This window comes from Streptomyces sp. NPDC059897 (genome assembly GCF_042730865.1).
In the GTDB taxonomy this organism is placed as follows: domain Bacteria; phylum Actinomycetota; class Actinomycetes; order Streptomycetales; family Streptomycetaceae; genus Streptomyces.
The window spans coordinates 1-112266 of sequence record NZ_JBHWKQ010000010.1 but is presented as its reverse complement, the minus strand read 5'-3'; the positions used below and the strand labels follow the sequence as shown (position 1 = coordinate 112266).

The 112266-nt window shown below is 71.9% G+C and carries 103 protein-coding genes and 1 tRNA gene (1 of these 104 only partly in view); 55 read left to right on the top strand and 49 right to left on the bottom strand.

Features of this window, described 5'->3' with window-relative positions:
• The 4 genes in view from ACFV9W_RS14060 to ACFV9W_RS14045 are tightly spaced (at most 23 nt apart) and all read right to left on the bottom strand, a layout consistent with a single transcriptional unit that may run on beyond the window.
• Positions 1–78, bottom strand: the 5' portion of a protein-coding gene (locus ACFV9W_RS14060) for an SRPBCC family protein (RefSeq protein ID WP_385759574.1). Its footprint begins 537 nt before the window's first position; the window shows 78 of its 615 coding nt (coding positions 1–78); its start codon is at positions 76–78; the stop codon falls past the left edge of the window.
• 23 nt (positions 79–101) lie between these two features.
• Positions 102–2444 carry a xanthine dehydrogenase family protein molybdopterin-binding subunit gene (locus ACFV9W_RS14055; protein WP_385759571.1) on the bottom strand — a complete coding sequence of 781 codons (2343 nt, stop codon included), beginning with the start codon at positions 2442–2444 and terminating at the stop codon, positions 102–104.
• Between the two features lie 5 nt (positions 2445–2449).
• A complete protein-coding gene (locus tag ACFV9W_RS14050; protein WP_385759568.1) occupies positions 2450–3016 on the bottom strand; it encodes a (2Fe-2S)-binding protein in 567 nt (188 codons plus the stop codon).
• Positions 3013–3873: an FAD binding domain-containing protein gene (locus ACFV9W_RS14045; protein ID WP_385759566.1), complete on the bottom strand. Its 861-nt coding sequence runs from the start codon at positions 3871–3873 to the stop codon at positions 3013–3015. Before ACFV9W_RS14045 ends, ACFV9W_RS14050 begins: the two co-directional genes overlap by 4 nt.
• A gap of 190 nt (positions 3874–4063) precedes the next feature.
• Between ACFV9W_RS14045 and ACFV9W_RS14040 the strand changes: the two genes are divergently transcribed.
• On the top strand, positions 4064–5152 hold the full coding sequence (locus tag ACFV9W_RS14040; protein ID WP_385759563.1) for a TetR family transcriptional regulator: 1089 nt from the start codon (positions 4064–4066) through the stop codon (positions 5150–5152).
• A gap of 88 nt (positions 5153–5240) precedes the next feature.
• On the opposite strand, the gene ACFV9W_RS14035 is transcribed toward ACFV9W_RS14040, so the two are convergent.
• Entirely contained in the window at positions 5241–6623 is a 1383-nt protein-coding gene (locus tag ACFV9W_RS14035) for an MFS transporter (protein WP_385759561.1), read from the bottom strand.
• 217 nt (positions 6624–6840) lie between these two features.
• Here ACFV9W_RS14035 and ACFV9W_RS14030 point away from each other — a divergent pair, with 217 nt between their 5' ends.
• From ACFV9W_RS14030 to ACFV9W_RS13960, 15 genes are all read left to right on the top strand, one after another.
• Positions 6841–8325: an aldehyde dehydrogenase family protein gene (locus ACFV9W_RS14030; protein ID WP_385759558.1), complete on the top strand. Its 1485-nt coding sequence runs from the start codon at positions 6841–6843 to the stop codon at positions 8323–8325.
• Between the two features lie 22 nt (positions 8326–8347).
• Positions 8348–9280 carry a VOC family protein gene (locus ACFV9W_RS14025; RefSeq protein ID WP_385759555.1) on the top strand — a complete coding sequence of 311 codons (933 nt, stop codon included), beginning with the start codon at positions 8348–8350 and terminating at the stop codon, positions 9278–9280.
• A complete protein-coding gene (locus ACFV9W_RS14020) occupies positions 9277–10071 on the top strand; it encodes an aspartate dehydrogenase domain-containing protein (protein WP_385759552.1) in 795 nt (264 codons plus the stop codon). Before ACFV9W_RS14025 ends, ACFV9W_RS14020 begins: the two co-directional genes overlap by 4 nt.
• Positions 10068–10838: an alpha/beta fold hydrolase gene (locus ACFV9W_RS14015; RefSeq protein ID WP_385759549.1), complete on the top strand. Its 771-nt coding sequence runs from the start codon at positions 10068–10070 to the stop codon at positions 10836–10838. The genes ACFV9W_RS14020 and ACFV9W_RS14015 overlap by 4 nt, the downstream gene beginning before the upstream one ends.
• Before the next feature lie 15 nt (positions 10839–10853).
• Entirely contained in the window at positions 10854–11375 is a 522-nt protein-coding gene (locus tag ACFV9W_RS14010) for a cupin domain-containing protein (protein ID WP_385759546.1), read from the top strand.
• Between the two features lies 1 nt (position 11376).
• Positions 11377–12120 carry an SDR family oxidoreductase gene (locus ACFV9W_RS14005; protein WP_385759870.1) on the top strand — a complete coding sequence of 248 codons (744 nt, stop codon included), beginning with the start codon at positions 11377–11379 and terminating at the stop codon, positions 12118–12120.
• Positions 12121–12148: 28 nt separating this feature from the next.
• On the top strand, positions 12149–12925 hold the full coding sequence (locus tag ACFV9W_RS14000) for an SDR family oxidoreductase (protein WP_385759544.1): 777 nt from the start codon (positions 12149–12151) through the stop codon (positions 12923–12925).
• 9 nt (positions 12926–12934) lie between these two features.
• Positions 12935–14581, top strand: a complete 1647-nt coding sequence (locus ACFV9W_RS13995) for a thiamine pyrophosphate-binding protein (RefSeq protein WP_385759541.1) — start codon at positions 12935–12937, stop codon at positions 14579–14581.
• Positions 14582–14594: 13 nt separating this feature from the next.
• The gene (locus ACFV9W_RS13990) at positions 14595–15536 is read left to right on the top strand and encodes a PDR/VanB family oxidoreductase (protein ID WP_385759538.1); all 942 of its coding nucleotides are present in this window, start codon (positions 14595–14597) and stop codon (positions 15534–15536) included.
• A 29-nt stretch (positions 15537–15565) separates the two neighbouring features.
• The gene (locus tag ACFV9W_RS13985; protein WP_385759536.1) at positions 15566–15808 is read left to right on the top strand and encodes a recombinase-like helix-turn-helix domain-containing protein; all 243 of its coding nucleotides are present in this window, start codon (positions 15566–15568) and stop codon (positions 15806–15808) included.
• 6 nt (positions 15809–15814) lie between these two features.
• Positions 15815–16813 (top strand): Rieske 2Fe-2S domain-containing protein, encoded by a 999-nt coding sequence (locus ACFV9W_RS13980; RefSeq protein WP_385759532.1) that lies wholly within the window; start codon positions 15815–15817, stop codon positions 16811–16813.
• A complete protein-coding gene (locus ACFV9W_RS13975; protein WP_385759529.1) occupies positions 16810–18057 on the top strand; it encodes an MFS transporter in 1248 nt (415 codons plus the stop codon). Before ACFV9W_RS13980 ends, ACFV9W_RS13975 begins: the two co-directional genes overlap by 4 nt.
• A 170-nt stretch (positions 18058–18227) precedes the next feature.
• Positions 18228–19193, top strand: coding sequence for a PAC2 family protein (locus ACFV9W_RS13970; RefSeq protein ID WP_385759526.1), 966 nt, complete (start codon positions 18228–18230; stop codon positions 19191–19193).
• A 309-nt stretch (positions 19194–19502) separates the two neighbouring features.
• Positions 19503–21257, top strand: coding sequence for a S8 family peptidase (locus tag ACFV9W_RS13965; protein WP_385759523.1), 1755 nt, complete (start codon positions 19503–19505; stop codon positions 21255–21257).
• Between the two features lie 55 nt (positions 21258–21312).
• Positions 21313–21888, top strand: a complete 576-nt coding sequence (locus ACFV9W_RS13960; protein WP_385759520.1) for a hypothetical protein — start codon at positions 21313–21315, stop codon at positions 21886–21888.
• Positions 21889–21960: 72 nt separating this feature from the next.
• Here ACFV9W_RS13960 and mshC read toward each other — a convergent pair whose 3' ends face one another.
• The 4 genes from mshC to ACFV9W_RS13940 form a co-directional block, all read right to left on the bottom strand.
• Positions 21961–23190: a cysteine--1-D-myo-inosityl 2-amino-2-deoxy-alpha-D-glucopyranoside ligase gene (gene mshC / locus ACFV9W_RS13955; RefSeq protein ID WP_385759518.1), complete on the bottom strand. Its 1230-nt coding sequence runs from the start codon at positions 23188–23190 to the stop codon at positions 21961–21963.
• Positions 23191–23296: 106 nt separating this feature from the next.
• Positions 23297–24130: an SCO1664 family protein gene (locus ACFV9W_RS13950; protein ID WP_385759515.1), complete on the bottom strand. Its 834-nt coding sequence runs from the start codon at positions 24128–24130 to the stop codon at positions 23297–23299.
• Positions 24094–24684 carry a DUF3090 domain-containing protein gene (locus tag ACFV9W_RS13945; protein ID WP_385759512.1) on the bottom strand — a complete coding sequence of 197 codons (591 nt, stop codon included), beginning with the start codon at positions 24682–24684 and terminating at the stop codon, positions 24094–24096. The genes ACFV9W_RS13950 and ACFV9W_RS13945 overlap by 37 nt, the downstream gene beginning before the upstream one ends.
• 98 nt (positions 24685–24782) lie before the next feature.
• Positions 24783–25469 carry a histidine phosphatase family protein gene (locus ACFV9W_RS13940; RefSeq protein WP_385759509.1) on the bottom strand — a complete coding sequence of 229 codons (687 nt, stop codon included), beginning with the start codon at positions 25467–25469 and terminating at the stop codon, positions 24783–24785.
• 62 nt (positions 25470–25531) lie between these two features.
• Between ACFV9W_RS13940 and corA the strand changes: the two genes are divergently transcribed.
• Positions 25532–26533 carry a magnesium/cobalt transporter CorA gene (corA, locus tag ACFV9W_RS13935; RefSeq protein ID WP_385759507.1) on the top strand — a complete coding sequence of 334 codons (1002 nt, stop codon included), beginning with the start codon at positions 25532–25534 and terminating at the stop codon, positions 26531–26533.
• 6 nt (positions 26534–26539) lie between these two features.
• Here corA and ACFV9W_RS13930 read toward each other — a convergent pair whose 3' ends face one another.
• Both ACFV9W_RS13930 and ACFV9W_RS13925 read right to left on the bottom strand, forming a co-directional pair.
• Positions 26540–27325 carry a ferritin-like domain-containing protein gene (locus ACFV9W_RS13930; RefSeq protein WP_385759504.1) on the bottom strand — a complete coding sequence of 262 codons (786 nt, stop codon included), beginning with the start codon at positions 27323–27325 and terminating at the stop codon, positions 26540–26542.
• A 239-nt stretch (positions 27326–27564) separates the two neighbouring features.
• Entirely contained in the window at positions 27565–28626 is a 1062-nt protein-coding gene (locus ACFV9W_RS13925; protein ID WP_385759501.1) for an LLM class F420-dependent oxidoreductase, read from the bottom strand.
• Positions 28627–28777: 151 nt separating this feature from the next.
• Between ACFV9W_RS13925 and ACFV9W_RS13920 the strand changes: the two genes are divergently transcribed.
• Entirely contained in the window at positions 28778–29761 is a 984-nt protein-coding gene (locus ACFV9W_RS13920) for an aldo/keto reductase (RefSeq protein WP_385759498.1), read from the top strand.
• A complete protein-coding gene (locus ACFV9W_RS13915; protein WP_385759495.1) occupies positions 29758–32259 on the top strand; it encodes a helix-hairpin-helix domain-containing protein in 2502 nt (833 codons plus the stop codon). The genes ACFV9W_RS13920 and ACFV9W_RS13915 overlap by 4 nt, the downstream gene beginning before the upstream one ends.
• A gap of 692 nt (positions 32260–32951) precedes the next feature.
• Here ACFV9W_RS13915 and ACFV9W_RS13910 read toward each other — a convergent pair.
• Positions 32952–33626, bottom strand: coding sequence for a hypothetical protein (locus ACFV9W_RS13910; RefSeq protein ID WP_385759492.1), 675 nt, complete (start codon positions 33624–33626; stop codon positions 32952–32954).
• A gap of 47 nt (positions 33627–33673) precedes the next feature.
• On the opposite strand from ACFV9W_RS13910, the gene ACFV9W_RS13905 reads away from it, so the two are divergent.
• A complete protein-coding gene (locus ACFV9W_RS13905; RefSeq protein ID WP_018535088.1) occupies positions 33674–33862 on the top strand; it encodes a DUF5703 family protein in 189 nt (62 codons plus the stop codon).
• A gap of 72 nt (positions 33863–33934) precedes the next feature.
• Here ACFV9W_RS13905 and ACFV9W_RS13900 read toward each other — a convergent pair whose 3' ends face one another.
• The 3 genes from ACFV9W_RS13900 to ACFV9W_RS13890 form a co-directional block, all read right to left on the bottom strand.
• On the bottom strand, positions 33935–34651 hold the full coding sequence (locus ACFV9W_RS13900) for a chaplin family protein (protein ID WP_385759489.1): 717 nt from the start codon (positions 34649–34651) through the stop codon (positions 33935–33937).
• A 124-nt stretch (positions 34652–34775) separates the two neighbouring features.
• Complete coding sequence (gene chpH, locus ACFV9W_RS13895; RefSeq protein WP_385759487.1) at positions 34776–35009, bottom strand: chaplin ChpH; 234 nt, start codon at positions 35007–35009, stop codon at positions 34776–34778.
• A 151-nt stretch (positions 35010–35160) separates the two neighbouring features.
• Positions 35161–36486 (bottom strand): M20/M25/M40 family metallo-hydrolase, encoded by a 1326-nt coding sequence (locus ACFV9W_RS13890; protein ID WP_385759485.1) that lies wholly within the window; start codon positions 36484–36486, stop codon positions 35161–35163.
• 195 nt (positions 36487–36681) lie between these two features.
• Here ACFV9W_RS13890 and ACFV9W_RS13885 point away from each other — a divergent pair.
• Both ACFV9W_RS13885 and ACFV9W_RS13880 read left to right on the top strand, forming a co-directional pair.
• A tRNA-Leu gene (locus ACFV9W_RS13885) sits at positions 36682–36766 on the top strand.
• 118 nt (positions 36767–36884) lie between these two features.
• Positions 36885–38714: a serine/threonine protein kinase gene (locus tag ACFV9W_RS13880; protein WP_385759482.1), complete on the top strand. Its 1830-nt coding sequence runs from the start codon at positions 36885–36887 to the stop codon at positions 38712–38714.
• A gap of 66 nt (positions 38715–38780) precedes the next feature.
• On the opposite strand, the gene gnd is transcribed toward ACFV9W_RS13880, so the two are convergent.
• The 6 genes from gnd to tkt are packed head-to-tail and all read right to left on the bottom strand — an operon-like array spanning position 38781 to position 47062.
• Positions 38781–39656: a phosphogluconate dehydrogenase (NAD(+)-dependent, decarboxylating) gene (gene gnd / locus ACFV9W_RS13875; protein WP_385759479.1), complete on the bottom strand. Its 876-nt coding sequence runs from the start codon at positions 39654–39656 to the stop codon at positions 38781–38783.
• A gap of 8 nt (positions 39657–39664) precedes the next feature.
• Positions 39665–41335: a glucose-6-phosphate isomerase gene (gene pgi, locus ACFV9W_RS13870; RefSeq protein ID WP_385759477.1), complete on the bottom strand. Its 1671-nt coding sequence runs from the start codon at positions 41333–41335 to the stop codon at positions 39665–39667.
• On the bottom strand, positions 41328–42275 hold the full coding sequence (gene opcA, locus ACFV9W_RS13865) for a glucose-6-phosphate dehydrogenase assembly protein OpcA (protein WP_385759474.1): 948 nt from the start codon (positions 42273–42275) through the stop codon (positions 41328–41330). Before opcA ends, pgi begins: the two co-directional genes overlap by 8 nt.
• The gene (zwf, locus tag ACFV9W_RS13860; protein ID WP_385759471.1) at positions 42272–43804 is read right to left on the bottom strand and encodes a glucose-6-phosphate dehydrogenase; all 1533 of its coding nucleotides are present in this window, start codon (positions 43802–43804) and stop codon (positions 42272–42274) included. Before zwf ends, opcA begins: the two co-directional genes overlap by 4 nt.
• The gene (gene tal, locus ACFV9W_RS13855) at positions 43801–44922 is read right to left on the bottom strand and encodes a transaldolase (protein WP_385759468.1); all 1122 of its coding nucleotides are present in this window, start codon (positions 44920–44922) and stop codon (positions 43801–43803) included. Before tal ends, zwf begins: the two co-directional genes overlap by 4 nt.
• A gap of 43 nt (positions 44923–44965) precedes the next feature.
• Positions 44966–47062: a transketolase gene (gene tkt, locus ACFV9W_RS13850; protein ID WP_385759466.1), complete on the bottom strand. Its 2097-nt coding sequence runs from the start codon at positions 47060–47062 to the stop codon at positions 44966–44968.
• 184 nt (positions 47063–47246) lie between these two features.
• Between tkt and ACFV9W_RS13845 the strand changes: the two genes are divergently transcribed.
• A complete protein-coding gene (locus ACFV9W_RS13845) occupies positions 47247–48176 on the top strand; it encodes a helix-turn-helix domain-containing protein (RefSeq protein WP_385759463.1) in 930 nt (309 codons plus the stop codon).
• Between the two features lie 24 nt (positions 48177–48200).
• Positions 48201–48578, top strand: a complete 378-nt coding sequence (locus ACFV9W_RS13840; RefSeq protein ID WP_385759460.1) for a YchJ family protein — start codon at positions 48201–48203, stop codon at positions 48576–48578.
• A 22-nt stretch (positions 48579–48600) separates the two neighbouring features.
• Here the strand turns inward: ACFV9W_RS13840 and ACFV9W_RS13835 are convergent, their stop codons facing one another.
• Complete coding sequence (locus ACFV9W_RS13835) at positions 48601–49302, bottom strand: FadR/GntR family transcriptional regulator (RefSeq protein WP_385759457.1); 702 nt, start codon at positions 49300–49302, stop codon at positions 48601–48603.
• Between the two features lie 130 nt (positions 49303–49432).
• Between ACFV9W_RS13835 and ACFV9W_RS13830 the strand changes: the two genes are divergently transcribed.
• Together ACFV9W_RS13830 and ACFV9W_RS13825 are read left to right on the top strand one after the other, a co-directional pair.
• A complete protein-coding gene (locus ACFV9W_RS13830; RefSeq protein WP_385759454.1) occupies positions 49433–49957 on the top strand; it encodes a gluconokinase in 525 nt (174 codons plus the stop codon).
• 54 nt (positions 49958–50011) lie between these two features.
• Positions 50012–51418, top strand: a complete 1407-nt coding sequence (locus ACFV9W_RS13825) for a gluconate:H+ symporter (RefSeq protein ID WP_385759451.1) — start codon at positions 50012–50014, stop codon at positions 51416–51418.
• A gap of 69 nt (positions 51419–51487) precedes the next feature.
• Here ACFV9W_RS13825 and ACFV9W_RS13820 read toward each other — a convergent pair whose 3' ends face one another.
• The 4 genes from ACFV9W_RS13820 to ACFV9W_RS13805 form a co-directional block, all read right to left on the bottom strand.
• Positions 51488–52105: a cytochrome b/b6 domain-containing protein gene (locus ACFV9W_RS13820; protein WP_385759449.1), complete on the bottom strand. Its 618-nt coding sequence runs from the start codon at positions 52103–52105 to the stop codon at positions 51488–51490.
• Positions 52089–52742, bottom strand: a complete 654-nt coding sequence (locus tag ACFV9W_RS13815; RefSeq protein ID WP_385759446.1) for a molybdopterin-dependent oxidoreductase — start codon at positions 52740–52742, stop codon at positions 52089–52091. Before ACFV9W_RS13815 ends, ACFV9W_RS13820 begins: the two co-directional genes overlap by 17 nt.
• 157 nt (positions 52743–52899) lie before the next feature.
• A complete protein-coding gene (locus tag ACFV9W_RS13810; RefSeq protein ID WP_385759443.1) occupies positions 52900–54444 on the bottom strand; it encodes an APC family permease in 1545 nt (514 codons plus the stop codon).
• A 39-nt stretch (positions 54445–54483) separates the two neighbouring features.
• A complete protein-coding gene (locus tag ACFV9W_RS13805; protein ID WP_385759441.1) occupies positions 54484–55461 on the bottom strand; it encodes a hypothetical protein in 978 nt (325 codons plus the stop codon).
• A gap of 222 nt (positions 55462–55683) precedes the next feature.
• On the opposite strand from ACFV9W_RS13805, the gene ACFV9W_RS13800 reads away from it, so the two are divergent.
• From ACFV9W_RS13800 to ACFV9W_RS13785, 4 genes are read left to right on the top strand one after another with little or no spacing between them, the layout of a single operon-like run.
• Complete coding sequence (locus tag ACFV9W_RS13800) at positions 55684–56586, top strand: DMT family transporter (RefSeq protein ID WP_385759438.1); 903 nt, start codon at positions 55684–55686, stop codon at positions 56584–56586.
• A 10-nt stretch (positions 56587–56596) separates the two neighbouring features.
• The gene (locus ACFV9W_RS13795; protein WP_385759435.1) at positions 56597–57115 is read left to right on the top strand and encodes an NUDIX hydrolase; all 519 of its coding nucleotides are present in this window, start codon (positions 56597–56599) and stop codon (positions 57113–57115) included.
• A gap of 39 nt (positions 57116–57154) precedes the next feature.
• On the top strand, positions 57155–57547 hold the full coding sequence (locus tag ACFV9W_RS13790; protein WP_385759433.1) for a YidH family protein: 393 nt from the start codon (positions 57155–57157) through the stop codon (positions 57545–57547).
• Complete coding sequence (locus tag ACFV9W_RS13785; RefSeq protein WP_385759430.1) at positions 57544–57870, top strand: DUF202 domain-containing protein; 327 nt, start codon at positions 57544–57546, stop codon at positions 57868–57870. The genes ACFV9W_RS13790 and ACFV9W_RS13785 overlap by 4 nt, the downstream gene beginning before the upstream one ends.
• 12 nt (positions 57871–57882) lie before the next feature.
• Here ACFV9W_RS13785 and ACFV9W_RS13780 read toward each other — a convergent pair whose 3' ends face one another.
• On the bottom strand, positions 57883–58818 hold the full coding sequence (locus tag ACFV9W_RS13780; protein ID WP_385759427.1) for an NADP-dependent oxidoreductase: 936 nt from the start codon (positions 58816–58818) through the stop codon (positions 57883–57885).
• Between the two features lie 95 nt (positions 58819–58913).
• On the opposite strand from ACFV9W_RS13780, the gene ACFV9W_RS13775 reads away from it, so the two are divergent.
• Both ACFV9W_RS13775 and ACFV9W_RS13770 read left to right on the top strand, forming a co-directional pair.
• A complete protein-coding gene (locus ACFV9W_RS13775) occupies positions 58914–59210 on the top strand; it encodes a hypothetical protein (RefSeq protein ID WP_385759424.1) in 297 nt (98 codons plus the stop codon).
• Between the two features lie 201 nt (positions 59211–59411).
• A complete protein-coding gene (locus tag ACFV9W_RS13770; RefSeq protein ID WP_385759421.1) occupies positions 59412–60437 on the top strand; it encodes a phosphotransferase family protein in 1026 nt (341 codons plus the stop codon).
• A gap of 530 nt (positions 60438–60967) precedes the next feature.
• Here ACFV9W_RS13770 and ACFV9W_RS13765 read toward each other — a convergent pair.
• On the bottom strand, positions 60968–61561 hold the full coding sequence (locus ACFV9W_RS13765) for a TetR/AcrR family transcriptional regulator (RefSeq protein ID WP_385759418.1): 594 nt from the start codon (positions 61559–61561) through the stop codon (positions 60968–60970).
• A gap of 26 nt (positions 61562–61587) precedes the next feature.
• Positions 61588–63276 (bottom strand): class I adenylate-forming enzyme family protein, encoded by a 1689-nt coding sequence (locus tag ACFV9W_RS13760; RefSeq protein ID WP_385759415.1) that lies wholly within the window; start codon positions 63274–63276, stop codon positions 61588–61590.
• A 163-nt stretch (positions 63277–63439) separates the two neighbouring features.
• Between ACFV9W_RS13760 and ACFV9W_RS13755 the strand changes: the two genes are divergently transcribed.
• Together ACFV9W_RS13755 and ACFV9W_RS13750 are read left to right on the top strand one after the other, a co-directional pair.
• Complete coding sequence (locus ACFV9W_RS13755) at positions 63440–64705, top strand: exo-beta-N-acetylmuramidase NamZ domain-containing protein (protein ID WP_385759412.1); 1266 nt, start codon at positions 63440–63442, stop codon at positions 64703–64705.
• 150 nt (positions 64706–64855) lie between these two features.
• The gene (locus ACFV9W_RS13750) at positions 64856–66160 is read left to right on the top strand and encodes a serine-threonine protein kinase (RefSeq protein WP_385759410.1); all 1305 of its coding nucleotides are present in this window, start codon (positions 64856–64858) and stop codon (positions 66158–66160) included.
• Between the two features lie 26 nt (positions 66161–66186).
• On the opposite strand, the gene ACFV9W_RS13745 is transcribed toward ACFV9W_RS13750, so the two are convergent.
• Positions 66187–69060: a penicillin acylase family protein gene (locus ACFV9W_RS13745; protein WP_385759407.1), complete on the bottom strand. Its 2874-nt coding sequence runs from the start codon at positions 69058–69060 to the stop codon at positions 66187–66189.
• A 267-nt stretch (positions 69061–69327) separates the two neighbouring features.
• Between ACFV9W_RS13745 and ACFV9W_RS13740 the strand changes: the two genes are divergently transcribed.
• Positions 69328–69930, top strand: a complete 603-nt coding sequence (locus ACFV9W_RS13740) for a hypothetical protein (protein ID WP_385759403.1) — start codon at positions 69328–69330, stop codon at positions 69928–69930.
• A gap of 94 nt (positions 69931–70024) precedes the next feature.
• Here ACFV9W_RS13740 and ACFV9W_RS13735 read toward each other — a convergent pair whose 3' ends face one another.
• From ACFV9W_RS13735 to ACFV9W_RS13725, 3 genes are all read right to left on the bottom strand, one after another.
• The gene (locus tag ACFV9W_RS13735) at positions 70025–71668 is read right to left on the bottom strand and encodes an Imm49 family immunity protein (protein WP_385759401.1); all 1644 of its coding nucleotides are present in this window, start codon (positions 71666–71668) and stop codon (positions 70025–70027) included.
• A 99-nt stretch (positions 71669–71767) separates the two neighbouring features.
• Positions 71768–72280 carry a hypothetical protein gene (locus ACFV9W_RS13730; RefSeq protein WP_385759399.1) on the bottom strand — a complete coding sequence of 171 codons (513 nt, stop codon included), beginning with the start codon at positions 72278–72280 and terminating at the stop codon, positions 71768–71770.
• Between the two features lie 77 nt (positions 72281–72357).
• On the bottom strand, positions 72358–72870 hold the full coding sequence (locus tag ACFV9W_RS13725) for a helix-turn-helix domain-containing protein (RefSeq protein WP_385759396.1): 513 nt from the start codon (positions 72868–72870) through the stop codon (positions 72358–72360).
• A gap of 131 nt (positions 72871–73001) precedes the next feature.
• Here ACFV9W_RS13725 and ACFV9W_RS13720 point away from each other — a divergent pair, with 131 nt between their 5' ends.
• The gene (locus ACFV9W_RS13720) at positions 73002–74120 is read left to right on the top strand and encodes an arylsulfotransferase family protein (RefSeq protein WP_385759393.1); all 1119 of its coding nucleotides are present in this window, start codon (positions 73002–73004) and stop codon (positions 74118–74120) included.
• Positions 74105–75448, top strand: a complete 1344-nt coding sequence (locus tag ACFV9W_RS13715) for a uracil-xanthine permease family protein (protein ID WP_385759391.1) — start codon at positions 74105–74107, stop codon at positions 75446–75448. Before ACFV9W_RS13720 ends, ACFV9W_RS13715 begins: the two co-directional genes overlap by 16 nt.
• Here ACFV9W_RS13715 and soxR read toward each other — a convergent pair.
• Positions 75399–75872 carry a redox-sensitive transcriptional activator SoxR gene (gene soxR, locus ACFV9W_RS13710; protein ID WP_385759388.1) on the bottom strand — a complete coding sequence of 158 codons (474 nt, stop codon included), beginning with the start codon at positions 75870–75872 and terminating at the stop codon, positions 75399–75401. The genes ACFV9W_RS13715 and soxR overlap by 50 nt on opposite strands.
• A 102-nt stretch (positions 75873–75974) precedes the next feature.
• On the opposite strand from soxR, the gene ACFV9W_RS13705 reads away from it, so the two are divergent.
• Complete coding sequence (locus ACFV9W_RS13705; RefSeq protein ID WP_385759385.1) at positions 75975–76436, top strand: MaoC family dehydratase; 462 nt, start codon at positions 75975–75977, stop codon at positions 76434–76436.
• Between the two features lie 28 nt (positions 76437–76464).
• Here the strand turns inward: ACFV9W_RS13705 and ACFV9W_RS13700 are convergent, their stop codons facing one another.
• From ACFV9W_RS13700 to ACFV9W_RS13690, 3 genes are all read right to left on the bottom strand, one after another.
• Entirely contained in the window at positions 76465–77097 is a 633-nt protein-coding gene (locus tag ACFV9W_RS13700) for a TetR/AcrR family transcriptional regulator (RefSeq protein ID WP_385759382.1), read from the bottom strand.
• 70 nt (positions 77098–77167) lie between these two features.
• Positions 77168–77461, bottom strand: coding sequence for a YiaA/YiaB family inner membrane protein (locus ACFV9W_RS13695; protein ID WP_385759380.1), 294 nt, complete (start codon positions 77459–77461; stop codon positions 77168–77170).
• Positions 77462–77522: 61 nt separating this feature from the next.
• Positions 77523–78674, bottom strand: a complete 1152-nt coding sequence (locus tag ACFV9W_RS13690; RefSeq protein WP_385759378.1) for an acyl-CoA dehydrogenase family protein — start codon at positions 78672–78674, stop codon at positions 77523–77525.
• Between the two features lie 80 nt (positions 78675–78754).
• On the opposite strand from ACFV9W_RS13690, the gene ACFV9W_RS13685 reads away from it, so the two are divergent.
• The 3 genes from ACFV9W_RS13685 (at position 78755) to ACFV9W_RS13675 (ending at position 81292) form a co-directional block, all read left to right on the top strand.
• The gene (locus ACFV9W_RS13685) at positions 78755–79420 is read left to right on the top strand and encodes a TetR/AcrR family transcriptional regulator (RefSeq protein ID WP_385759375.1); all 666 of its coding nucleotides are present in this window, start codon (positions 78755–78757) and stop codon (positions 79418–79420) included.
• A gap of 65 nt (positions 79421–79485) precedes the next feature.
• A complete protein-coding gene (locus ACFV9W_RS13680) occupies positions 79486–80202 on the top strand; it encodes an ArsR/SmtB family transcription factor (protein ID WP_385759372.1) in 717 nt (238 codons plus the stop codon).
• Between the two features lie 106 nt (positions 80203–80308).
• Positions 80309–81292: an urea transporter gene (locus ACFV9W_RS13675; protein WP_385759370.1), complete on the top strand. Its 984-nt coding sequence runs from the start codon at positions 80309–80311 to the stop codon at positions 81290–81292.
• Between the two features lie 12 nt (positions 81293–81304).
• On the opposite strand, the gene ACFV9W_RS13670 is transcribed toward ACFV9W_RS13675, so the two are convergent.
• The 6 genes from ACFV9W_RS13670 to ACFV9W_RS13645 all read right to left on the bottom strand — a co-directional run bounded on the left by ACFV9W_RS13670 (position 81305) and on the right by ACFV9W_RS13645 (position 87056).
• Positions 81305–81775, bottom strand: coding sequence for a VOC family protein (locus ACFV9W_RS13670; RefSeq protein WP_385759868.1), 471 nt, complete (start codon positions 81773–81775; stop codon positions 81305–81307).
• 127 nt (positions 81776–81902) lie between these two features.
• Positions 81903–82985, bottom strand: a complete 1083-nt coding sequence (locus ACFV9W_RS13665) for a Zn-dependent alcohol dehydrogenase (protein WP_385759367.1) — start codon at positions 82983–82985, stop codon at positions 81903–81905.
• Positions 82986–83094: 109 nt separating this feature from the next.
• Entirely contained in the window at positions 83095–84321 is a 1227-nt protein-coding gene (locus ACFV9W_RS13660) for an MFS transporter (protein WP_385759364.1), read from the bottom strand.
• Positions 84322–84392: 71 nt separating this feature from the next.
• A complete protein-coding gene (locus ACFV9W_RS13655) occupies positions 84393–85799 on the bottom strand; it encodes a CitMHS family transporter (RefSeq protein ID WP_385759361.1) in 1407 nt (468 codons plus the stop codon).
• Positions 85800–85955: 156 nt separating this feature from the next.
• Positions 85956–86567: a TetR family transcriptional regulator gene (locus ACFV9W_RS13650; protein ID WP_385759358.1), complete on the bottom strand. Its 612-nt coding sequence runs from the start codon at positions 86565–86567 to the stop codon at positions 85956–85958.
• Positions 86568–86576: 9 nt separating this feature from the next.
• A complete protein-coding gene (locus ACFV9W_RS13645; RefSeq protein ID WP_385759356.1) occupies positions 86577–87056 on the bottom strand; it encodes a hypothetical protein in 480 nt (159 codons plus the stop codon).
• Between the two features lie 178 nt (positions 87057–87234).
• Between ACFV9W_RS13645 and hmgA the strand changes: the two genes are divergently transcribed.
• From hmgA to ACFV9W_RS13630, 3 genes are all read left to right on the top strand, one after another.
• Entirely contained in the window at positions 87235–88548 is a 1314-nt protein-coding gene (hmgA, locus tag ACFV9W_RS13640) for a homogentisate 1,2-dioxygenase (protein WP_385759353.1), read from the top strand.
• A 53-nt stretch (positions 88549–88601) separates the two neighbouring features.
• Positions 88602–89351, top strand: coding sequence for a GntR family transcriptional regulator (locus ACFV9W_RS13635; RefSeq protein WP_385759350.1), 750 nt, complete (start codon positions 88602–88604; stop codon positions 89349–89351).
• 214 nt (positions 89352–89565) lie between these two features.
• A complete protein-coding gene (locus ACFV9W_RS13630; protein ID WP_385759347.1) occupies positions 89566–90768 on the top strand; it encodes a type ISP restriction/modification enzyme in 1203 nt (400 codons plus the stop codon).
• 18 nt (positions 90769–90786) lie between these two features.
• Here the strand turns inward: ACFV9W_RS13630 and ACFV9W_RS13625 are convergent, their stop codons facing one another.
• On the bottom strand, positions 90787–91497 hold the full coding sequence (locus tag ACFV9W_RS13625; RefSeq protein WP_385759345.1) for a TetR/AcrR family transcriptional regulator: 711 nt from the start codon (positions 91495–91497) through the stop codon (positions 90787–90789).
• A 63-nt stretch (positions 91498–91560) separates the two neighbouring features.
• Between ACFV9W_RS13625 and ACFV9W_RS13620 the strand changes: the two genes are divergently transcribed.
• Both ACFV9W_RS13620 and ACFV9W_RS13615 read left to right on the top strand, forming a co-directional pair.
• Positions 91561–92547, top strand: a complete 987-nt coding sequence (locus ACFV9W_RS13620; RefSeq protein ID WP_385759342.1) for an ATP-binding cassette domain-containing protein — start codon at positions 91561–91563, stop codon at positions 92545–92547.
• Positions 92544–93329, top strand: coding sequence for an ABC transporter permease (locus ACFV9W_RS13615; protein ID WP_385759339.1), 786 nt, complete (start codon positions 92544–92546; stop codon positions 93327–93329). The genes ACFV9W_RS13620 and ACFV9W_RS13615 overlap by 4 nt, the downstream gene beginning before the upstream one ends.
• Positions 93330–93344: 15 nt before the next feature.
• On the opposite strand, the gene ACFV9W_RS13610 is transcribed toward ACFV9W_RS13615, so the two are convergent.
• The 4 genes from ACFV9W_RS13610 to sigK all read right to left on the bottom strand — a co-directional run bounded on the left by ACFV9W_RS13610 (position 93345) and on the right by sigK (position 97039).
• Positions 93345–95084 (bottom strand): amidohydrolase, encoded by a 1740-nt coding sequence (locus ACFV9W_RS13610; protein WP_385759336.1) that lies wholly within the window; start codon positions 95082–95084, stop codon positions 93345–93347.
• A 273-nt stretch (positions 95085–95357) separates the two neighbouring features.
• Positions 95358–95627, bottom strand: coding sequence for a hypothetical protein (locus ACFV9W_RS13605; protein ID WP_385759333.1), 270 nt, complete (start codon positions 95625–95627; stop codon positions 95358–95360).
• A gap of 126 nt (positions 95628–95753) precedes the next feature.
• Entirely contained in the window at positions 95754–96488 is a 735-nt protein-coding gene (locus tag ACFV9W_RS13600; RefSeq protein WP_385759329.1) for an anti-sigma factor domain-containing protein, read from the bottom strand.
• Positions 96489–96496: 8 nt separating this feature from the next.
• On the bottom strand, positions 96497–97039 hold the full coding sequence (sigK, locus tag ACFV9W_RS13595; protein ID WP_385759326.1) for an ECF RNA polymerase sigma factor SigK: 543 nt from the start codon (positions 97037–97039) through the stop codon (positions 96497–96499).
• 296 nt (positions 97040–97335) lie between these two features.
• Here sigK and ACFV9W_RS13590 point away from each other — a divergent pair, with 296 nt between their 5' ends.
• The 4 genes from ACFV9W_RS13590 (at position 97336) to ACFV9W_RS13575 (ending at position 103711) form a co-directional block, all read left to right on the top strand.
• Complete coding sequence (locus tag ACFV9W_RS13590; protein ID WP_385759865.1) at positions 97336–98892, top strand: DUF4331 domain-containing protein; 1557 nt, start codon at positions 97336–97338, stop codon at positions 98890–98892.
• Between the two features lie 136 nt (positions 98893–99028).
• Positions 99029–100387: a tetratricopeptide repeat protein gene (locus tag ACFV9W_RS13585; RefSeq protein ID WP_385759323.1), complete on the top strand. Its 1359-nt coding sequence runs from the start codon at positions 99029–99031 to the stop codon at positions 100385–100387.
• Entirely contained in the window at positions 100384–101976 is a 1593-nt protein-coding gene (locus tag ACFV9W_RS13580) for a nickel transporter (RefSeq protein ID WP_385759320.1), read from the top strand. Before ACFV9W_RS13585 ends, ACFV9W_RS13580 begins: the two co-directional genes overlap by 4 nt.
• Positions 101977–102025: 49 nt before the next feature.
• Positions 102026–103711: a serine/threonine-protein kinase gene (locus tag ACFV9W_RS13575; protein ID WP_385759318.1), complete on the top strand. Its 1686-nt coding sequence runs from the start codon at positions 102026–102028 to the stop codon at positions 103709–103711.
• Between the two features lie 22 nt (positions 103712–103733).
• Here the strand turns inward: ACFV9W_RS13575 and ACFV9W_RS13570 are convergent, their stop codons facing one another.
• On the bottom strand, positions 103734–104543 hold the full coding sequence (locus ACFV9W_RS13570; RefSeq protein WP_385759315.1) for an SGNH/GDSL hydrolase family protein: 810 nt from the start codon (positions 104541–104543) through the stop codon (positions 103734–103736).
• A 224-nt stretch (positions 104544–104767) separates the two neighbouring features.
• Here ACFV9W_RS13570 and ACFV9W_RS13565 point away from each other — a divergent pair, with 224 nt between their 5' ends.
• The 5 genes from ACFV9W_RS13565 (at position 104768) to ACFV9W_RS13545 (ending at position 112145) form a co-directional block, all read left to right on the top strand.
• On the top strand, positions 104768–105178 hold the full coding sequence (locus ACFV9W_RS13565) for a hypothetical protein (protein WP_385759313.1): 411 nt from the start codon (positions 104768–104770) through the stop codon (positions 105176–105178).
• Positions 105179–105573: 395 nt separating this feature from the next.
• Positions 105574–106404 carry a glycosyltransferase family 2 protein gene (locus tag ACFV9W_RS13560; protein WP_385759311.1) on the top strand — a complete coding sequence of 277 codons (831 nt, stop codon included), beginning with the start codon at positions 105574–105576 and terminating at the stop codon, positions 106402–106404.
• A 20-nt stretch (positions 106405–106424) separates the two neighbouring features.
• On the top strand, positions 106425–107429 hold the full coding sequence (locus ACFV9W_RS13555) for a glycosyltransferase family 2 protein (protein WP_385759862.1): 1005 nt from the start codon (positions 106425–106427) through the stop codon (positions 107427–107429).
• A 44-nt stretch (positions 107430–107473) separates the two neighbouring features.
• On the top strand, positions 107474–108283 hold the full coding sequence (locus ACFV9W_RS13550) for a polysaccharide deacetylase family protein (RefSeq protein WP_385759860.1): 810 nt from the start codon (positions 107474–107476) through the stop codon (positions 108281–108283).
• Positions 108276–112145 (top strand): lipopolysaccharide biosynthesis protein, encoded by a 3870-nt coding sequence (locus tag ACFV9W_RS13545; protein ID WP_385759309.1) that lies wholly within the window; start codon positions 108276–108278, stop codon positions 112143–112145. The genes ACFV9W_RS13550 and ACFV9W_RS13545 overlap by 8 nt, the downstream gene beginning before the upstream one ends.
• Positions 112146–112266 lie beyond the last annotated feature (121 nt).

The window sequence follows — 112266 nt, the reverse complement described above, 5'->3', positions numbered from 1 at the left end:
GACGCGGCCGAGGTCGTGGAAGAGCTTCCAGGCGTCGTCGGGGGCGGCCGGGACGGTGAAGGTGTGGTCGAGCTGCATGGTCGGGTTCTTTCGATCGGGGGTCAGCGGGTGGCGGCGGGGGCGTCGCGCAGCAGGTCGCGGATGCGGCTGGGTGAGAGCGGGCCGCGGCGGACGACGACTCCGAAGGGGCGCAGGGCGTCCTCGACGGCGTTCGCGAGGACGGCCTGCGGGGCGATGGCGCCGCCCTCGCCGAGGCCCTTCACGCCGAGGTCGTTCATGGGGCTCGGCGAGTGGATCTCGTCCATGTCGAGGTCGGGGATCTCGGACGAGGTGGGGACGAGGTAGTCCATGTAGGTGCCGGTGCGGGGCTGACCGTCGGGCCCGTAGATCATCTCCTCGTAGAGGGCGCCGCCGATGCCCTGGGCGATGCCTCCGGTGACCTGGCCCTCGGCGATGAGCGGGTTGACGATGACACCGGCGTCGTGCACAACGACGTACTGGAGGATCTCCAACTCGCCTGTTCTCTCGTCGACTTCGACGACCGCGGCGTGTGCTCCGCTGGCGACGGCGAAGCCGGGAGGGCGGAAGTGGACGGTCTCGCTGAGTTCGGTGCCGTGCCGGCCGTCGGTGGGTTCGGGGGTGCCGGGGAGCGGGGCGCGGCCCGCGAGTTCGGCGAGGGTGAGGGTGGGCCCGTCCGGCTGCTTTGTGGTGAACACGCCGTCGGTGAGGGTGAGTTCGACTGCGGGCACGTCGAGTCGGCGGGCCGCGGCGTCGAGCGCCTTCTCGCGTACGAGCCTGCCCGCCCGGTGGGTCGCGTTGCCCGCGTTGACGAGGGCGCGGCTCGCGATGGTGCCGACGCCGAAGGGGGTCGCGGAGGTGTCGCCGCCGACCACGTCGATGACATCGAGCGGCACACCGAGCGCGTCGGCGGCGATCTGCGCCATCGACGTGCGGTGTCCCTGGCCCTGGGAGGGCGCGCCGATGGCGAGCTTGACGCGGCCGCTGGGCGCGATGTCGATGCGCGCGGTCTCGAAGGGTCCGAGCCCGGTGGCCTCGATGTACATGGCGTAGCCGACGCCGACGCGCTTGCCCTCGCGCTCCTCCGCGGGCCGGTGGACCTTGGCGCGGGCCCGGCGCAGCAGTTCGGGGAAGTCCCCGGAGTCGTACGACTGGGGGTTGCCGGAGCGGTCGACGAGGCCGGTCGTGTACGGCATGTCGCCGGGGCCGATGAGGTTGCGGGCCCTCAACTCGGCTGGTTCCATGCCCAGTTTTGCGGCGAGTCGGTCCATCGCCCGTTCCATCGCGAAGACCGTCTCGGGGCGTCCCGCTCCCCGGTACGGCGTGGCGAAGGCGGTGTTGGTGAGGACGCCGACGACGTCGATGTCGACGTTCGGGATCCGGTAGGGGCCGAGGAGGTGGCACAGCGAGTTGTACGGGACGACCAGGCCGGTCATGTTGTACGCGCCGAAGTTGACGGTGATGCGGTCGCGGACGGCGAGGATCGTGCCGCCCGCGTCGGCGGCGAGTTCGATGCGGTGGAGCTGCTCGCGGGCGTGGGAGGCGGCGGTGAGGTTCTCGTTACGGTCCTCGCGCCAGACCACGGGGCGACCCAACTTGCCCGCCGCGTAAGGGATCAGCATTTCCTCTACGTAGAGGATGCCCTTCTGGCCGAAGCCGCCGCCGACGTCGGTCGCGATGACGCGGACGGACTCGGCGTCGAGGCCGAGAGTGGTGGCGATGGACTCGCGGACGCGGTGCGGGGTCTGGGTGTTGGACCAGACGGTGAGTTCGCCGCTGTAGGGGTCGGTGCGGGCGGCGACGGCGCGGGTCTCGATGGGCGAGGCGACGTAGCGGTGCGCCTGGAACTCCTCGCTGATCACGGTGTGCGCGGCGGCGAACGCGGCGTCGGGGTCGCCGACCTGGGCCGCGACGGCCACCGCCGTGTTGTCCGGCAGGTCGTCGTGGAGCAGCGGGGCGTCGTCGTCGAGGGCGCGGTCGGGGTCGACGAGGACGGGCAGCGGCGCGTAGCGGACGTCGACGAGTTCGAGGGCGTCCTCGGCGAGGTAGCGGCTGTCGGCGAAGACGATGGCGACGGGCTGGCCGACGTAGAGGACCTTGTCGGTGGCGAGCAGCGGCATCGGGGTCATGGCCACGCGCGGGTCGAGGAGTTCGGCGAGGCGGGGCGGGGTGCGCAGCTCCTCCTTGTTCAGGAGGGGCGCGAGGTGGGCGACGTCGGTGCCGGTCCAGACGGCGAGGACGCCGGGGGCTTCCAGTGCGGCGGTGACGTCGACGGACTCGATGCGGGCGTGGGCGTGCGGGCTGCGCAGGACGGCGGCCTCGGCGGCGCCGGGCAGGTCGATGTCGTCGACGTAGCGGCCGTTGCCGCGCAGCAGGCGGTCGTCCTCGACGCGCGGGACGGGGCGGCCGATCCAGGGCGTGGACATGCGGGTCACTCCCCTCGCCGAGCGTCGGAGGCCGGTACGGATTCGTACGTCTCGTCGAGGGCCCGGGTGAGCGCGCGGCGGATGCCCCGGTAGCCGGTGCAGCGGCAGAGGTGGCCGCTGAGGGCGTCGGCGACCTCGGTGTCGCCCGGCCGTTCGTCCTGTTCGGTCAGGGCGGTCGCGGTCATGAGGAAACCGGGCGTGCAGAAGCCGCACTGCATTCCGTGGCAGGCGTGGAACGCCTCTTGGACCGGGGTGAGCGGGGCGTCAGGACCGGCGAGGCCCTCGACGGTGCGCAGTTCGGCGCCCTCGCACTGCACGGCGAGCGTGAGGCAGGAGCGGACGGGTGTGCCGTCGACGAGGACGGTGCAGGCGCCGCACACGCCGTGCTCGCAGCCGACGTGGGTGCCGGTGAGCCGGAGCCGGTCGCGGAGGAAGTCGCTGAGCAGCAGCCGGGATTCGGCCTGGGCGGTGACGGGGTCGCCGTTCACGGTGAGCCGGATCTCGTGCCAGCCGGAGGGTTCGGCGAGCGGCGGGGTGCGTGCGGGGCGGGCGGCGGGGGTCGTGGAGGTCATCGGGTGCGCTCCCAGGCTGTCGTGCAGGCGCGGACGAGGAGGTGGGCGGCGGCCTCGCGGCGGTACGCGGCCGTGGCGTGGACGTCGTCGGACGGGTCGAGGTGCGCGAGAGCGGCCTCGCGGGCCGCGTCGAGGGCGGCCGGGCCCGCGTCGGTGCCGGTCAGGGCCGCTTCGGCGGCGGGGAGGCGGACCGGGGTGGGGCCGACGCCACAGAGGACGACGCGGGCGGCGCTCACGGCGTCGCCCGTGCGCTCCAGGAGGACGGCGACGCCGACCGTGGCGAAGTCGCCGTGCCTGCGGGCGAGTTCCTCGAAGGCCCAGCCGCCACGGCGGGCCGGGAACACGACCTCGGTGAGGAGTTCGTCCGGTTCCACGGCGGTCTGGAAGGTGGCGACGAAGAACTCCTCGGCCAGGACCGTGCGCTCCCCCGCCGGGCCCGCGATGACGAAGCGGGCGTCCAACGCCACGGCGGCGGTGGGGAGTTCGGCGGCCGGGTCGTGGTGGACGAGGCTGCCGCAGACGGTGCCGCGGGCGCGGATCTGCGGATGCCCGATGTGACCGATCGCGGCGGCGAGCAGCGGCCAGCCCTCGCGGACGCGGGGGTCGGCGGCCGCGTCGCACTGGCGGACGGCGGCGCCGACGCGCAGCGCGCCCGCCGCGTCGACGGAGAGTGTGCCGAGGCCGGGGATGCGGGTGATGTCGACGAGGAGGCCGGGGCGGGCGAGCCGCATGCTCAGCATCGGGATCAGCGACTGACCGCCGGCGACCACCTTGGGGTCGCGGTCCTCGTCGGCGAGCAGGGCGAGCGCCTCCGGGACGGAGCGCGGGGCGCAGTAGTCGAAGGGTGTGGGTTTCAAACCGTCTGCCACCAGGCCTCTCGGAGCGAGCGAGCGGTACGGATTACCTAAGAGCTGAAATGATTGACTCTGAAGTACCTTCTTGGCAAGAGGGTCGCCCACATCGATACTCCCCAGCCCCTGCCTGGGTGATCAATTTGAACGGCCGTGCACAAGCTGGCCGCTTCCCCGGCTCGACTACTGTTGGGCCGTGGATCCACAGCAGGAGAAACGGCGCGGCCGCTCGCACGACCCCGAGGGGAACCGGAGGGCCGTGCTCGACGCGGCCAGGCGGCTGTTCGCGGCCCACGGGTACCAGGGGGTCGGCATCCGGGCCATCGCCGCCGACGCCGGGGTGACGCCCGGACTCGTCATGTCGTACTTCGGGTCCAAGGACGGCCTCTTCCGCGCCGTGGTCGGCGAGGGGACCGGCGTCACGGCCGCGCTCCTCGACGAGGCGGGCAACGATCCGGCCGGCCTCCCCGGGGCCCTCGCCCACTCCTACCTGGACCGCTGGGACCGGCTCTCCGCCCAGGACCCGCTGGCCGCGCTGATCCGCTCGGCGCTCGACCACCCTCCCAGCGCCGAGCAGTTGAGCGAACTCCTGGAGCGTCTTGTGACCGGGCCCCTGCGGGGCGTGCTCGGCGAAGGGCCCGGGGCGACGGCCCGGATCGGCATGATCCGCAGCGTGCTGTTCGGCGTCATCATGGAGCGCTACCTGTTCGCGCACGAACCGGCCCGCTCGGTGCCGACGGTCGACCTGGAGCCGCTGCTCACCGACGTGCTGGCCGCGGCCATCGGCGCACCGGCCGAGGACCCCGAAGGACCGCCGCGCCCCGGACACTCCCCCGCCACCGACGCCGACACCCGCGTCTTCGCCGCCCTCACCGACTGCGCCGCCCGCTACCGCACGCTGATCGGCCGCGTCGTCAAGCGGCACGGCATCTCCCTGGCGGCCTTCGAGGTGCTCGCCGAGCTGCGCCGGGCCCCCGCCCCGCACCGCCGCACCATGGGCGAGCTGACGGCGGCCGGTGCGGTCGGCGCCGGTGGAATGACCCAGCACGCGGACCGTCTGGAGCGGGCCGGGCTCATCGAGCGGGAGGGCGACGAGCGGGACCGGCGGATCGTGCAGCTGCGGCTGACGGAGGCCGGGCGGGAACTGGTCGACCGGGCCACCGAGGAGCGCAGGGCGGGCGAGCGGGAGCTGCTGGACGGGCTGCGGCCAAAGGATCGGCGGGAGCTGCGGGCCCTGCTGGGGACGCTGGGCGGGGCCCTCGCGGACGGGCCGGACACCGCCTGAGGCCGCAGCGGCTCCGCGTGACACCGCACCGTACGACGACGGCGCCGGAGCCATCAGGCCCCGGCGCCGCGACATTCGCACTCCCCCGTTACGCGTTCAGCTCCTCCAGCGTCTTGCCCTTCGTCTCCACCGCGAACAGGGCGATCACCGCACCCACGACGGCCACGATCGCCAACTGCGCGAAGACCAGTCCGAGTCCGCCGCCGGAGCCGATGATCGCGCCGACCGTGATCGGGCCGAGGATGACGCCGAGCCGGTTCCACAGGCCGCCGAAGGCCGCGCCGGTGGCCCGGTTCCGCGTCGGGTAGAGCTCCGGCGAGTAGAGGTAGAGGCCCGCGTTGATCGCGTAGACGAAGAACGTCGTGCAGGAGGCGAACACGGCGACCTGGAGCCCCGACGTCACCCCGACCAGGGCCAGGATCCCGAGCGTGAGCGCCGTGCCGCCGAGCGCGGCGACCAGCGCCGGGCGCCGCCCGATCCGGTCGATGAGGAGCGCGACGACGAAGGTGCCGACCAGGCCGGTGAGGTTGCTGAGCAGCGTGTAGACCAGCGCCGTCGTGAGGTCCAGGCCGAAGTTCTTGGTGTAGAGCGAGGGCAGCCACGTCGAGATGCCGTGGTTGACGTAGTACGCGACGAACCACAGGCCGGACAGGACGGCGGTACGCCGCAGATAGCGGCCGGTGAACAGGTCCCGCAGCCGGCCGCGGCCGGTCTCCGCCACGGGCGCCGGACCGGGCTCCGGCAGCGGTGCGCCCACGGCCCGCTCGACCTCGGACTCGATCCGGGCGATGACCTTCTCGGCCTCCTCCAGGCGCCCCTGGGAGAGCAGCCAGCGCGGCGACTCGGCGACGTACTTGGGCAGCGCGACGGCGATCAGGACGGGCAGCCCGCCCAGGATGAACATGGCACGCCAGCCCAGGTTCGGCACGACCCACACCGCGACGAGGCTGGCGGCCGCGAGTCCGGCCGGGAAGATCATCTCGTAGAGCAGGACGAAGCGGCCGCGCTTGTCGGAGCGGGAGATCTCGTTGATGTACGTGGCCGCGACCGGGACGACGCCGCCGATGCCGAGTCCCTGGACGAACCGGTAGAGCGAGAACAGCTCGATCCCGTTCGCCGTGGCGACGGCGAGGCTGGCGAGGCCGGTGATCGCGACGCCCAGGGCCACCGTGCGCACCCGGCCGATCCGGTCCCCCAGCCAGCCGGCGACCAGCGCGCCGAGCAGCATGCCGATGGATCCCGCGGTGACCGCGAAGGTCGCCTGCCCCGTGCTCAGGTGCCAGTCCTTGATGAGGACGGGCAGGGCGGATGCGGCGAGGAGCTGGTCGAAGGCCTCGAAGAACGTCACGGCGCCGATCAGGAAGCGCACCTTGACGTGCCAGCGGGAGTGCGGCAGCCGTTCGAGTCTGGCCGCGATCGAGCCGAGGCCCTGTTTGCCGGATTCTCCGGCTTTACCGGCCACAGTCGTCATGGAGGGGTCCTTCCGCGAGCACGCGAGCGTGCGGAGTTCATGAGGAGTTCCGGCGACAGTAGAAGGCAACTCCTAAGCGGTCAATGGTTAGCTGCTTAGGGATCTGAAGATGGGTGAACGACGAAGACCCCGACGGCAGGGCCTTGCGGAGAAACATTTAAGCGCTTAGCTTTCTAGTGCTTCAGCAAGTCAACTCCCGTTCGCCGGAGGTCCCGCCGTGTCCCACCACCCCACCGAAATCCTCGTCGCGGGCCAGTGGCGGCGCGGCGCGGGTGACCCCTTCGAGACCGTCGACCCGGCCACGGGGCAGGTGCTCGCCACCGTGCACGCCGCGTCCGCCGACGAGGTCGACGAGGCCGCGCGCGCCGCGGCGGCGGCAGCGGCGGATCCCGCCTGGCGTGCGCTCCTCCCCCACCAGCGGGCCCGGCTCCTGTACCGGATCGCCGAGCTGACCGAGGAGGCCGCGGACGAGCTCGCCGCGACGCAGACCGCCGACACCGGCAAGACCCTCACCGAGACGAAGGCGCTCGCGCTCAGCGCAGCCGGCACCTTCCGGTACCTGGGCGCCACGCTGGAGACCGCCGAAGAGGCGATCACGCCGTCGCGCGGCCCGTACGTCACGATGAGCGTGCACGAGCCGATCGGCGTGGTCGGGGCGATCAACCCGTGGAACTCCCCCGTCGCCAGCGACGCGCAGAAGATCGCCCCCGCGCTCGCCGCCGGGAACGCGGTGCTGCTCAAGCCCGCCGCCTGGACCCCGCTGGTCTCCCTGAAGCTCGGCCGGATCATTACGCGGGCACTCGACGAACTCGGCCTGCCCACCGCCCTGTTGTCGGTCCTGCCCGGCAGCGGCCGAGTGGTCGGCGACGCCGTCGTCAAGCACCCGCTCGTCGGCCGGATCGGCTTCACCGGCGGCACGGAGACCGGCCGCTCCATCGCGGAGATCGCCGCGCGCAAGCTGATCCCGGCCTCCTTGGAGCTGGGCGGCAAGTCGCCGACGATCGTGCGGGCCGACGCGGACGTCGAACAGGCCCTCGCGGGCGTGATGTTCGGGATCTTCTCCTCCAGCGGACAGTCCTGCATCGCCGGTTCGCGGCTGTTCGTGCACGCGTCGCTGTACGAGTTGTTCGTCGGTGAACTCGTCTCGCGGGTCGGCAAGTTGCGGGTCGGGCCCGGTACCGACCCCGACACCCAGGTCGGCCCGCTCGTGCACACCAAGCACCGGGACTCGGTCGCCGCCTACGTCGACCTCGCCCGCTCCGAGGGCGCCGAGGTGCTGTGCGGCGGCGCCGCCCCCGAAGGCCCCGCGTACGAGAACGGCGCGTACTACCTGCCGACCGTCCTCGCCGGGCTCGCGAACGACTCCCGGACCTGCCAGGAGGAGATCTTCGGCCCGGTCCTGGTGGTCCTGCCCTACGACGACGAGGACGACCTGGTCGAGCAGGCCAACGACTCCGTGTACGGGCTTGCCTGCGGGATCTGGACCCGCGACGCCCGTGCCGCGTGGCGGCTCGCCCGCCGGATCGACGCCGGGACCGTCTGGATCAACACGTACAAGCAGTTCAGCGCGTCCACCCCGTTCAGCGGGATGAAGGACAGCGGCCTCGGCACCGAGAAGGGACGTGACGCCATCCGCGCCTACCAACGCCAGAAGTCCCTGTACTGGGGCACGTCCGAAGCCCCGCTCCCCTGGGCCAACTGACCACCCCCGCAACGGAGTTCTCATGCCCCACCCCACTCAGCCCCCGATCGCCCGGCTGCGCGCGCTGCGCTCCGTCGAGCTGCTCACCCCCTCGTTCGCCGAGGCCACCGACTTCTACGAGGAGGCGTGGGGCCTGGAGGTCGTCGAGTCCGAGCACAGCGCGAGCTGGCTGCGCGGCACCGGCGAGCAGCACCACGCCCTCCAGCTCACCCGCTCCGACCGCACCGGCCTCGGCCGCCTCGTGTTCGCCGTCACCACGCCCGCCGAGATCGACGAGGCGGCGCGCAGGCTCGAAGCACGCGGCATCGTGCCCGTCGCGGGGCCGGGTCCGCTCGACCAGGTCGGCGGCGGCTACGGCCTGCGCTTCCACGACCACGAGGGCCGGCTCGTCGAGCTGTCCGCCGAGACGTGGGCGGTCGCCCCGCGCGGGCGGGACGGGGCCGTGCCGGTCGGTGTCACGCACGCCGTCCTCAACACCCCCGACATCGACGCCGCCGTCGCCTTCTACTGCGACGTCCTCGGCCTGCGCGTCTCCGACTGGTCCGAGCACCAGATGGCGTTCCTGCGCTGCAACGCCGACCACCACTGCATCGCGTTCAACCAGGCCGAGTGGGTGTCCCTCAACCACGTGGCGTACGAGATGAGTTCGGTCGACCACTTCATGCGGGGGCTCGGGCGCCTGCGCCACCACGGGATCGTCCCGCAGTGGGGTCCGGGGCGGCACGGGCCGGGCAACAACACCTTCTCCTACTTCACCGACCCGACCGGGCTCGTCTGCGAGTACACGTCCGAGGTCGCCCAGATCGTCGAGGACCGGTGGATCGCCAAGGTGTGGCGGCGGGTCCCGGAGCTCTCCGACCTGTGGGGCACGGCGGGCCCGCCGTCGAAGGAGATCCGCTGTCACATGGCCGGTTCGCCGGAGTCCCCGATCGTCGCCGAAGGAGTACGGAAATGAGCACGCTGAAGGTCGGACTCGTCGGCTGGGGCGCCATCGGCCGCGTCGTCGGCACCGCGCTCGCCGGGCAGGAGATCCAGGGCGCCGAGCTGACGTGCATCGTCGACAACCGGCCGCTCGGCGAGGCGGCGCCCGCGCCGCAGGTCACCTTCGAGGAGGCCATCGAGCGCTGCGACCTGATCGTCGAAGCGGCCGGTCAGGGCGTCGTACGGGAGTGGGGCGAGCACGTCCTCACCTCCGGCACGGATCTGCTCGTGGCATCCACCGGGGCCCTCACCGACGACGAGCTGGCCAAGAAGCTGCTCGCCGCCGGGCCCGGCCGGGTGTTCTTCACGGGCGGCGCGGTCGGCGGCCTCGATCTGCTCCAGGCCGTGCGGGTCCTGGGGCCGATCAAGGACGTCCGGCTCACCACCACGAAGCTGCCCTCCACCCTCGAACAGCCCTGGATGGACGAGGAGTTGCTGGGCCGGATGCGCGCGGCGACCGGCCCGGTCACCGTCATGACCGGCACGGCGCGCGACGTGCCGGTGAAGTTCCCCAAGTCGACGAACGTGGCCGCCTCGGTCGCCCTCGCCGTCGGCGACCTGGACGCTGTGCGGGTCGAGGTCGTCGCCGATCCGGGCGCCGAGCGCACCCGCCACGTCATCGAGGCGTCCGGGGAGCACGGCGCGTACCGCTTCGAGGTCGCGCACCGGCCCGACCCGGGCAACCCGGCGACCAGCCAGGTCGTGCCGTACGCGGTGCTGCGCTCGGTGGCCGCGCTCGCCGGCCGGTCGGGGCAGATCCTGTGACGGCCGTCCACGTGGAAGAGGCGGGCACCGAAGGCCCCCTGCTGCTGTGCCTGCACGGCATCGGGTCCTCCTCGGCCGCCTTCGCGCCGCAGCTCGAAGCGCTCGCGCCGCACGCCCGCGTCGTCGCCTGGGACGCGCCCGGCTACGCCAAGTCGGCCGACCCGGAAGGGCCGTTGGACCTCGACGGCTTCGCGGACGCCGCGGCCGGCGTGATCCGCTCGTACGGCTCGTCGGCGCATGTCCTCGGTGTCTCGTGGGGCGGCGTCATCGCGCTGCGGCTCGCGACCCGGCACCCGGACCTCGTGGACTCGCTGATCGTCGCCGACTCCAGCGTCGGCTCGGGCACGGACCCGGCGAAGGCCGACGGCATGCGGGCCCGCGCCGCCGACCTGGCCGAGGCGGGACCCCGCGCCTTCGCCGAGAAGCGCGGACCGCGCCTCGTCTCCGACCTCGCACCCGAAGCACTGGTCCAGCGGGTCGTCGACACCATGGCCGCCTCCGTGCGGCTGCCCGGCTACGGGTACGCCGCCGAGGCCATGGCGGGCGCCGACCTGCGCCCCGAACTGTCCGCCGTCACCGCGCCCACCCTCGTGATCTGCGGCGACCGCGACAAGGTCACCGGCGTCGAGGCCTCCCAGGTCATCGCCGGCGGCCTGCACAAGACGGCCTACGTGATCGTCAAGGACGCCGGTCACCTGGCCAACCAGGAACAGCCCGAGCGGTTCAACGCCTGGGTCCTGTCCCACCTGCACATCGTCACCGCCTAGCTAAGGACGAACACCATGCCTCTCACGACCACCGAGTACGACAACGGCGGCGACCTCGGCGCGTACACCGACTCGCTGATCGCCTCGAAGGAGTCCCGCGTCGCGGACTTCGACACGCTCTCCTTCCAGGAGAAGGCCGGCAAGCAGTACCGCCGCGGCCAGATCCGCTACGTCGGCTCCGGCGCCACTGGCAACCACGAGGGCGACAGCCGCATCCTCCCGTCCGGCGGCTTCACCTTCTCGAACATGCTGCTTCCGCCCGGCGCCGAGGGCCCGGCCCACACCCACCACGACGTGGAGGAGGCCTTCTTCGTCCTGGAGGGCGAGGTGCGCGTGGGCGTGCACCGCGGCCCGGACGAGGTCGAGTACCGCACGCTCGGCTACCGCGACATGATCGTGGTGCCCGCCGGTGTGACCCGCTCGCTGAAGAACGAGGGCGACACCGACGCCCTGTTCTGCGTCGTCATCGGCACGCAGAAGCCGCAGGTGCCCTCGTACCCCGAGTACTCGCCGATGCACGGCGTCACCCGTGACTGACGTGCGTGACGCGCGCACGGTCGTCGTGACCGGGGCGGGCCGCGGCCTGGGACTGGCCATGGCCCGCCGGGCCGGCGAGGACGGCTTCCGGGTCGTCCTCGCCGAGCTGGACGCCGAACGCGGCGCCCGGGCGGCGGAGGAACTGCGGGCGGAGGGCCACGACGCGCACTTCACGCGCTGCGACGTGGCGGACCCGGCATCCGTCGATGAACTCGCAGACTTCGTACGGGAGTTGGGTGGCGGCCTCTACGGGCTCGTCAACAACGCGGCCCTCGCCAACGGCGTCGGCGGCAAGGAGTTCCAGGACATCGACATCGAGACCTGGGACCGCCTGATGACGATCAACGCGCGCGGCCCCTGGCTGGTCGCCAAGACCCTGCACCCGCTGTTCGGGCCGACCGGACGCATCGTCAACATCGCGTCGGACGCTGCCCTTTACGGCTCGCCGAGGCTCGCGCACTACATCACGTCGAAGGGCGCCGTCATCGCCCTCACCCGGGCCATGGCACGGGAGCTGGGCGAGCGCGGCATCACCGTCAACGCGCTGGCGCCGGGCCTCACCGAGTGCGAGGCGACCGAGGGCATCCCGGAGGAGCGGCACGGGCTGTACGCCGCGAACCGGGCGATCTCCCGGCCGCAGCAGCCCGACGACCTCACCGGCCTCGCCTCCTTCCTCCTCTCGGAGGAGTCCCGCTATCTGACCGGACAGGTGATCGCCGTCAACGGCGGCTTCACCATGAACTGACCCAACTTCCCCACTGGAGAACCGAGTTATGGATCTGGGCCTCGCCGACCGGACCTATGTGGTCACCGGAGGCAGCTCGGGCGTCGGCCTGGCCACGGTCCGCGCCCTCCTCGACGAAGGCGCGAACGTCGCCACCTGCGGGCGCGACGCCGACCGCCTGAAGAGGATCGGCACGCACGACCGCCTCTACACCGCCACCTGCGACGTACGGGACCCCGATGCCGTACGCGAGTTCGTGGCGTCGTCCGCGCAGGCGTTCGGCGGGCGCCTCGACGGGCTGGTCAACAACGCGGGCCAGTCCCGCATGAAGCGCCTCGACGACACGACCGAGGACGACTGGCGCGACGAGCTGGAGCTGAAGTTCGCGGGCGTGCTCAACCCGCTCCAAGCGGCACGGCGGTACCTGAAGGCGTCCGACGCGGCCTCAGTCGTCAACGTCAACGCGGTCCTCGCCAAGCAGCCCGAGCCGCGGCTGATCACGACGAGCGCCGCCCGCGCCGGCATCCTCAACCTCTCGAAGTCCCTGTCCCAGGAGCTGGCCCCCGAGGGCATCCGGGTCAACTCGGTGTGCCTCGGCCTCGTCGACACCGGCCAGTGGACGCGCCGGCACGCCGCAGCGGACTCCGGGATGTCGTACGAGGACTGGCAGGCGGAACTGGCCGCCGACCGCGGCGTCTCGCTCGGCCGGCTCGGCCGCGCCGAGGAGGTCGCCTACGCGATCGTCGCGCTGCTCTCGCCGCGCGCCTCCTACATCACCGGAACCAGCGTCGACGTGTGCGGCGGCGTCGGCCGCGGCATTCTCTGAGGAGTTCACATGTCTGATACGTCATATACGACGTACGCCAATGGCGGTGACCTCCTCGTCGCCGTCCTCAAGGAGCTCGGCGTCGACACGGTCTTCGGCATCGTGTCCGTGCACAATCTGCCGCTGGTCGAGGCCGTCGACCGCGAGCTGCGCTTCGTACCCGTACGGCACGAGGCGAGCGCCGTGAACGCCGCCGACGCCTACGGGCGGGCCCGCGGCACCATCGGCTGCGCGCTCACCTCGACCGGCACGGGCGCGGGCAACGCGGCCGGTTCGCTGATCGAGGCGCTCGCCTCCGGCACGTCGGTGCTGCACGTCACCGGACAGGTCGAGGCCGAGTTCCTGGGCAGCGGGCGCGGGTTCATCCACGAGACGAAGAACCAGCTCGGCATGCTCGACGCCGTCTCCGCGTACGCCGCCACCGTGCGCTCCACCGAGGAGGCGGGCGACGTGCTGCGCGCCGCCGCGCGTGCCGCGCTCGCCGCGCCCGGAGGACCGGCGAGCGTGGAGTGGCCGATCGACCTCCAGTACGCGGAGCAGACCGACGCTCCGGTCGCCGTGGAGCCGACCGTCACCTCGGTCCCGGCGGCCGAACTGACCTCCGCCGCCGCGCTGTTGGCCACCGCCGAGCGCCCCCTGATCTGGGCGGGCGGCGGCGCGGCCCGCGCGGGGGCCGAGCTGACCGCGCTCGTCGAGGCGACCGGCGCCGGGCTGCTCACCTCCAACTCCGGGCGCGGCGCCGTCCCCGAGGACCACCCGCAGGTCATCGGCAACTTCGCGACCACCCCGGCCGGGCGCGCCCTGCTCGCCGACGCGGACGTGCTCCTCACCATCGGCACCCACTTCCGGTCCAACGAGACCGCCGACTACGGCCTGCAGCTCCCGGACGCCGACCGGCACATCCAGATCGACGTCGACGCGGCCGCGCTCGGCCGCGTCTACCCGGCCGCGCACACCCTGCGCGCCGACGCCGCCGACGCGCTGGCCGCCCTGCTCCCCCACGCCCGCGCCGCCGAGCCGTCGTGGACGCAGCGGATCAAGGACGTACGCGCCGAGGTCCGGGCCACGCTGCACGACAACATCGGCCCGCAGGCCGCGATCTGCGACGCGTTGCGCGCCGTGCTGCCGCGCGACGCCGTCGTCGCCCGTGACGTCACCATCCCGTCCAGCAGCTGGGGCAACCGGCTCCTGGAGATGTACGACCCGCGCTCCAACGTCTTCCCGCGCGGCGGCGGCATCGGGCAGGGCCTCGGCATGGGCATCGGCGCCGCCCTCGCGGACCCCGAGCGGCCCACCGTCGTCATCGCGGGCGACGGCGGCCTCGCCGTGCACCTCGGTGAACTGCTCACCGTCGCCCAGGAGCGGCCGCGGCTGACCGTCCTCGTCTTCAACGACGGCGGCTACGGCGTGCTCCGCAACATGCAGGACCGGTACAGCGAGCGCCGCTCCGGCGTCGACCTCGCCACGCCGGACTTCGAACTCCTCGCCCGCGCCTGCGGGTTGCCGTACCTGCGGATCGCGGACGCCGAGCACGCGCGCCCGGTCCTGGAGCAGGCCGTCGGCGCCGAGGGCCCGACCCTCGTCGAGGTCGACCTGGCCGCGCTCGGCCCGATGAAGAACCCGTTCACCCCGCCCGTGAAGATCCCCGGCGCGTAAGGAGGCCAGCACCATGACCGAAGAGCGTCGCCTCGATCTGTTGGTCCGGCGGATGACCTGGGAGGCCGACGGCGTCCTGTCCGTCGAGCTGACCCACCCCGAGAGCAAGCCGCTGCCCGCCTGGGAGCCCGGCGCACACCTCGACGTGCACGTCGGCGGCCAGGTCCGCCAGTACAGCCTGTGCGGGGACCCCGCCGACTGCGGCACGTACCGCATCGGCGTGCTCAACGAGCCGTCCTCGCGCGGCGGTTCGCGGCACGTGCACACCAAGCTGCGGCCCGGCCAGCAGGTCACCGTGTCGGAGCCGCGCAACCACTTCGCCCTGGAGGACGCCCCGGCGTACGTGTTCATCGCGGGCGGCATCGGTGTCACGCCGATCCTCGCGATGGCCCGGGAGGCCGCGCGGCGCGGCGCCGACTGGCGCATGGTGTACGGCGGCCGGGGGCGCGCCTCGATGGCGTTCACCGACGAGCTGCACGCGCTCGGCGGCGACCTGACCCTCGTACCGCAGGACGAGCACGGGCACATCGACCTCGACGCGACACTGGCCGCGCTGCCCGAAGGGGCGCTCGTCTACTCCTGCGGTCCCGAGCCGCTGCTCGCCGCCGTGGAGGAGCGCTGCCCCGGCGACCGGCTGCGCCTGGAGCGGTTCGCCGCACCCGTCGTCGAACGAGCGGCGGACGACGGCGAGTTCGAGGTCGAGTGCCGCACCTCCGGGCAGACCCTCACGGTCGGCGCCGACACGTCGATCCTGGAGGCCGCCGAGACCGCGGGCATCGACGTCGCCAGCTCGTGCCGCGACGGCATCTGCGGCTCCTGCGAGACCCGCGTCATCGAGGGCGCCCCCGACCACCGCGATTTCCTCCTCTCGGAGACCGAGCACGCCGCGAACGCCTCGATGATGATCTGCGTCTCGCGCTGCGCCGCCGGCTCCCGCCTCGTCCTGGACCTGTAACCCCCTCCTGGAATCCGTAGGAGACACCCATGAGCAGCAGCACCACCGAGACCACCGACTGGCCGTACCTGGAGGTCCACCAGTCCCGCACCCACGAGCCGAGCCCGTACGAGTACAAGCTCGCGGCGACGCTCGAAGAGGTCTTCACCAAGGTCGGCCACGAACTCGCCGACGTCGTGAGCGGGTTGAACGCCCGTCAGGTCCACGCCCCCGACGGGTCCCCGTGGACCGAGGAATCCTTCCGCGCCGAGATGCACCGACTGGGAGCGTGACGCACCATGGCTCTGACCGCCGACAAGATCTACGCGACCGGCCTGCGCAACCAGTGGCACCCGGTCGTCCCGTCCTCCTTCGTCGCCCCCGGCGCCATGCGCAAGGTGACCGTCCTCGGTGAGCAGTGGCTGCTGTTCCGCCGCTCGGACGGCACCCTGAGCATGCTCGCCGACCGATGTCCGCACCGCAGCGCCCCGCTCTCCCTCGGGAAACACCTGGGCGACCGGGTGGCCTGCTGGTACCACGGCGTCGAGGTCGAGACCGACGGCACCGTCTCCTCCGTGCCCGGTCTGCCCGGCTGCAACCTGGAGGGCAAGAAGCTCGTCACGTCGCTGCCGGTGCGCGAGGTGGCAGGCGCCGTCCTCGCGTACTTCGGCGACGAACAGCACCCGGAACCGGCCGAGTTGACGCTTCCCGAGCCACTCACGGACCCCGACATCGACGCGTTCCTCTGCTACGCCGAGTGGGACGTGCCGTGGCGCTACGGCGTCGAGAACCTGCTCGACCCCATGCACGGCCAGTTCCTGCACCACGACTCGCACACGATGTTCGACGGTGACACCACCGCCAAGTTCCGCATCCGCGAGACCGACCGCGGCTACTTCTTCGAGAAGACCGACCAGCGGGGCGTCAACTTCGACTGGGTCGAGCTGTGCCGCACCGGCGTGGACTGGGTCGACCTGTCGATCCCCTACCCGCCGTCCGCGGGCCCCGGCGGCCCGTTCGGCATCGTCGGCATGGTCCGCCCGGTCGACGAGGAGCGCTGCGCCGTCTTCTTCTGGCGCTACCGCAAGGTCCAGGACTGGCAGCGCGACACGTGGCGCTTCCTCTACAAGACACTCATCGAGGAGCGCCACTGGGAGGTCCTGGAACAGGACCGCACCATGCTGGAGGCCATGCCGTCCGACGCCGACCAACACGAAAACCTCTACCAACACGACCTCGGCGTGGTCCGGCTCCGCCGCATGTACCGCGGCGAGGCCGAGAAGCAGACGACCGCGTGAGCGCGAGAGCACGCTGGGCGGGCGTCCTCAGCCTGCTGGTCATCGTGCTGATCAGCTACGTGGACCGGGTGAACGTCTCCGTCCTCATCACGGACAAGGCGTTCACCGACCACTTCGGCATCACCGGTGACCCGACGGCCCAGGGCGCCCTGTCGACCGTGTTCCTCGTCGGATACGGCATCGCGGCGTTCGTCCTCACCCCGTTCTACGAGACGTCGCTCGGGGTGCGCCGCGGGCTCGTCGTCAGCATCGCCCTGTGGTCGCTGATGACGCTGCTCTCCCCGTACGCGCTCGGCGCGCTCACGCTGACCGTGCTGCGCGCCCTGCTCGGCGCGGCGGAGGGCCCGCTGTTCTCGCTGAAGACGATGTACGTGCGCGAGCACTTCGAGCCGCACGAGGCCGGCCGCCCCAACGCGGTCAGCTCGATGGGCGTCTCGCTGGGCACGGCCGCCGGCCTGCCTCTGATCACGTACCTCGTCTACCGCTTCGACTGGCACACCTCGTTCCTCGTCCTCGCGGCCCTGAACGCGGTGATCGGGCTGCCCCTGATCCTGCTGTTCATCCGCGGGCGCGGGGTGCGCGGCGCCGAACGCCCCGGTTTCGGGGCCACGCTCAAGGGCGCGCTCCGGATGCCACGGCTTGCGCCCATCCTGGTCATCGAGATCGCCACGCTCGCGTATCTGTGGGGGTCGAGCGCCTGGCTGCCCTCGTATCTGCTGCACGAGCGGCACTTCTCGCTCTCCGCGATGGGGATCGTCTCCGCGCTGCCGTTCCTGATGTCGCTGGTGTCCGGGTTCCTCGGCGGGCTCGTGCTCGACCGGCTGCCCAGGCGGCTGCTCGCGCTGCCCTTCGTCGTGGGCTCGACCGGCACCGCCGTGTGCGTGCTGCTCGTCGCGGGCGCGGACAGCGACGCGGCGGCGGCCACCGGCCTGATCCTGGCCGGCGGCTTCTGGGGCCTTCAGGGGCCCGCGATCCCCACCCTCGTGCAGCACTGCGCGCCCGCCCGCTTCGTCGGCAGCGCCTACGGCGTCGTGAACGGAGTCGGCAACCTCGTGTCGGCGTTCATGCCCACCCTCATGGGCGTGGCCATCGCGGCGAGCGGCGGCCACGGCTTCGGCGCCGGGTTCGGCCTCCTCGCCGGGGCCCAGGCGCTGACCCTGGTGTGCGGGGCATGGCTGCTGGTCAGGCCGATCCGGGAGGCACCGGCCACCGAATCCGACGCCGCGCGGCTCGCGCGAACCTGACGACTGCCCCGCGGTGGAGTGGACCACTCCGCCGCGGGGCAGTGTTGGGGGCAGTCCGCGCCCACAAGGGGATGCGGAGGGCCCCCGCCCACGCCGTAAGGTGGGCAGGTACGCGAAGGGGTCTCTCCAGGCCATCGGGGCACTGGGGGAACGTCGGAAGGAGGCGCTGGGTGATCGAGCTCGAGGGGGTTCCCGAGCTGGTCGACCCGGTCATGGTGGCCGCGTTCGAGGGCTGGAACGATGCCGGCGACGCCGCCTCCACCGCGGTCGCGCATCTCGACAAGGAGTGGAAGGGCGAGGTGTTCGCGGCGCTCGACGCCGAGGACTACTACGACTTCCAGGTCAACCGCCCGACCGTGTTCGTCGACGGCGGAGTGCGAAAGATCACATGGCCGACGACGCGGCTCTCGGTGATCCGGGTCGGCGGGGACAAGCCCCGTGACCTGGTCCTGGTCCGGGGCATCGAACCGTCCATGCGCTGGCGCTCGTTCTGCAACGAACTGCTCGGCTTCGCGCACGAGCTGGGCGTCGAACTCGTCGTCGTGCTCGGCGCGCTGCTCGGCGACACCCCGCACACCCGGCCCGTGCCGGTCAGCGGTGTCACCTCCGACCCGGATCTGGCCACGCGGATGAACCTGGAGGAGACCAAGTACGAGGGGCCGACGGGCATCGTCGGCATCCTCCAGGAGGCCTGCACGCACGCCGGCGTCCCCGCGGTCTCCCTGTGGGCGGCCGTCCCGCACTACGTGTCGCAGCCGCCGAACCCGAAGGCGACGCTGGCCCTCCTCAACCGTCTCGAGGACCTGATCGGCCTGCAGATCCCGCTGGGCGAGCTGGCCGAGGACGCGCGGGCCTGGCAGCTGGGCGTGGACCAGCTGGCGGCCGAGGACAGCGAGGTCGCCGAGTACGTGCAGTCCCTGGAGGAGGCCCGCGACACCGCGGAGCTGCCCGAGGCCTCCGGCGAGGCCATCGCCCGCGAGTTCGAGCGCTATTTGCAGCGCCGCGATCCGGGCGCCGGGCCCGGCGGTCACGCGACGGACGGCGGGGACGGCTCCTCGCACCTGCGGGACAACCCGAGCGGCCGGACCAGGCCGCCGAAGCCGCCGCGCCCTGAGAGCGACGACGGCGACGAGTAGCCGAGACGGACGAGCGAGTGGGCCGGGACCGATACGGTCCCGGCCCACTCGTGTCCCGGCCCACTCGCGTCCCGGCACGCACTCCTTGCCCCGCAGTCTTTGGCCGGGTTCATCCGTGACATCGGTTTCCGGCCGAATTGAAGGCAGTTGCAGGGGGTTCCCCATTCAACTTGTTTTCAAACGCAGTTGGCCGGAGAGGGGTGGACGGGCGGGCGTCGGCGTAGCAGGGTGAGCCCCGACGAGCCTCAAAGAAGCACACGGCACAAGCAGACCCGTACGACCGGATGTGGCGAGGGGAGCTGTGGACCGATGACCGACCAGCACGCAAGCCCGGCACAGGGGCCGGGAGCGGCCGGGCCGGGACCGGACGGATCCGGTTTCACCTATCGCGGGGCGGAAGAGGAACTCATCGTCGTGGCGCGCCCGGAGGCCCGCCTGCGCGTCCAGGCCGACGGCGTGCGCTCCGCCGCCGGCGCCGACGTATCGGCGCTGAACATGTTCCTCGGGGACGAACAACTCGCTCTTGAACCGCTGTTCGGCGGCGAGGAGCGGGTACAGGGCGCCGACGCGGCGCCCGGGGCCGAGGTGCCCGATCTGGCGCTGTTCTACCGGGTGCGCGGCGGGGCCGAGCGCGCGCAGGAGCTGCGGTCGCGGATGGCGGCGCTCCCGGAGATCGACACGGCGTACGTGAAGCCGGGCGCGGTGCCCGCGACGCGCGCCTCGTCGCCCTCCCCGACCCCGGAGAACTTCGAGGAGGCGCGGCGGCTGAAGGAGAAGACGGCCGCGACGCCCGACTACACGGGCCGCCAGGGCTACTTGGCCCCCGCGCCCGCCGGCATCGACGCGCAGTGGGCGTGGCGGCGGCTCGGCGGCAGCGGCGAGGGCGTCACCGTCATCGACGTGGAGGGCGCCTGGCAGCTGGGGCACGAGGACCTGTCGGCGAAGCTCGCGGGCATCGTGGTCGGCACGCCGATCTCGGACGTGGCCTGGCGCAATCACGGTACGGCGGTCCTCGGCGTGATCGGCGGCGACCGCAACGAGCGCGGCATCACCGGCATCGCGCCGGAGGCGGTGACCGCGGCGGCATCCTTCCAGGGTGTGGGCACGGCGGCGGCGATCCACGCGGCGGCCGAGCGGCTCGGCCCCGGCGACGTCATCCTGATCGAACTGCACCGCCCGGGGCCGCGGTTCGACTTCGAGCCGCGCGACGACCAGCGCGGCTACATCGCCCTGGAGTGGTGGCCCGACGACTTCGCGGCCGTCAAGTACGCGACGGCGAAGGGCATCGTGGTCGTGGGCGCGGCGGGCAACGGCGCGGAGTCCCTCGACGACGCGGTGTACGAGCGCAGGCCCGACGAGTTCCCGGCGTGGTGGCACAACCCGTTCAACCCGTCGAACCGCTCCTCGGACGCGGTCCTCGTCGGCGCGGGCGCCCCGCCTCCGGGTACCCACGGCCGCGACCACGGCCCGGACCGCTCGCGGCTCTCGTTCTCCAACTACGGGGCCCGCGTGGACGCCCAGGGCTGGGGCCGCGAGGTCACCACCACCGGCGGCTCCTGGGACCGGCCCGGCGATCTCCAGGGCGGCACCGAAGAGATCGCCTGGTACACCGACACCTTCTCCGGCACCTCGTCCGCCTCCCCGGTGGTCGTCGGCGCGCTGACCGCCCTCCAGGGAATGCTCAAGGCAGGCGGTCAGCGCCCGATGACGTCGCAGCGGGCGCGCGACGTGCTCCGGGCGACCGGCTCACCGCAGCAGGACGCCCCCGGCCGGCCCGCCTCGCAGCGGATCGGCAACCGGCCCGACATCAAGGCGGCGGTCACCAACCTGCTGCCCTCGACGGTCGGCTCGGGCCAGGCCGAGCGGTACTGGGACGAGCTGATCCCGTATCCGCCCGAACTCCCGCCCCGGCTGCGCCTGTTCGTGGCGGGCTCCTGGCGCAATCTGAACAACCCGTCCCCCGAGACCCGCCAGGCGGTGCACACCGCCTTCGCGGGGGGACGGCCCGACGTACGTGTGTGGTTCTCGGACGACGAGGTCGTCGGCCTGGTCGTCACGGGCTGAGGCAAGGCAACCAACCATTGATCGCAACCAACCATTCGTGGAAGGTGGCACCCGCATGAGCATCACCCCGCAGATGGGTCAGGGTCAGCAGGGGCAGCAGCAGTTCCCGAGCACCTCCCCGCACCAGCAGCAGGGGATGGGCCAGCAGCAGCCCTTCGGTCAGCAGCAGTTCGGCCAGGAGCAGCTCCAGCAGCAGCTCCAGAACCTCGGCCAGCAGCAGCCGTACCAGCAACTGCTGCAACAGCTCGGTGGCCAGCAGCAGGGCTACGGCCAACAGCAGCAGCAGTACGGGCAGCAGCAGGACCAGCAGGCACAGCAGATGGAGCAGCAGGCCCAACAGCAGCTGCGGCAGGTCCAGATGGCCGCGATCCAGCAGTCGCTCCAGCAGGTGGAGCAGCAGGCACTGGCCTCCGGCATCGCGAACGGCTACATCGACATCGTGCAGCCGCTGCCGGGTCAGCCGAGGCAGATCTTCCTGCGCATCAACAACGTGTTCCGCGTCCTCAACAACCCGACGCCGCAGGCCCATGACGAGATCCAGGAGGCCTTCGCGTTCGGCCACCAGGTCGTCGGCGTGTGGGACACGGGGTCGCCGAACATCCTGCGGAGCGTACGGGTGCAGCGCGTCTGATCACACGGGCGACAGAAAGGGGCGCCTCCCCGTGCACGGGGAGGCGCCCTCTTGTGATCGTTGTCCGGGCGGCTAGAGCGCCACGCCCAGCAGGGCGTCCACGGCACGCGAGACGACGCCGGGGGCGCCCTCGTCCGTGCCGCCCTCGGTCGACTGGGTCTCGGCCCAGCGGTCGACGGCGGTCAGCGCTGCGGGCGCGTCCAGGTCATTGGCGAGGGCCGCGCGGATCTCCTCGACGAGCGCCTCGGCGGACGGGCCGTCGGGGCGGGAGACGGCCGCGCGCCAGCGGTCCAGGCGGGCGACGGCGTCGGTGAGCACCTGCTCCGTCCACTCCCAGTCGGAGCGGTAGTGGTGGGCGAGGAGCGCGAGCCGGATGGCGGCGGGGTCGACGCCCTCGCGCCGCAGCGCGGAGACGAACACCAGGTTGCCCTTGGACTTCGACATCTTCTCGCCGTCGAGCCCGACCATGCCGGCGTGCACGTACGCCTTGGCCATCGGGAACTCGCCGGTCAGCGCCTGCGCGTGCGAGGCGCCCATCTCGTGGTGCGGGAAGGCGAGGTCGGAGCCGCCGCCCTGGACGTCGAAGCCCATGCCGAGGTGGTCGAGGGCGATGGCGACGCACTCGATGTGCCAGCCGGGGCGCCCCTGGCCGAGCGAGCCGCCGTCCCAGCTGGGCTCGCCGTCACGGGCGGCCATCCACAGCATCGGGTCGAGCGGGTTCTTCTTGCCGGGACGCTCGGGGTCGCCGCCGCGCTCGGCGGAGAGCAGCCGCATCGCCTCGGCGTCGAGGTTCGAGACGGACCCGAAGTGCGGGTCGGCCTCGACGGAGAAGTAGGTGTCGCCCTCGAGCTCGTAGGTGGCCCCGGCGTCACGCAGTCGTTCGACGAGCGGCACGATGCCGGGTATCGCCTCGACGGCGCCTATGTAGTGCTGCGGCGGCAGCATCCGCAGGGCGGTCATGTCCTCGCGGAACAGGGCGGTCTCACGCTCGGCGAGGCCCTCCCACTCGATGCCGTCGCGCACGGCCCGCTCAAGGAGAGGATCGTCGACGTCCGTCACGTTCTGGACGTAGTGAACCTGCCGCTTGGTGTCGAGCCACACGCGCTGCACGAGGTCGAACGCGTTGTAGGTCGCCGCGTGACCCATGTGGGTCGCGTCGTACGGCGTGATGCCGCAGACGTAGATACGGGCGACGGGACCGGGGGCAAGGGTGACGAGCCCACCGGTCGCGGTGTCGTGGATCCGGAGGTCGCGGCCCTTGCCGGGCAGGGCGGGGACCTCAGAAGCGGGCCAGGCATGCATGCATCGAGCGTAACCGGACGCTGCTTCCGCATACGAACCGGACCAGGCGTAATGGCCGAACTCGCCCTCTTGCGTGATCTTGCGGGATCGGTTAGCGCCGGTGGGCTCAGACGGGAGGCCAGGGAATCGCCGGCCAGTCCCCGCCGGGCTCCCGGTGCCGCCCGGTCTTCAGCAGGCCCGCGACCCGCTCCCGTACGGCCTCCAGCTCGGCCGGCGTGATCAGCTCACCGAGCCGCGCTGCGAGCGGCTCCCCCTCGCCGAGGGCCACCCGCAGCGCCTCCAGGGCACCGGTGGCCTCCTCGGTCAGCGGCTCCCCCGCCCAGCCCCACAGCAGCGTGCGCAGCTTGTCCTCGGAGTTGAACGTCACACCGTGGTCAATGCCGAACAGCCGTCCCTCGGCGTCGACGAGCAGGTGCCCGCCCTTGCGGTCGCCGTTGTTGATCACGGCGTCCAGTACGGAGAGCCGCCGCAGGCGGGCGTCGTCGGCGTGCACGAGCAGCGCCGTACGGCCCTCGCCGACCTCCGCGAACCCGATGGCCTTCCAGCCCTCCTCGGGCTCCTCACGGTCGACGAGGGCCAGCAGCTCCGGCCCCACGGCCTCGTCGTCGGGCCCGTCGATCCACAGCTGGACCATGCCCTCGCCGTACGGCCCGTCGCGCAGCACCGTCGGCGGCACCAGGCCCCAGCCGAGCACTTCGGAGACCTCGTACGCGGCGACCTCGCGCCGCGCCAGGTTCCCGTCGGGGAAGTCCCACAGGGGGCGCTCGCCGCGCACCGGCTTGTAGACGCACCGGGCCTCGCGGCCCTCGTGGGTGACGGTGCACACCAGCACCGCGTTCGACGCCTCGCGGATCTGTCCTTCCACATGCAGCTCGCCGAGGGCGAGCAGGTCCCGGTCGCCGCTCACGCGTCGCGCCGGTATCCGTTCTGGCGCGGACATACGTGTCCCTCCGGGTCGAGCGGCAGGCTGCACAGCGGGCACGGCGGGCGGCCCGCGTTCACGACGTCCAGGGCCCGCTTGGCGAAGGCGCGTGCCTGGTCCCCGGTGAGGCGGACGCGGAGCATCGGCGGGCCGTTCTCCTCGTCCTGGAGCAGCTTCTCCTCGGCCTCCGCCAAGTCCTCCTCGGACTCCGCGTCCAGCTCGACGAGGGCCTGCGCCTCGACGATCATGCGCTGCTCGTCGCCGTCCCACGCCAGTGCCATGGTGCCGACGCGGAACTCCTCCTCCACGGGCGCCTCGAGCGGAGCCGTGTCGGAGATCTCGCTGGGGGCCACGGCGGGCACCGGGGCGTTGCCCCCGGTCCGCCGCACGACCTCGTCGAGCAGTTCGTCCATGCGCTCGGCGAGCGCGGCCACCTGGGTCTTCTCCAGCGCCACGCTGGTGACCCGGGCTCCTGCCGTGGCCTGCAGGAAGAAGGTGCGGCGCCCGGGGAGCCCGACCGTACCGGCCACAAACCGCTCCGGAGGGTCGTAGAGGAACACCTGACGGGACACGTCCTGTCTCCATGGGATCGGGATCGACTGGCTTGAACCGGTCATGGCCGACCGGGCCGACTGTGCTTACGGCTGCTTCACCCTACTGCGGCGGACGATCACGGTGCGCCCGCGCCGCCCCCGACGGGCGCATCGCCGCCCTGCGGCGTCTCACGCGGCGCCAGGGACGCGAAGTCACCGGTGTCTCCGAGGCGTACGAGAAAGGGGCGCAGCCGTGTGTAGCGGATCGCTGTGATGGAACACGGCTCTACAGAGATGCGCTGAAAGAGGTCCAGATGAAGCCCGATGGCGTCCGCGACAAGGGACTTGATGATGTCGCCGTGCGAACACATCACATAGGCGGCGTCCTCGCCGTGCTCGCGCTCCACGCGCGCGTTCCACTCACGTACCGCCTCGGCGGCCCGGTGCTGCATCTGCCGCATCGACTCCCCGCCGGGGAACGCGGCGGCCGTCGGGTGCTGCTGCACGACCTGCATCAGCGGCTCGTCGGTCAGCTCGGCGAGCTTGCGGCCGGACCAGTCCCCGTAGTCGCACTCGCTGATGCCCTCGTCGGTCCGCAGGGTCAGCTCCGGCCGGGCGGCGAGCAGCGGCGCGACGGTCTCCCGGCAGCGCTGGAGCGGGCTGGAGACGATCTCGGCGAGGTGCAGTCCCGACAGCCGCTCGGGCAGCCGCGCGGCCTGCTCGGCCCCGCGCTCGTCGAGCGCCACGCCGGGCGTCCGCCCGGCGAGCACGCCCGCGGTATTGGCGGTGGACCGTCCGTGCCGGACAAGGATCAGCGTGGGCATGTGCCCCACCCTAGGCATACGACGACGTGCGACAGTGCCCGGTCCTGGGAAGAATTCGCTTCGTGATCGTCGACTGCGCCATCTACCGGGAAGGGCGCCGCATCGAGCGCCCGGCGGACTTCTCCGACGCGCTCGACGAGGCGCGGGCGACCGGGGACGCCTTCGTGTGGATCGGGCTGCACGAGGCGAGCGACGAGGAGTTCGACCAGGTATCCCAGGAGTTCGGGCTCCACCCGCTGGCCGTGGAGGACGCCATGAAGGCGCACCAGCGGCCCAAGCTGGAGATCTACGACGACTCGCTGTTCGTGGTCCTCAAGCCGGTCGTCTACGAGCCGAAGAGCGACAAGGTGTCCACGGGCGAGCTGATGCTGTTCCTCGGCGACTCGTTCGTGGTGACCGTTCGGCACGGCGAGGGCGCGCCCCTGAAGGCCGTACGGCAGCGTCTGGAGGCCGAGCCGGAGTTCCTGAAGCAGGGGCCGACCGCGGTCCTGTACTCGGTCGCGGACGCCACGGTGGACCATTACCTGGAGGTCGCGGCCGAGCTCCAGACCGACCTGGAGGAGCTGGAGACGGAGGTCTTCTCCCCGCAGGGCGGCGGCACCCGTGACACCGCCGAGCGGATCTACACCTTCAAGCGGCAGATCCTCGAATTCCGGCGCGCGACCGGCCCGTTGGCGATGCCGGTGGAGCGGCTCGCCGGGGTCGGCCCGTGGGGCCTGGCCGCCGTCCCGTTCGTGCACGAGGAGGCCCGCCCGTTCTTCCGCGACGTCAACGACCACCTGACGCGGGTCAACGAGTCCGTGGACGGCCTGGACCGCCTCGTGTCGGACATCCTTTCGGCGCACCTGGCGCAGATGAGCGTGCGCCAGAACGACGACATGCGGAAGATCTCCGCGTGGGCGGCGATGGCCGCGGTCCCGACCATGATCGCGGGCATCTACGGCATGAACTTCGACCACATGCCGGAACTGCACTGGGTGTGGGCCTACCCGGCGGTGATCATCCTGATGGCCCTCCTGGAACTGCTGCTGTTCCGCCTGTTCAAGCGGCGTGGGTGGCTCTGAAGCGCCTCAGGCGAACTCGACCGTGGTGGGCGGCCCGCCCAGGGCATCGCGGCGCTCCGGCATCCGCAAGGACACCATCCGCCGCCACCCGCCCAGACGCTCGTACGCGTACACCGCGTGGATCCCCGCGGCCAGCGCCGCCGCCTTCGGCTTCGGCCAGCCCAGAATGCGCCCCATGTGGTCCATGACGGCGAGGCTGACGTCCCGGTAGACCGCGATCTCCGCGAGCGCGCACTCGCGCAGGATGCTCTGGATGGTCCGGCCGTGACCCGCGTACGCGAACCGCAGCAACTCCTCGTGGCAGTACGCGAGATGGTTGTCCTCGTCGTTGGAGATCATCTTGACCGCGCGGCCGAGGTCGGGATCGTCGGCGAAGTGCTTGCGCAGCATCACCATCTGCTCGGATGCCCGCTGCTCGGTGACGCGGCTGTGCGCCAGGTACGTGACGATGTCCCGCACGGAGAGCGGCTCGTCGCCACGCAGTCGCTCGTGCGAGAGCCCGATGCCGTGCTTCTCCAGAAGCATCGTGTAGTCGGCCTCGTCGGGGACGTCCACTGGTTCGAGCCCGCGCTTCTTCATGAGGGCGTTGAAGATCCGCCCGTGCTTGTCCTCGTCCGCACCGTGCCGCGCGATCTTGGGGGCGAGGCCGCGCTCGCTCTCGGGGGCCAGCGCGGCGATCCGCCCGTTCTCCCAGCCGCCCTGGGATTCGCCGCCCGCGGCGATGGAGCAGAACAGCCGGAACGACTCGTCGTTGTCGATGATCTCCTGGAACAGACTCTTGGCCGACAGCATCTGCTACCTCCATATCGCCGCGCCGGACTCCGCAGTACTGCAAAGTCCGAGTCAAATGCGGGACATGAGGCAGGGCAACAGCTATGCGGGTCAACTCGTCCGAACGGAGGACCCCGGGCCCGGAACGAGCCGTAACCCGGCCCCCTCGTGACGCGTTGTGCTCCGTGACGGCCGTGGCGGGGAAGACCCCCCGAGCCCCCACCACGGCCGCAGAAAACCTCCGCTGAGTCCCCTGAGCGCTACGCGAGTCCGGCGCGCTCCATGGCCTCGGTTCCGGCCCGCAGCGAGGCCAGCCGGTCGTCGAGCGTGAGCCCGGCCGGGTTGACGGTCAGGGTGGTGACACCCGCCTCGGAGTAGGCCCGCATCCGGTCGGCGATCCGGTCCACCGAGCCGAGCAGCGTCGTGGAGTCGATGAGCTGCTGCGGGACGGCAGCGGCAGCGCCCTCCTTGTCGCCGTCCAGGTACTTGTCCTGGATCTCGGCGGCCTCCTTCTCGTAGCCCATGCGCTGCGCGAGCTGGTTGTAGAAGTTCTGCTTGCGGCTTCCCATGCCGCCCACGTAGAGGGCGGTGTACGGCCGGAACATGTCGGCGAGCGCGCTCACGGACGCCTCGTCGTCCCCGCCGAGCGCGAGCGGCACCGTCGGACAGACGTCGAAGCCGTCCATGGTCTTGCCGGCCTTCTCGCGGCCCGCGCGGATGTGCTGGAGCGCGGTCTCCTCCAGGTGCTCGGCGGCCGGGAAGATCAGCAGGGCGCCGTCGGCGATCTCGCCGGTCTGCTCCAGGTTCTTCGGGCCGATCGCGGCGATGTAGAGCGGGATGTGCTCGCGCTCCGGGTGCACGATGAGCTTCAGCGGCTTGCCCGGCCCGCCGGGAAGCGGCAGCGTCCAGTGCGCACCCTCGTGGGTGACCCGCTCCCGGCTCATCGCCTTGCGGATGATGTCGACGTACTCGCGCGTGCGCGCCAGCGGCTTGTCGAACTTGACGCCATACCAGCCCTCGGAGACCTGCGGCCCGGAGACACCGAGGCCGAGCCGGAAGCGGCCCCCGGACAGCGAGTCGAGGGTCGCGGCCGTCATCGCCGTCATCGTGGGCTGGCGGGCCGGGATCTGGAAGATGGCCGAGCCGACGTCGATCCGCTCCGTCTGGGCGGCGACGTACGCGAGGACGGTGGCGGCGTCGGAACCGTAGGCCTCGGCGGCCCAGCACACCGCGTAGCCCAGTCTGTCGGCCTCCTTCGCGACGGCGAGGTTGTCCGCGTCCATGCCCGCGCCCCAGTAGCCGAGGTTGATGCCGAGCTTCATTGACCACATCCCCTTAACGCTTAACGCCTTGCCGGATCCAGTGATTTACCCATGGGTAAGGTGCCTCGCCCGGCACCCTAACCCGGCGACCCCGGCCGCAGATATCCACAGGGGCCCCGTTCCTGACCTTCGGCCAGTAACCTCAGCGCCCATGGAGCAGAGGCATCTCGGCCGCACCGGCCTGCGTGTGTCCCGGATCGGGCTCGGCACCCTCCTGTGGGGCCGGGACACCGACGAGCACGACGCCGCCGACCTGTTGAAGGCCTTCTGGGAAGCGGGCGGCACGCTCGTCGACACGGCCGACGTGTACGGGGACGGGGAGTCGGAGTATCTGCTCGGCAGGCTCATCGAGGGCCTGGTGCCGCGCCGTGACCTGGTCATCTCCACGAAGGCGGGCAGCGTGCCCGACCCGGACCGGCGCTTCGACTGCTCGCGCGGCCATCTGCTCTCCGCCCTGGACGCCTCGCTCGCCCGGCTCGGCACGGAGTACGTCGACCTGTGGCAGGTGCACGCGTACGACCCGGGGACCCCGCTCGACGAGACGTTGCAGGCCCTCGACATAGCCGTCAGCAGCGGCCGCGCCCGCTATGCGGGCGTCTCGAACTTCTGCGGCTGGCAGCTGGCCAAGGCCGGTACGTGGCAGCTCGCCGCGCCCGGTGCGCGCACGCGTCTCGCCAGTACGCAGATGGAGTACTCGCTGCTGCAGCGGGGCGTGGAGCGCGAGGTGCTGCCCGCGGCCCTTGACCTCGGCATCGGCCTGCTGCCCTCATCGCCGCTGGGACGCGGAGTGCTGACCGGGAAGTACCGCTCGGGCACCCCGACCGACTCGCGGGGCGGCTCGGACCACATGGCGCCGTTCGTCGAGCCGTATCTCGACGAGGCGGCGGGACACATCGTGGACGCGGTCGCGACGGCGGCGGACGGGCTGGCCGTGACGCCGCTACAGGTGGCGCTCGCGTGGGTCAGGGACCGGCCGGGGGTGACCGCGCCGATCGTCGGCGCGCGCAACGCGCAGCAGCTCACGGCGGCATTGTCAGTGGAGGCCCTTAGTCTTCCTGACGAGATCTGCCAGGCGCTCGACGATGTGTCGGCGCCCGTGCACCGCTATCCCGATCAGGACTGGAGCACGTTGTGAGTACGGAGTCCGCTGCCGCGGAGAACGAGTCAGGGGCCCGCCCCGACACGGATCCGGCTGCCGCCGCGAGCGCGGAGGCGGAGGCGGAGCCGGTGTCGGCGGACGTCGCCGGAGCCGAGGGCGCGGAGGCCGCTGCCGCTGAGGCCGGCGCGGTCGGAGGTGCCGAAGGCGCGGAGGGCGGCGCTGCCGCCGAGGCCGGCGTGGTCGAAGGGGCCGACGACGGCGCGGACGCCGGAGCCGAGGGTGCCGAAGGCGCGGAGGGCGCTGTCGGCGAGGACGCCGGGGACGCCGGAGCCGAGGGCGCGGAGGGCGCCGAGAGCGCTGCCGTCGAGGTCGGCGCGGACGAAGGGGCCGAGGGCGTCGAAGGCGCGGACGGCGCCGAGAACGCTGCCGGCGAGGACGGCGCGGACGCCGGAGCCGAGGATGGCGAAGGCGGGGACGCCGCCGTGTCCGAGGCCGACGGCAAGGACGGGGCCTTGTCCGAGGCCGAGGCCGAGTTGGCGGCTCAGCGGGAGTTCCGGGAGCGGATCGCGGAGCGGAAGGCCGCCAAGGAGGCGCCGATCGACGCCGGGACGAAGCTGAGCGGGACCGCAGCCGATCTGCTGGCCGCCGTACGCGCGGTGGAGAGCGGCGAGAAGCCGGTCGCCGCCCCCGTGCTCGCGCGGCCCGGGCCCGAGCCGCGGCAGGCCACCGCGACCGCCGCCCCCGCCGAACCCGTGCGCAGGCCGCAGGCCACCACTCAGGCGGGCCCCGATCCGGAGGCCGTCGCCGCGGTTCGGGCCGTGCTCGTCGAGGGCGGGGCTCCCGAGTCACTGGCCGGTGCGGCCGCCGCGGCCCTGGGCGAGGGCGCGGGCGACGAGCTGCGCGCCGATCCGTGGCTGTTGCTGCGGGTGAGCGGAGTACGGCCCGAGCAGGCCGACGGGTTCGCGCGGGCGCTGCTCGGCGCGGAGTGCGGGCCCGAGGACGAGCGGCGGGGCCGCGCCGTCACCGTATGGCTCCTCGAGCAGGCCGCGGACGCCGGGCACACGGCCCTCGATCTGCCGGTGCTCGCGGACGCGCTCGGCAAGCGCGGGGTGCCCGATCCGGAGGAGGCCGTGCAGAGCGCCGTCGCGGAGGGCGACGCCCTGATCTTCCACGACCCCCTGGAGGACGCGCCCGCGCCCGCCCCCGCCGAGGAGGACGGCGAGGAGGAAGAGGCCGAGCGGCCCGTACGGGTCCTGGTCGGGCTCGAGCGGTACGCGCTCGCCGAGGAGAGCCTCGCCGACGGGCTGGCGCGGCTCCTCAACGCCGCGCCCAAGGACGAAGGTTCGGCCGCCGGGCTCGATGAGGCCGCGGGCTCGGAGCGTGGCACGACTGCCGAGCTGATCCGCGCGATCGCCGCGCACCGCCTCGTCGTGCACACCGGCGGTGAGGCGGCCCGCGCCGAGCCCGTCGCGGCGGCCGCCGCCGCGGGCAGGCTGGGCCTGCGGGTGTGCGTCGCCGCACACAGCGCGGACGGCCGCCGCCGGGCCGCGGAACTCCTCGGTCCGGACGCGCCCGAGACGGCCACCGCGACCGTCGCGGGTCTGCTCGCGCAGGCGGAGGGCCCCGGGCTCGACCGGGACGGGGCGTTCGCCCTCGACGTCCTGGTGGTCCTGGACGCGCCGCAGTTGGACGTGGGCGACGCCGCGATGCTGGTGGAGCTGCTCGCCGACGGGACGTGCCTGGTGCTCAGCGGGGACCCCGGGACGCTGTGGTCGGCGGGCCCCGGCCGGGTCTTCGCGGACGTCGCGGCGGCCGAGATCTGCCCGCGCATCGCCTCCCGCACGCCGGACTTCGGGCCGATCGGCGAGCTGGTCTCGGGCATCGGCATCGGCGAGCTGAACCAGGTGGAGGCGCCCGGCAAGGAGGTCGTGATCGTTCCGGTGCGGGACCCGGCCGAGGCGATCCACCGCACCGTGCAGCTCGTCGCGGACTCGGTGCCGCGGGCGATCGGGGTGCCGGCCGAGCAGACGCAGGTGATCACGCCGGGGCACGGGGGCGCCGCGGGGACGCGGGCGTTGAACGTGGCGCTGAAGGAGCGGCTCAACCCGGGCCCCGGGCGGTTCGGCGGCTTCGACCCCGGGGACCGGGTGGTGTACGTCACCGGGCGCGGGCGGATCCGGCCCGGCGTGGTTGTCGGGGCGGACGCGGAGGGCCTGCGTCTCGAATGTGACGGCTCCCCCGTCCTCGTACCGAAGGAGCAGGTGGAGCAGGGCGCGGTGCGGCACGGGTGGGCCGTGACCGGGCATCAGGCCGTGGGGGTGCGCTGGCCCGCGGCGGTGGTGGTGCTGCCCGGCGACGCGGCGCAGTCCCTGAACCGTCCCTGGGTCTACACGGCCTTCGGCCGCGGCGAACGGCACCTCTCGGTGGTGCACGGCGTGGACGCGGCGCTGCCGCGCGCGGTCTCGGAACTCCCCGCGAAGCCGCGCACGACGCGGTTGCGGGGCCTGGTCCGAGCCCAGGTCCCGAGCACGTAGCCGCGGCACCGCTTCTCTCCGCCGCGCCGGGGCCGGCCCCACCGTCCCCGTTGCGCGGCACCGGGACCTTTTCGCCTTACCGGGGTCGGCCCCCACGCCCCTGTGACGCGGCACCGGGCGCCGCCTTGCCCACCCTGCCGCCCAAGGCGGCAGATTGCCCAAGGCGGGTGCGGCCCCGCAGCCCCGGGCGGGGAGCCGTGCCGACGGCAGTTCACCCAAGACGCCTGCGGCCGACCGCAACGGGCGGGGAGCCGGGCCTGGCGGCGGTTCGCCGCAGGCGGGTGCGGCACCCCGCGAGGCCGACGCCCCCGGAGGGGGCGGGTGGTGGGAGATAGGCGGGGGCAAGGCCGTCACCTACGGCGCGGCGGGCACCATCAAGCCCCTGCGGCGATTGAGCAGCGGGGCCCGGGGCAAAGCCCCGAGACCGTAACCCCCGTGCGGCAAGATCAGCCCCGCCGACGCTTGAAGCGCGGGCCCCGAAGCAGCGCCCCAAAGACCACAACCCCGGTGCGGCAAATCCAGCCCCGCCGGCGATTGAGGCGCGGGGCCCGGGGCAGAGCCCCGAGACCGTAACCCCGGTGCGGCAAGATCAGCCCCGCCGGCGATTGAGGCGCGGGGGCCGGGGCGGAGCCCCGAGGCCGTAACGCCGGGGCGGCAGAACAACTACCCCCGGCCCCCGCGGCAGCGGGGTGTCAGCGGTCCGCCTCCTCCAACGCCTCATCGCCCCCGGCGGAGCCGTCGTCATCATCGAACTCGTCGTCGTCGAAGACCGCGCTCACATCGAAGCGGCACACCACCCGCTGCGGATCGACCTGCTCGAAGGGTGCCTCCAGCCACTCGCCGGGCTCCGCGGGGTCGTCCGATGCCGTGACCCAGAGCGTGGAGTCGCCTTCCTCCAGGCCGAACTCCTTGTGCCGGGAGGCGATCTCGTCGGGCTCGAACTCGCCGAAGAGGACGCCCAGCGCGGCGTGCACACTGCTGCCCGCCCCGTTCGCGGCCTCCGTGTCCGGCTCCGCGTCCAGGTCGGCGACCCGCCCGGCCTGGGACAGCAGACGCTGCGGCTCGACCACGGCGTAGTCGCGTCGGATCAGCACGCTCAGCGCGTTCGGCTCCTCGGGTCCCGCGTACGGCGGCAGCGAGTCCTCGCTGCCGGGGATCTCGAAGGGGGTGACCTCGTCGTAGCGGTCGTAGAGGAGTTCGTCGTACTCCTCGGCCGCGGCGGCCAGTTCGTTGAACGCTTCGTAGACGGCCGGATCGTCTTCTCCCGACCGGCGCTCGACCGCCGCCAAGTGGGCGTCGAGCGCAGCCTTGACCGCCTCGGCGGCGGCGCGTACCTCGGCAGCGGTGGGCTGCGCAGCATCAGACATAGTGCAGACGCTATCCGTACCGGGCCACTGCCCGCACAATAGATGCGATGCCGGAATACGAATTTGTCGACGTGTACGTACCGCGCGGGGTCTCCCGCAAGGAGGCGACGCGTCTGCTGACGGACCATGCCGAGTACGGACACTGGGAGTTGGACCGCTTGAGCCTGCGCCGCGACGGCAGTCGCCGCGTGCGTCTGCGCCGACGGATCATCCGCCAGGTGCGGGCCACATGGTGACCTGAGGGCACGGCGAGACAACGGAGCGGGCCCCGTCCGTGCGGGGCCCGCTCCGTTGTGTACCGCCTGATGTCACGCCGCCGCGTTCGCCCGCCGGTAGAGCAGCGCGCCCGCGAGCAGCGCACCCCCGGCGAGCGGGATGGCCGCGCCGAGCGGCACCGAGCTGCCGGTCTCCGCGAGGGTGCCGGCGGCCCGCACCTCGGGGCTGCCGGTCTGCCCGAGCTGGGACTCGCCCTTGGGCATGTCGACGGTCTGCGTTCCCGGGGCGTTGGGGGTGTCGGAACCGGTTCCCGGGTCTTCGGCGCTCGGGGGCGGGGTGTTCGAGTCCGTCGGCGGCGTCGTGGTGCTGCTGGCGTCGTCGGAGCAGCCGTTGCCGGTCGTCCCGTTGCCGACCGAGCCGGCGCCGACGGAGTTGCCGCACGCGTTGACCGGCACGTGCACCGGGACCGACACATGGTTGCCGGAGCCGACACCGGGTGAGTCGCTGGTGTTCCCGCCGGCCTGCGCGCCGCTGTCCGAGGACTGGTCGCCGGACTTGTCGCCGCCGCCCGAGCTGTCGCAGCCGTTGCCGGACGCCGGGTTGAGCAGTCCGACCACGTTGATCGTGTTGCCGCAGACGTTCACCGGTACGTCCACGGGCGCCTCGACGGAGTTGCCGGACAGGACGCCCGGTGAGTCCGATGAGTTTCCGTTCGTACCCGAGTCCGCGTGTGCGTAACCACCGGTGACGGCGAGCACGCCGGACGCGGCCGCCACGGTGATCAGGCCCTTCCGCATGACCTGTCGCATAGGTTTCCCTGCCTTGCCTTGTCAGTCTTGCCGTGGAACCTTGTCCAACCCGTCGGCCCCGGAGTGCATGGCTCGCACTCCGGGGCCGTGGGCTCAAACCCTCAAGGGGTGAGGCACAACAACGTCAGTCGTTGGCGCAGGTGTTACCGAAGGCAGGGTTCAGCAGCCCGATCACGGAGACCGTGTTGCCGCACACGTTCACCGGCACGTGGATCGGGGCCTGGATGACGTTGCCCGAAACGACGCCGGGGGACTGCGTCGCAGCACCCTGAGCGCCGGAGTCGGCGACGGCCATGCCCGCACCCGCGAGAACCAGACCACCGGTGGCTGCCGCAGCGGCGACGACCTTCTTGAGCATTATTCCTCCTAGTTGGCAATGCAGTCCCAGCCGCGGACTGCACTCCCTGTAACGAGGAGGGACTCATGGGGCTACGACCGTGCGAGCCCTTTCACTCTTTCCGGTCCATTGCGCACGTGCGAACGATTTTCGGTCCGGCGCGGGGTTGACGTCAGGACGCGTCAATGAAGCGGTCCAGGACCCGCACGCCGAACTTGAGGCCGTCCACCGGCACCCGCTCGTCGACGCCGTGGAACATCCCGGCGAAGTCCAGCTCGGGCGGCAGCTGCAGCGGCGCGAAGCCGAAGTTGCGGATGCCGAGCTCCACGAAGGACTTGGCGTCGGTGCCGCCGGAGAGCATGTACGGGATGGCCTTGCCGATCGGGTCCTCGGCCTCGATCGAGGACTTCATGGCCTCGACGAGCGCCCCGTCGAAGGTGGTCTCGACGGCCTTGTCCGCGTGCACGTCCGAGCGCGTGACCTTCGGGCCGAGGATCCGGTCGAGGTCGGCGAGGAACTCGTCCTCGTGGCCGGGCAGGAAGCGGCCGTCGACGTTGGCGGTGGCCTCGCCGGGGATCACGTTGACCTTGTAACCGGCGTTCAGCTGCGTGGGGTTGGCGGTGTTGGAGAGCGTGGCGCCGATCAGCTTGGCGATGCCGCCGAGCTTGGCGATGGTCTCCTCCATGTTTTCCGGGTCGAGCTCGGTGCCGAGGGCGTCGCCGAGCTCGTCGAGGAAGGCGCGCGTCGTCTTGGTGACGCGGACCGGGAACTGGTGGCGGCCGAGGCGGGCGACGGCCTCGGACAGTTCGGTGATCGCGTTGTCCCGGTGGATCATGGAGCCGTGCCCGGCGGTGCCGGCCACGGACAGCTTCATCCAGTGCATGCCCTTCTCGGCGGTCTGCACGAGGTAGAGCCTGCGCTGCTCGTTCACCGTGAAGGAGAAGCCGCCGACCTCACTGATCGCCTCGGTGACGCCCTCGAACAGGTCGGGGTGGTTGCGCACCAGGTGGCGGGCGCCGAACACGCCGCCGGCCTCCTCGTCGGCGAGGAACGCGAGGACGATGTCGCGCGGGGGCTTGCGGCCGCTGCGCAGCCGGTCGCGGACGACCGCGAGGGTCATCGCGTCCATGTCCTTCATGTCGACGGCGCCGCGGCCCCAGACGCAGCCGTCGGCGATCTCGCCGGAGAACGGGTGGTGCGTCCAGTCCGCCGCGTTGGCCGGGACGACGTCGGTGTGGCCGTGGATGAGGAGGGCGGGCCGCGAGGGGTCCTCGCCCTCGATCCGGGCGACCGTGGAGGCGCGGCCGGGGTGGGACTCGAAGATCTTCGGCTCGAGGCCGACCTCGGCGAGCTTCTCCGCCGTCCACTCGGCGGCCTTGCGCTCGCCGGGGCCCGAGTGGTCGCCGTAGTTGCTGGTGTCGATCTGGATCAATTCGCGGCAGAGGTCGACGACCTCGTCCTGTCCGGAGACCGCCCTGCCCGTGCTCGGCTCGCTCACGCTGGTTCCTCTCTTGCCGTGGATGCGTCTCATCCTCTCTCTCCCGGCCTGTGGACCCAAGGCCGGGCGCGTCTCGTCACGTGCCGTTCACAGGCGGGGCGGCCCGGTCGGGGGGCTGATCGAGGCACTCGGAATCCCTGGTAATGTTCTCTGTGTCGCCGCGGGGAACACCCGCACAGAGGCGGCAGACACCTTGTCCGGGTGGCGGAATGGCAGACGCGCTAGCTTGAGGTGCTAGTGCCCTTTATCGGGCGTGGGGGTTCAAGTCCCCCCTCGGACACAGAGAAAGACCCCAGATCACTCTGGGGTCTTTTGCGTTGTCGCGGCACCGACGGCGGGGTGCGCTACGTCACGTGATGCAATGGTCGGCCACGAGACGAACAGGGGTGGAGTGCGGCGTGTTGGCGAACGGTGGGCCCGATGCGGAGAATTTCCGTCCGCTGGACGACCGCGATCCACGGACGGCGGGCGGGTACCGCCTGGTCGCGGGGCTCGGCTCCGGCGGCATGGGGCGCGTCTACCTGTCGCACACGCCGGGCGGCCGGGCCGTCGCGGTCAAGGTGATCAGACCCGAGCTGGCCGAGGACCCCGAGTTCCGGCGCAGGTTCCGTACGGAGGTCGCCGCCGCGAGCAAGGTCCACGGGCTCTACACGGCGCCGGTCGTCGACAGCGACACGGAGAGCGCGGTGCCGTGGTGCGCGACGGCGTACGTGCCGGGGCCCTCGCTCGCGGAGGCGGTGCGCGCGCACGGGCCGCTGCCGGTGGACACCGTGCTGCGGATGACGGCCGGGATCGCGGAGGCGCTGCAGGCGGTGCACGACGCGGGGATCGTGCACCGCGACCTGAAGCCCTCGAACGTGCTGCTGGCCTCCGACGGGCCCCGCGTCATCGACTTCGGTGTGGCGCGGGCGGCGGACGCGACGTCCGTGACGCGCAGCGGGGCGGCCGTGGGCACGGTCGCGTACATGGCTCCGGAGCAGGTGCTCGGCGGTTCCGCGAGCGGCTCCGCGGATGTGTTCGCGCTCGGCCAGACCGCGGTGTTCGCCGCCACCGGGAGCACGGCGTACGGGGAGGGCGAGCCGCACGCGGTGCTCTACCGGGTCGTGCACGAGGAGCCGGATCTGTCCAAGGTCCCGGACGCCATGCGGGAGTTGATATCCCGCTGCCTCAGCAAGCCCGCGGACGACCGGCCGACGGTGCGGGAGGTCATCGAGACCGTCCAGGCGATACGTGAGGCGCAGCCCGGTGGTCCGGGGCCCGCGACGGACGCCTGGCTTCCGGACGAGCTCGCCGAGGGGATCGCGGCGCGCGCCGAGGGCGCCCGGGTGACCGGGGCGGAGCCGACGGGGCTCGCGACGCCGCCGGGCGGTGCCACGAGTGGCCCCGGGACGCCCGGGAGCGCCGCCCCCGCGGGGGTGTTCGGGCCGCCCGTCGCGTTCGCCCAGGAGCCGCCCGCCGGGCCCGCGTCCGGCTCACCCGCCGCGCCGTCGGGGGCCGAGACCGCCGCCGTGAGCACCGGTGCCCCGCGCAAGCGCTCCCGTGCCTGGCTGCTGGCGGCCGCCGGGGTCGCGCTGGTCGCGTGCGGTGCGGCCGCCGCGCTGTATTTCGTGCCCGGTGCCCCGCAGGACGACGGGGCGGCGGGGCCGGCGGCGTCGAGCCACCCCGAGGCGACGCGCTCCGCGTCGAAGTCGGCGTCCGCGTCGAAGTCCGCCTCCCCGAGCGCCTCGAAGTCTCCGAAGGCCTCCAAGTCGGGGGCCGCGCCCGCCCCTTCGGGCTCGGCCGACGATCCCACCTCCGCTCCCCCGACGCCCACGACGAGCGGGCCGCCGACCTCGGCTCCCCCGCTCCCGTCGACGTACCCCGGCATCGTGATGACGGACAGCCATGACCTGTATCTCGCGGACGATCCGGTGCGGGCCAAGCCGGACGACGGGCGGGCGAACGAGGATCTGACGTACGCCGTCTACAGCAACGGCGCGGTGCTGGCGCCCGGCAACGCCTCGGGGAGCTCCCTCGCCCTGCTCCCCGCCGGGCAGCCGGCCACCCTCGACGCGTGCCGCGACGCGCACGCGGCCGACGACTCCTACTGGGTCTACGACCTGCCGGTGGGCCAGCGCCTGTGCCTGGTGGGCGGCTCGGGGGACGTCGGGCTTCTGACGCTCCGGGGCAAGACGGAGGGCAAGAACGTGACCCTGGACGCGAAGGTGTGGCGGACCGCCGACCAGTAGCCGGGACAGTGGGCGCAGCGAAAAGCCCGCCGGACCGTGCGGTCCGGCGGGCTTCGTGTGTGTCGCTTACTTGGACTCGACGGCGTGGCCGCCGAACTGGTTGCGCAGCGCCGCGATCATCTTCATCTGCGGCGAGTCCTCCTGGCGGGAGGAGAAGCGGGCGAACAGCGACGCGGTGATCGCGGGCAGCGGCACCGAGTTGTCGATCGCGGCCTCCACCGTCCAACGGCCCTCACCCGAGTCCGCGGCGTAACCGCGCAGCTTGTCGAGGTGAGTGTCCTCGTCCAGCGCGTTGACGGCCAGGTCGAGCAGCCAGGAACGGATGACCGTGCCCTCCTGCCAGGACCGGAAGACCTCACGGACGTTGTCCACCGAGTCGACCTTCTCCAGCAGCTCCCAGCCCTCGGCGTAGGCCTGCATCATGGCGTACTCGATGCCGTTGTGGACCATCTTCGAGAAGTGCCCGGCACCGACCTTGCCCGCGTGCACGTAGCCGAAGTCGCCCTCCGGCTTGAGCGCGTCGAAGACCGGCTTGACCTTCGCGACGTTCTCCTCGGAACCGCCGACCATCAACGCGTAGCCGTTCTCCAGGCCCCACACACCACCCGAGACGCCCGCGTCGACGAAGCCGATGCCCTTGGCCGCCAGCTCCTCCGCGTGCTTCTCGTCATCCGTCCAGCGGGAATTGCCGCCGTCGACCACGATGTCGCCCTCGGACAGCAGGTTGCCCAGCTCGTCGATCGTGGACTGGGTCGCGGCGCCGGCCGGGACCATCACCCACACCACGCGCGGGCCTTCGAGCTTCTCGACGAGTTCGGCGAGGGAGGCGACGTCCGAGACCTCGGGGTTGCGGTCGTAGCCGATGACCTCGTGGCCGGCGCGGCGGATGCGCTCGCGCATGTTGCCGCCCATCTTGCCGAGACCGATGAGACCGAGCTGCATGTCGTTCACTACTTTCCGTGTTGGTTGCGGCCGCGCAGGGCGCGGTACGTGCTGACCAGGGACTGCGTCGACGCGTCGAGGCCGGGGACCTCCGCGCCTTCGGTGAGGGCGGGCTCCACGCGCTTGGCGAGGACCTTGCCCAGCTCGACGCCCCACTGGTCGAAGGAGTCGATGTTCCAGACGGCGCCCTGGACGAAGACCTTCTGCTCGTAGAGGGCGATGAGCTGGCCGAGGACGGACGGGGTCAGCTCGCGGGCGAGGATCGTCGTCGTCGGGTGGTTGCCCTTGAAGGTCTTGTGCGGGACCAGTTCCTCGGCGACGCCCTCGGCGCGCACCTCGTCCGGCGTCTTGCCGAAGGCGAGCGCCTGGCCCTGCGCGAACAGGTTGGCCATCAGCAGGTCGTGCTGGCCGGCGAGGGTGTCGGACAGCTCGTCGACCGGCTTCGCGAAGCCGATGAGGTCCGCCGGGATCAGCTTCGTGCCCTGGTGGATGAGCTGGTAGTAGGCGTGCTGCCCGTTGGTGCCGGGGGTGCCCCAGACGACCGGGCCCGTCTGCCACTCGACGCCGCGGCCCTGGCGGTCCACGGACTTGCCGTTGGACTCCATGTCGAGCTGCTGGAGGTACGCCGTGAACTTGGAGAGGTAGTGGCTGTACGGCAGCACCGCGTGCGACTGCGCGCCGTGGAAGTTGCCGTACCAGACGCCGAGCAGGCCGAGCAGCAGCGGCGCGTTGGCCTCCGCCGGGGCGGTGCGGAAGTGCTCGTCGACCAGGCGGAAGCCGTCGAGCAGCTCGCGGAAGTGGTCCGGGCCGATCGCGATCATCAGCGAGAGGCCGATGGCCGAGTCGAAGGAGTAGCGGCCGCCGACCCAGTCCCAGAACTCGAACATGTTGGCCGTGTCGATGCCGAAGTCCGACACCTTCTCGGCGTTGGTCGACAGGGCGACGAAGTGCTTGGCGACGGCCTTGTCGTCGCCGAGCCCGTCGAGGAGCCAGGAGCGGGCGGCCTTCGCGTTGGTGATCGTCTCGATCGTCGTGAAGGTCTTCGAGGCGATGATGAACAGCGTCTCGGCCGGGTCGAGGTCGCGGACGGCCTCGTGCAGGTCGGCGCCGTCGACGTTGGAGACGAAGCGGAGCGTCAGGTCGCGGGCGGTGAACGGGCGCAGCGCCTCGTACGCCATGGCCGGGCCGAGGTCCGAGCCGCCGATGCCGACGTTGACGACGTTCTTGATCCGCTTGCCGGTGTGGCCGGTCCACTCGCCCGTACGGATCTTGTCGGCGAAGACGGCCATCCGGTCGAGGACCTCGTGCACCTTCGGCACGACGTTCTCGCCGTCGACCTCGATCACGGCGTCGGCCGGGGCGCGCAGGGCCGTGTGCAGCACGGCGCGGTCCTCGGTCGTGTTGATCTTCTCGCCGCGGAACATGGCGTCGCGCTGCCCGAACACGTCGGTGGCGGTGGCCAGTTCCTGGAGCAGGGCGAGGGTCTCGTCCGTGATCAGGTGCTTGGAGTAGTCGATGTGCAGGTCACCGACGGCCACGGTGTAGCGCTCGGCGCGGGCCGCGTCCTTCGCGAAGAGGTCGCGCAGGTGCGTGCCGTTGAACTTCGCGCGGTGGTCCTCCAGGGCCGTCCACTGCGGGCGGCGCGTGAGGAAGGGGCCTTGAGAGGCGGTGTCAGGCATGTTGAACGGACTCCTTGGTGACTTTGCCGGGGGCGGCTGCCTGCAGGGCCACGGCGTACATCTCGTCGGCGTCGAGGCGGCGGAGTTCCTCCGCGATCAGCTCGGCGGTGGAGCGGACCTTCAGGGCGAGGGTGCGCTCGGGCTGGCCTGGCAGGGTCAGCTTGGCGAGCGGCCCTTCGGGGCGGTCGATGCGGATCTCGCCGTTCGGGGTGCCGAGGCGGACCGCGGTGACGACCGGGCCCGGCGTCGTGACCCGCTCGACCGGGACGCCGAGCCGGGCGCCGAGCCAGCGCGCGAGCAGTTCGGCGCTGGGGTTGCCGGCCTCGGACTCGACGGCCGCGGAGACGACGTCGGTGCGGGCCTGGTCGAGCGCGGCGGCCAGCATGGAGCGCCACGGGGTGAGCCGCGTCCAGGCCAGGTCGGTGTCGCCGGGCGCGTAGTGCGCGGCGCGCCGGTCGAGGGCGGCGAGCGCGTCCTCGTCGGCGTACAGGTCGGTGATGCGGCGGGCGGCGAGCGCGCCGAGCGGGTCCTTGGAGGGCTCGTCGGGGGCGTCGACCGGCCACCACACGACGACCGGGGCGTCGGGCAGCAGCAGCGGCAGGACGACGGAGTCGGCGTGCTGGCCGGTCTCGCCGTACAGGCGCAGGACCACCGTCTCGCCGGTGCCTGCCTCGGAGCCGAGGCGGACCTCGGCGTCGAGCCGGTTGCCGTGCCGGTCGCGGGGCAGGCGCTTGGTGCGCCGGATGACGACGAGGGTGCGCGAGGGGTGCTCGCGGGACGCCTCCTGGGCGGCCTTCGTCGCGTCGTACGCGTTCTCCTCGTCCGTGACGATGACCATCGTCAGGACCATGCCCACCGCGGGCGTGCCGATGGCTCGGCGCCCTTCGACGAGCGCCTTGTTGACCTTGCTTGCCGTGGTGTCGGTCAGGTCGATCCTCATGGCCTTCGCCAGCTCCGTCCGTCTCGTGCGAGCATCTCGTCCGCTTCCTTCGGGCCCCAGCTGCCCGAGGCGTACCGGGCGGGCTTGCCGACCTTGTCCCAGTGCTCCTCGATGGGGTCGAGGATGCGCCAGGACTCCTCGACCTCCTCCGTGCGCGGGAAGAGGTTCGCGTCGCCCAGCAACACGTCCAGGATCAGCCGCTCGTACGCTTCCGGGCTGGACTCGGTGAACGACTCGCCGTAGGCGAAGTCCATGGACACGTCGCGGATCTCCATCGACGTACCCGGCACCTTGGATCCGAAGCGCACCGTCATGCCCTCGTCCGGCTGAACGCGGATGACGATCGCGTTCTGGCCGAGTTCCTCGGTGGCGGTGTGGTCGAACGGGGAGTGCGGGGCGCGCTGGAAGACGACCGCGATCTCGGTGACGCGGCGGCCGAGGCGCTTGCCGGTGCGCAGGTAGAACGGGACGCCCGCCCAGCGGCGGTTGTCGATGCCCAGCTTCACGGCCGCGTAGGTGTCGGTCTTCGACTTGGGGTCGATGCCGTCTTCCTGCAGGTAGCCGGGGACCTTCTCGCCGCCCTGCCAGCCGGCCGCGTACTGGGCGCGGACCGTGGACTTCTCCAGGTCGGCGGGGAGCCGCACGGACTTGAGGACCTTGAGCTTCTCGTTGACGAGGGACTCGGCGTCGAACGCGGCCGGCTCCTCCATCGCCGTGAGGGCGAGCAGCTGGAGCAGGTGGTTCTGGATGACGTCGCGGGCGGCGCCGATGCCGTCGTAGTAGCCGGCGCGGCCGCCGATGCCGATGTCCTCGGCCATCGTGATCTGCACGTGGTCGACGTAGGAGCGGTTCCAGATGGGTTCGTACATCTGGTTGGCGAAGCGGAGCGCCAGGATGTTCTGGACGGTCTCCTTGCCGAGGTAGTGGTCGATGCGGAAGACCTGGTCCGGCGAGAACACGTCGTGCACGATGCGGTTCAGCTCGCGCGCCGACTCCATGTCGTGGCCGAACGGCTTCTCGATGACGGCGCGCCGCCAGGACCCCTCGGGGGCGTCGGCGAGGCCGTGCTTCTTGAGCTGCTGGACGACCTTGGGGAAGAACTTCGGCGGTACGGAGAGGTAGAACGCGTAGTTGCCGCTGGTGCCGCGCTTCTCGTCGAGTTCGTCGACGGCGCTGCGCAGTTGCGAGAACGCGGTGTCGTCGTCGAAGTCGCCGGGGATGAAGCGCATGCCCTCGGCGAGCTGCTGCCAGACCTCCTCGCGGAAGGGCGTGCGGGCGTGCTCCTTGACCGAGTCGTGGACGACCTGCGCGAAGTCCTGGTCCGCCCACTCGCGGCGGGCGAAGCCGAGGAGCGAGAAGCCCGGCGGCAGCAGGCCGCGGTTGGCGAGGTCGTAGACGGCCGGCATCAGCTTCTTGCGGGACAGGTCGCCCGTGACGCCGAAGATGACGAGCCCGGAGGGGCCCGCGACGCGCGGGAGGCGGCGGTCGCGGGGGTCCCTCAGCGGGTTCTGCCAAGCGGTGGAGCTCACTTGGACTCAGCCTCCGTCAGGCGGGAGGAGACGGTGGCCAGCAGGTCGTTCCAGGCGATCTCGAACTTGGCGACGGCCTCGTCCTCGAGCTGCTGGGTGACCTCGTCGAGGGAGATGCCGAGCGCGTCGACGGCCTTCAGCTCGGCGCGGGCCTGCTCGTAGCGGCCGGTGATGGTGTCGCCGGTGATCTCGCCGTGGTCGGCGGTCGCCTTCAGGGTGCCCTCGGGCATGGTGTTGACGGTGCCGGGCGCGACCAGCTCGTCGACGTACAGGGTGTCCTTGTACGCGGGGTCCTTGACGCCGGTGGAGGCCCACAGCGGGCGCTGCTTGTTGGCGCCGGCGGCCGCCAGCTTGGTGGCGCGCTCGGCGGCGAAGGCCTGCTCGAAGGCCTCGTAGGCGAGGCGGGCGTTGGCGAGCGCCGCCTTGCCCTTCGCCGAAGCGGCCTCGTCGGTGCCGATCTTGTCGAGACGCTTGTCGATCTCGGCGTCGACGCGGGAGACGAAGAAGGAGGCGACCGAGTGGATCGAGGAGAGGTCGATGCCGCGCTCGTGGGCCTTCTCCAGGCCGGCCAGGTAGGCGTCCATGACGGCCTTGTAGCGGTCGAGGGAGAAGATCAGCGTGACGTTGACCGAGATACCGAGGCCGATGACCTCGGTGATCGCCGGGAGGCCCGCGAGGGTCGCCGGGATCTTGATCATCACGTTGGGGCGGTCGACGAGCCAGGCGAGCTGCTTGGCCTCGGCGATGGTGGCCTCGGTGTTGTGCGCCAGGCGCGGGTCGACCTCGATGGAGACGCGGCCGTCACGGCCCTGCGTGGCGTCGTACACCGGGCGCAGGATGTCGGCGGCGGCGCGGACGTCCTGGGTCGTCATCATGCGGACGGCCTCGTCGACGGTGACCTTGCGGACGGCCAGGTCGGCGAGCTGCTCCTCGTAGCCCTCGCCCTTGCCGATGGCGGCCTGGAAGATCGAGGGGTTCGTGGTGACGCCCACGACGTGCTGGTCCGCGATGAGCTCGGCGAGGTTGCCGGACTCGATGCGGGTGCGGGACAGGTCGTCCAGCCAGATGGAAACGCCTTCGTCGGAAAGGGCCTTGAGGGGTGCGACGGCGTTGCTCATGTTCTGCTTCATCTTCTTTCGGGCGTGCGTTGCTGCGGAAGGGTCAGGCGCGGGCGGCGGCGAGGGACTCGCGGGCCTTGTCGGCGACGTTCTCGGCGGTGAAGCCGAACTCGGCGAAGAGCGTGCCCGCGTCGGCGGAGGCGCCGAAGTGCTCAAGGGAGACGATGCGGCCGGCGTCACCGACGTAGCGGTACCAGGTGAGGCCGATGCCGGCCTCGACCGCCACGCGGGCCTTCACGGACGGCGGCAGGACGGCGTCCTTGTACGCCTGCTCCTGCTCCTCGAACCACTCGACGGACGGCATCGAGACGACACGGGTGGCGACGCCCTCGGCCTCCAGCTGCTCGCGTGCGGCGACGGCGAGCTGGACCTCGGAGCCGGTGGCGATGAGGACGACGTCCGGGGTGGCCTTCGACGCCTCGACGAGGACGTAACCGCCCTTGGCCGCGTCGTCGTTGGCCTCGTACGTCGGCAGGCCCTGGCGGGAGAGGGCCAGGCCGTGCGGGGCCGGCTTCTCGGTGCCGCGCTTGAGGATCTCGCGCCAGGCGATGGCCGTCTCGTTGGCGTCGGCCGGGCGGACGATGTTCAGGCCGGGGATGGCGCGCAGCGCGGCGAGGTGCTCGACCGGCTGGTGCGTCGGGCCGTCCTCGCCGAGGCCGATGGAGTCGTGCGTCCACACATAGGTGACCGGGAGCTGCATGAGGGCCGACATGCGGACGGCGTTGCGCATGTAGTCGGAGAACACCAGGAAGGTGCCGCCGTAGATGCGGGTGTTGCCGTGCAGCGCGATGCCGTTCATCTCGGCGGCCATCGAGAACTCGCGGATGCCGAAGTGCACGGTGCGGCCGTACGGGTCGGCCTCCGGGAGCGGGTTGCCCTTCGGGAGGAAGGACGACGTCTTGTCGATGGTGGTGTTGTTCGAGCCGGCGAGGTCGGCGGAGCCGCCCCACAGCTCGGGGATGACCGGGCCGAGCGCCTGGAGGGTCTTGCCGGACGCGGCGCGCGTGGCGACCTTCGTGCCGGTCTCGAAGGACGGCAGGGCGTCCTCCCAGCCCTCGGGGAGGCGGCCCGCGAGCACGCGGTCGAGGGTCTCGGAGCGCTCGGGGTTGGCGGCGCGCCACTCGGCGAGCTGCTTGTCCCAGGCGGCGTGCGCCTCGGCTCCGCGGTCGAGGGCCTTGTGGGTGTGGGCGATGACCTCGTCCTCGACGATGAAGGACTGCTCGGGGTCGAAGCCGAGGACCTTCTTCGTCGCGGCGATCTCGTCGGCGCCGAGCGCCGAGCCGTGGGAGGCCTCGGTGTTCTGCGCGGTCGGGGCGGGCCAGGCGATGATCGTGCGCATCGCGATGATCGAGGGCTTGTCGGTGACGGCCTTGGCGGCGGCCAGCGCCTCGTAGAGGGCCTTCGGGTCGACGTCGCCCGCGGCGGTCGGCTCGATGCGCTGCACGTGCCAGCCGTAGGACTCGTAGCGCTTCAGCACGTCCTCGGAGAACGCGGTCGCGGTGTCGCCCTCGATGGAGATGTGATTGTCGTCGTAGACGAAGACGAGGTTGCCGAGCTTCTGGTGGCCCGCGAGCGAGCTGGCCTCGGCGGAGACGCCCTCCTCCAGGTCGCCGTCGGAGACGATCGCCCAGATGGTGTGGTCGAACGGGGAGGCGCCCTCGGCGGCCTCCGGGTCGAACAGGCCGCGCTCGTAGCGGGCGGCCATCGCCATGCCCACGGCGTTGGCGACGCCCTGGCCGAGCGGCCCGGTCGTCGTCTCGACACCGGCGGTGTGGCCGTACTCGGGGTGGCCCGGCGTCTTCGAGCCCTGCGTGCGGAACGCCTTCAGGTCGTCCAGTTCCAGCTCGTAGCCGGAGAGGAAGAGCTGGGTGTAGAGGGTGAGGCTGGTGTGGCCGGGCGAGAGGACGAAGCGGTCGCGGCCGGTCCACTCCGGGTCGGCCGGGTCGTGCCGCATGGCCTTCTGGAAGATCGTGTACGCGGCCGGGGCGAGGCTCATGGCGGTGCCGGGGTGACCGTTGCCGACCTTCTGCACGGCGTCCGCCGCGAGGAGGCGCGCGGTGTCGACGGCACGCTGGTCGCTTTCGGTCCACTCGAAGGGCTGCTCGAAGGGGTCGAGTCCGTCCGGTGTCTGCGTGCTCATCTGTACAGCTTCCTTCGCATCCGTTGTCCTGCCGAGGTACCGAAAGGCACCGTCCGGCCGGGACCAAAGTCCCAGGTCGAACCACCTACGAATGTAAAGGTCATACTTTTGGCTCGACAGGTGCCCCCGTGCCAGCGTTCGGTGAAAATGGGACACGCACAGCGGCCCGAGCCAAGGACAGTGGATGACGGAGCAGGACCCCTCACAGACGAGCGCACATCTGCGGGCGGCCACTGAAAATCGAGCGCACATCCGGACCTATCCGTTCGACCCGAGCGCGAGCCTGTCCGGCGTCGGGATCCAGGTCGGGCCGATGGGTTCGGAGGGCCCGTGGGCGGGTGGCGTCGGCCTGTCGCGGCGCGTGCACCGCATCGACTTCCACGTGCTGCTGTTCTTCCGCGAGGGCCCGGTCCGCCACATGATCGACTTCACCGAGTACGAGGTCGGGGCCGGGGACATCCTGTGGATCCGCCCCGGGCAGGTGCACGGGTTCTCGACGGAGGCCGCGTACGTCGGCACCGCGCTCACCATGCAGCCGGGGTTCCTGCCGCGGGCCATCGTCGAGGCGACCGGGCTCTACCGCTACGACCGGCCGCCGCTGCTGCACCCCGATCCGGAGCAACTCGCCGCGATCGACGCCTCGTTGGCGCAGCTGCGGCGCGAGTACCTGGACACGACGACGCTGCCGCTGAGCCTGCACACCTCGGTCCTGCGGCACGCCCTCACGGCCCTGATGCTGCGCGTGGCACATGTGTCGGCGCAGGCCGCGGCGGAGGACGACGGGACGCCGCAGCAGGACACGACGTTCACGCGGTTCCGCACGGCGGTCGAGCACGGGTTCACGTCCAACCACAGCGTCAGCGCGTACGCCGACGAGCTGGGGTATTCGCGCCGCACGCTGGTGCGGGCGGTGCGGGCCGCGACGGGCCTGACCCCGAAGGCGTTCATCGACCGGCGGGTGGTCCTGGAGGCCAAACGGATGCTGGCGCACACGGAGTTGCCCGTGGGGCGGATCGGGGTGGCGGTCGGGTTCGCGGACTCGGCGAACTTCTCGAAGTTCTTTCAGCAGCATGTGGGGGTGTCACCGGCGGGGTTCCGGGCGGAACAGGTGTGACGGTCACCGCTTAAAGTACGCCCCATGTCACGCACCACCACCTGCCCCTGCGGGCTCCCGGCCTCGTACGAAAACTGCTGCGGGCGCTACCACTCCGGCAGTGCCGCCGCCCCCTCCGCCGAAGCCCTGATGCGGTCCCGGTACGCCGCGTTCGTGCGGCACGACGGGGCGTACCTGTTGCGCACCTGGCATCCGGACACCCGTCCGCCCGGCATCGACTTCGACGACGCCCCGCAGTGGACCGGCCTGGAGATCGTGGAGGCGGTCGACGGCTCCGCGTTCCACCAGCGCGGCACCGTCACCTTCCGCGCCCGCTACCAGGGCGGCGAGCTGCACGAGCGCAGCCGGTTCTCCCGGGTCGACGGCGCGTGGGTGTACGTCGACGGGGACTTCATCGAGTAACTCCGGGCCCGGGCAGGGGAGTTCAGGGCGCCAGGATGTCCAGCTCGTGGAGCGCGCCCACCGCGATCTCGCGCGTGAGTTCCTCCGCGCGCTCCGCGTTCCGCTCCCGTACCGCCTCGGCGACCTTGACGTGCAGGCTGACCGCCGCCGGGTCCGGGTCCTCGAACATGACCTGGTGGTGGGTGCGGCCCGCGAGGACCTCCGCCACCAGGTCACCCAGGTGGGCGAACATCTCGTTGCCCGATGCGTTGAGGACGATCCGGTGGAACTCGATGTCGTGGCCGAGGTACGCCTCCAGCTGCTGGCCGCGTGACGTCGCCACCATGCCGAGCGCGCACTCGGTCAGCGCAGCGCACTGCTCCGCGCTCGCACTGCGCGCCGCGAGCCCCGCGGCGACCGGCTCGACCGCCGAGCGCAGCACCGTGAGAGAGCGCAGCTGGCGCGGGCGGTCGGCGCCCGCGAGGCGCCAGCGGATGACCTGCGGGTCGTAGACGTTCCACTCCTCGGCGGGCCGCACCGTGACGCCGACCCGGCGCCGCGAGGCCACGAGGTGCATCGACTCCAGGACGCGCACCGCCTCCCGCATGACCGAGCGGGACACCTCGAAACGCTGGGCGAGTTCATCCGTGCGCAGCACACTGCCGGCGGGGTACTCGCCCGCGGTGATCGCGGGACCGAGGCTGTCGAGTACGCGGGCATGCAGGCCCCGGCCCATTGTGGTCATGGGACAACCCTAGCCCCGAGACCAATGGTCTGACTTATATGTCACACCCTCTTGAATTAATCAGACCTATTGGGTTTCAGTGTGGTGTCACAGCGATGTCGACGAAGACAGCGAAACGAGGCAGTACCCGATGAGCACCCCCCACGTCGTCGTGGTCATGGGCGTCGCAGGAACCGGCAAGACAACGATCGGTCCCCTGCTCGCCGAGCGGCTCGGCGTTCCGTACGCCGAGGGCGACGACTTCCATCCCCGGGCCAACATCGACAAGATGTCGGCCGGCACCCCCCTGACGGACGACGACCGCTGGCCCTGGCTCGATGCCATCGGCCGCTGGGCGCACGGCCGTGCGGGCCTCGGCGGGGTGGTCTCCAGCTCCGCCCTCAAGCGCAGTTACCGCGACCGTCTGCGGGCCGAGGCCCCCGACGCCGTCTTCGTCCACCTCACCGGCTCGCGCGAGCTGATCGAGGACCGAATGGGGCATCGCGAGGGGCACTTCATGCCCACCTCGCTGCTCGACTCGCAGTTCGCCACGCTCCAGCCGCTCGCGGCGGACGAGGCGGGCGTGGCCGTCGATGTCGCGGGATCGCCGGAGGAGATCGCGGACCGGGCCGTCGCGGCCCTGGCCGAGCTCGACTCCCCCGCCGCGACCCCGTAACCCCCCACCGGCAAGTTCTCTCCCCCCGCCCCCACTCGTTCTAGGGATTAGACCGTGACCAGACTCAGCGTCGAGATGCTGGCAGCGGACACCGTCGAGCCGATCACGTCCGCGGGCCATGCCCAGCTCGGGATCGCCGTGCTCGCGGGCATCGCCGTCATCGTCCTGCTCATCACCAAGTTCAAGATGCACGCCTTCCTGGCGCTGACCATCGGCTCGCTCGCGCTCGGCGCGTTCGCCGGTGCGCCGCTGGACAAGGTGATCGAAAGCTTCAGCGGCGGGCTCGGCGACACCGTCGCCGGTGTCGGCGTGCTGATCGCGCTCGGCGCCATCCTCGGCAAGCTGCTCGCCGACTCCGGCGGCGCCGACCAGATCGTCGACACGATCCTCGCCAAGGCCGGCAAGTCCGGTGGCAAGGCCATGCCGTGGGCCATGGTGGTCATCGCGGCCGTGATCGGTCTGCCGCTCTTCTTCGAGGTCGGCATCGTCCTGCTGATCCCCGTCGTCCTGATGGTCGCCAAGCGCGGCAACTACTCGCTGATGCGGATCGGCATCCCGGCCCTCGCGGGTCTGTCCGTCATGCACGGCCTGATCCCGCCGCACCCCGGCCCGCTCGTCGCGATCGACGCGGTGGACGCCAACCTCGGCCTCACGCTCGCGCTCGGCATCCTCGTCGCCATTCCGACGGTCGTCATCGCGGGCCCGGTCTTCTCGAAGTACGCGGCCAAGTGGGTCGACGTGCCGGCCCCCGAGAAGATGATCCCGGCCCGCGCCTCCGACGACCTGGAGAAGCGTCCGAGCTTCGGCGCCGCCGTCGCGACGATCCTGCTGCCGGTCGTGATGATGCTGTCCAAGGCCCTCGTCGACGTCATCGTGGACAACCCGGACGCCACCGTCCAGCGCGTCTTCGACGTGGTCGGCAACCCGATGATGGCGCTGCTCGTCTCCGTGGTCGTCGCCATGTTCACCCTCGGCCGCCCGGCCGGCTTCACCAAGGGCAAGATCCTCTCCACCACCGAGAAGTCCCTCGGCCCGATCGCGGGCGTGCTGCTCATCGTGGGCGCGGGCGGTGGCTTCAAGGGCACCCTGGTCGACTCCGGCGTCGGCGAGATGATCATGGAGATCTCCAAGGACTGGGGCCTCCCGACGCTGCTGCTCGCCTGGCTCATCGCGGTCGTCATCCGCGTCGCCACGGGTTCGGCGACGGTCGCCACGGTGTCCGCCGCCGGTCTGGTCGCGCCCCTCGCGGCCAACATGAGCGACACGCACACGGCGCTGCTCGTCCTGGTCATCGGCGCGGGTTCGCTGTTCTTCAGCCACGTCAACGACGCCGGTTTCTGGCTGGTCAAGGAGTACTTCGGGCTCAGCGTCGGCCAGACCGTGAAGACCTGGTCGCTCATGGAGACGATCATCTCCGTGGTCGCCGGTGCGCTGGTGCTGCTGCTGTCCCTGGTGATCTAGCCGAGGACCGACCGCTGACTGGTCAAGAGGGCGCCCCCGCCGGACGGTGGGGGCGCCCTCGTCGTGTGTTCAGGGCGCGTCGAGCCACTCGCCGTGCTCGCGGGCGGCCCAGTCCCGGTCCACGAAGCCGGTCCGCAGGCCCCGGCGGGACTCCGGGCCGGCGACCGCCATGCCGATGTGCCCGGCGAGCACGATGCCGAGGGCGAGCGCCAGCCAGTCGTGCACGAAGGTGGAGCCGGTGCGCACGGCGAGCGGGGCGAGGTGCGTGAACCACATGAGCAGCCCCGTGCCGAGCATCACCAGGACGGCGCCGGCGAGCCAGGCCGCCCACAGCTTCTGCCCGGCGTTGAACTTGCCCGCGGGGCGGTGGCCGGGGCGCCGGCGCAGGGCGGCGCGCAGCCATTCCTTGTCGTACGGGTCGAACCGGTTGAGCAGCCCCAGGTCCGCGCGGAAGGCACGGGAGACGAGGCCCGCCAGGAACGGCACCGGCAGCAGCAGGCCCGACCATTCGTGGAGCGTGACCACGAGGGCGCGGCGGCCGACGAGTTCGGCGAGCTGCGGTACGTAGAGGCAGGCGGCCGTCGCGACGCACACGCCCATCAGGGCGGCCGTGCCGCGGTGCACCCAGCGTTCGGCGCGCGTGAAACGGCGGACGGTGGCCGTGAGCTGCTCAGTTCGTGGGCTCATCGTCGCGTCCGTTCGAGCGGCCGACCCAGGCGTCGATGTCGTAGCCGCGCTCCTCCCAGTACCCCGGCTGCACGTCGTCGGTGACGGTGATCCCGGAGAGCCACTTGGCCGACTTGTAGAAGTACATGGGGGCGGCGTAGAGGCGGACCGGGCCGCCGTGCGCGTGTGTGAGGTCCTTGTCCCGCATGCGCAGCGCCACCAGGACGTCGTCGCGGCGCGCCTGTTGGAGCGTGAGGCTCTCGCTGTACGTGCCGTCGAAGCAGGTCAGGCGTACGGCCCTGGCGGTGGGGCGCACCCCCGCGGCGTCCAGGATCCGCGAGAGCCGTACGCCTTCGAAGGGCGTGCGCGGGACCCGCCAGCCCGTGACGCACTGCACGTCACGGACGAGGCGGGTCTGCGGCAGCGCCCTCAGTTCGGGGAGCGTGTACGTCGACGGGTGCGCGACCAGGCCGTCGACGGTGAGGCGGTAGGTGTCCGCGCTCTTGTGGGGAACGGAGGCGGCGACCGAGTAGTAGCGGAAACCGCCGCCGTTCGGCAGCACGCCGGTGAGGCCGGTGGGGTCCTTCTCGGCGAGGCCTTCCAGGGTGTGCTGGAGGGTGGGGGCCGCGGCGACGGTCAGGGCGCCGGCGCCCAGCATGCCCAGGACTAGGCGTCGGCCTACCGGGGGGCCTTGGTTCGGTGTCACGTTTCTGATTGCAGCACCGTGGGCGGGCCGGATCCAGGGGTTCCGGCCCGCCGTCAGGGTTTCGTCACCTTTGGTTGCGGTCGCGGGGCTCTGCCCCGGGCCCCGCTCCTCAATCGCCGGAGGGGCTTGATTTCTGGTCCAGTTGGAACGCCTCGTTGCCCAGGCCGATGCGGGCGTGGGCCTGGGGGTTCTTGGTGCGGAGGAGCATGCCGTGCACCGCGCCCGCCAGCGCGGCCAGGACGATGATGCCGGGGAGGATCCAGTTGAGCGCGGAGTCGGGGCCCGAGCCGACCAGGACGTCGAAGTCCTTGACCGTGTAGACGGCGATCACGAGGAGCGCGAGGCCCGCCACACCGGACGCCGCGAGCCGCCAGGCCTGCGCCGCCGCGGCCCCGCGGCGCGCGAAGAACACGATGACGGCGAGGGACGCCGTGGCCATGAGGACGATGACGCCGAGCGCGCCCACGTTGCCGCCCCAGGTGAACAGGTGCAGCACCGGCGCCGTCGGGTCGCCGAACGGCCCGTCGTCGGCGATCGCGAAGCCGGCGACCGCGATCAGCGCGATCGCCGACTGCAGCACCGAGCCCTTGCCGGGCGCGCCGGTCGCCGTGTTCGTCCGCCCGAACCCGGCGGGCAGCAGCCCCTCGCGCCCCATCGCGAAGGCGTACCGCGCCACCACGTTGTGGAAGCTGAGCAGCGCCGCGAACATGCCCGTCACGAACAGGACATGGACGATGTCGGTGAACGCGCCGCCGAGGCGGTCCTCGGTCAGGCCGAAGAGCAGCCCCGCCGACTGTTCGCGGGCCGCGCCGACGATCCCGGAGGGCCCCGTCGCGACCGTCATCGCCCACGAGCTGAACGCGAAGAACAGGGCGACGCCGCCGACCGCGAGGAACATCACGCGCGGCACCAGGACGTGCGGCCTGCTGGTCTCCTCCGCGTACACCGGCGCCTGCTCGAAGCCGGTGAACGCGGCGATGCAGAAGCACAGCGCCGTGCCGAGCCCGACGCCCGAGAGGGTCTCCGGGTTGAAGGCGTGCAGGGACAGGCCCTGGGGGCCGGGGTCGCCGATGGCCGCGATGTCGAAGACGACCACGACGGCGACCTCGATGAGCAGCAGTACGCCGAGGACCTTCGCGTTCACGTCGATCTTCAGCAGGCCGAGCGCGCCGACGGCCAGTACGGCGGCCAACGCCGGTATCCACCAGGCCAGTTCGAGGTTCAGATACTGCTCGGCGAGGCCCGCGACCTCGTAGCCGAACAGGCCGAAGATGCCGACCTGCAGCGAGCTGTAGGCGACGAGCGCGACGAGGGCCGCCGCGGCGCCGGCCGTCGGGCCGAGGCCGCGCGCGATGTACGCGTAGAACGCTCCCGCGTTGTGCACGTGCCGGCTCAACTCCGCGTAGCCGACGCTGAAGAGGGCGAGGACGACGCCGAGGAGGAGGAAGAGGAGCGGCATGCCGACCACTCCCATCACCGCGAACGTCGTCGGCATGACGCCCGCGACGACGAGCAGCGGGCCGGTCGCGGCGAGCACGGAGAGCAGCAGCCCCGCCGTACCGAGCCGCCCGGCCCGCAGCGCGCTCGTCTCGCCCAGGTACGTGTGAATCGCCGGATCCGCCGCGGCCTCGGGCGGTCGCTCGCTCGCGCTCATGGGGGGACGTTCCTTTCTTCGTGAAGAGTGGGGTGTGCTCTACACCGAGCCGAGCGCGGCGCCGCGCGCGACCCGGAACGCCTCGTACGGGTCCCGGTCCGGATACGACCAGGGGTACGGCGTGCTGTGCCGGCCGATCCGGTGGAACAGGGCGGCCGCCTCGGCGGGGCGGCCCTCGCAGTACTTCGCGTGCGCCAGGTAGTTGAGGTCGATGCGCCCGCGCGGGTGTGGTGCACCGGGCCGCTCGCGGGCGGCGCCCCACTCCAGCCACCAGTCGAACGCGGCCTTCAGGACGAGCCGGGCGCGCCGCCCCGTCCAGTGCCCGGACGCCTTCGGGTCGTCGGCGAGCACGCCCGCGCGCGCGAGCACCCGGTAGCGCTCGGCGTGCGCGACGACCGGGAGCACCGCCAACGGCGAGTCGGGCGTGGCCTGTTCGCACGCCCAGGACGCGAAGTCGTACACCTCGTGCAGCGGGTCCTGCCCGACGTCGGCGCGCCGCTCGGCGAGCCGCGCGACCATCAGATGGTGCGCGTGGTGGTGCCCGGGATGCCGCAGGCGCACCTCGTCGAAGAGCCGCACGACGTCCTCCTCGGTCCCCAACTCCCGTTCCAGGAGCATCAGTCCGAGCAGCGGTGTCGGATCGTCGGGCACCAGCTCCGCCGCCTCGGCACACGCCGTGCGCACCTTCTCGGGGCGGTCGCGGCCCTCGACGGCGCGCAGTACGCCCGCGCAGGCGAGCAGGACGACAGCGTCGGTGGAGTCGGGTTCGGCGAGCAGCCAGTCGCGGGCCCAGACCCGCGCGGTGGGTTCGCCCGCGAGGCCGAGGACCCGGTGGCCGCGCAGGTCCCAGTCGCTGCCGGTGGCGCGGAGCAGGGACCGGACCTCGGTCCAGCGGCCTCTGGCGAGGGCGGAGCGGGCCGCGACGAGTTCGGCGTCGTCGAGTGCGGGGTCGCCGAAGGCAGGGGTGTGCGCGGGCTTCTTGCGGGAGCGTCCGAGCGGAGGCGGGGGTGGGGGCACCGCGGCCGGTCCTTACGACTGTTCAGATGTGGGTGACGTGGTCGGCGGGTCGATGATCACGCACAGCAAACCGGTACGAAGGTGTCCGCGTCAAGGGTCGCCGGTGACGCACCTCACCAACTCGCCGAAGCAGCAGGTGAGTTCGGGCCCGGATCGGCCGAGCGCGGTACGGCGCCGGTCGCTCGCGGGCGGGTGGCCGTGCGGGCCGCTATCGTCGACGGCGTGTCGGTTCTCGTCCTCGTCCTCTCCGTGAGTGCGGCGTTCTGTCTGGGCATCGGTTTCGTCCTCCAGCAGAACGCGGCGGTGCGGGCCCCGCTCGGCGACTTCCTCTCGCCGCGCCTGCTGCTCGACCTGGTGCGCGTGCCGCGCTGGCTCGGCGGGATCGGCTTCATGGTGTGCGGGATGGTGCTCGGCGCGCTGGCCCTCGGCCAGGGCGAGGTGACCCTCGTCGAACCGCTGCTCGCCACGAACCTGCTCTTCGCGCTGCTGCTCTCCCGCCGCCAGACGAGAACGCCGCTCGGCCGGCAGGGCTGGGCGGGGCTGCTGCTGCTCGCGGGTGGCGTCACGGCGTTCATCGTCGCCGGGCAGCCGCGGGGCGGCAGCGCGGTCGCCGATCCGCTGCGGCACTGGCTGATCATCGGCGTGATGGTCGGCGGGGCGCTGGCCCTCGCGGCCCTGGCCAAACGCTCCCGGCTGACCGCGGGCCCCGCGCTGCTCGCGGTGGCGGCGGGGCTGCTGTACGGGGTGCAGGACGCGTTGACGCGGGTGAGCGGCCAGCGGTTCGCCGCGGGCGGCTGGCCGGAGCTGTTCACCGGCTGGCAGCCGTACGCCGTGCTCGCGCTCGGGGTCACGGGGCTCGTCCTGGTGCAGAGCGCGTTCGAGACGGCGCCGCTGCGGATGTCGCTGCCCGCGCTGACGGCGGCGCAGCCGCTGGCCGGGATCGTGTGCGGCGTGGGCTTCCTGGGCGACCGGCTGCGGATGGACACGGCGGCGCTGGCGTGGGAGGCGGCGGGCCTGGCGGGGATCGTGGTGGGTGTCGTGCTGCTCGGACTGCATCCCGCGATGCCGGGCGCCACCGCGACCGGACGGGACCGGGTGGGGGCCCCGCAGGTGCCGTCCGCCTAGCCTTCCGCTCATGAACCCCGCCGAAGAGATCCTCGACATCGTCGACGAACACGACCAGGTCCTCCGCCAGGCGCCGCGCGGCGAGGCCTACGCGAAGAACCTGCGCCACCGCTGCGCCTTCATCCTCGCCAGGAACCCGGCCGGCGAGATCTTCGTGCACCGCCGCACCCCCACCAAGCTCGTCTTCCCCTCCCACTACGACATGTTCGTCGGCGGGGTCGTCGGCGCCGGGGAGACGTACGACGAGGCGGCGCTGCGCGAGGCGGAGGAGGAGCTGGGGGTGAGCGGACTGCCGCGGCCCACCCCGCTGTTCAAGTTCCTGTACGAGGGCGGCGCGGGCAAGTCCTGGTGGTCGTACGTCTACGAGGTCACGTTCGACCTGCCGGTGCGGCCGCAGGCCGAGGAGATCGACTGGCACGCGTTCTTGAGCCCCGAGGAGCTGGAGCGGCGGATCGGCGAGTGGGACTGGACGCCCGACGGACTCGCGGCGTACGAGCGGTGGAAGGCGCACGGTAAGGCGCACAGGTGACCAGCGGGTCGCGGGAGCCCCGCGGGTAATGTGCCCCGGGTGATCGAATTTGTACGCAGCATCCGTCTCTGGTTCGCCCCGGAGCGGATCAGGGACGAGGGTGACACCCCCGACTACCGCTTCTCGCTCGCCAACGAGCGCACCTTCCTGGCGTGGGTGCGCACGGCGCTCGCGCTGATCGGTGGCGGTTTCGCCGTGGACCAGTTCCTGCCGGACCTGCGCTGGGGCTGGCGCGTGGGGCTCGCGCTCGCGCTGCTCGGGGCGGGCGCGCTGTGCTCGCTGCGTGCCGTGGGGCACTGGGTGCGCAGCGAGCTGGCGATGCGGCGCGGCGAGGACCTGCCGGTGTCGAAGTTCCCCGCGCTGCTCGGCGTGGTGGTCGCGCTCGTCTCCGTGGCCATGGTCGTCATCGTGTTCGTCGGGTGGGAGGGGTGAGCGGGGCGGACGCGCCCGTGCGCGACCCCGGCCTCCAGCCCGCCCGGACGCGGCTCGCGTGGCGGCGTACGACGCTGTCGGGCACGGTCGCGGCGGTGCTCGCGGTGAAGGCGACGCTGAGCAGCGGCGTCGGGCCCGCCCGCTTCGTGGCCACGGCGCTGTGCCTGCTGCTGTGGCTGGGCTTCGTGGCGGTCGCCCACCAGCGGATCACCGGGCTCGCCCGGAACGAGGCCGCGCCGCCCGTCATGACCCGGCGGCAGGCGGCGACCGCCGCGCTGTGCACGGTGGCGATCACGCTGTGCGCGGCGGTGCTCATCGCGTGAGGCCGGGGCCGGTCACTCGTCCCACGGGACCGTGACCACGATCTTTCCCCTGGTGCGGCCGGTCTCGATCAGTTCGTGGGCGCGGGCCGCCTGGTCCAGCGGGAGCGTCTCGTCGACGTGCACGGTGACCACGTCGGCCTCGGCGAGCTCGGTGAGGCGGGCGAGGTCGGCGGCGTCGGGGCGCACCCAGCAGTAGCGGCCGCCGAGCCCGATCACGTCGCCGTCGGCGATGGAGGCGAGCCGGCCGCCGGGGGCCAGCAGTTCCGCCGAGACCCGCAGCGTCTCGCCGCCCACCGTGTCGAACGCCGCGTCGACGCCCTCCGGGGCCAGCGCCCGGACCCGTTCGGCGAGGCCGTCCCCGTAGGTGACCGGTTCCCCGCCGAGTTCCCGCACGTAGTCGTGATTGCGCTCGCTCGCCGTGCCGATGACGCGGGCGCCGAAGTGCCGGGCGAGCTGCACGGCGAACGAGCCGACGCCGCCTGCGGCCGCGTGCACCAGGACCACGTCACCCTCCTGCACCTCGAGGCCGCGCGTCAGCACCTGGTAGGCGGTGAGCCCGGCGAGCGGCAGCCCTGCCGCCTCCTCGAACGTGAGGTTGCGGGGCTTGTGGGCGAGGGTGCGCACCGGCGCGGCCACGTACTCGGCGAAGGTGCCGCGCGACAGGAAGTCCTCGCGTACGTAGCCGATGACCTCGTCGCCCGGCGCGAACTCGGTGACGGCGACACCGGGCTGCACCACCACGCCGGACACGTCCCAGCCGGGGATCACCGGGAAGACGGGGTCGAGCAGCCCGTCCAGGTGCCCGGCGCGGCAGTGCCGGTCCACGGGGTTCACGGCGGCGGCGCGCACCTTCACCAGGACCGAGTCGGGCCCCACCTTGGGGTCGCGGACCTCGCCGTATTGGAGGACTTCGGGGCCGCCGTACGAGCGGTAGCTGATCGCCTTCATGGCCGGAGACTCCCACAGCCGCGAAAAACGGGCATTCCGGACTAGCCTGGGAGGGTCAGCCCAGGACGCCCGTCACGTCACCGAAGGTGAGCGCCATGACCACCCTCCACCAGGAACACCCCACCCACGAGCACACGCACGGCCCGGCCTGCGGCCACCAGGAGGTGCCGCACGGGGACCACGTCGACTACGCGCACGACGGGCATCTGCACGCCCAGCACGGCGGGCACTGGGACGAGTGCGAGCCGGCGGAGCACGTCGCGCACGAGGGGCACGAGCACCGGCACGGCGCGGACTGCGGCCACGAGTCGGTAACGCACGGCGACCACGTCGACTACCTCCACGACGGCCACCGGCACGCCGAGCACGCGGGCCACTGGGACGACCACTGATCCCACGCACCACCGACAGGGCCCGGCGGTTCGCGCCGGGCCCTTTCCGCTGCCCTCGCGGCGCGGCGCCGTGCGCCGTAAGAACGATCACGTTTCCGAGAGGCCCTGGACGCCATACCGACTGGTCGGCATGATGGCAGCCACTGTTGCCACAGTTGCCCGGTACGGCCCACACACTGCCCGGATCCTCGGAGGACCGCGATGAGTCACCCCAAAGGCCTCGACCTCGACCGGCTGCGCGCCCACCTCGACCGGGAGCGCCCCGGCCTGGTCGCAGGTCCCCTGACCGGGCGGCTCATCGAGGGCGGGCGCTCGAACCTGACGTACCAGGTGAGCGACGGCACCACGAAGTGGGTGGTGCGCAGGCCGCCGCTGGGGCACGTGCTCGCGACCGCGCACGACATGAAGCGCGAGCACCGGGTGATCGCGGGGCTGCACCCGACGAACGTGCCGGTGCCGGAGCCGGTGCTGCTGTGCGAGGACGAGGACGTCATCGGGGCGCCGTTCTACGTCATGGAGTTCGTGGACGGGACGCCGTACCGGACCTCCGACCAGCTCGCCCCGCTCGGCCCCGAGCGGACCCGGGCCGCGGTGCTCGGGCTCGTGGACACGCTCGTCGATCTGCACGCGGTGGACCCCGCGGCGGTCGGGCTCGGTGACTTCGGGCGGCCCGAGGGCTTCCTCGACCGGCAGCTGCGCCGCTGGGGCAAGCAGCTGGACGCGTCCCGCAACCGGGACCTCGCGGGGATCGACGAGCTGCAGGCGGCGCTCGGCCGCGAGCTGCCGACCTCCCCTGCGCCGACGATCGTGCACGGCGACTACCGGCTCGACAACGTCCTCGTACGCCAGGATCCGGACGGCGTCGACCGGATCAAGGCGATCCTCGACTGGGAGATGTCGACGCTCGGCGACCCGCTCACGGACGTGGGGCTGCTGGCCATGTACAGCGCCCAGCTCGACATGCCGGACTCGCCCATCTCGACGACGGCCTCGGCGCCGGGCCACCCCTCCCCCGCCGAGCTGATCGAGCGCTACGCCGAGCGCTCGGGCCGCGATGTCTCGGCGATCTCCTGGTACACGGCGTTCGCCTGGTTCAAGCTGGCCGTGATCCTGGAGGGCATCCACTACCGCTACACCCTCGGCCAAACGGTCGGCGCGGGCTTCGACCGCATCGGCGAACTGGTCCCGGTCTTCATCGACCACGGGCTGCGCACGCTCAAGGGGTGAGCTTGATGCGGGGGCGGGCCTGGGGGTGATGTTGCGGGGGCCGGGGTCCTGCCGGGGCGGCGCCGGGGGTGACGCTCCGGCGAGCCGGGGCCGAGACGTACGGGTACGGGGCCCCGGGCGCACGCGCTGGGCACGCGGCACCACAACCCCCGCGTCCCGCCACTCATCTCCCACCACCCGCCCCCTCCGGGGGCTTCGGCCCGCCGTGGCGCCGCCGCGCGGCTCCGGCACGGCCCAACTCCCCATGGCGCCACGCCACAGACCACGGCCCGAACGCCGCCGCGTCCCGCACCGCCCCCGGCCCGCGCAGCCACTCCTGGCCCGGCGCCCCCGTCGGACCGAAGCCCCCGGAGGGGGCGGGTGGTGGGAGAGGGGCGAAGCGCCGGGAAGGGCGGACGGGGGCGCGTCCCGCACCGATGGCCGATCCCGTCGAGCCACGATTCCCTGGCCTCGGCACCCTCGGCCTTCGCCGGCTCCCCCGGAGGCCTAGGGCGCCCCGCCCACCCGGCGGGCGCCCTGACGGCAGCCCCCTACGGCCGCAGCGCCCGCAGCAGCAGGTCGGCCAGTTGGTCGGCCAGTTGTTGGGGGGGCAGGGGGCCGTCGGGGCGGTACCACGTGGACAGGTGGTGGATCGAGCCGAAGTGGTAGTCGACCACCAGGTCGGCCGGCGTTTCGGTGGTGAAGACGCCGGACTGCTGGCCCTCCTCGATCAGCGCGCGGAAGCGCTCGTGGTAGCGGCGCCGTTCGGCCCGTACCTGCTTGTTCTTCTCCGGGCTCAGGTGGTGCATGGAGCGGAAGAAGATCGACGCGTCGTCGAGATTGTCGATCGTCGTGACGACGACGTCCGCCGCCGCGTCCCGCAGCCGCTTCTCGACCGGTTCGTCCCCGTCGGCGAACGCGTCGAGCCGCTCCTGCTGGAGGCGCAGCACGCGCGCGTACACCTCGTGCAGCAGATCGTCCTTCGAGCCGAAGTAGTGGTAGAGGGCGCCCTTGGTGACGCCCGCGGCCTCCACGATCTCCTGCACCGACGTGCGGTCGTAGCCGCGGTCGGCGAAGAGCCGGGTGGCGGCCGCGAGGAGTCGTTGCGGGACGGGTGCGCCGTCGCCGTCGGTCGTCCTGGGCACTGCCGCCACCTGCCTTTCCGTAGTTCTCAGCCTTGTCCTGACGGGGAACGCAGTTCCCGCCGGAGGATCTTCCCACTTGCGGTCTTCGGCAGCTCGGAAAGGACCTCCACCTCGCGTGGGTACTTGTATGCGGCGAGGCGTTCCTTGCAGTACGCCGACAGGTCCTCGGGGCTCGCATCCGCCCCCGGGCGCAGGCTCACGTAGGCCTTCACGCTCTCGCCGCGGTACGCGTCGGGGATGCCGACGACCGCCGCCTCGCGCACGGCGGGGTGGCCGTAGAGGACGTCCTCGACCTCGCGGGGCCACACCTTGAACCCGGACGCGTTGATCATGTCCTTCTTGCGGTCGACGACGTACAGCCAGCCGTGCTCGTCCATGAAGCCGATGTCGCCGGTGCGCAACTCGCCGTCGGGGAAGCCCTCTTGTGTCGCCTCGGGGCGGCGCCAGTAACCGGGCACGACCTGCGGGCCGCGCACCGCGATCTCGCCCTGCTCACCGAAGGGGACGTCCGCGCCGTTGTCGTCGACGATGCGGACCACCGAGTCGGGCCCCGGCACGCCCACCGCGAGCGTCCCCGAGGCCGGGTCGACCGGCGCCTCGACGCCCGGCGGCACGGACGCGCAGGGCGCCGTGCACTCGGTGAGCCCGTAGCCGTTGTGGATGTACGGGCCGAAGGAGGCGCGGAACTTCTCCACCAGGGCCGGCGGCACCGGCGCGCCGCCCGAGGAGATCGAGTGGAACGACGCGAAGTGCTCGCGGGTCGCCTGCGGCTGCGCGCCGAGCGCCATGAAGGCGGTCGACGGGCCGACCGTGTACGCGGGCCGGTGCTCGGTGAACGCGTCGAGGACGACGCCCGGCTCGAACCGGTAGGCGAGCGCGAGGGTGCCCGCGTTGGCGAAGGAGGCGACGAGCTCGCAGACCATGCCGGTGATGTGGAAGAGCGGCGCGAGCGCGAAGTACACCGCGCCTTCGGGCAGGCCGAGGCCCGTGCGCTGGCGTTCCGCGTTGAAGGTGATGTTGCGGTGCAGGTTGGTGGCGCCCTTCGGGGTGCCGCTGGTGCCCGAGGTGTAGCTGATCAACGCGATGTCGTCGCCGGTGAGTTCGCGCCCGGGCGGCGCCTTGTGGCCCGCGCGCGCGACCGTGACGAGGTCGTCCGCGTCGGACGCCACCGGTTCGACCCGCTCGAAGTTCAGCACCCGCTCGTCGCCGCGCGTCTGGAGGTCCAGCTCGCAGGCGGTCAGGGCGATGCGTACGGGCGAGTCCGCGGCCGTCTCGCGCAGATACGACTCCCAGGCCCAGTCCGAGCAGACGATCCCGGTCACCTCGGCGTCGTGCAGGACGTGCCGCACCTCCCCCGCCTTGTACATCGGGTTCACCGGGACCACGACCGCCCCCGCCTTGAACGCGCCGAGCAGCGCGAGCACGAAGTGCGGCGAGTTCTGCAGCATGATCGCGACGCGCTCGCCGCGCTCCAGGCCGCGCGCGGCGAGGTGTCCCGCCACGGAGTCGGAGAGCGCGTCCACGTCGGCGTACGAGAGACGGCCGTCGAAGTAGGCGAGGGCCGTGCGGTCCGGGGCGCGGCGCACCGCGTCGGCGAACGCGTGCACGACGGTGGCGGCGGGGGTGATCGGGGCCTTCTGCACCTCGTTGAGGACGCCGAGCCAGGGCCTGGCCGCGTAGATCGAACCGGTCTGTCCCTGCGAATCGTGCACCATCGGTCTCCTTCGAAAGCTCCCCGAAAGCTCCGGCCTGCCGGGCAGACTAACCAGTCGGTATGTCGTGGCGAAAGAGCTTCGTGGTGTCGGTTCGTTCCGCGGGACGGATTCCGCGACTAGCGTGCGTGACCACGCCAGTCCCGAAGATCACGGAGGTTCATCCATGGACGTGTCGAGACGAGGGCTGCTCGCGGCAAGTGCGGGCGTCGCGGGTGGCCTGGGCATCGGCGGGGGGTCGGCGAGCGCCGCCCCCGGTATCGGCGGCCCCGGTATCGGCGGCCCCCGGCTTCGCACCGGCTTCGAGCGGCTTGTGGACAGCGGCTACGCGGTCCTCGCGGGCCAGAAGGTCGGCATGGTCACCAATCCGACCGGGGTCACCCGCGACGTACGGCACATCGTCGACGTGATGCACGCCGACGAACAGGTCGACCTGCGGGCGGTGTTCGGGCCCGAGCACGGGTTCCGCGGCACGGCGCAGGCGGGCGGCTCCGAGGGGAAGACCGAGGACCCGGCGACCAAACTCCCGGTCTACGACACGTACTTGAAGAGCGGTCAGGCGCTCGCGGACATCTTCACGGAGTCCGGCGTCGACACGGTCGTCTTCGACATCCAGGACGTGGGCGCCCGCTTCTACACGTACATCTGGACGCTCTACGACTGCATGGAGGCGGCCCAGCTCGCCGGGAAGCGGTTCGTGGTGCTCGACCGCCCGAACCCGGTCACCGGCCGGAACGCCTACGGGCCCATCCTGGACCGGAAGTTCGCGAGTTTCGTGGGCCGCCGCGAGATCGCGCAGGCGCACGGCATGACGGTCACGGAGCTGGCCCGCCTGTTCAACGGCGAGTACCTGGAGCACCCCGTCGAGCTGGAGACGGTCCTGATGAGCGGCTGGCGGCGCCGCGACTTCTACGACGCGTCCGGGCTGCCGTGGGTGCCGCCGAGCCCCAACATGCCGACGCCCGACACGGCCCTCGTCTACTCCGGCACCTGCATGTTCGAGGGCACGCTGCTCTCCGAGGGCCGCGGCACCACCCGCCCCTTCGAACTCCTCGGCGCCGAGGGCATCGACGCGCGGTGGGCGGCGGCGGTCAATGAACTCGGGCTGCCGGGCGTGCACTTCAGGGAGGCGTACTTCGCGCCGACGTTCTCCAAGTTCCAGGGCAAGACGATCGGCGGCGTCCAGATCCACGTCGACGACCGCGAGGCGTTCGAGCCGGTGCGCACCGGCATCGGCCTCCTGGTGACCGCCAAGAAGTCCTGGAAGGGCTTCGGCTGGCGACCGGACAACGCCATCGACCGGCTCACCGGGTCCACGCGGGTGCGCACGATGGTCGACGCGGGTGCGTCCACGGACGAGATCGTGGGGGCGTGGCAGGAGGAACTGGCCGCGTTCCGGGGCGTACGGCGCAAGTACCTCATGTACAAGTAGCCGTCGACCCGCCTTACGTGTCCGTGAATTGATGCGCCCGTCGAATTGATGTGCCCGTCAATTGGCGACGGGACATCTGGCCAACCCCCGTGTACGGCGGGACGATGCGCGGCACGCGTTGCCGCACGACGCCTACCACGGGGGTTCGCCATGTCCGCACCCAAGGCACGTCAAGCACCGGAAGTCCACGTACGGCCCTACTGGGAGCTGCGGTTCGACGCCGACGGCGATCCGGACCCCCGGCAGCTAGCCACGCTCCTGCGCGAGGCGCGCCAGGTGCGCGATCTGGTGGTCTTCGCGCACGGCTGGAACAACGACCGCTCCATCGCGACCCGCCTCTACGACCGCTTCTTCGCGCCGTTCCCCGCCCTGGCGCCCCGGGCCTCGCTCGGCTACGTCGGGGTGCTGTGGCCGTCGATGCGCTTCACGGACGAGCAGATCCCGGACTTCGACCGCGCCGCCACGTCCGCCGCCTCAGCCACGTCCCCGGTCCCGCGGACCACGCTCGACAAGGGGACCCGGCAGGGGCTCGTCGAGGCGTTCCCGCGCGGTGCGCCCGTCGTGGACCTGCTGGCGCGGCGCCTGGAGGAGCAGCCGCAGAAGGCGTCCGCGTTCGACGAGTTCGGCGGCCTGGTACGGCAGTTGGTCGGGGTCGGGCCGGCGGTGTCCGGGGCCGACACCTCGGAGGACGGCGGGCCGCACAGCACGCCCGCGATCCTCCACGAGGACACCAGGGCCGTGTGCCTGGAACTCGCGGCGGCCCTGGAGACGGCCGCCGGGCCGGGTGCCGCACCGTCCTTCAAGCTGCCCAGCGGGATCGCGAAGGCGTGGAAGGGCGCGCACGAACTGCTGCGTCAGGCCACGTATTTCGCGATGAAGCGGCGGGCCGGGAAGGTCGGCCAGGCGGGGCTCGGCCCCGCGCTCGGCCGGCTCGCCGAGGAGGCGCCGAAGGTGCGGGTGCACCTGGTGGGGCACAGCTTCGGGGCGCGGCTCGTGTCCTTCGCGCTCGCCGGGATGCCGAAGTCGGCGCGCAACGTGAAGTCCGTGACGCTCCTTCAGGGCGCTTTCTCGCACTACGCGTTCGCCGGGCGTGGCGCGCTGAAGGGGCGGCAGGCGCGGGTGGACGGGCCGCTGGTGGCGTGCTTCTCGCGCCACGACACCGCGCTGAGCGTGATGTATCCGCTGGCCTCGCGGCTCGCGGGCGACGACAGGACGCTGGTCGACCTCGGCGAGCGGTGGGGCGCGCTCGGGTACGACGGGTTCCAGGACGTCGACGGCGCGGTGCGCTTCACGCTGGCGGACGTGCTGCGGGCCGGGGTGCCGGGCGCGGGCTGTGTGAGCGTGGACGCGGCGCAGGTGGTGCGCCATGGGCCCCCGCCCTCGGGGGCCCACAGCGACATCTGCCACGCGGAGCTGGCGCGGGTGGTGCTCGGTGCGGGGCGGGTCACCACGTAGCCGAGTCGGCAGCCCGCCCCTGTGCGCTACCTGTGCGCCGGGAACTCCACGACCTGCTGGTACGTGGGCCGGTTCTGCCACTGGATGTTGCGGTGCGTGATGCCGCCGACGGCGCGGTGGCCGATGCTGTCGGCGCACCACTGGTCGCCCGCCTTGCAGGTGTCGTCACCGGGGTACACCTCGGTGGCGGGCTTGGCGGCGGCCTCGGCCAGCGTGGCGAGGAGGACGTCCCGGCAGGCCGAGAGCTCGCCGGAGCCGCAGTAGGCGTCGCCGAGCTTCCCCTTCACCGGTTCCCCGAGCACGGAGCGCAGGTCCTTGTCGGCGTAGCCCCACCAGCCGTACTGGAAGGCCGATCCGGCGTGCGCGCCGGTGGGCCCGTGTCCGGCGGACGGCGCCTCGTCGACGGCCAGTTGCGAGGTGAGCGACTTGTAGAGCTCGTCGCCGAGGCCGGGCTTGAACGCGGCCTCGACCATCAGCGGCCACCAGGCGTCCATGATCCGTACGGCGTCGGGGTGGGCGTACGTCTTGGACCCGGCCGATGTCTGATTGCGCTGGGCGCCCGCCTTCTCCCACGCCTCCAGCTGCTGGACGGCCTTGGTGAGCTGCGGGTTGTCGAGGTCGCCCAGCGGCTTGCTGCGGATGACCTTGAGCATCTCCGGCAGCACCTGCTCGCCGCGCAGGTCGGTGACAGCGGCTTCCTCCATGGCCCTGGTGAGCGAGGCGCGGGTGACGCCGCCGCGCTCGGTGAGCTTCTTCACCCGGTCGTTCAGCAGGTCGCCCCTGTGGACCGCGCCCATGCTGAAGTTGGGTGCCGAGAACCCCTTGGCCTGCTTGTTGTTCCAGGAGACGTAGTAGTCCTGGTCGACCGAGTTCGGGTGCTGGGACGGGGGCGTCTCGGCGGACGTGTTGTCCGCCGGGTCGAAGTCCTTCCACTCGTAGGCCTGTTCGCCCCGCACCGGCAGCGACATGTCGACGTCCTTGGCGCGCACCGGGTTGGTGCCGCTGTTGTAGTACGCGATGTCGCGGGAGTCGGCGTAGAACCAGTTGAACGCGTAGTTGATGTGCTGCGCCGCCTTCTGGAACGAGGCGGCGTCCTTGACGTAGGACGGGTCGTTCAGCATCTGGAAGCCGAGGATCGAGTCGGCCTCGTGCCGGTAGGTGGAGCGAAGTGCCGTGTAGGCGACGGGTTTTCCGTCGACGGTGGCGCGATGGCTGACGACTCCGTACTTGGTGCGGAAGACCTGCATCCGGTAGGAGCCGGCCGCCGTGGAGTCGGCGATCGTCGGCTTCCAGGCGTTCTTCTTCTCCAGCTTGTCCATGGGCGTGCAGGTGCCCCGGTACATGTAGGAGGTCGACTGCTTGGTGGGCGTGGAGCCGTCGGCCTCGCACAGCGGGACCGCGTACGTGTCGGTGATGTCCTGGGTCGCGGAGGTCGCGGACCACGCGTAGTCCTGGCCGCGGCCGAGCTGGACGTACATGCCGACGCCGGCGAAGGAGACGCCGCGGGCGCTGATGCCCGGACCCTGGAGCTCCTGCATCATCAGCAGCTGTGGCGCGAAGTAGCCGGTCTGCGGGCCGAACACGGCGACCGGGTTGCCGGAGGCGGTGTGCTTGCCGGAGACGAGGAGGGCGTTGGACATGCCCTTCTTGGACGCCGACTGTGTGAACAGGTCGGAGGGCAGCACCCCGTCGTCGTTCATGCCCTGCAACGGCTTGAGCCTGGCGGGCGCCTTGACGGGGTCCTTCTTCACCGCCGCCGACTTCGTCGCGGCCGAGCCCTGCCGGTCGTGGACGAGGGGTTCCTTCTCGACGGAGCCCTTGTCGGGAAGCGCCTGCCCGCGCGCGTTCTCGGGCTTCTCCCCGTACGGGAAGCGGGTGCCGTCGTGGATCGTGGTGACGGCCTCCGGGTCCTCGCGGCCGCGGAAGGACTCCCAGACCTCGGTGCCCTTCTGGACGCCGTACTTCTCCTGCGCCTTGAGCAGCGAGAGGGCCGCGTCGACCTCTCCGCCGCCACCGTTGCCGAAGAGCCCGCCGACCACGGAGGCCAGCGCGATCATGTCGGTCACCTTGAACGGCTGGATCTCGCCCACGTTCGTGATCGCGTCGACCTTGCCGGTGAGCACGTACTCGCCGGGGAAGTAGCGGCCCTTCTTCGACTTCTCCCGATAGGCGTTGAGGCCGTCGATATAGGCCTGCGCGTCGTCCATGGCCTGCTTGCCGCGGGCCCCGCCGGTCTTCTTGATGTACTCGACCTGCTGTTCGAGATCCTTTTCGGTGTACGGGGCCTGCGGCCAGAACTCCTGCTCGAGTCCCTGGTTCGCGAGGGCGCCGCCCGCGAACGACGTCAATTCGCCGCGTCCTATGTGCCGGAACAGGTCGATCAGCCAGAGGCGGTCCTGACCTGCGGCGAAGCCGGCCCCGAATTCTGTTCCGTAGCGCGAGGAACCTTTGATGTGGGGTACGCCGTTCTTCTTGTCACGGGTGATCGTGACGTCCTCGCGGGGGCGGGTGACCGAAGCGACCTGATCATCCTTGACGCCGAAGGAGGAATCGTTGAAGAAGTTCGTGAGTGTGTCATCGGTGAGAGACGGATACCCGGACGACAGCGCGTCGTAAGGACCGAGTTGATCGTCGGCGTGCGGAGGCTGGGTGCCCAGCAATTTGTTGCCGAGGATCTGGGCGAGTGTGGCGCTGCCGTTCGCACCGGGCGGCAGGATGTCCGCGCACTGGCCCTCGCAGTAGTCGGCGGCCGGAATCGGTTCGTCGGCGGCGGTCGCGGTCGACGCGCCCGCTGTCGAGACGGGAGAGAGCAGTCCGGCGGTGAGCACGAGCACCGCGACGGCCGTAACTCTCTTCGTAAGGCTTCTGTTCAGGGTGGTGCGTGGAATGCGTCGTCGCATACCTGATCCTCCCGACGATGGTGAGCCGGAGGTTACCGACGGTTAGCCGCGGACAGAAGATGAACATGCGTCACGTTTTCGGAATCAGCACAGGGATCACTCAGGTACTCCCCGGCCTCAGAAGGTGACGGTGATGGGCCCCATCGGAAATCGGATGGGACCCGGTGGCCTTCGAGGGGATCCGAATCGCGTGTCGATACGTCTACTCGGCGACGTCGTTTCATGGCTGCGACGACGCCGACGTACGTGTGACGGAGGTGCAGGGCGATGGCCGGATTCCGAAGTCTGGCGAGACAGGTGCGCGATCCGCTGAGCGATCTGGCACTGCGGCGCTATTCACTGCGCAAGTGCCTTGAGAGATTTGCCCCTTACGGGCACCGAGCGACCTGGGACCACCTCTGCTCCCGGGCGGGGTTCGACCCCGAGGACCGCTCCCCCGACCCGGCCAGGCTGGTCGCGGCGCTGGAGGAGCTGGAGGAGGCGCGGGCCGTCTGGCTCGCGTACGAAGTCGCCTTCGCGGAGCGCAGGCGCAAGGAGAAGCACGACGGGCTGCGCCGCCCGGGCAGCGTGGACGACTGGCACCGGCTGACCTGGGGCGGCTTTGGAGTCGCCTGGTGCGACGACCCGTCGGTGCACCCCACGGAGCCGCTGGCCGAAGTGCTGCGCAGGCTCATCACCGCACTTGAGCGCGACCCCGGCGCGTGCTGCCCCGTGTGCACGGGCACCCGCCTGGTCTGGCAGCACGATCTGGCGCACGAACCCTCGTCGGGCCCCGTGTGCACCCGCTGCGGCATCGTCGTGCCGCGGCCCGTCCTCACACCGATGGCACTGGCGGAGGCCAGGCTGGCGCGGCTGCTTGTCTCCGCGTAGGCTGGCCCCTCGGCACCAGGTGACGTACAGCGCGACGGGGGTGCGGCCCCGACTCCGGCGCACCCCCTGATCCCGCCTGTTCCAATCGACAGGCCTAGCTCGACGTGCCTTCCAGGCGCTGCCGGTTGAGCAGGTACCTGGGCAGGTACGGCAGGTCGGTGCGGACCGGGAAGTCCATGTCGTACGCGAGGCACGCCAGCGCGAGCGGGCCGAGCGCCACACGGGCGCGCGGCGCGGCCGCATCGCCCCAGTAACCGGCGTGCTGCACAAGGGATTCCGCGAGGGCCTCCCCGAAGGCCTCGTGGTCGAGCGTGAGCAGCCGGTGGAACAGGGCGACCGGCTGGTAGTCGACGAGGTTGAGGAAGTCCTTCGGCGCGAGGGTCGCGGTGTCGGGGTGCGAGGCCTTGATGGTGGTGACGAGCCGGTCGACGACGTCGTCGACGGGGCGGCGCAGCCAGTGGCTCTGCAGGACGTCGATCCAGTGCGGCACGTAGTCGTCGACGGGCGCGCCGCCGCGCAGCGAGTCGAGCGGCACCTGGCACAGGCGTGTGGTGCGCTCGCGGTCGCGGGTGACGAGGGTGAGGTAGAAGGCGTCGAGCCAGGCGCGGGCGGCGTCGTCCACTTCCGCCAACTCACCGCCTTCAGCCGGGAGTTCACTGTCCTTGCCGTCCGCGAACAGGGCGCAGCCGTGCTGCTGCGCCGCGACCCAGGCGTCCCACGTCTCGACGCGGGCGGCGTCGGGGTCGGCCTCCGCGTGCGCGAGGGCGTCGGCGAGCGCGGCGGCGAAGGGCTCGCGCCCGGCCTCAAGCACGGCCGGGGCCGCGGAGGCGAGCCTGCCCGCACGGTCGAGCGCGCGCAGCGCCCGCAGCACGTCGACGAGTTCTCGCGGCGGCCGCTGTTCGAGGGTGCGGGCCTCGTCGTCGATCTCGGTGAGCGAGGTGAGGCGCCCGTCGTGCCACCAGTAGACGCGGGGCGAGAGCGGCCCCGGGCCCTCCTCGTGGGCCCGGGCGGCGTACGTGGCGAGGTCGTCGAGGGCGTCGGCCGCGCCGCCGTCGACGATCGGGTGGAAGGCGAGCAGGTGCCGGGTGGGCACGGCGACGAGGGCGCCCGCGTCCGGCATCCGCCGCCCGGTGACCTCCGCGACGACCTCGGGCAGCACGACGGCCTTGGTCGCGACCGAGTGCGCGTCGCCGTACACGGAGTAGAGGACGGGGTGCCCGTCGAGCCGCACCTCCTCGTGCCGCATCGGCGCCCGGGTCAGGCCGCGCCGCGCGGCGGCCCACAGTTCGTCGGCCCCGGCCCGCGCCACGTCCTCGTCGGTCAACAGGCGTACGGAGTCGGGCCCTTCGAGCGCGAGCGCGAGGCGCAGCCCCTCGGCGACCTCGCGCGTGTGTACCGGCACCGCCGGGCCGGCGGCGTCCGCGGGCACGAGCCGCAGACACGTCCCCGTCAGCAGCTCGTCGGCGTCCTCGCCGCCCTGCGAGGCGTCCGCGAGCGCCGCGAAGTGCGCGTCGACGAGCGTGGGCCAGTCGTCGTCGGGTGCCTCTTCGCACCGCCGCGCGAGGTTCGCCAGCGGGAACAGGTGGCCGTCGCGCTTGACCGCGTCGCCGACCAGGACGAAGCCCGAATCCGCCCCGTATCGCGCCCGCACACACGCGGCGACGAGCGCCCGGAGCCGCTCGGCCTGCGGCGTCGCGAGCATGGGCAGGTGCGAATCCGGAGCCTCGTTCTCAATCACGGTGGCGACTCTACGAGGCGTGGGCCACCCGAAGCGGGCCAATCCGGAAGACGGACCCGAACCGGGGTGACGCCCCGCGGACTTCAGGGGCTGAGGACGTCAGGGGGTGAGGACGTCCGTCTGGATCGCCAGTTTGAACTCGGCGAGCGTGATCGGCACCTTCAGCGGGGTGTCGCCGGAGCGCGCGGAGACCTTGAAGCCGACCGGGGTGCCGCGGCGCACGAACATCTGCCAGGTGTACGAGCGGAACTGCCCGCCGCCCGTGGGTGAGATGTCGGTGGTGGCGGTGGAGTCGTAGCCGGTGCCGAGGCCCAGCGGGTCGCGCACGAAGCGGGCCCGGTACTCGCTGGCCCGGGTGTCGGCGCCCCAGAACACCAGAGCGGACAGCGTGCCCCAGCCGTCGTGGCTGGGCCAGATGAGACCCGAGCGGGCGTCCGGATATCTCGACGAGCCCCCGCCGCCCGCCGGGTCGTGCATGCCCCACGGGTCGTAGGACTCCTCGGCGTCCTCGTACGGGAACCGCACCAGGTGGTAGCCGTCGTTGTCGTAGACCAGCGATTGCGGGCCCGTGCGGGCGGACTCGTACTTGAGTGAAGTGATCGCCACTGCCATGCCGTTCGGCCTCCCCGTCGTGACTTGTGCGACGCATGGTCGCGCCAAGTACCGCTGCCGACAAGGGGTGTTACGGACTACTGTGCGGCGACGCCCACGACGAGGACCCGCGTGCCCGGCTCCAACGGGCGCCAGCGGTGGGCGAGTCCGGCGGCGCAGTACAGCGTGTCGCCGCGCTCCAGGACGTAGTGGGTGTCGTCGACCTCGGTCTCGATCGAGCCGTCGGCGACGTACATGACCTCGTCCCCCGCGTGCCGGAAGACCCGGTCCCAGTCGTGGTCGCCGGTGAACTCCAGGGCGTGCAGCCGCTGTTCGCCGCGGACGAGGGGGCGCGCGCCGTCGGCCATCGCGGGCTTCTCCGCGGCGCGCACCACGTCGACCGGGCGGGGCGGCTCGGCGGAGGCGAGGAGTTCGACGGCGGTGGTGTCGAGGGCGTCGGCGATGCGCTGCAGCGATCCCATGCTGGGGCGCGAGCGCCCGTTCTCCACCTGGCTGAGGAACGGGACGGAGACCCCGGCGCGGCGGGCCACCTCGGCGAGCGTCAGCTCCAGGCCGCGGCGCCTGCGTCGAATGCCCGGTCCCACGTTCATGAACTTGTAACGCCCTTTCGCCTCGGCCCCTGTTCCCCGCAGCCTACCGCCGTGGTTAACTACTTAACCAGTACTTAAAAAAGTTAACCACCGACTCATCGCTGACGTCACCCACTGGATGGAGGGCCTCCATGGCTCGTGTCGACCAGAACCAGCGCCGCCGCCGCGGCACCGGACTCCTCGCCCTCGACGAGGACGCGGCGTTCGGCGGCTACACGCTCTTCGCCCCGCTGACCGGCACCGGCGAGGTGTACCTGATCGACCTGCACGGCGAGGTCGTCCACCAGTGGAACCTGCCGAACCGCCCGGGACGGCACGCGCGGATCCTCGCCAACGGCAACCTCGCCTACAACGGCGTACTGCCCGACGAGCCCGCCCTCTTCCCCATGTGGCACAAGTACCGCGGCGGCCTCATGCAGGAGATCACGCCGGACGGCACGGTCGTGCGCGAGCACCGCGACCCGCTCCAGCACCACGACGCCCACCACTACGGCGACGGCCGGATCCTCTACACCGCCCTGGAGGCGCTGACAGGTGACGCGGCTGCCGCCGTGCGCGGCGGCGTACCGGGTTCGGAGGCCGTCGACGGCACGATCTGGGCGGACACGATCGTCGAGGTCGACGCCGAGGGGAACACCACCTGGGAGTGGAAGGTCTCCGAGCGTCTCGGCCGCGCGGACTTCCCGCTCCACCCGGACTACGCCCGCGAGCACTACCCGCTGATCAACAGCGTGCTGCCGCTCGCCGACGGGAACATCCTCGCGAGCTTCCGCTCCGTGTCGGCCGTCGTCGTCATCGAGCGGGCGACGGGCGACATCATCTGGCGCTCCGAGCCGGGTGTCGTCTCGCAGCAGCACTGCCCGACCGAGCTGGAGAACGGCAACTTCCTCGTCTTCGACAACGGCGTCTTCCGGCCGCACTGGGACGTGCCGTTCAGCCGCGTCATCGAGATCGAGCGGTCCAGCGGCAAGATCGCCTGGGAGTACCACGACCCGGCGCGCGAGTCCTTCTTCGCGCCGTTCATGGGCAGCGCCCAGCGCCTCCCGAACGGCAACACGCTGGTCACCGACTCCCCCGCGGGCCGCCTCTTCGAGGTGACCGAGGACGGCTATCTGTGCTGGGAGTACATCGTGCCGTTCTTCGGCGGCTACTCCGAGGAAGAGGTCCGCAAGCTCTTCCCGTCGGAGCCCAACGCCGTGTTCCGCTCCTACCGCTACGCCGCGGCCGAGCTGCCGTGGCTGAACCGGTGACCGCGACCGCGGCACCACCCGTGGCACCCGTCGACGAGCGGCTTCCCCTCAAGCGCCTCGTCCCCCTCGCCTGCCAGCACGTGCTGGCAGGCGTGGCGGCCCCCGTCTCCTCCGTCATCCTCATCGCGACGACGCTGAAGCTGTCGACGACGCAGACCGCCTCGCTGCTCAGCGCGACGCTCGTGCTGTGCGGCGTGGGCGCGCTGCTGCAGTCGCTCGGGGTGACGGCGCTGCGGGTGGGCGCCAAGCTGCCGTTCCTGATGCTGCCGGGCGGCGCCGCGGTGGCGATCTTCCTGCAGATCGCGCAGGAGTACGGGCCCGCGACGGCCTCGGGCTCCGTCCTCGTGGCGGCCGCCTTCCTGCTCTGCGTACTCCCCTTCTACGGCCGCCTGGTCCGGCTGTTCCCGCCCCTGGTCATGGGCACGACGGTCGTCCTCATCGGCATCAACATGATCAAGGTGACCGCGCCGATGGTCGCCTCGGGGCCGGGCCTCGGCTTCGCGACGCTCGGCGTGATCGCGGTGTTCTTCCTCGTCCTGCGAGGCGTGTGGCGGCAGATGGCGGTGCTGCTCGGCCTGGTCGGCGGCACGGTGATCGCCGCGCTCCTGGGCACCGACATCGAGGTGGCGCACGGCGGCACGTTCGCGCTGCCCGACCCCTTCCCGTACGGCGCCCCGCACTTCGATCTGCTGGCCGCGATCCCGCTGCTTGTCTTCGCGCTCGCCTCGCTCGCCGAGGCCACCGGGCAGACCGTCCTCAACAGCGAGGCCGTGGGCCGCACCCCCGACGCGGGGCGCGACGTGCCGCGCATCGCCCGCGCCGACGCGCTCGTCTCGCTGTTCTCCGGCGCCTTCGGCACCTCGCTGATGGTGACCAGCGCCGAGAACATCGGCATCGTCCAACTCACCCGCGTCCGCAGCAGGTTCGTGACGGCGGCGGCCGGCGTGCTGCTGATCGTGTGCGGCCTCATCACGCCGCTGACCCGCGTCCTGGCGGCGATCCCGGAGCCGGTCGTCGGCGCCGCCGGTCTCGTCATCTACGCGGTGATCGCGGTGATGGGCTTCGGCATGCTCTCCCGCACGGACCTCTCCCACGGCACCGACAGCATCGTCATCGCGCTCGCCCTCGTGATCGGCATGCTGCCGATCGTGTCCCCGGAGATGTACGCGGAGCTGCCGACGTGGGCCCGCACTCTCTTCGGCAGCGGGGTCGCGGCAGGGGCAATCGCGGCGGTCGTACTGAGCGCGGTGTTCCGGGCACTCGGACCGAGGCTCGCGCCTACGAAGCCGGACGCTCCCGGCGCTCCCCCATCAGACGGGAGCCCGTGAGGCGCTCGCCGAAGACGTCGTCCGGGTTGGACAGGACGCAGGTCTCCAGGGACAGGCAGCCGCAGCCGATGCAGTCGGTCAGATGGTCCCGCAGCCGCCCCAACTGCTTGATCCGCTCGTCCAGTTCGGACCGCCAGACCTCCGAGAGGCGCGCCCAGTCGTCCCGGTTCGGGGTGCGCTCCTCGGGAAGTTCCGCGAGCGCGTCCCGGATCGTGGCGAGCGGGATGCCGACGCGCTGCGCGGCCCGGATGAAGGCGACGCGGCGCAGGGTGTCGCGGCCGTAGCGGCGCTGGTTGCCGGAGGTGCGGCGGCTGACGATCAGGCCCTTGGACTCATAGAAGTGCAGCGCGGAGACGGCGGCACCGCTGCGCGCCGACACCTGGCCGACGGTGAGCTCATGGATCTTCTCCGGAATCTGTGGCACCCACCCGAGAGTAGACGACCCTAGTGCAGGCGCGGCCGCGTTGTTAGCATGCCCAGTGGTCTGAGCAAGCGCTTAGACAAGTCTTCTGGGAGGTCACTGAACATGGCGGAGCCGCGCGTTTTCAAGGACGTCGACGACCTGAAGGGCGCCGTCGGCGAGCAGCTCGGGTACAGCGACTGGGTCGAGATCGAGCAGAGCCGCATCGACACGTTCGCCGACGCCACGGGCGACCACCAGTGGATCCACGTCGACCCGGAGCGCGCGAAGGAGGGTCCGTTCAAGACGACCATCGCGCACGGCTACCTGACCCTGTCGCTGCTGCCCCTCTTCGGCCCGCAGCTGATCAAGGTCGAGGGCATGAAGATGGGCGTCAACTACGGGACGAACAAGGTGCGCTTCCCCGCCCCCGTCCCGGTCGGCTCGCGCCTTCGCGCCACCGCGAAGATCACGGACGTCTCGGACGTGGCCGGCGGCGTGCAGGTGTCCGTGGCGTTCACCGTGGAGCGCGAGGGCGGCGACAAGCCGGTGTGCGTCGCGGAGTCGGTCTCCCGCTACTACCTGTAGACCCCGCCACTGCCCGTAGGCCCCGCCGCTACCTCTGAGCGGCCACCATGCGCAGCACGAGGTCGGCGTAGAGCGCGCCGACCTCGTCGGGCGTCCGCTTCCCCTCCGCGTTGAACCAGCGGGCCACGTCGATGCAGAGCGAGAGCACCGCGACCGTGGTGCCCGGCACGTCGGGGACGTCGAACTCGCCCGCCTTCACACCGTCGTTGATGATCTCGCGCACGGACGCGTCGCTCTGCCGGCGCAGCGCCACGATCTCCGGCCGGTTCTCCTCGCCCAGCGAGTCCAGCTCGTACTGGACGACGCGCGCGGTCATGTGGTGCCCCGCGTGCCAGCGGACGAAGGAGCGGACGGCCTCGGCGAGCCGCTCGGCGGCCGTGCCGTCGCTCTCGACCGCGCGGCGCAGGATCGCCAGGGCCTTGTCGTGGCCGATCCGGCTGATCTTGAGGAGCAGCTCTTCCTTGGTCTTGTAGTGGATGTAGAGCGCGGCCGGGCTCATGCCGGCGCGGCTCGCGATGTCGCGGGTGGTGGTCGCGTGGTAGCCGCGCTCGGCGAACGCCTGCACCGCCGCGACGAGCAGCCGCCGGGCCGCGTCGGGAGTGACGTCGGCCCACGGCATCTCGTCCGCGGCCTCGTCGATACCGCGCTCGTCCTGCGTCATCGCTGCACTCACATCCTCGGGTGGGGCTGGTGCCACACCATACCCTTCGGGGTGAGCGAGCGCTTAGCCGTCACACCACCGGCTTGAACGGGTCGTGGTCCGCCAGGATCTTCTCCAGGCGGGCCTGGTCGACCCGGCTCACGATCTGGCCCGCCTCCTGGCGGTCCCGGATCACCTTGGCCAGTGTGAAGGCCGAGGTCGTGAGGTACAGGACGGCGATCGCCAGGAACGCGCGGATCCAGCCGCTGACGTCGAGGCTGTAGATGCCGATGGCGGTCGCGGCGAGGGCGACGACGAAGGATGCGACGGCCTGCCCGTAGAAGGCGACCGTGTTCTGCTGCTTGACCGGAGTCTCACTGCTCATGCCGTACAGCATCGGGCGGACGGGGCCGGAGCCCCATCCGCCCGCGTACTCAAGTACGTACTCAGAACGCCGAGACGCCCGTCAGCGCGCGGCCGATGATCAGCTTCTGGATCTGGCTCGTGCCCTCGTAGAGGGTCATGACGCGGGCGTCGCGCAGCAGCTTGCCGACGGGGTACTCGTCGATGTAGCCGTAGCCGCCGAAGACCTGGAGCGCGTTGTTCGCCGCGCGGACCGCCGCTTCGGACGCGAACAGCTTCGCCTTGGAGGCCGCCGTCGCGAACTCCTCGCCCCGGTCGATGAGATCGGCGACGCGCCAGGTCAGCAGCCGGGCCGCGTCCACGTCGACGGAGATGTCGGAGATCAGCTCCTGCACCAGCTGGTACGAGGCGATGGGCTTGCCGAACTGCTCGCGCTCGCCCGCGTATCCGACGGCCGCGTCGAGGGCGGCCTGGGCGATGCCCACGCAGCCGGCCGCCACCGACATCCGGCCCTTGGCGAGCGCGGACATGGCGATGGAGAATCCCTTGCCCTCCGGGCCCATCAGCGCGGAGGCGGGGACGCGGACGTCCTCCAGGACCAGCTCGGCGGTCGTCTGGCCGCGCAGGCCGAGCTTGCCGTGGATGGTGTTGCGGCTCAGGCCGGGGGTGTCGGTGGGCACCAGGAAGGCGGAGATGCCCTTGTGGCCCGGGGTGTCGTTGGTGCGGGCGAAGAGGAGGACGACGTCGGCCCACGTGCCGTTGGTGATGAAGATCTTCGTGCCGTTGATCACGTAGTCGTCGCCGTCGCGGACCGCGCGGGTCTGGAGGTCGGCCGGGTTCGAGCCGTGCCCCGGCTCGGTGAGGCCGAAGCAGCCGAGCGCCTCTCCGGCGGTCAGCCTCGGTATCCAGTGCCGCTTCTGCTCCTCGCTCGCCCACTGCTGGATCGGCTTGGTGACCAGGCCCAGGGAGACGGAGACGATGCCGCGCACCGACGAGTCGCCGCGCCCCAGCTCTTCCGTGACCAGCGTGTACGCGAGGTGGTCGCCGCCCGAGCCGCCGTACTCCTCGTCGATGGTCAGGCCGAGGAAGCCGACGTCGCCGAGCTTCTTGACGATGCCCCGGTCGACCTCCTCGGCCCGGTCCCACGCCACCACGTTCGGCGCGATCTCCCGGTCCACGAAGTCCTTGGCGAGCCGGCGCACCGCCGTCTGTTCCTCGCTCAGCTCCAGGTTCATGGCCACTCCCGCGCGAATCGAATCGTGAAGCAGTTAATTAGCACTGCTAGTTTTTGGCTTGCAGCCCTACTATGTGCCGCATGGCCCGACCGCGCAAGCCCCTCCTGAGCAGAGATCGCATCGTCGACGCGGCTCACACCCTCGTCGACACCGAGGGCCTCGCGGCCGTCTCGACGCGCCGCCTCGCCGCCGAGCTCGGGGTGAGCGGGCCCTCGCTCTACAACCACTTCCGCACGAAGGACCAGATCCTGGAGGCGGTCGCGGACTCGGTGAGCGCCCAGGTCGACCTGTCGATGTTCGACGCCGACGACGAGCGGGACTGGCGCACCGCCCTGCACGACTGGGCGGTCTCCTACCGGTCGGCGCTGCGCGCGCATCCGAACATCGTCCCGGTGCTCGCGCGGGGGCCCGGGCACCGCCCGGCCGGACTGCGGCTCGCCGACGCGGTGTTCGGCGCGATGGTCGACGCCGGATGGCCGGCGCCGCAGGCCACGTCGATCGGCGCGCTCATGCGGTACTTCGTGACGGGCTCCGCGCTCGGCTCGTTCGCGGGCGGCTTCCCCGACGACGAGGCGGCGTACGACCCGGCCGACTATCCGCACCTCGGGCAGGCGCATCTGCTCGCCGAGCGGCAGGAGATCGTCGACGACCGGGCCTTCGAGACGGGGCTGACGGCACTGCTCGACGGGCTCGCCGTGCAGTACGAGCAGGTGGCCACGGCCCCTTCCACGGCCACGGACCGCTGACGTTCCGACCGTCGACCGCTGACGTTTCGGCCGCTGCCGAAGCGTGCCGGGGTCATCCTTGAGGCATGACCGCCTCCAAGGAACCCGGCGCTCCGCGCCTCGCCGCCCTCGCCTCGCTGATCGCCGACGAGACGCGGGCCGCCTGTCTGCTCGCGCTGCTCGACGGCCGGGCGTGGACGGCGGGCGAGCTGGCGCGGCACGCGGGCGTCGCGGCGTCGACCGCGAGCGAACACCTCGGCAAGCTCGTCGCGGGCGGGCTGCTCGCCGAGGAGCGGCAGGGCCGCCACCGCTATCTGCGGCTCGCCGACGCGCGCGCCGCGCAGCTCCTGGAGGGCCTCGCCGGGTACGCCGCACCGGACGGCGGCGAGCGGCCCGACACGCTGCGGGCGGCGTCGGCCCGGACCGCGATGGCCCGCGGGCGGACCTGCTACGACCACTTGGCGGGCCGGCTCGGGATCACGGTGACCGAGGCGATGGTCGAGCGGGGGCTGCTGCGGGCGGAAGTCGACTCGTCGACCTTCGCGCTCACCGACGCGGGGCACGGCTGGTTCCGGGCGCTCGGGGCGCCGCTGGAGCCCGGCCCGCGCCGGCCGCTGGCGCGCGGCTGCCTCGACTGGACGGAGCGCCGCCTCCACCTCGCCGGACGGGCGGGCGCCGCGCTGTGCGCCCACGCCTTCGCGGCCGGGTGGGTCGAGCGGATCGGCTCCGAGCGGGCGGTGCGGGTGACCGGGGCCGGGGAGCGGGCGCTGCGGGCCGAGCTGGGTGCGGCGGCGCCGCGCTGAGCGGGCACCTTGGCGCGATCCCGCCCCCGGCCAGGGGCCTCCACGGAAGTAGCTGTAACGTACATTCGCCGGGCCGGGAAACATCTTCGTAACACGGGAGCGGCGCATGGCGCAGACGGCGGATGCCGCGATTCACCAGGAAATCGGGCAGAGTTGGGCGACCGGTTGTAGACAGTTCGCCCTGCGCGTGCTGCGCGGGATCGGCCAGGTCACGTTCCTGCCGCGGGCCCTCACCGGCGTGCTGTTCGCCGCCGCACTGTTCTCCGCCGGGTGGGAGTACGGGCTCTACGGGGTCGGGGGCGCGGCCGTCGGCACGCTGGTCGCCGCGCTGCTCGGCGTGGACAAGGAGCGGCTCACGATCGGCATGGAGGGCTTCAACGCCTGCCTCGTGGGCGTGAGTTGTGCCGTCTTCCTCAACCCCGACCGGCTGTCGTCGGTGCTCGTGGCCCTGCTCGGCTGCGCCGCGGCGACCGTGGCCACCGCCGCCGCGGGGCGGGCCCTCGGGGCGTGGGAACTGCCCGCCCTGACACTGCCGTTCTGCCTCGCGGCGAGCGTCATCACGCTGGCCGCGCCCGGGTTCGCGCGGGTGTGGACCGGCGGGGGCGGCATCGCCGCGTTCCCGCAGGCGGTGTCCGGGGCCAGGACCGGGATCCAACTGGACGACGCCGTGCGGGGGTTCTTCGCCGGGTTCGGCCAGATCTTCCTGATGCCGCAGTGGTACGCGGGGGCGCTGGTGCTCGCCGGGCTGCTGGTGGCGGGGCCGCGGGTCGCGGGCGTGGCCTGCCTCGGGAACGTCGCGGGCATGGCGACCGCGTGGGCCCTCGGCGAGCCCGCCGCGCAGCTGGCCGACGGCACGTCCGCGTACAACGCGGTGCTCGTCGCGCTCGCCCTGTGCGGCGTGTTCCTGAAGGCCACGCCGCGCACGATGGCGTACGCCGTCGCGGGGGCGGTGGCCGCGACCGTGTGCGCCCCGGCGTTCGGGGCGCTCGCCGCGCCGGTGGGCGGTCACATGTTCACGTGGCCGTTCGCCCTGACCACGCTGGTGTTCCTGGTGGCGGCGCGGTCGTTCCCGAAGCTACGGGGCGCGTAGGGCGCCGAAGCCCTACGCCGACTCGAGGCCCGCCACGTCCAGCTTGCCCATCTTCATCATCGCGGCGAGGACCCGGCCGGCCCGGTCCTTGTCGGGGTCGGCGAGGAGTTCGGGCAGGCGGCGCGGCACGATCTGCCAGGACAGTCCGTACTTGTCCTTGCACCAGCCGCACGGGCCCGGCTCGCCGCCGTCCGCCGTGAGGCGCTCCCACAGCCGGTCGACCTCGGCCTGGTCGTCGCAGTCGACGGAGAACGAGACCGCTTCGTTGAACTTGAATTCGGGGCCGCCGTCCAGCGCCTGGTACTCGGTGCCCGCCAGGCGGAACGACACGACGACGCCCGAGCCCGGCTCCTGGGACCCCTCGTCCCCGAAGTGCTGGACCTCCAGGACCTCGGAGTCGGAGCCGGGGAAGAGCGACATGTAGAAGGCGACGGCCTCCTCCGACTTGCCGTCGAACCACAAGCAGGGGCGGATCTTCTGGATGCTGGCGGGCATGGCGTGCCTCCTGGGTCCCGTGCCGGCGACGGTCGCGCCGGTCTGCATCAGGTTTCTCCTCATACAGACCGGCCGCCAGCCGGGAACTCATCGGCAGCACACCGCCGGGCCACCGCTAGAACACGACGAGCGCCCTGCCGCCCTTGCCCGCCACCATGTTGTCGAACGCCGCCGGGATCCCGTCCAGGGCGATCCGCTCGGTCACGAGCGTGCTGAGGTCGAGGCGGCCCGCGCGGATGTGCTCGGCGAGCACCGGGAGGTCCTGGGCCGGGTCGCAGTTGCCGTAGACGCAGCCGGACAGCGTGCGACCCCAGTGGAAGATCTCCAGGGCGTTGAAGGTGACCTGCTGGTCCTTGCCGCCGATGCCGACGACGGTGGTGCGGCCGCCGCGCCGGGTGGACTCCCAGGCGGTCCGGATCGTGACGGCGCGGCCGACGCACTCCACCGCCACGTCGACGCCCTGCTTGGCGGTCAGGGCGCGGATCTCGCGGGCCGTGTTCTCCGACGCCACCACGTAGTCCGTGGCGCCCGCCGCCCGCGCGAGCGCCTCCTTCTCCGGGGAGACGTCCACCGCGATGATCTTCGAGGCGCCCGCGATGCGCGCGGCCTGGAGCGTGGCGAGGCCGACGCCGCCGACGCCGTACACCGCGACGGTCTCCCCCTCCCGTACGCGCGCGGAGTGGTGCACCGCGCCGTACCCGGTGAGGACCGCGCAGCCGAGCAGGGCCGCGTCGGTGAGCGGGACACCGTCCGGCACGGGCAGGAGGCAGTTCGCGGCGACGACCGTCTCCTCGGCGAACGCGGCGACGTTCAGGCCGGGGTGCAGGTCACTGCCGTCGGACGCACGCTTCGCGTGGATGTTCGCCGCGCCCGCGAGGGCGTTGGCGCACAGCCAGACCTCGCCGAGCCCGCAGGCGTGGCAGTCGCCGCAGGAGGGCGCCCAGTTGAGGACGACGCCGTCGCCGGGCGCCACGTGCGTCACGCCCTCGCCGACGGAGACGACGGTGCCCGCGCCCTCGTGGCCGAGGACCGCGGGGACCGGGACCCGCATGGTGCCGTTGGTCAGGGACAGGTCGGAGTGGCAGACCCCGGCGGCGGCCAGCCGCACCCGGACCTGGCCGGGGCCCGGTTCGGGCAGGTCGATGTCGGCGATCTCCAGCGGGGAACCGACGGCGGGCAGTACAGCGGCGCGGACCATGATGAGCACAACTCCCTGAGCGAGTGCGGGGTGTCACGTACGTGCCCAGCCAAACTAGCGTCGCTAGTTTCAGGGGTCCAGGGGGTACCGCGGCCCCCGGGGCGCCGGGTCAGTGCCGCTGGCGCTCCTTCTCACGTCGGCGCAGCCGGGGAACCCACGACCTCTTGGGCACGGAACCGCGCCCGAGGCCGCCCCTGATCCCGAGCCCTGCGGCCACGAGCAGCAGCCCGCCCAGCATCACGAACGGCGCCGCCGTCCCCGCCACGCCCGCGATCAGACCCGCGGACGCCGGGGCCGCGACCTGCCCGAGGCGGTTCCCGGTCAGCCGCAGCGCGAGCGCGGTGGAGCGGGCCTCTGCGGGGGCGGCCTGGACGACCGTGGTCATGGACAGCGGCTGGCCCACCCCGAGGCAGAAGCCGAGGACGACCAGCATCACGCCGAGCGCCCACACCGGCACGGGCAGCGCGATGCCCGCGCACAGCAGCGCCGCGAGCAGGCACGTGGTGGCGATCAGGGCGGTCCTGCCCAGCCAGTTGATGAGCGGGGTCATGACCAGCCGGCAGGCGATCGTGGCACCCGCGCGCAGGCTGAGCAGCACGCCGACCACGGAGGGCGCGATGCCCCGGTGCTCGCCCACCACCGGCAGATACGCCGTGAGGATGTCGGTGGCCGACAGGACGGCGAGGCTGATGAAGATGCCGCCGGGCACGCCGCGGGTGCGCAGGATGCGGTGCACGGGAACCCTGGCGGCATCCTTGGCGCGCGCACCCGGCCGCGTACGACGGGTCTCGATGCGCCACAGGGACGTCACGGCCAGCGCGCAGACGCCCGCCGACACGAGGAGCGCGAGCGCGCTCGTGCCCGCCATGTCCTGGCCGTCGATGAGCGCCCCCGCGGCGATCGGCCCGACGAGCTGGCCGAGGGAGGCGCCGATGGTGAAGTGGCCGAAGTTGCGGTCCTGGTCCTCGGGCGCGGACTGCCGGGCCACGATCGACTGGGCTCCGATGACGAAGCAGAGATGCCCGAGCCCCATGACACCGCTCCAGGCGGCCATCGCCACCAGCGTGTCGGCGAGTCCGCTCAGCGCGCACCCGCCCGCGATGAGGACGACCCCCACCGGGAGCAGCGGCGCGCACCTGCCGTGGTCCGTGCGCCGGCCGAGCGGCACGGCGGCGAACAGCGGGAGCAGCGCGTAGACCCCCGCGATGACGCCGACGGCACGCTCGTCGGCGCCGAGCGCGAGGGCCCGGTAGGAGACCGCGGGCCGCGCCATCGACACCGCCCCCTGCGCGAAGCTGAAGGCGATGACGAGGCGGAGCAGCCAGGCACGGCTCATGAGGTCACGGGATTCATCGGTTCTCGGGATTCATCGGTTCTCTGGATTCATCAGGTCACGCACTTCTCGGGTCACACGATTCCGAACAGCAGACCGGCGCCGAGGACGACCAGCGCGGTCAACGCCGCCCATTTCACGGTGAACTTGGTGTGGTCGCCGAACTCGACCTTAGCCATGCCCACGAGCACGTAGACCGCCGGGACCAGCGGGCTCGACATGTGCAGCGGCTGGCCGGCGAGCGAGGCCCGGGCGATCTCGAGGGTCGAGACACCGTGCGCGTTCCCGGCCTCGGCGAGCACCGGCAGGATGCCGAAGTAGAAGCCGTCGTTGGACATGAAGTACGTGAAGGGGATGGACAGCACGCCCGTCACGAGCGCCATGTGCGGGCCCATCCAGTCGGGGATGCCGCTCACGACCCACTTGGCCATGTGGTCGACCATGCCGGTGCCCTGGAGCACGCCCGTGAAGACGGCGGCGGCGAAGACCATGCCCGCGACGTTGAGGACGTTCTCGGCGTGCGCGCCGATCCGGGCCTTCTGGTCGGCCATGTGCGGGTAGTTGACCGAGAGCGCGAGCGCGGCGCCGAGCATGAACAGGACCGGGATCGGCAGCAGTTCCATGATCATGGAGGCCAGGAGCACGACCGTGAGCAGCGCGTTGAACCAGTAGAGCTTGGGGCGCAGGGTGGCCCGGTTCGGGTCGAGCCCGGCGAACGTCTCGCCCTCCTCGTTCTCGTACGAGGGCGCGGACGCGGAACCGCCGCTGCCGCTACCGGCGCCGGCCCCCTTGTTGCCGCTGCCGGCGCCGACGAGCACCTTCTCCTCGACGGTCTCGGTGACCGTCAGGTCCTCGTCCAGGGAGAGGTAGCCGAGCCGCTTGCGCTCCCGGCGCCCGAGCACGTACGAGAGGGCGAACACGAAGAGCAGGCCGACGCCGAGCGCCGGGATCATCGGCACGAAGATGTCGCTGGCGTCCACCTTCAGCGCGGTGGCCGCGCGGGCCGTCGGGCCGCCCCACGGCAGCGTGTTCATCACGCCGTTGGCCGTCGCGGCCACACCCGTCATCACGACGAGGCTCATCTTCAGGCGCTTGTACAGCGGGTACATCGCCGAGACGGTGATCATGAAGGTGGTCGAGCCGTCGCCGTCGAGCGAGACGATCGCGGCGAGCAGGGCGGTGCCGACGACGATGCGGACGGGGTCGGCCTTCGCGAACTTCAGGATGCCGCGCACGATCGGGTCGAAGAGACCGACGTCGATCATCACGCCGAAGTAGACGATCGCGAACATCAGCATGGCTGCGGTGGGCGCCAGGTCACCGATGCCGGCGATCACGTAGTCGCCCAGCTTGGCGCCCTGGCCCACCAGGACGCAGAACAGCGCCGGTATGAGCACGAGCGCCGCGATGGGCGACACCTTCTTCATCATGATCAGCACCAGGAAGGTGGCGATCATCCCGAATCCGAGGATGGTCAGCATGGGGAGGGCCCTCTCACGTCTACGTTCGCCTTCGAACAGCCGCCGTGGGGGAGGCAGCCAGCGAGACGCTAGGTGGGCCGAACAAGCGTTAACAAGACGTTGACACGCGAGCAATAAGCGCAAAACTCCAGGTCACGGCCGTCTCGCGCGGAAGCCTCAGTCGAGCACCCGGGCCAGATACGCCCGCAACAGCTCCCGCACCTCCGCGATGATCGCCTCGTCGCCGCGCTCCGGGTCGATCCGGAACGCGAGCCGGACCAGGGCGTCGGCGGATTCGACGGCCACCAGGAACGCGCGGCGCAGGGCCGCGTCGGGGGTCCGGTCGAGGCGTGGGGCGAGGAGTTCGGTGAGGGTGTCGGCGACGCGGTGGTTGGGGTCGGCGTCCGGGGCGCCCACGGGGAGCTGGGTGCCGAAGTCGACCAAGGAGAAGCCCGGCGCCGTGCGCTTCATCGCGAGGTATTCGTCGAGCACGGCGTCCATGGCGGCCCGCCAGTCGCCGGTGCGGACGGCTGCGAGGCGTGCGGTGACCCGCCGCACGTACCGCTCCAGATTGCGCTCCGCCAGCGCGTCGACCAGGGCCCGCTTGTTGCCGAAGAAGCGGTAGACCGAGCCGATGGGGACCTCGGCGCGGTGCGCGACGGCGCGGGTGCTCAGTTCGTCGTAGCCCGTCTCGTCGAGGAGCTCGGCGCAGGCGTCGAGGATCCGGGTCAGACGCTCGGCGCTGCGCCGCTGAACGGGCTTGCGGCGCAGGGACGTTGGGTGGGCCATGCGGCCAGCCTACGGGGACGCGGTCAGGTCCGCGGTGGCCTGGACGGGCTTGTCCGCGACGGCCCACACCGTGTGGTCGTCGGCGTAGAGGCGGGCGGTGAGCTGGTGGGTGCCGCGGTTGAGGCGGCTGCCGGGGAGGCGGTAGTCGACGGCGCGCAGGCGGGCGAGGCAGCGGCCGTCGAGGTAGAGCCGGGCGTAGCCGCGGCGCTCGACGGCCCGCGCCGGGGTGCCGTGGGGGCTGAGGCGGAAGCGGCGCACCCAGATACGCACCTCCCAGCCGCCCGCGGGGCCCGTCCGCGGCTTCACGATCAAGCCGATCTCGGGTGCGTCCTCCTTGGCGACCCGGCGGTAGTGGCGGCCCGCGTCGTCGGTGCGGGAGAGGACCTCTCCGGCGGGCCGGGGGCCGTCGCCGCCCTCCCCGCAGCCGGCGATCAGGACACAGGTCAGCAGCGCCGCGGCGGCCGGACGGAGCGACGGGAAGCTGGGCATGTCCGGGACGGTAGAGGACCTTCGGCGCCCGCGGATCCCTCGCGGGGAGGACGCCCGCGGGCCGCCGCTCGGCCGCTGGTACCGCCGCGCGTCGGCCATCCGGAGGACGGCGGTGTCTTGCGCCGCGCACCCGCGAATCCTACGGTGTTGCATAGGAATCATTGACCAGGGAGCGATGATGAGCGGGGACGTACGCAAGACCGCCGAGGGGCTGACCTACCTCACCGGCTTCGGGAACGAGCACGGCTCACAGGCCGTGCCGGGAGCCCTGCCCGAGGGGCGCAACTCGCCGCAGCGCGCGCCGCTCGGCCTGTACGCGGAGCAGCTCAGCGGCAGCGCCTTCACCGAGCCGCGGGCGCACAACCGCCGCTCGTGGCTGTACCGGATCCGCCCGTCGGCGGCGCACCCGGAGTTCAGCCGTGTCGACAACGGCGCGGTGCGCACGGCCCCGTTCACCGAGACCGCCCCCGACCCCAACCGCCGCCGCTGGAACCCGCTGCCGGAGCCCGCGCCCGGCACGGACTGGCTGGCCGGCCTGTGGACGCTCGGCGGCAACGGCGACGCGACGCGGCGCACCGGCATGGCCGTGCACCTCTACCACGCCAACTCCCCCATGCTGAAACGGGTGTTCAGCGACGCGGACGGCGAGCTGCTGATCGTCCCCGAGCGCGGCGGACTGCTGCTGCGCACGGAGTTCGGGGTGCTCGCCGTCGAGCCGAACGAGGTGGCGCTGATCCCGCGCGGCGTCCGCTTCCGCGTGGAACTCCTCGACGAGACGGCCCGCGGGTACGTCTGCGAGAACTACGGCGCCCCGTTCCAGCTCCCCGACCTCGGCCCGATCGGCGCCAACGGCCTCGCGAACGCGCGGGACTTCAGGGCGCCCGTCGCCGCGTACGAGGACACCGAGGGCCCCGTCGAGGTCGTCAACAAGTTCTGCGGAAACCTCTGGACGGCCACCTACGACCACTCCCCGCTCGACGTCGTCGCCTGGCACGGCAACCACGTCCCGTACGTATACGATCTGCGCCGCTTCAACGTCATCGGGACCATCTCCTACGACCACCCGGACCCGTCGATCTTCACCGTGCTGACGTCCCCCTCGGACACGCCGGGCCTGGCCGGGGTCGACTTCGTCGTGTTCGCGCCGCGCTGGCTGGTGGGCGAGGACACGTTCCGGCCGCCGTACTTCCACCGGAACGTGATGAGCGAGTACATGGGGCTCATCGAGGGCGCCTACGACGCGAAGGCCGAGGGCTTCGTGCCGGGCGGCGGCTCGCTGCACAACATGATGTCGGCGCACGGCCCCGACCGGGACACGTTCGACAAGGCGAGCGCCGCCGAGCTGAAGCCGCAGAAGGTGGACGACGGCCTGGCGTTCATGTTCGAGACGCGCTGGCCCGTCACCCTCGCCCCGCAGGCCTCGACCGCGGACCATCTGCAGCGCGGCTACGACGACGTGTGGCGGGGTCTGGAACGCCACTTCCGCGGATAGACCCCATGGTCGCCGCATTGCACCACTCCCCCCGCGACCGGTACGGATAACCCGTGACGTCATTCGCCCCGGACTCGATCGTCCTGAACCGCAAATTGCCGCTCTGGTATCAGGTGTCGCAGTCCTTGCGCGCCTCGATACTCGGAAGATCGCCGCAGGACCCGCTGCGTCTGCCCACCGAGGAACAACTCGCGGGGCACTACGGGGTCTCCGTGCTCACCATGCGTCAGGCGCTGAAGGAACTGGAGGACGAGGGGCTGATCACGCGGCACCGGCGCCGCGGCACGTTCATCGAGCCGGATGCCCAGCAGGGCGCGCCGGTGCGCCTGCTGGGCTCGGTCGACGCGATCGTCGCGCAGCAGTCCGGCATGACGACGCGGCTGCTCGACCACGACACGGTGCCGGTCCCCGTGGCCTTCGCCGAGCACTTCCCCGGAGCCGGCGCCGTCCCCACGTACCACCGGCTGCGCTCCGACGAGAAGACCGGCGAGCCGACGAACCACGCCCGCAACTACCTGCGGCCCGACATCGGCGCCCGCGTCGACCTCGCGGACCTGGAGCGGTGGCCGATGACGAAGGTGCTGCGGGACGTGGTCGGCGTGCGCATCAGCCGGATCACGGACTCGGTCCAGGCACGCCTCGCGGACCCCGAGACGGCCCGCCTCCTCGAAGTCCCCCTGCTCAGCCCGATCCTGCACTACACGGGTGTGACCTACGACGAGGAGGGCAGGGTGCTGGACGTGGCGGTCATCCACTACCGGGGGGACCGCTTCTCGTTCACGGTGACGCTGGACGCGGATTGATGTTGCACGGCAACGCCGTTGCGGCCTCGGGGCTCCGCCCCGGACCCCGCGCCTCAATCGCCGGCGGGGCTTGATGGATCGATCCCCGCCGGCGATTGATGGATCAAGCCCCGCGGGAGTTGGCATTTCAAGCCCCTGCGGCGATTGAGCAGCGGGGTCCGGGGCAGAGCCCCGAGAGCGCAACCACGGTGCCGTGAAAGAAGGGGGACGTACCATGCCGGGCGTGACGAACGACCCGCTCCTCGCGGAGCTCATGCCCTGGTCCGTCGCCCCGCTGCGCACGGGCCGCGGCTGGCCCGTCGCACCGGACGCCGCGTCCCTGAAGGCCCGTTGGAACGCCTTCGTGGCGGCAGGCCAGGACGAGCGCGCGGCCCTCCTCGTGCCCTCCCGCGCCCGCACCCTGCACACCGCCGCCGCCCAGCTCCCCGGCCAGCGCACCGGCACCGAGCCGCTCGCGCACGCGGAGGGCCCCTGCCCCGCCCCCGTCCCGCTGCTGCACGCCCCGTTCGACGAGCAGTGGCTCATCCCGGACCAGCGCCTGATCGACGCGGCGCGGCCCGAGCTGTGGCGGGTCGCGGACGACCGGCAGCTGTTCCTCGTGGAGCAGGGGTACGTGCCCGATGCCGGCGGCCCCGCGCTGCTCGCGTCCGCCGTGCTCCCGGAAGGGCGCTCCCCCGCGGGCCGGCCCGGCCGCATCCGCCCGCTGTACCGCCGCCCCGGCGGCGCGGAGCCGAACGTGGCGCCGGGCCTGCTCACCCACCTCTCCGGCGCGTACGACCGGGAGGTGACGGCGCCCGATCTGTTCGCGTGGATCCTGGCGGTGGGCGCCCGCGCCGGTTCCCCCGACATCCGCGTGCCGCTGCCGGACGACCCCGACGTATGGGCGCGCGGCGTCGAACTCGGCCGCCGTGTCCTGTGGTTGGAGCGGCGCGGCACGGACGCCGACCGCCCCAAGCTGCCCGGCGGCCGCCGCCCGTACGTGCGCGCCCCTCTGCCTGCCCGGCCCACGGAGATCGTCTACGACCGCGAGGAGGAGGCCCTGCTCGTCGGTGACGGGCGGGTGTCGCCGGTGCCCGCGGCGGCCTGGGACTTCCATGTCAGCGGGGTCCGGGTCCTGGAGCAGTGGTTCGCGCGCCGCACCGAGCCCGCCGAGCCGGGCACCCTCGCGGCCCTGCGCCCGGCGACCTGGCCGCAGCCGTGGACCTCGCAGCTCCTGGAACTCGTCACGGTCCTGACGCTGCTCGCGGAACTCGGCCCGCTTCAGGACGAGTTGCGACGGGCCGCGCTCGCGGATCCGATGACGGCCCAGGACCTGGAGCGGGCCCATGTGCTCCCCGTCCCGGAGGGGGCACGCCGCCCGGCCTCGGTCCTGGACCACCAGGAGGAAGGCCCGGGGGGCCAGTTCGCGATCGTGTGACCCGCCGGGGCGGGCGCGTCACCCGGCCGCGAACCCTTCCAGGGTCCGCCGCAGCGCCCGCTCGAACACCGCCTCCAGGTCGATGGGGCCGGCGTCCTCGGCGAACGACGCCGCGAGGCGCGGATAGCGGCCCGAGGCCACCTGCTCGCCCAGGTAGGCGATGCGCACGGCCTGTTCCCGCTCGGCGCTCCACGGCAGGGAGCGGGTCCGCTCGACCGTGGCGATCTCGTTGGCGACGTACGTCGTGACCACGCTGGTCACCGCCGCCACCAGCTCCATCTTCGTGCCGTACGGCAGGTCGAGCGGGTCGAGGCAGGTCAGGCAGTACTCCAGGTACGCGAGCGCGTTCGGGCTGAACCCGTAGACCGGTGACATCAGGCCGGGCAGCCAGGGATGCCGGTGCATCAGCGCCCGCGCCTGCCGGGCGAGGCCGAGCACGTCCGCCCGCCAGTCGCCGCTCGGCTCGGGGAACTCGTACTCGCCGCTGACGGCGTCGACCATCAGCTCGTACAGGTCCTCCTTGCGCGGCACGTAGTTGTACAGCGACATCGTGCCCATGCCCAGCTCGGCCGCGATCTTCCGCATGGACACCGCGTCGATGCCCTCGGCATCGGCGACGCGGACCGCCGTCGCCGCGATGTCGGCCCTGCTGTGCGCGGGCCTCGGCCCCCGCCCGGCGCGCTCGGGGCGCGCCCAGATCACTTCGGGTTCGGCCGCTCGGCCCGCCATTGATCATCACCTCGCGCACCATCCTAGTTACGTACACCGTACGTAGTGCGCTACGGTGGGGCCATGACTTCTACGTACGCTGTACTTAGTGAGGGTCTGGAGAAGCGCTTCGGCAAGGGGCCGAAGGCCGTGCACGCCGTGCGGGGCCTTGATCTGGCGGTCCGCGAGGGCACGGTGTGCGGCCTGCTCGGGCCGAACGGGGCGGGCAAGACGACCGCGGTCCGGCTGCTCACGACCCTGCTCCGCCCCGACGCCGGCACCGCGCGTGTCGCCGGGCACGACATCGCCGCCGACCCGCAGTCCGTCCGCCGCCGCATCGGCGTCACCGGCCAGTACGCCTCGGTCGACGGCGACCTCACGGGCCGCGAGAACCTGCGGCTGTTCGCCCGCCTGCTGCGCGCGCCGCGCGCCCGCACCCGCGCCGACGAGCTGATCGAGCGCTTCGAGCTGACCGAGGCCGCCGACCGCCCGGCCCGTACGTACTCCGGAGGCATGCGCCGCCGCCTCGACCTGGCCGCGAGCCTGATCACCCGGCCCGCCGTGCTCTTCCTCGACGAGCCGACGACCGGCCTCGACCCGCACAGCAGGAACCGCATCTGGGAGGCCGTGCGCGAGCTGTCCGGCGAGGGCACGACCGTCGTCCTCACCACCCAGTACCTGGAGGAGGCCGACCAGCTCGCCGACGACATCGTGCTGATCGACGACGGCCGCGCCGCCCACTCGGGCACCCCCGCCGACCTCAAGGCACAGATCGGGCGCTACCTGGAAATCTCGGTGGGCGTCGTGGCGCAGGACGCGGGCGAGCAGGCGCTGCACGCCGCCGCCGTCGTCCTCGACCAGCTCACGGGTGCCCGGCCCAGCGTGGACGCCGAGCGCCGCACCGTGGGCGCCGTCGTCCTCGACCCGGCGGTCACCCTCCCCCGCGTCGTGCGCGAACTCGACGCGTCCGGCGTCCCGTTGCTCGACGCGACGCTGCGCCCGCCCACCCTCGACGAGGTGTTCCTGCGCCTCACCGTCACCGGCCACGAGACCCAGGAGGTCGCCGCATGAGCACCGCCATCCTCTACGACGGCACGGCCATGCTCGGCCGGCACCTCCAGCGCGTGCGGCACGCCCCGGCGATCCTGATCATGACGCAGACGATGCCGATCGTGTTCCTGCTGTTCTTCGGCTACGTGTTCGGCTCGGCGCTCGCCATGCCGGGCTCGGACTACCGGGCGTTCCTGGTGCCGGGGATGCTGGTGGCGACCGCGGCCAACGGGATCATGACCGGGATGTTCGGCGCCGCCCAGGACTCGCACCGGGGCGTGATGGACCGCTTCCGGACGCTGCCGATGAGCCGGGCCGCGGTGCCGCTCGGGCAGGCCGTCGCCGATCTGCTGACGACGGCGGTCGGGCTCGTGCCGCTGGTGCTCGTGGGGCTCGCGATGGGGTGGCGGATCGAGGGCGGTCTGCCGGGCGCGCTCGGCGCGTTCGGGCTGCTGCTGCTCTTCCGGTTCGCGACGACCTGGGTGGGCATCCTGCTCGGCCTCGCCTCCGGGAGCGAGGAGGCGGCGGGGCAGCTCGGCAGCGCGACCTTCATGCTGCCGCTGCTGTCGAACGCGTACATTCCCACTGACGGGATGCCGGGCTGGGTCCGCACCCTCGCCGAGTGGAACCCGATCAGCGCGGTGGCCACGGCCGTGCGCGAGCTGTTCGGCAACGCGCCGGTGCCGCACGGCGCGGCCTGGCCCGTGACGCACCCGGTGGCGGGCTCGCTGGCGTGGTGCGCGGTGCTGCTCGCGGTGTGCGTGCCGCTCGCCGTCCGCCGCTGTGCGCGCGGCGAACGGTGAACGGACCGCACGCGGCTACTTCTGCGGCTCCAGGGCCGGGCCGAGCGAGGAGAACTTCTCCTGGGACACGACCCGCTTCGGCGGCCAGGTGATGTTGTCCGGCGGCCACTTCTGCCCGGTCTTCTTCAGGAACCACTCCGGCGGCTCGTACATGGGCGGCTCATAGCCGTCGGGGATCGCCGTCTTCCACTCGACGCCCTTCGTACGGTCCTTGAACTCGTCCTTGATCGCCTTGAGCCGCTCCGGCTGGGTGATCAGGTCGACCGCCGTGGCCGCCAGATACTTCGCGGCGGCGAGCACCGCGGCCTGTCCGGGCGCGGCGGCGGCGCAGGCGGCCGTCGACCAGGTGTGCATCTTCGTGCCGATCGGGGCGAGCGCGGAGCCCATCGACACGGTCGGCACGTTCCAGCTGATGTCCGCGACATCGGTGGAGCCGCCGCCGAGGAACACCGGGTCCGGCGGCTTGAGTTCGGCGACCTTGTCGTGCATCCCGGCCTCGGGGAGCCCCAGCGACTTCTGCAGGTCCTTCGCCAACTGGTGGGCCTGCGCGCTGAACTTCGGCGGGCCGATCTGCCGCATGTTCTCGTGCAGCAGCTCCGCGAAGGACTTCGACGGCAACTGGTTCCAGCAGGCCGAGGTGATGCGGTGCTGGACCTTCGTCTGCGAGGCCTTGGCGGCGGCCTCCGAGATCGCGATCACCTTGTCGAGCAGCACCTTGACGCGGGCGATGCTGCCCTCGCGGACGTAGTAGGAGATCTCCGCGATCTCTGGAGTGACATTGGGTATGTCTCCGCCGTTGTTGATCACCCAGTGGAGCCGGGCGCTCGGCGCCATGTTCTCCTCGCGCAGGAACTCCGACATGGTCGCCATCATCACGGCGGCGTCGAGCGCGGACTTGTTGCCGAGCGGGGTGCCGCCGTGCCCGGCCACGCCGAGGAAGGTGAAGGTCACGGCGGTCATGGCGTTGCTGGTGCCCCAGCCGGTGGCGTTGGCGGTGGAGGGGTGCCAGTCGAGGAAGGCGTCCAGGCCCTCGTACACGCCCTTGCTGACCGCGTACGTCTTGCCGATCAGGGTCTCCTCGGCGGTGGAGCCGAAGAACTTCACGGTGACGGGCAGCTTGTGCTTCTTCGCGGCCTGGGCGACGGCGGCGGCAGCGGCCGCCGCGGCGGTGCCGAGCGCGCAGTGCCCGCAGCCGTGTCCCGGGCCGTAGCTCGGCGCGAAGGGGTCGTGGATGTACTCGCGCGGGTCGTGGTGGCCTACGCCCTTGTTCTGGGAGAGGCCGGGCAGCGCGTCGTACTCGCCGCTGAAGCCGAGCACCGGGCCGCCGCTGCCGTAGGAGTAGGTGGCGGTGAACGCGGTCGGGAAGCCGGCCGTGCCGAACTTCACGTCGAATCCGGCCTGTTCGAGAAAGCCCGCCTCGGCGAGTGAGGAATTCCACTCGCGCAGCGACAGCTCGGCGTGTTCCCAGATCTCCTCGTTCAGGCCGGTGATGCGGGAGCTGTTGGCGCCGATCCAGCCGAGGGCGGCGGCCTTGGCGGGGCTGTCCTCCGCGAGCCCCTCGGGCGCCTCGTATTCGAGCGGGGCCGCGGCCGCGCCGTCCGAGGCGGCGGCCATCGCCGGGTCCGCCTGGGCGGTCATCGCGGCGGTGGTCACTCCGGCGGCGCCGAGCATCTGCATGATGCGGCGTCTGCTGATCTGCGGCCCGGACATGGCCTGGGGCATCTCGTGCTCGTGGTGGTCGTGCAGGTCACACACGCGTACCTCCGGGGGTGAGGTGGGTGTAGCTGTAACTGCCAACGACGATCACGCGCCACACTGGACCCTGGAGGTTGCCCCGTCAACATCCGTGCGTGACAAGGGCGTTACGCGACGTACAAGGACGCGGGCACGACAAAGGCCCGCATCGTCCTCCTTGCCGGAGTGTCCGCCGCGTGCCGTGGGGATGACGGTCGCTGTGATGCGCGGCGGTACACCGGACGGCGCGGAGGCGCGATACGGGCCTTGTCTCTTGCTGGGTCGGCCGTCCTTCTAGTGGCCGCCGAAAAGCGAGCGGCTGAGCCGACGCAGCGGCGCGAAGAGGGAGACCCTCCGCACGCGTGCGCGCACGCCACTGCGCTCGTGCGCCGTGTCCCGCGTGGTCAGCTCGCGCATCAGAGACGTCGCCTCCATCGTCTCGCGCTGCGGGACGGCAGGGCCGCCGAGCACCGAGAGATGGCGGTCGAGACGCGAACTGGTCGCACTGTTCCCGCAGGTAATCGCAGGCACTCGCGGCCTGCTGCGCACTGTTATCTGTTCCATGTCACTCCCCACCCGTACGAGGGCACCCGGCCCGGGCAGGTTAACCCTATCGCCCCAGCGCGACACTCGTGTATCCCGGTCGCGGTATTCACTTCCCTCGTAAGGGGGTTGACGGCTCGAAAGCGATCACTCTCCGAATCCGACTGATTCCAGGGCGAGTTGGACAAGTGGGGCTTCCGTGGGCCGTTCTGAGCCGCCGTCCGGCTCGGTCGTGACAGCGAGTGAGGAGGCGTCCGGAGTCAAGCCGGTGGCCACCACGGGCGTGTCGGAGCCCGCGGCGGGCAGCAGACCGAGGGAGCGGGGCGGCGCCGAGGGCTCCATCAGCCACAGCTGGTGGACCCGGCCGCGGGGCGGCGGCCGGAGACCTGTGACAGTGATCACCGCGCTGCCCCGCTCCGGCGACGCGACCACGTTCAGGCCGTCGGCGCGCACGGCCCCGGCGTCCGGCGCCGCGAGCACCCGCGCCACCTCGCGCGCGGCGGCCCGTTGCGCGTCGAGCCGCTCCGAGGTGCGCTCCAGCTGTACGGCGAAGAGCGCGGCCACGGTGAGCGCGCCCGCCCCCGTGGCGACGCCGAGCGGAATCAGCAGTCCACGCGCGCGTGGTGCGACGCGGGGCCGCGGCTCCGCCGTGACCTGCTCGGTGTCTCGTACGGCGGTCAGGACCCGCTCGCGCAGTTCGGCGGGCGGGGCGACGGCGGCCGAGCAGGCGAGCCGCACGGAGCTCTCCGTGAGCGCGCGCACCTCGTCGGCGCAGGCGTCGCAGCGCTTCAAATGCCGCTCGAAGCGGGCGCGTTCGCGGTCCTCCAGGGCGTCGAGGGCGTAGGGCGCCACGAGGGAACGCGGCCGATGGGTCGAACGCATCCGGAGGTTCATGCGGCGTCCCCCAGGCAGGCGCGCAGCCGGGTGAGGCCGTCCCGCATCCGCGTCTTGACGGTGCCGAGCGGGACCGCGAGGCGTTGCGCGACCTCCCGGTAGGTGTAGCCCTCGTAGTAGGCGAGGGTCACGGAGCGGCGCTGGAGGTCGGTGAGGCCTTCGAGGCAGCGGCGCACCCACTCGCGGTCCAGGTTCGTCTCGACCTCCTCGGCGACCTCGTCGAAGGCGGTGCGGTGCCAGCGGCTCGCGGCCCGCTCCTCGCGCTCCCGGGACGCCCGGGCCTGCCGCACCCGGTCGACCGCTCTGCGGTGGGCGTGGGTGAGCACCCAGGCCATGGCGGTGCCCCGGCCGGGGTCGAAGCGGGCGGCGTCCCGCCACAGTTCGAGGAAGACCTCCTGGGTGACCTCCTCGGACTGGGCGGGGTCCCGCAGGACCCGGAGCACCAGCCCGTACACCGCGCCCGACACCGTTTCGTACAGCTCCTCGTACGCCCGTACGTCGCCCTGCCCGACCAGCGGCAGCAGTTTGTCCACCCGCATCGGTTCCCCTCCCGCTCGGCGGCGCGGCCCGGTGCCGCGCCGCCCCCACTACCTGGTTCGCGGCCGGGCCCGGTCCGGATCGGGGGCGCCGCGAGGTTTCGTGAGGGAAGTACGGGCGGCCGGCGGTCCACCGCCCAATCGGCGGCCGACCAATCGGCGGCCGACCAATCCGCCGGGCCCGGCGCGCCGAATGGCTTGGCGTCAACCGCACTTCGTGCACGGACCGCGTGAGGACGTAACCCATGACCTCTCAGTCAGCGAAGCCATCGAAGACACCGGCTTCGGCAAGCCCCGACATGGCGCGCGGCACGCCCCGCGTGCGAATGCGGCGCCAGGGACTGGCGCTCCTGGTCTGCGGCGGCCTCGCCGCGGGCGGTCTCGTGGCCGCGGGCGCGACCGGCGTCGGCCCGCAGCGGGCCGAGGCCTCCAGCCACCGCGAGGCCCCCCTGATCTCGGGCCAGCCCCAGTACGACAACACGGACGTGTACGCGTTCGTGAGCCCCGACAAGCCGGACACCACGACCCTCGTCGCCAACTGGACGCCCTTCGAGGAGCCCGCGGGCGGACCGAACTTCTACCCGTTCCCCGAGGACGCCCAGTACGACGTCCACATCGACAGCGACGGCGACGCGCAGGGCGATCTGCTGTACCGGTGGACGTTCCACACCCAGACGAAGAACGGCGACACGTTCCTCTACAACACCGGCCCCGTGGAGAGCCTCGACGACCCGGATCTGAACGTCACGCAGACCTACGACATCGACCTGTTGCGCCTGAAGGACCAGAAGGTCGTGTCGAAGTCGAAGATCGCCGACAACGCCCCGGTGGCGCCTTCGAACGTCGGCAAGGCGTCGATGCCCGACTACAAGAAGCTCCGCGACCAGGCGGTGAAGAAGGTCGGCGGCGGCGTCACCTCGTACGTGGGCCAGGCCGACGACCCGTTCTTCCTCGACCTGCGCGTCTTCGACCTGCTGTACGGCGGGAACCTCTCGGAGGTCGGCCGGGACACCCTCAAGGGCTACAACGTCAACACCGTCGCCCTCCAGGTGCCCACCGCGTTCCTGACGGAGTCGAAGGACCAGCCGGTCATCGGCGTGTGGTCGACGACACAGCGCAAGGACGCCCAGGGCGACTGGAAGCAGGTGTCACGGCTCGGCAGCCCGCTGGTCAACGAGGTCGTCAACCCGCAGAAGGTCAAGGACCGCTTCAACGCGTCCTCGCCGTGGAACGACGCCCAGTTCCTGCCGTTCGTGACCGAGCCCGAGCTGCCCAAGCTGATCGAGTCGATCTACAAGATCAAGGCTCCGAAGACACCGCGCAACGACCTGGTGGACGTCTTCCTCAAGGGCGTGAAGGGGCTCAACCAGCCGCCGGGCGTGCGCCCCTCGGAGATGCTGCGCCTCAACACATCCATACCGCCGACGAGTTCACCGAAGCGGCTCGGCGTGCTGGAAGGCGACAAGGCGGGCTTCCCGAACGGCCGTCGGCTCGCCGATGACGTCGTGGACGCCGAGCTCCAGGTCGTCGAGGGCGAGCTCCTCGGCAAGAAGAACGACCTGGGCGACGCCGTCGACGCCAACGACAAGAAGTTCGAGTCGTCGTTCCCGTACGTGGCGCTGCCCACGGAGGGTTCGCGCGGGCCGCTCGCCAAGACCGAGTCGCAGAGCGACACCGAGGTCCGCGACCAGCTCACCGGCAGCTCGGTGTCCTCGGGCTCCGGCGACGACGACACGCTCGTGCTGGCCTCCGCAGCGGCGGCAGGCGCCGGCTTCCTGCTGATCGGCACCGGGCTGTTGTGGTGGCGCGGCCGGAGCAGGCGGCGGGCGGGGTTCGAGCCGCCGTTCTCCGCGTGAGCCGTCCCCTCGGACCGGCGCGGCCCGCGTGCCTGAACTCCACACCGCGGGCCGCGCCTCCCACCTGTCTCTTTGTCTCTTCGTCCCTTCATCTCTCGGAACTTCGTCTCTCTGAACCTCGTCCCAAGGAGCGCGCATGCAGGCCTTGTCCGGCAAGGGGATCAGGGCGTCCGGGCTCGGGCGGCTGCTCGCCCTGGGTGCCGCGCTCGCCCTCGCCATCACCGCGGGCGCCCTGATCGCCGACGACGGCTCCCCGCCGAGGGCCGTGACCACGGGGACCATGCCGAACCCGGCACCGGCCCGGCTCGCCTCGGGCGATCTCGACCGGGGCGTCGCCGAGCTGCAGAAGCGCCTGAAGGCCCGGCCCAAGGACTACGCGTCGTGGGCTTCGCTCGGCACCGCCTACGTCGAGCAGGCACGAGTGAGCGCGGACCCGTCCCGCTACCCGCAGGCCGAGCGGGCGCTGGCCCGCTCCCTGGAGCTGCGGCCCGGCAACGACCCGGCGCTCGCCGGCCGGGCCGCGCTCGCCGCGGCCCGGCACGACTTCGACGGCGCGCTGCGCCACGCCCGCGAGGCCCTCGCCAGCAACCCGTACAGCGAGGCGGCCCTCGCGCTGCGCGTCGACGCGCTCGTCGAACTCGGCGACTACAAGGGCGCGTCGAAGGCCGCCGACGAGGCCGACTCGCGCCGCCCCGGCATCCCGTCCTTCACCCGCTTCGCATACGTGCACGAGCTGCGCGGCGACGCCACCACCGCCCGCAAGGTCCTGGAGCGGGCCCTCGCCTCGTCCACGGCGCCCGGCGACGTGTCGTACGTGGCGACGTCGCTCGGCCAACTCGCCTGGCGGCAGGGCGAGTACAAGACCGCGCTGCGCCACTACGCGACGGCGCTGCGCGCGGACCCGGACGCCGTCGCCGCCCTGGAGGGGCGCGGCAGGGCGCGGGCCGCGAGCGGGGACACGGCGGGCGCGATCCGTGACCTGAAGGACGTCGTGGCGCGCGCCCCGCTGCCGAGCGCGCTGGTGGAGCTCGGCGAGCTCTACGAGACGCGCGGCGAGAAGAAGGCGGCTGAGCGGCAGTACGCCCTCGTCGGCACGTGGCTGCGGCTCGCGCGCGCGGGCGGCGTCGACGTCGACCTGGACATCGCGCTCGCCGCGACGGAGCACGGCGACCGGGCCGCGGGCCTCAGGGCGGCGCGCGCCGAGTGGCAGCGCCGGCACACCGTGCACACGGCGGACGCGCTCGCCTGGGCGCTGCACATGGCGGGCCGCGACAAGGAGGCGCTGCCGTACGCGCGGCGGGCCACGGCGACCGGCTTCGGCGAGGCCGCGTTCCTCTACCACCAGGGCGTGATCGAACTGGCCGCGGGCGACCGGGCCGAGGGCCGCGAGCTGCTGCGCGAGGCGCTGGACCGCAACCCCGGGTTCTCGCCGCTGGGCGCGAAGGCGGCGCGGGCGGCCCTTGACGGGGCCACGGGGAAGGGGGCCTCGCGATGAGGCGCTGGAAGCGGTACGTCGTCCTGCCCACGGCTCTTGGTGCCGCCTCGGTGGGGCTCCTCCTGGCCGCGTCCCCGCAGGCCTCCGCCCACCCGCTCGGCAACTTCACGGTCAACCACTACGACGGGCTGCTCGTCCGCCCCGGCACCCTGCGCGTGGACCACGTGGAGGACCTGGCCGAGATCCCGACGCAGCAGGTGCGGCCCGAACTCGCCGCGCGGGGGCGGCAGGCGTGGGCGAAGGAGCGCTGCGCGAGCGCCGCGCGGCGCGCCGAGGCCGAGGTCGACGGACGCCGGGCCGCCCTCGCCGTGCGGACCGCCGACGCGGTGCTCCGACCCGGTCAGGCGGGCCTCAGGACGCTGCGCGTGGAGTGCGCGTTCACGGCGCCGCTGCCGCGCGGGGACGAAGCCGGGAAGGTCCGCGTCGAGCTGCGCACCGGCGCGGCCGAGGGGCCGGGCTGGCGCGAGATCACCGCGCGCGGCGACCGGACGACGCTGACGGCGTCGAACGTGCCCGCCACGTCGATCTCGGACCGGCTCACGCGCTACCCGAAGGACCTGCTGTCCTCTCCCCCGGACCGGACCTCCGCCACGTTCACGGCCGTGCCCGGCGGCCCTGCGGCCCCGGCCGAGGGGGATCGCGCGGCCGGTTCCGAGGTCCTCCCGCGCGGCGCCGACCGCTGGACCGAGGCCCTCACCAATCTGGTGTCGCGGCACGAACTCGGCCCCGGCTTCGCCGCGTTGGCCCTCGGTATCGCGCTGCTCCTCGGCGCGCTGCACGCGCTCGCGCCCGGTCACGGGAAGACCCTGATGGCGGCGGCAGCGGCGGCCCGCAGCCGGGCCAGGCTGCGCGACGTGCTGCCGCTCGCCGCGTCCGTGACGGTCACCCACACCCTCGGCGTGATCGCGCTCGGCATCCTCGTCACGGCCGGCTCCTCGGCCGCGCCCTCGGTGGTCGCCTGGCTGGGCCTGGCGAGCGGCGTACTGGTCACGGCGGCCGGGGTGGGCCTGCTGCGCAGGGCGTGGCGGTACCGCAGGGCGGCACGGGCACACGCGCATGACCACGGCCATGATCACGGCCACGACCATGCGCACGAGCACGAGCACACGCATGACCACGAGCACGAGCACGAGCACAGCCACGCCCACCCGCACCCGCACCCGCACCCACACCCGCACCCACACCCGCACCCGCACCCGCACCCGCGCCCGCGCCCGCACCCGATGCCTCAACCCACCCTCCGTGGAACGCTGTTCCTCGGGTTCGCCGGAGGCCTCGTGCCCAGTCCGTCGGCCGTCGTCGTCCTCGTCGGCGCCTCCGCGCTCGGCAAGGCGTGGTTCGGCCTGCTGCTCGTGTTCGGTTACGGTGCCGGGCTCGCGCTCACCCTCACCGCCGTCGGTTTCACGGTGGTGCGGATCGGCGGCCGGATCACGCAGGCGCTCGCCGGTCTGCCGCGCCCCGGACGCGGACCGCTCACCGCGTTCGTACGCCGCGGTCTGAGCCGCGCGGTGCCGTTCGGCTCCGCCTTCGTCGTCGTGGCCCTCGGCTGCGGATTGGTGTTCAGGGGGGCGGCAACGGCGCTCGGTTGAGCTACTTTTGTTCAGACTTGTCGTGCCGCGCTTGCTTGTCTTCCCACGAATGGGGGCGCCCGTGGTTGAGCGTGTGGTCGCCGGAAGGTACCGGCTGCTCGACCCGCTCGGCGAGGGCGGCATGGGCACCGTGTGGCGGGCCCGCGACGAGGTGCTCGGGCGCGAGGTCGCCGTGAAGGAGGTGCGCGCGCCCCATGGCCTGCCGGACGCCGATGTGCAGCGGATGTACGCGCGCCTGGAGCGCGAGGCGTGGGCGTCGGCGCGGATCACGCACCGCAACGTCGTGACGGTGTACGACGTGGCCACCGACCAGCAACGGCCGTGGGTGGTCATGGAGTTGGTCCGCGGCCTCTCCCTCGCCGAGCAGCTGGACGCGGAGGGCCCGATGCCCCCGGCCCGCGCGGCGCACATCGGCGCCGAGGTGCTCGCCGCGCTGCGCGCCGCCCACGGCGTGGGCGTGCTGCACCGCGACGTGAAGCCCGCCAACGTCCTCCTGTCGAACGACGGCAGGGTCGTCCTCACCGACTTCGGCATCGCCATGGTCGAGGGGACCCAGGCCCTCACCATGACGGGCGAGGTCATCGGCTCCCCCGAATTCCTCGCCCCCGAGCGGGCGTTGGGGCGCACACCGGGACCCGAGTCGGACCTGTGGTCGCTCGGTGTGCTGCTGTACGCGTCCGTCGAGGGGCACTCGCCGTTCCGCCAGGACACCCCGCTGAGCACGCTGCGGGCCATCGTGGACGAGGAGCTGCCGCCGCCGCACCGGGCGGGTCCGCTGACGCCGGTGATCGAGGGGCTGCTGCGCAAGGATCCGGCCGAGCGGACCCCGGTGTCCGACGCCGAGCGGGACCTGCGCATCATCGGCTCGGGCGGCACCCTGCGCGCGGGCCCCGTGCAGGCCTCGCCGCTCGCGTCGCAGCCGACGGTGACCTCGATGCAGTCGCCCGCAGCCACGCCTCCCCCGACGCCCGTCCCGGCGGGCTCGACGGGGACGGCCGCCACGACACCCGTCACGGCCCAGTCCGACCCCCGCTATCCGCGCCGCGCCTCGATGGCCATGATCGCGGGCATCGTGGTCCTCCTCCTCGCCATCGGAGGACTCACGTACGCCCTGCTGAACCGCGACTCGGACCCCAACAACGGGACCTCGAACAACGGCGGCGGCACATCCGGAGGCGGGAACGGCGGAGACACCACGGGCGGCGACACCGGCGGCAGTGGCGGCAGCGGCGGAAGCAGCGGAGGCGGCGGGACGACCGGTGACAACAATGGAGGCGACGGCGGCTCGGGCAACGGAGGAAGCGGCGGCGACGGCGGTTCCGGCAGCGGCGGCCACACGACCGCGCCGGCGCAGTCCGTCAAGGTCAATGTCCGTGCGGTGCGCGGCAGTTACTCGGGCCCGTGCCCGCCACCGGCGGCGGCCGCCCCTGCGTTCAGCGCGACGATCACGCTGGGCCGCGTCCCGGCCTCCGTGCAGTACCGCTGGGTGGTGCGGGGCGGCGAGGCGTCCGACCCCGGCTGGAAGACGCTGAGCGTCCCCAAGGGCGCCGCGAACAAGGCCCGTACGGTCACCACCACGCAGACGCGCTACGAGGAGGGCGGGACGCTGCGCGACCAGATCGGCGTCGAGGTGCGCAGCCCGCTGGCGGCGACGTCCAACTACGTCGCGTACGCGATCACGTGCGAGGTGGTGACCCCGACGAGCGGGGCCACCACCGGTTCGCCCACGTACTGAGGTACGCGTTCCTTGGTCCGCGTTACGCCGCGGACGCGAACACGGGCAGATAGCCGCCCGACTGTCCGGCGGCCGTGGGGTGGTACGACTCACCGATGTTCGACCAGTTGACGCTGTGCAGCCACGTGTCGCCGGAGCAGATCTCGTGCCCGGTGAACGCGCCGGTCACGTCGCCGAAGGCGAAGCCCCGGGTCGACGCGTTCTGCTTGATGGTGGAGTTGAGGAGGTCCGCGGCTCCGTTGATGGCCGAGCGCTCGTTCTCGGAGAGGCCCGCCACGCAGGTGCCGCTGAGCTTGTAGAAGCGGGGATAGCCGAGGACCACCACACGGGCGGCGGGGGCCTTCGTGCTGATCGCCGAGTAGACGTCGGAGAGCTTGCTCGGCAGGGTCGAAGTCACGTACGCGCGCGCCTGGTTGACGCGGTTGATGCAGGTGGACTCGGAGTACAGGACGCACGTCGTCATGACGTCGGCGAAGCCCGCGTCATTGCCGCCGACGGAGATCGAGACGAGCCCGGTGCCCGAGCCGAGCGGGCCGAGCTGACTGGCGATGACATCACCCGTACGAGCGCCCGAGCACGCGGTGAAATTAAAGCTTGAGGGTGAGTGGGCCGCCGCCCACAAGGCGGGGTACGCCTTCGTGGAGCGCTTGCAGGCGCCGCTGCCGGAGTCGTAGCTGCCGGCGCCGACACCGGAGGAGTAGGAGTCACCAAGGGCCACATAGCCCGTGGCGGCAGCGGAGTCGGAGGCTTGCGCGGCCGTCGCCCCGGTCAGGGCTGCCACCGCGGCAAGAGCGAAAGAGGAGACGTAGGCCGCAATCCGGAAAGATCTCATGGAACCTCCCTTTAGCAGGATCAGCAGGGTCTCTGCCGCCCACCGTTGTTGCAGGTTCATGTCAGGGGTATGACATACCCGCGGCCCGGCCGCGCTACGCCCGTAGAGCGTCCACCAACTGGCGGGAACGGGCGGGCAGTTACCCCGTCGACACCTTGACGCCGGACCGCGGACTGCGCCACATTGAAGCCCGGCATCCGGCGCTTCGGGGGGCAAAGTCGCCAATGCAGACCATCGGCATCAAGCCGTCGTCATCGGACGGCTCGCATCTGCTCGCGGGGGCGGGCGTCGTCGCGGCGGGCGCGGGGCTCGTCCTCGTGCTCTCGCACGCCGAATCCCCGCTGCGCGGACCGCTCGCGCTCTTCTTCCTGCTCGCCGCGCCCGGCGCCGCGTTCGCGGCCGCCCTGCGCGGACTCGACCCGTGGGCCAGGACGCTCGCCTCGACGGCCGGCGCGGTCGCGGTCGTCATGCTGGTCGCCCAGGGCATGCTCGCCGTGCACCGCTGGTCGGTGACCGGCGGAGTGCTCGCCGTGGCGATACTCAGCGCTTCCGCTTTTCTTGTGCAATGGATCGTCCGGCGGCTGCGCGGGGGCGCGGCCGAGGAGATCCGCAAACGGATCGGGAAAATCCACTAATGGGGACGGAAGCCAAGAGAATGGCCAAAACTATAAAAACGTGAGGCCTCGTTCCAGGTCTTGCCATACAGTCTCAATCATCAATACCGTCGTACATCCACCCGCATCGGACCGGCACGAAATGCGATCTAGGGGAGGGACCGAGATCGCGAAGGTCCGGAGCGGGGCGCGGCAGGGGGGTGCCGCGTTCCGGTGAGCCGCTCGCTTCGGCGTCCTGGGTCGCCGGGTCGCGTGCCGCGCGACCGGTCCGACAAACCGGTGTGTACAGCCAGCTCACCCGGCCCGCTCGGAGAGCTCTTCCGGCACGGCCGTCAGTGAGAACCCCCCTTTCGAACCGGACACGAAGCCGGACCGCCCGGGGGCGGGCGGTCCACCGGACGAGAGGGACCAGACTCATGAGCAGTTCCGTTGTGCCTCCGGTGATACCCGAGGGGACATCTCCGGAAGGCCGAATTCCCGCCCGTTATCGGGCCATCTCCACGCACCTGGCGATCGCGCCGCGGGTCAGCGTGGTCATTCCGGCCATGAACGAGGCGGAGAATCTTCCGTACGTCTTCAAGACCCTTCCCGACTGGATCCACGAGGTCGTTCTGGTGGACGGCAATTCCACCGACAACACCGTGGAAGTGGCCAGGGAATTGTGGCCGGAAGTCGTGGTCGTACCGCAGCGCGGAAAGGGCAAGGGGGATGCCCTGATCACCGGCTTCACGGCCTGCACCGGAGACATCATCGTCATGGTCGACGCGGACGGCTCCGCGGACGGCCAGGAGATCGTCTCCTACGTCTCCGCGCTCGTCTCGGGCGCCGACTTCGCCAAGGGCTCGCGGTTCGCCAACGGCGGCGGCACGGACGACATGACACCCATCCGCAAGCTCGGCAACTGGGCGCTGTGCTCGGCCGTCAACGCCAAGTTCGGGGCCCGCTACACCGACCTCTGCTACGGGTACAACGCGTTCTGGCGGCACTGCCTGGACGAGATCGAGCTCGACTGCACCGGGTTCGAGGTGGAGACCCTGATGAACATCCGGGTCGTCAAGGCCGGCCTGAGAGTTCAGGAGATACCGAGCCACGAGTACCTGCGCATCCACGGCGCCAGCAATCTGCGCGCCGTCCGCGACGGCCTGCGCGTGCTCAAGGTCATCATGAAGGAGCGCTCCAACCGGCGCGCCCTGCGCAGCCGGCAGTCCCCCGCGAAGCTCAACCTCGTGCGGGAGGACGGGTCTTGACGCAGCGACAGACCACGCGGATGACGGCGTCCGTCGTCATCTGCGTGTACACCGAAGACCGCTGGAGCGACATCCTCGCCGCCGTCGACTCCGTGCGCGCACAGTCGTACGCCGCCCTGGAGACGCTCCTCGTCGTCGACCACAATCCGGCCCTGCTTGAGCGCCTCGCCGAGGAGTTCGACGGCGCGGCGGACGTGGCGGTGCTCTCGAACGCCGGGCCGCGCGGGCTGTCCGCCGGGCGCAACACCGGGATCGCCGCGGCGCGCGGCGAGATCGTCGCGTTCCTCGACGACGACGCCGTCGCCGAGCGGGACTGGCTGCACTGGTTCGCCGACGGCTACGCCGACCCGCGCGTCCTCGCGGTCGGCGGACGCACCGAACCGATCTGGGCCTCGGGGCGCAGGCCCCTGTGGTTCCCGGAGGAGTTCGACTGGGTGGTGGGCTGCTCGTACAAGGGCCTGCCGCCCGGCAAGGTCGAGGTGCGCAACGTGCTCGGCGGCAACGCCTCCTTCCGGCGCACCGCCTTCGACATCGCGGGCGGCTTCGCGACCGGCATCGGCCGGGACGGCGACAAGCGCCCGCTGGGCTGCGAGGAGACGGAGCTGTGCATCCGGATCACGCGGGCGAGACCGGACGCGGTGCTCCTGATCGACGACCGGGCCGTCATCCACCACCGGGTGCCCGCGGCCCGCGAACGCTTCGCCTACTTCCGCACCCGCGCCTACGCCGAGGGCCTCTCCAAGGCCCTCGTCGCCCGAAGCGTCGGCGCCGACAAGGGACTTGAGACCGAGCGTGCCTACTCGACGCGGGTACTGCCCGCCGGAGCGGCGCGCGGCGTACGGGACTTCGCGCTCGGCCGGGCGGGCGGCGCGGGCCGCGCCGGAGCGATCGTGGCCGGTGTGCTGACGGCGGCCGGGGGCTACGCGCTCGGCAGCTGGCGGGCGCGCGGCGCGGGCGCCACGTTCACCGTGGCGGAGATCGCCGCGCCCGCGAAGGACGTCGGGAGAACGGAGGCGGCCGCGTGAGCGCCCAGCAGCGGAGGTCCGACGGCGGCCCCGTGCCGATCCTCATGTACCACGCCATGTCCTCCAACCCGAACCCCGAGACGCGCCAACTGTCCGTCTCCCCAAGCCAGTTCGCCGAACAGATGGAGCTGCTGGCCGACCGCGGCTGCACCCCGCTGACCACCGCCGAACTGGCCGGGATCTGGCGCGGCGGCGGGGCGCTCCCTGCCCGGCCCGTCCTGATCACCTTCGACGACGGCTACGAGGGCGTCCACACGCACGCCCTGCCAAGACTCGCCAAGCACGGCTTCGCGGCCACCCTGTTCGTCTCGACGGGGTGGCTGCGCGGCACGTACCACACCGGGGGCGGGCTCGACGCGATGCTCGACTGGAACCAGGTGCGGGCGCTCGCCGGGCAGGGCGTGGAGATCGGCGGGCACAGCCACACGCATCCGCAGCTCGACCAGCTCGACGACGCGGACCTGGAGTTCGAGCTGCTGCGCTGCCGGGAGATCGTCACCGGCGAGCTGGGCCGGGCGCCGGTCTCCTTCGCGTACCCGTACGGGCACTCCGACCGGCGGGTGCGGCAGGCGGTGCGCGCGGCCGGCTTCGCCCAGTCGCTCGCCGTGGGCAACGCGCTCGCCGCGCGCCGCCAGGGCCCGTACGCCCTGCGGCGGGTCACCGTGCGCCGCTCGACCGGTGTCACCGAGTTCGAGCGGCTCGTCGACGGCCGCGCCATCGGCCGCACCTTCGCCGCGGACCGTGCCCTCACCAAGGGGTACGCCGTGGTCCGCAGAGCCCGGCAGGCCCGCCGGAAGACGGCCGCCCTACTGCCCGGCCCGATCCGCCAGAAGGGCCCGAGCACCCGTGTCTGACACGACGACCGCCCGCGCCAAGGCCGACGGGGCCGCCACGACCGACGCCGGCTCCCCGGCCGCCGAGGGACGCCGGCTCAGGCTGCCCGGCATACGGCGCGGCAAGAAGGGCACAGAAGACGGCATGGGCGGTTCGGGGGGCGGGAGCCAGCTGTTCCGGAACGCCTATGCGCTGATGCTGAACACCGGCATCTCCGGCGTGCTCGGCGTCGGCTTCTGGCTGGCCGCCGCGCACTACTACACGGCGGACGCGGTCGGACAGGGCTCGGCGGCGATCGCGGCGATGAAGTTCCTCGCGGGGCTCACCGCCGTGACGCTGACCGGCGCGCTCGCCCGCTTCATCCCGATCGCCGGGCGCGCCACCGGACGGCTCATCTTCCGTACGTACGCGGGGAGTTCGGCGGCCGTCGCGCTCGCCGCGCTGCTCTTCCTGCTCACGCTCGACGTGTGGGGGCCCTCGTACCGGTTCCTGCACGGGACGCTGCACGGGCTCGGCTTCGTCGCCGCCGTCATCGCCTGGTCGCTGCTCACGCTGCAGGACGGGGTGCTCACCGGGCTGCGCAGCGCGCTGTGGGTGCCGGTGGGCAACACGGTGTTCTCGCTGGTGAAGCTGGGCCTGCTCGTCGCGTTCGCGGGCGCGCTGGCGACGACAGGGGTGTTCGTCTCGTGGGTCGTCGCGATCGCGTTCTCCGTGATCCCGCTCGGCCTGCTCGTGTTCCGGCGGCTCGTGCCGCGGCACATCGACGCCACGGACGGCAAGACCGAACCGCCCTCGCTGCGCGAGATGGGGCGCTTCCTCGCGGGCGACTACACCGGCTCGCTGTTCTCGCTCGCCGTCGTCTACCTGATACCGGTGATCATCGCCTCGCAGGTCAGCTCGGCGGACAACGCGTACTTCTACATCGCGACCACGATCGGCGGCACGGTCAACCTGCTGGCCATCAACATGGGTGCCTCGCTGACCGTGGAGGGCTCGCACGACCCGGCGCGGCTCGCGGCCCACGCCCGGATGGCGCTGCGCCGCATGGCCCGCATCATGCTGCCGATCTGCGCCCTGCTCTTTTTCCTCGCCCCGTACGTGCTGCACGTCTTCGGCGCCGACTACTCGGACGCGGCGACCCCGCTGCTGCGCTGGTTCGCGGTCGGGGCGGCGCTGCGGGTGGTCATGGAGACGTACTTCGCGGTGCTGCGCGCGCAGAGCCGCACATCCGGTCTCGCCTGGCTGCAGGGCCTGTTGTGCGTGCTCGTGCTCGGCCTCACCCTGCTGCTCCTGCCCCGGATGGGGCTCACCGGCGCGGGCGTCGCCGAGATCTCCTCGCTCGCGGTGATCGTGGCGATCGCCGCGCCGAAGCTGTGGCGTGTGGTGCGCACCGCGCCCCCCGAGTCGGCGCCCGTGGACGCGCCGCCCGACGGCGACCTCGCCGACCTGGGCACGCCGAAGGCGCACGCCGGCAAGGAGGAAGGACCCAAGTGGGCGCTGCGCGACGCGATGGACTCGGACACGCTGAAGCTCGCGGTGCAGCTGAACCTGGACCACCAGGAGCGCCGCCCCGACGTCCGCCCGGGTCCCGTGACACCACCGGCCGGTACCCACTTGCCCACGTGGGCGAGCAAGCCGCCGACGCCTGCTCCTGCCCCTTCTCCCGCTTCCGCTTCCGCCTCTGCCTCGGCCTCGCAGGCGTCGAGCGGCAGCCACGGGGAGGACGAATCGGCCCTCCTGCCCGATCCGCACCCAGAAGCCGTCGACCTGGCCTTCGAGCCCGACCTCGACCCGGACACCGACCCGGACCCGGACACCGGGCCGGAGCGCCCCGCCACACCGCCGGAGCCGGGCCGGCGCGCCCGGCTCACCCCCACCGTCGTCGTCCTCGCACTGCTGCTCGTGGCGGCCGTCGGCCTCTACTGGGGGCCCGTCCTCGGGATGGGCGAGCCGGATCTGGACCGGATGGGCGGGCTCGGACTGATCTCCGTGCTGTCCCCCGTGACCCTGCTCGGCGCTGCCCTGCTCATCGGCGTCTTCGCGTCGCTCCTGTGGCTCGAACGCCCGCACAAGCGGCTGCTGTTGCTCACCCTGCTCGCCACCGTCGTGTCGCTGCACGCGCTGCCCGCCGTCATCGAGGCGGAGCCCCGGTTCGCGACGGCCTGGCAGCACCTGGGCTTCATGGACTACATCGACCGCACCGGCTCCGCGGTCCCCGACCTGGACGCGCGCTGGAGCTGGCCGGGCTTCTTCGCCGCCGCCGCGTTCCTCGCGAAGGCCTGCGGCGTCAGCGATCTGACCGAGGTCATCCGCTGGTGGCCGACGGCCATCCAACTCCTCTACCTGGCCCCGATGTTCCTGCTGCTGCGCTCGATACGGGCGAGCTGGCGGGCCAAGTGGTCCGGTGTCTGGATCTTCGTCCTGAGCGGCTGGGTGGGCCAGGACTACTTCTCCCCGCAGGGCTTCACGTACCTCCTCTATCTGGTCTTCGTGGCGATCCTGCTGGTCTACTTCCGGGCGCCCCGGGTGCTGTGGGCGAAGCGGCGCCCCGGCGAGGCCGAGGTCGCGCCCACCGACAGGCGCCAGCGCGCGGTGCTGCTCGTCGTCCTGATCGCCCTGTTCGCGGCGACGGTCCCGGCGCACCAGCTGACCCCGTTCGTGATGCTGGGCGTCCTCGCGGTCCTCGTCGTGATCGGCAGGTCGGAACTGCGCGGCCTGCCGCTGCTGTTCGGCGTCATCGTCGTCGTCTGGCTGGGCTTCCTCGCCGAGCCGTACTGGTCGGGGCACTTCAATGAACTGTTCGGCGGGATCGGCGGCGTCGGCGGCAACGTGACCTCCTCCGTCTCCGGCCGTATCCAGGAGGGCAGTTCGAGCCACAAGCTCGTCCTCTACACGCGCGTGCTGCTCGCCGGCGCCGTGCTCGCCTTCGCCTGCTACGGCTGGTGGCGCCGCCACGACTGGAAGTACCGCGAGCGCTCCCTGGTCGTCCTCGCCTTCGTGCCGTTCCTGGGCTTCGGCATGCAGTCCTACGGCGGCGAGATGGCGCTCAGGGTCTTCATGTTCGCCCTGCCGGGCGTCGCGCTCCTCGCCGGGCTCGGGCTCTTCCCGCGCACCGGCGCCACGGCGAAGGAACGCGACAAGGACCGCATCAGCCTCGCCCCGCTGGCCGCGCTCATGGCGGGCCTGGTCCTCATGGGCGGGTTCCTGGTGGCCCGCTGGGGCAACGAGCCCTTCGAGCGGATCCGGCCCGGCGAGGTCGCGGCGATGGAGTACGTCTACGCACACGACAAGCCGACCGTGCGGCTGCTGTGGATGAGCAACGACACCGTCAACAACGTCACGCCCGCGATGCCGTGGGGCGCCCGCGACATGGAGAAGGTCAACTACGTCCCGACGCTCGCGCCCGTCGACCCGGTCCTGGTCGGCGGCCTGGTCAAGGCGCTCAAGGACGCGGGACCCAACTCGTACCTGATGCTCAACAAGAGCCAGGTCGTCTATCTCCAGATGGACGTCGGCTACTCCAAGGCCTGGCCCACGCGCCTCGTCGAGAACCTGGACCGGCGCGAGGAGCTGAAGAAGGTCTACGTCAACGCGGACGTGACCATGTACCAGCTGCGCAAGGAACCGGCGGGCAAGGCCGCGAAGGCCGATCCGGGGCCGATCGGACCGCAGATCACCTGGACGCCGTGGTCGCTGGTGGGCGCCCTCGCGGCGGTCGCCCTGATCGTGCTGCTCACGGCGCGCGAGGTGGTCCGGGTCGCACTGCGGCCGAGCGTGCGCCAACTGCGCTGGCTGCAGAGCACGTTCTGGTTCTCGCTGCCGCTGCTCGCGGTGGTGCTCGCGTCGCTGATCCAGCGGTTCATCACGATGGGGCTCAACTGACGATCCGGTGCGGGGGCTGCGGCGGTACTTAGACGCTATTTCAGTTGGTGAGATCTTGCGGCAGTCTGGGGTGATGACTGCCGCGCTTGTCGAACGGTTGGCGCCGGAAGATTTATGGACC

Excerpts from the sequence above, each read along its gene's own strand:
- ACFV9W_RS14055 (WP_385759571.1), bottom strand. The coding sequence starts at position 2,444 with ATGTCCACGCCCTGGATCGGCCGCCCCGTCCCGCGCGTCGAGGACGAC.
- ACFV9W_RS14050 (WP_385759568.1), bottom strand. The coding sequence starts at position 3,016 with ATGACCTCCACGACCCCCGCCGCCCGCCCCGCACGCACCCCGCCGCTC.
- ACFV9W_RS14035 (WP_385759561.1), bottom strand. The coding sequence starts at position 6,623 with ATGACGACTGTGGCCGGTAAAGCCGGAGAATCCGGCAAACAGGGCCTC.
- ACFV9W_RS14025 (WP_385759555.1), top strand. The coding sequence starts at position 8,348 with ATGCCCCACCCCACTCAGCCCCCGATCGCCCGGCTGCGCGCGCTGCGC.
- ACFV9W_RS14020 (WP_385759552.1), top strand. The coding sequence starts at position 9,277 with ATGAGCACGCTGAAGGTCGGACTCGTCGGCTGGGGCGCCATCGGCCGC.
- ACFV9W_RS14010 (WP_385759546.1), top strand. The coding sequence starts at position 10,854 with ATGCCTCTCACGACCACCGAGTACGACAACGGCGGCGACCTCGGCGCG.
- ACFV9W_RS14000 (WP_385759544.1), top strand. The coding sequence starts at position 12,149 with ATGGATCTGGGCCTCGCCGACCGGACCTATGTGGTCACCGGAGGCAGC.
- ACFV9W_RS13995 (WP_385759541.1), top strand. The coding sequence starts at position 12,935 with ATGTCTGATACGTCATATACGACGTACGCCAATGGCGGTGACCTCCTC.
- ACFV9W_RS13990 (WP_385759538.1), top strand. The coding sequence starts at position 14,595 with ATGACCGAAGAGCGTCGCCTCGATCTGTTGGTCCGGCGGATGACCTGG.
- ACFV9W_RS13985 (WP_385759536.1), top strand. The coding sequence starts at position 15,566 with ATGAGCAGCAGCACCACCGAGACCACCGACTGGCCGTACCTGGAGGTC.
- ACFV9W_RS13980 (WP_385759532.1), top strand. The coding sequence starts at position 15,815 with ATGGCTCTGACCGCCGACAAGATCTACGCGACCGGCCTGCGCAACCAG.
- ACFV9W_RS13965 (WP_385759523.1), top strand. The coding sequence starts at position 19,503 with ATGACCGACCAGCACGCAAGCCCGGCACAGGGGCCGGGAGCGGCCGGG.
- ACFV9W_RS13960 (WP_385759520.1), top strand. The coding sequence starts at position 21,313 with ATGAGCATCACCCCGCAGATGGGTCAGGGTCAGCAGGGGCAGCAGCAG.
- mshC (WP_385759518.1), bottom strand. The coding sequence starts at position 23,190 with ATGCATGCCTGGCCCGCTTCTGAGGTCCCCGCCCTGCCCGGCAAGGGC.
- ACFV9W_RS13950 (WP_385759515.1), bottom strand. The coding sequence starts at position 24,130 with ATGTCCGCGCCAGAACGGATACCGGCGCGACGCGTGAGCGGCGACCGG.
- ACFV9W_RS13940 (WP_385759509.1), bottom strand. The coding sequence starts at position 25,469 with ATGCCCACGCTGATCCTTGTCCGGCACGGACGGTCCACCGCCAATACC.
- ACFV9W_RS13930 (WP_385759504.1), bottom strand. The coding sequence starts at position 27,325 with ATGCTGTCGGCCAAGAGTCTGTTCCAGGAGATCATCGACAACGACGAG.
- ACFV9W_RS13925 (WP_385759501.1), bottom strand. The coding sequence starts at position 28,626 with ATGAAGCTCGGCATCAACCTCGGCTACTGGGGCGCGGGCATGGACGCG.
- ACFV9W_RS13920 (WP_385759498.1), top strand. The coding sequence starts at position 28,778 with ATGGAGCAGAGGCATCTCGGCCGCACCGGCCTGCGTGTGTCCCGGATC.
- ACFV9W_RS13910 (WP_385759492.1), bottom strand. The coding sequence starts at position 33,626 with ATGTCTGATGCTGCGCAGCCCACCGCTGCCGAGGTACGCGCCGCCGCC.
- ACFV9W_RS13905 (WP_018535088.1), top strand. The coding sequence starts at position 33,674 with ATGCCGGAATACGAATTTGTCGACGTGTACGTACCGCGCGGGGTCTCC.
- ACFV9W_RS13900 (WP_385759489.1), bottom strand. The coding sequence starts at position 34,651 with ATGCGACAGGTCATGCGGAAGGGCCTGATCACCGTGGCGGCCGCGTCC.
- chpH (WP_385759487.1), bottom strand. The coding sequence starts at position 35,009 with ATGCTCAAGAAGGTCGTCGCCGCTGCGGCAGCCACCGGTGGTCTGGTT.
- gnd (WP_385759479.1), bottom strand. The coding sequence starts at position 39,656 with ATGCAGCTCGGTCTCATCGGTCTCGGCAAGATGGGCGGCAACATGCGC.
- pgi (WP_385759477.1), bottom strand. The coding sequence starts at position 41,335 with ATGCCTGACACCGCCTCTCAAGGCCCCTTCCTCACGCGCCGCCCGCAG.
- opcA (WP_385759474.1), bottom strand. The coding sequence starts at position 42,275 with ATGAGGATCGACCTGACCGACACCACGGCAAGCAAGGTCAACAAGGCG.
- tal (WP_385759468.1), bottom strand. The coding sequence starts at position 44,922 with ATGAGCAACGCCGTCGCACCCCTCAAGGCCCTTTCCGACGAAGGCGTT.
- tkt (WP_385759466.1), bottom strand. The coding sequence starts at position 47,062 with ATGAGCACGCAGACACCGGACGGACTCGACCCCTTCGAGCAGCCCTTC.
- ACFV9W_RS13845 (WP_385759463.1), top strand. The coding sequence starts at position 47,247 with ATGACGGAGCAGGACCCCTCACAGACGAGCGCACATCTGCGGGCGGCC.
- ACFV9W_RS13840 (WP_385759460.1), top strand. The coding sequence starts at position 48,201 with ATGTCACGCACCACCACCTGCCCCTGCGGGCTCCCGGCCTCGTACGAA.
- ACFV9W_RS13835 (WP_385759457.1), bottom strand. The coding sequence starts at position 49,302 with ATGACCACAATGGGCCGGGGCCTGCATGCCCGCGTACTCGACAGCCTC.
- ACFV9W_RS13830 (WP_385759454.1), top strand. The coding sequence starts at position 49,433 with ATGAGCACCCCCCACGTCGTCGTGGTCATGGGCGTCGCAGGAACCGGC.
- ACFV9W_RS13820 (WP_385759449.1), bottom strand. The coding sequence starts at position 52,105 with ATGAGCCCACGAACTGAGCAGCTCACGGCCACCGTCCGCCGTTTCACG.
- ACFV9W_RS13815 (WP_385759446.1), bottom strand. The coding sequence starts at position 52,742 with ATGCTGGGCGCCGGCGCCCTGACCGTCGCCGCGGCCCCCACCCTCCAG.
- ACFV9W_RS13810 (WP_385759443.1), bottom strand. The coding sequence starts at position 54,444 with ATGAGCGCGAGCGAGCGACCGCCCGAGGCCGCGGCGGATCCGGCGATT.
- ACFV9W_RS13795 (WP_385759435.1), top strand. The coding sequence starts at position 56,597 with ATGAACCCCGCCGAAGAGATCCTCGACATCGTCGACGAACACGACCAG.
- ACFV9W_RS13780 (WP_385759427.1), bottom strand. The coding sequence starts at position 58,818 with ATGAAGGCGATCAGCTACCGCTCGTACGGCGGCCCCGAAGTCCTCCAA.
- ACFV9W_RS13775 (WP_385759424.1), top strand. The coding sequence starts at position 58,914 with ATGACCACCCTCCACCAGGAACACCCCACCCACGAGCACACGCACGGC.
- ACFV9W_RS13770 (WP_385759421.1), top strand. The coding sequence starts at position 59,412 with ATGAGTCACCCCAAAGGCCTCGACCTCGACCGGCTGCGCGCCCACCTC.
- ACFV9W_RS13760 (WP_385759415.1), bottom strand. The coding sequence starts at position 63,276 with ATGGTGCACGATTCGCAGGGACAGACCGGTTCGATCTACGCGGCCAGG.
- ACFV9W_RS13755 (WP_385759412.1), top strand. The coding sequence starts at position 63,440 with ATGGACGTGTCGAGACGAGGGCTGCTCGCGGCAAGTGCGGGCGTCGCG.
- ACFV9W_RS13750 (WP_385759410.1), top strand. The coding sequence starts at position 64,856 with ATGTCCGCACCCAAGGCACGTCAAGCACCGGAAGTCCACGTACGGCCC.
- ACFV9W_RS13745 (WP_385759407.1), bottom strand. The coding sequence starts at position 69,060 with ATGCGACGACGCATTCCACGCACCACCCTGAACAGAAGCCTTACGAAG.
- ACFV9W_RS13740 (WP_385759403.1), top strand. The coding sequence starts at position 69,328 with ATGGCCGGATTCCGAAGTCTGGCGAGACAGGTGCGCGATCCGCTGAGC.
- ACFV9W_RS13730 (WP_385759399.1), bottom strand. The coding sequence starts at position 72,280 with ATGGCAGTGGCGATCACTTCACTCAAGTACGAGTCCGCCCGCACGGGC.
- ACFV9W_RS13725 (WP_385759396.1), bottom strand. The coding sequence starts at position 72,870 with ATGAACGTGGGACCGGGCATTCGACGCAGGCGCCGCGGCCTGGAGCTG.
- ACFV9W_RS13720 (WP_385759393.1), top strand. The coding sequence starts at position 73,002 with ATGGCTCGTGTCGACCAGAACCAGCGCCGCCGCCGCGGCACCGGACTC.
- ACFV9W_RS13705 (WP_385759385.1), top strand. The coding sequence starts at position 75,975 with ATGGCGGAGCCGCGCGTTTTCAAGGACGTCGACGACCTGAAGGGCGCC.
- ACFV9W_RS13700 (WP_385759382.1), bottom strand. The coding sequence starts at position 77,097 with ATGACGCAGGACGAGCGCGGTATCGACGAGGCCGCGGACGAGATGCCG.
- ACFV9W_RS13695 (WP_385759380.1), bottom strand. The coding sequence starts at position 77,461 with ATGAGCAGTGAGACTCCGGTCAAGCAGCAGAACACGGTCGCCTTCTAC.
- ACFV9W_RS13690 (WP_385759378.1), bottom strand. The coding sequence starts at position 78,674 with ATGAACCTGGAGCTGAGCGAGGAACAGACGGCGGTGCGCCGGCTCGCC.
- ACFV9W_RS13685 (WP_385759375.1), top strand. The coding sequence starts at position 78,755 with ATGGCCCGACCGCGCAAGCCCCTCCTGAGCAGAGATCGCATCGTCGAC.
- ACFV9W_RS13680 (WP_385759372.1), top strand. The coding sequence starts at position 79,486 with ATGACCGCCTCCAAGGAACCCGGCGCTCCGCGCCTCGCCGCCCTCGCC.
- ACFV9W_RS13675 (WP_385759370.1), top strand. The coding sequence starts at position 80,309 with ATGGCGCAGACGGCGGATGCCGCGATTCACCAGGAAATCGGGCAGAGT.
- ACFV9W_RS13665 (WP_385759367.1), bottom strand. The coding sequence starts at position 82,985 with ATGGTCCGCGCCGCTGTACTGCCCGCCGTCGGTTCCCCGCTGGAGATC.
- ACFV9W_RS13660 (WP_385759364.1), bottom strand. The coding sequence starts at position 84,321 with ATGAGCCGTGCCTGGCTGCTCCGCCTCGTCATCGCCTTCAGCTTCGCG.
- ACFV9W_RS13655 (WP_385759361.1), bottom strand. The coding sequence starts at position 85,799 with ATGCTGACCATCCTCGGATTCGGGATGATCGCCACCTTCCTGGTGCTG.
- ACFV9W_RS13650 (WP_385759358.1), bottom strand. The coding sequence starts at position 86,567 with ATGGCCCACCCAACGTCCCTGCGCCGCAAGCCCGTTCAGCGGCGCAGC.
- ACFV9W_RS13645 (WP_385759356.1), bottom strand. The coding sequence starts at position 87,056 with ATGCCCAGCTTCCCGTCGCTCCGTCCGGCCGCCGCGGCGCTGCTGACC.
- hmgA (WP_385759353.1), top strand. The coding sequence starts at position 87,235 with ATGAGCGGGGACGTACGCAAGACCGCCGAGGGGCTGACCTACCTCACC.
- ACFV9W_RS13630 (WP_385759347.1), top strand. The coding sequence starts at position 89,566 with ATGCCGGGCGTGACGAACGACCCGCTCCTCGCGGAGCTCATGCCCTGG.
- ACFV9W_RS13625 (WP_385759345.1), bottom strand. The coding sequence starts at position 91,497 with ATGGCGGGCCGAGCGGCCGAACCCGAAGTGATCTGGGCGCGCCCCGAG.
- ACFV9W_RS13620 (WP_385759342.1), top strand. The coding sequence starts at position 91,561 with ATGACTTCTACGTACGCTGTACTTAGTGAGGGTCTGGAGAAGCGCTTC.
- ACFV9W_RS13615 (WP_385759339.1), top strand. The coding sequence starts at position 92,544 with ATGAGCACCGCCATCCTCTACGACGGCACGGCCATGCTCGGCCGGCAC.
- ACFV9W_RS13605 (WP_385759333.1), bottom strand. The coding sequence starts at position 95,627 with ATGGAACAGATAACAGTGCGCAGCAGGCCGCGAGTGCCTGCGATTACC.
- ACFV9W_RS13600 (WP_385759329.1), bottom strand. The coding sequence starts at position 96,488 with ATGCGTTCGACCCATCGGCCGCGTTCCCTCGTGGCGCCCTACGCCCTC.
- sigK (WP_385759326.1), bottom strand. The coding sequence starts at position 97,039 with ATGCGGGTGGACAAACTGCTGCCGCTGGTCGGGCAGGGCGACGTACGG.
- ACFV9W_RS13590 (WP_385759865.1), top strand. The coding sequence starts at position 97,336 with ATGGCGCGCGGCACGCCCCGCGTGCGAATGCGGCGCCAGGGACTGGCG.
- ACFV9W_RS13585 (WP_385759323.1), top strand. The coding sequence starts at position 99,029 with ATGCAGGCCTTGTCCGGCAAGGGGATCAGGGCGTCCGGGCTCGGGCGG.
- ACFV9W_RS13580 (WP_385759320.1), top strand. The coding sequence starts at position 100,384 with ATGAGGCGCTGGAAGCGGTACGTCGTCCTGCCCACGGCTCTTGGTGCC.
- ACFV9W_RS13575 (WP_385759318.1), top strand. The coding sequence starts at position 102,026 with ATGGGGGCGCCCGTGGTTGAGCGTGTGGTCGCCGGAAGGTACCGGCTG.
- ACFV9W_RS13570 (WP_385759315.1), bottom strand. The coding sequence starts at position 104,543 with ATGAGATCTTTCCGGATTGCGGCCTACGTCTCCTCTTTCGCTCTTGCC.
- ACFV9W_RS13565 (WP_385759313.1), top strand. The coding sequence starts at position 104,768 with ATGCAGACCATCGGCATCAAGCCGTCGTCATCGGACGGCTCGCATCTG.
- ACFV9W_RS13560 (WP_385759311.1), top strand. The coding sequence starts at position 105,574 with ATGAGCAGTTCCGTTGTGCCTCCGGTGATACCCGAGGGGACATCTCCG.
- ACFV9W_RS13555 (WP_385759862.1), top strand. The coding sequence starts at position 106,425 with ATGACGGCGTCCGTCGTCATCTGCGTGTACACCGAAGACCGCTGGAGC.
- ACFV9W_RS13550 (WP_385759860.1), top strand. The coding sequence starts at position 107,474 with ATGTACCACGCCATGTCCTCCAACCCGAACCCCGAGACGCGCCAACTG.